Consider the following 115343-nt stretch of genomic DNA (forward strand, 5'->3'; position numbering starts at 1 on the left):
CCGACAGGTACTTCTTCGGGTCACCGGGGTTCGTCATGAACCCCGTGAACTGGTCGAGCGCCTCGGTCAGGATCTGCTGCGGCGTGGCCTCGTAGTAGCGCAGGTACGTCTCGTACTTGCTGGTGTTCGACAGTTCCTTGCTCGCGTCGACGAAGGTCTGCGTCGCCGCGGTGGCCTTCGGGTTGTACGGCAGGTTGTTCTGCTGCTTCGACCAGGCGGTCTGCGCCTTCGCGGTCATCCACCAGGCCGAGTACTTGAGCCCGAGCTGCTTCTGGGAGGACTTCTCGGGCACGCACGCCGGCGCGGTCTCGATGGCGACGGGGGTCTTGGCCTGCGCCGGGTTCACCTTGGGGATCGTGAACACGCCCCAGTCGGTTCCGGGCTTGAGGCCGACCTGGTCGATCGTCGACGCGTACCAGGTGCCGAACGGGATCATGGCGAGCTTGCCGTCCTTCATCTGCGTCTCGGGCGCCGTCTTGGAACCCGGGTCGCTGAAGTACCCCTTCTTCTCCATGTCGAGCCAGGTGTCCATCACCTTGACCACGCGCGGGTCGGTGTACGACGCCTTGCCGGTCGACAGCTCCTTGTACAGGTTCAGGTCCGTGCCGGCGAGGATGATCTGGAACCACACGAACGCCCAGGGGTCGCCACCCGAGCTCCAGAACGGCGAGATGCCGTGCTGCTTGAGCACCGCGGCGTCGGACATCATCTCGGCCCAGGTCGTCGGCGGCGTCAAGTTGTACTTGGCGAACATCGACTTGTCGTAGTACATGACCCAGTCGTCGACGCTGATCGGGGTGCAGTACTGCTTGCCGTCGATCGTGTAGAGGCTCTTGACGCTCGGGGCGATCTGGCCGTTCGCGATCGCCTTCTTCCAGATGCTCGAGGTGTCCGCGACGAGGCCCTGGTCGACGAGCTGCTTGAGCTGGTCGCCGGTGTGCCAGGTGAACAGCCCCGGCGTCTTGTTCGTCCGGAACGACTGCTTGACGAACGCCTGGAACGCCGGCTGGTCCGCGTAGGTCGAGGACTTGAGCGAGACGCCGATGTCCTTCTGCGACACCTTCGAGAACGACTTGAAGTCCCACGACTTGTCGTTGACGAAGCTCAAGGTGCCGGTGGTGGTGTTCGACGAGCTCGACGACGAACACCCGACGAGCACCGCTGATGCCGCCAGGGTCATCGCGATGACCGGTAGCAATCGCTTCATTTTCACGCTGAACTCCCTTGTTCTCGGCTCGGTGCACGCGTCTCGCCGCTCGTGGAACTCAGTGCGAGGAGTGCGGATGCAATCCGTTGGTATCGTTACCAGGCGCTGACAGTAACATGCGCTGCGACGGAGCGGCAAGGGTGTCGATCCCGAACCGGACGGACTGCGCGGGTCGGACAGCGGCGCCGCCGGACGACGGCGTGACCTGATGACAGGCGAGTGGGGACGATGAGCGGAACGCACCAGCAGCACCGGCCGGGAGGCCCGATCCACGTCATGGACGTCGGCGGCAGTCACGTGACCGCCGCGGTCGTGACGGGGACCGGCGCCGCGATCGCTCCCGATGCGGGACCAGCGTCCGGTGTCGCGACGGTCACCGGTGGCGTGCCCGGGGCCGGCTTCGAGCGTGCGGATGTCGCGGGCATCGGAGCCGACGTCCGGTGGGCGGTGCGGGCCTCCCGGACGCGGCCACTCGATGCGGGTGCGCCCCGCGGCGCCCTGCTCGAGGTCCTGGTCGACGCCGCCCGCGAGGTCGCTGCCGAGGGTGCGCCCGCCTGGACGATCGCGATGCCCGGTCCGTTCGATCCCGTTCGTGGTGTCGGCGACTTCCGGGGCATGGGGAAGTTCGAAGCGCTCACGGGTGTCGACCTCCGGGCGGCGCTGGCCGACCGGCTCGGGGTGCCGCCGACGGCCATCGGGTTCTGCAACGACGCGGTGGCGTACGGCATCGGGGAGTGGGCTGCCGGTGCGGGCGAGCGAGCTGCACGGATGGTGTGCCTGACGCTCGGGACGGGCGTGGGGTCGGCGTTCCTCGACCACGGCGTGCACGTCGACCACGGCGACCTGGTGCCTGCTCGCGGTGAGGCGCACACGATCCGGCTCGACGGGCGGCCGCTCGAGGAGACCGTGTCGACCGCAGCGCTCCGGGATGCCTACGCGCGGGCGACGGGTTCCGCCGGTGCGACGGGTTCCGCGGGTGCGACGGATGCAACTGGCGCGACGCAGCACGGCGGGGGAGCGGACGCGCCGAGCGTCCGCGAGATCGCCGACCGCGCGCGGCAGGGCGACATCGTGGCGGCGCGCGTGATCAGCACGACGATGACCGCGCTCGGGCGGGCGCTCGGTCCGTGGGTGCGGCGGTTCGGGGCCTCCCGGGCGGTGATCGGCGGTGCGATGGCGGGCTCGTGGGACCTGCTCGAGGAGCCCCTGGCGACGGCGCTCGCTGATGCCGGTGCGGTGGTCGAGCTCCGGCAGGCGCAGCTCGGGTCGGCCGCGCCGCTCATCGGAGCGGCGGTCTGGGCGGACGGCCGCTGACGTCAGGTTCCGGCGGCGTCCGCCCGGCCGAGGCTCGCGCGGACGGGGGCAGGGGCAGGGGCGAGTGTGCACGACGCGCCGCTCACTCCCGGGCGGAACGGCGTGTTGTGCCCCCTCGGCGGACCGCGGCCCCGCGCGCTACCCCCGCTCCGTGCCCCGCACCGACGCCTTGACGGTCGCGAGGCGCTGCCCGACCCCGCGCCCGTGCGGACGGATCGTGTAGGGCCCGACGGCGGCCGGGACGATGAAGGTCTCGGCGTAGTGGACGACGAACGGCTCGAACGCGCCGGTGGGGCTCTCGACGATGGCCTCAGTGCCCTCGACGAGGTTGAGGACGTTGACCGTGCCACGGGTGTCGTGCGGGACGACGTCGGTGAACCAGTGCCGACGGACCTCGATGAACTCGAGCTCGTGCAGGCCGGTGCGCTCCTCGACCCAGCCGTCGCCGGAGGCCACCTCGGTCACCTGGTCGACCAGGTGGTCGCGGGTCCACGTCGTGTCCCGGTCCCACTGCACGTTCGCCATTGCGTGGTCGAGGTGGATCGGACGCGGGACGCCGTCGAGCCCGACCCGGCCCCAGTCCCACATCTTGAAGGTGAAGATGTACGGCGTCGCCGAGATCTCGAGCACCATCGAGTTCGCCCCGGAGCAGTGCACGGTGCCGGCGGGGATGAGGAAGTGGTCGTGCTTCTTGGCGGGGAACGCGTTGACGAACGCGTCGGCCTCGAACGGGGCGGCACCGGTCTCGGCGGTGCGGAGCGCCTGCTCCATCGCCGCGGGTTCGGCGTCCTCACGGAGCCCGAGGTACACCACGGCGTCGTCGGCGGCGTCGAGCAGGTAGTAGCTCTCGTCCTGCGTGTAGTGCATGCCGAACTTGTCCTGGATGTACCCGGTCAGCGGATGCACCTGGAGTGACAGGTTGCCGCCCTCCATGGTGTCCAGGAAGTCGAAGCGGATCGGGAACTCCGGGCCGAACCGGGCGTGGGTCCGTTCGCCCAGGAGCTCCCGCGGGTGCCGGAGGACCAGGTCGAGCGAGGGGACCTCGACCAGCGTGCCGTCGACGTCGAGCAGGAGGCTGTTCTCCTCGGGCACGCAGTCGAAGCACCAGGCGTAGTTCTCGGCGTCGTCGAGGTCGAACGTCGTCTTCATCCACTGGCCGCCCCAGACGCCGGGGTCGAAGAACGGGACGACCCGGAACGGACGGGTCGTCGCTGCCGCGAGTCCGGCTCGGAACGTGTCGCCGGTGATGAGCTTGGCGGTCGCCATCGTGCTGTTCGCGTCGAGGACGTAGTCGATCCGGTCGAACAGCGCCCGCTTGTGCCGGTCGGCCATCCGCCACTCGACGAAGAACCCGCGTTTGACCTTGCGGAGCTGGTCGTCGTCGCCGTTGTCCGCGCGCCAGTTCGGGGCACCCGCGCGCTGTCGCTGCTGGATCTCCCATCGGGCGAGGTCGGCGAGGACGATCGTGTTGAACGTCGTCGGCACGAGCGTGGCGCCCCAGCCGTAGACCACGACGGGCCGCTCGGACGCGGCGACCCGGTCGGCCACGGCGGCGAGGCGGTCCGTGTTGTACAGGATGTCGAGCGTGCGATGGTCCATGACGCCGAACACCCGGTCGTCGGTGAGGTTCGGGGCGAGGAGCGCGTCGATGTACTCGCGGGAGTGCGCCGCCGCGGCCTCGACGCCGATGAGCTCGGCGTCGGGGAGTACCCGGGCGAGCTCGGCACGGAGCCCGTCGAGGTCGCTGCCGGGGTAGGTGTCGATCGCGATCGGGCGACCGGGAGCCGCGTGTTCCGCCAGTCGCCCCCACGCCTCGGGGCCGGTCCAGGCGTGGTGCCCGGGTCCGACGGCCACCGACGGTGCCGTGTCGTAGGTCGCCCGTGATCCGGTCGGTCGGTCGTCCATCCCCGCTCCCTTCGCGTCCGCGACCGACGCTGGCCGCATGGATGTGTGTTCAGGTTGGTAACGTTATCAGGATCGGCACCGATCGCAAGCCCGGCGGGAGGCCCGGCACCGGCCCGTCGGGAGGCCCACCTCCGGCCGGTCTCGGCGCCGCGTCCGGCGTCTCCTCGGAAGCGCTACCGCTCCTCCCGATGGACCCGAGCCTCCCGGCCGCTGGTTTCGACGTCCCGGTTGTCGTTCGCCAGCAGCACCGTCGGAACTCCCGGGCGGGTGCGGCCCCACCACGTGTCCCGCCGCTGCTCTCGACGGTCCCGGTGTCGTTCGACAGCGGGATCGTCGGCATACACGGATAGTCCTCGAGTGCGGGGCGGCGCAGCCGGGAGGCCCGCCGGCGCTACGCGAAGTCGACGAACTCGACCGGCAGCTCGACGAGCCGCGGCGCGCTGTCGTCCCCACGATCGAGGCGGTCGAACAGCATCCGGGCGGCGACGCGACCCAGCTCGGCGGCGTCGTGCGCGACGACGGACAGCGGCACCGGGGACATGTCCGCGAACTCGAACGAGTCGAACCCGAAGAGCCGGATCGGAGCGGGCTGCTCGCCACGGTCCCGTGCCTGCGCCCGGGACTTCGTGATCGCGCGGATCGCGCCGATGGAGTTGCGGTTGTTGGCGGCGAAGACGGCGGTGGGTGGAGCCTCCAGGCCGAGCAGCTGGTCCATCGCCTGCTCGGCGGAGCTGACGTCCTGCTGCCCGAGCCGGACGAGCTCGTCGACGGGCTCGAGCCCGTGGCGCTCGTGCGCCTGGCGGAAGCCCTCGAACCGTCGGCGGCCGGTCGACACCGACACCTGGTTGCCGAGGAACCCGACGCGGGTGTGCCCCTCGGCGAGCATGCGGTCCGTGGCGACGAACGCGCCGTGGATGTCGTCGAGCAGGATCGCGTCCGCGCTGACGTCGGGGAACGTCCGCGACGCGAGCACCACGGGCACGCCGGCCAGGGCGTCGGGGGCGAACCGTGCGGGTTCCCGACCGGCGGGGACCACGATGAGGCCCTCGACCTGCCGACCGAGGAAGTCCGCGAGCAGCTGCTGCTCGAGGTCCTCGTCCTCGTTCGTGACGCCGATGATGATGCGTCGGCCGGCCTCGCCGACGACCTCCTCGACGCCCTGGAGCATCCCCGCGTAGTACGGGTTCCCGACGTTCGTGATGAGCACGCCGACGAGTCCCGAGCGGCGACCCTGGCGGAGTCGGCGGGCGTTCTCGTTCCGGTGGTAGCCGACCTCGGCGATGGCGCGCTCGACCCGGTCCTGGAGCTCGGGCCGGACGTTCTTGCCCCCGGAGAGCACGCGGGACACCGTCATCGGGCTGACCTCGGCGACACGCGCGATGTCCTTGACCGTCGGCGCACCACGACCGCGCCCCGTCGTGGGCCCGCTCCCGTTCCCCGCGGCTGCCATGCCTCAAGGTATACAGCAGCACCGGCTCCGGCCGGTCACACGTATGAAGCAGCACCGGCTTCGGCCGGTCACACGTGTACAGCAGCACCGGCTCCGGCCGGACACACGATTGCCCCTTGCGGGAGGCCCCCGTCGTCCTGCTAGCGTTGTTGGTAACGATATCAATTCGACGACGAATGGTGCTGCTGATGACCGACGCCCGTGGTGATCGCCCGACTCGACCCCCGCTGATCTCGGCACAGCCGTGGCAGCACACCGATGCGCGCGTCGGACTGATCGACCGCGCCGTCGCCGCGACCGGCACGATCGGCGGCGAACGTGTCCGCGTCCTGCCCGAGCCCATGCGCGCCACACGGGACGACGTCGAGGTCCAGGCGGTGCGCCTCCTGTTCGACACCGAGGAAGCGGCGGCCCGCGCGACCGAGGTCGTGGTCGAACCCGGCACCGCGACCGACACCGGCACCGGCGCCGCCGCCGCGTCGGGCGCGTTCGTCGGGTTCGCGACGGCCCCCGACGCGCTGTCGGTGCGCCTCCTGGTCCGCGTCGTCGACGCGCCGACCGCGGTGACCGTCCGGATCCCGTCCCTCGGCGACGGCGCGGTGTCCGTCGAGCTCACGCCGCAACGCCCGTGGTCCGTGCACGTCGTGCACCACTCGCACTTCGACTTCGGCTACACCGACCCGCAGGCGACGGTCATCGCGAGCCAGCGGTCGTACCTCGACACCGCCATGGACCTCGCCCGCGCGACCGACGACTGGCCCGAGGAGGCCCGGTTCCGCTGGAACGCCGAGGCGCTCTGGGCGTTCACCGACTGGGAGCGGCACCGCCCACAGGCGCAGGTCGACGAGTTCGTGCAGCTCGTCAAGGACGGCCGGATCGGCCTCAGCGCGATGCCGTACAACCTGCACACCGACACGTGCTCCACGGACGAACTGCACGAGCTCCTCCGTGACGCGCGGCGCATCCGCGACCAGTACGGCATCGACTTCACCACCGCGATGCAGACGGACGTCCCGGGACAGGTGGCGGGCCTCCCGGACGCGCTGCAGGAGGTCGGCGTCAAGTACCTGGCCGTCGCGCACAACTGGGCGGGCCGGTCGCAGCCGCACACCTCGGGCGCGCTCAACCTGCCGCGCATGTTCCGCTGGCGCACGCCCGCCGGCAACTCGGTGATCGTGTGGATGACCGACAGCCCGCACGGCCTGGCGTACATGGAGGGGCCGATGATCGGCTTCACGGAGTCGTACGAGTCCGTCGACGCGCTGTTCCCCGCCTACCTGACCGCGCTCGCCACCCGCGGCTACCCGTTCCCGCCCGGGATCTTCGGCGCGCACGGCGAGCAGACCGAGGGCCGCGACGGCTACCCGTGGGAGGTCCTGCACATCCGCACGCAGGGGTTCATGGGCGACAACGGCCCCGCCCGGCTCCAGCTCGCCGAGATCGTCCGCAAGTGGAACGACACGTGGACGTCCCCGACCCTGCGGGTGTCGCGGAACGAGGACTTCTTCGCCGAGGCGGAGGCACGCCACGGCGACGAGCTCCAGACGTTCCAGGGGGACTGGGGCGACTGGTGGGTCGAGGGCGTCGGCTCCGCGGCCGTGCCGCTCGCACTCGCCCGGGAGGCCCAGGCCGCCGTCACCGACGCCGGCGCGTTCTCGCAGGCGGCCGCGTTGATCGGCGCTGCCGCGGTACCGGAGGAAACCGCGCGCCGCACCGAGGCCTACGACGCGATCTCGATGTTCAACGAGCACACGTGGGGCGCCGGGAACTCCTGGACCCACGGGGACGCCGGGTTCGAGTCGGGGGAGCTGCAGTGGCAGTGGAAGGTGGCGCAGGGCATCGGCGCGCACCAGCGGGCCACCGAGTTCCGGGAGCAGGCGATGGCGTACCTCGGGGCCGCCGTGCCGCGCGATCCCGACGCGGTCGTCAGCTTCATCGCCGCGAACGCCACCGGCCGCCGCCGCAGCACGGTCGCGCGCCTGCTCGTCAAGGAGGCCCACATCGGCCTCGACCAGGACATCGAGGTCCGGGACGGCCGCACCGGGGATCCGCTGCCGGTGGTCCTCGAACCGCAGTCGAACACGGCGCACCGGGAGTCCGGGCGCTGGGCGGTCGTGCGGGTCGAGGACGTGCCCGCGTTCGGGTTCGTCCGACTCGACGTCTCCGTTGCGGCAACGTCCGCGCCGAACGACGCTCCCGTTCCCCTCGGGTCCCGGGCCCGCGCCGAGGTGCTCACGCTCGAGAGCGAGTACCTGCGCGTCGTCGTCGACGAGACCACGTCCTCCATCGCGTCGATCGTCGAGCGGCGGACCGGACGCGAGCTCGTGAACGGGTCGTCCGTCGCTGGGTTCAACGCGTACCTCTACGACCAGTACGGCAGCTCCGGCGCCGGGTTCAACCACCTGGCGAACAAGCTGTCCGTCTCCGACCGGCTCGAACTGCTCGTGTCGAGGACGACCGCCCGGCCCGCCGTCGTCCTCGAGCGGACGAGCGACGCGGTCGAGGAACGCCTGGTCTACGAGTTCGTGGCCGACGGCGTGGACTCCGTCGTCGTGACGCTCCGGCTCCGGCACGGCGACGGCGTGCTGCTCATCGAGAACCGCCTGGCCAAGCCGACGACCCTGATCAAGGAGAGCGCGTACTTCGCGTTCCCCTTCGCCGTCGACGACCCGGTCGTCCGGTTCGAGGTCTCCGGCGGGGTCACGGGCGACGGCGTCCCGCACATCCCGGGAGCGCCGCAGCACATGCGCGCGATCCGCAACTGGATCACCCTGAGCGACCCGGAGACCCACGACGACGTCGTCTGGGTGACGAAGGACGCGCCGCTCGTGCAGACCGGGAGCATCGCGGTGCCGTACGCGCCGTTCCCCGCGAGCACGAGTCCCGTCGAACCGGGCACCGTGTTCTCGTGGCTCCACAACAACGTGTGGGACACGAACTTCCCGATCGAGCAGGCGTTCACCGCGACCTTCCGGTACGCCGTCGGGGTCCGCACGGACCGGGACGGAGCCTCGACCGAGGGCCTGGCCGTGGCGGCGACCGGCGAACTCGTGCACCCGTTGACGACCGCGGAGGCCAAGGGACGTCCGGACGCCGCCGCTCGAGCCGATGTGTCCCTGCTCGACCTCGACGACGACCGCGTGCAACTGGTCGCTGTCGTCGCGGGACCGGAGGAGGGCACCTCGATCGTGCGGCTCCAGTCGTTCGCCGACCAGGACGTCGTGCTGACGCTCCGGCCCGGCGCGGCGGTGGCCGAGGCGTGGGCGAGCTCGTTCCTCGGGGACCGGGGGACGGGCCTCCCGGTCGACGGTGGTGCGGTGCGGGTCACGCTCGCGCCGTTCGCGACGACCGCGGTGGGCGTGCGTTGGGGCGGCGGGGTCGCCGCCGACTGAGTGCACACGCGGACGACAAGTGCGCATGCGGGCGCATGCGCACTTGTCGTCCGCGTGCGGGGTCGACGTCGGCTGATTCGACGGGGTCAGTACTTCGGCCGCGCGAACTTGTACTGACCGCTCGTGTCCCAGGGGTCCTCGTAGATCTTCACGTGGTTGGTCGAGGCGTTGCCCGAGCCCACGTTCCCCTCCACCGTGCGGATGTGGCCGTCGCTGTGTGACCGGACGAGGCCGATGTGCCCGACGCCGTAGTACCAGATGATGTCGCCCTGGCGGACGTTGGCGGCCGACACCGGCGTGCAGAGCTTGTAGAAGTCCGACGCCCGAGGGCTGAAGCCGGTGTCGGTGCCACGGAGGCACCAGCTGACGAAGATCGCGCACCAGTCGCCACTCGTCTTGTACTTGGAGGACCAGATCGCGTTCATCTGCGCGAGGCTGTTGCCGGTGTAGCTCTTCGCCTCGGTGATCACGGCGGACGGGGTGGTGGGTGCGGCGGCGCTCGCCATCGATGCAGGTCCTGCGACTGCAGCGATCGCGGCGAGCGAGACACCGCCCGCTCCGATGAGGAGCGAGCGTCGGCTCAGTGAGCCGGAGACGTCGAACTTCGTTGTGGGTGCGTCCATGGCGAGACACTGGCAGCGGCACGAGCAGGCGACAAGTCCTCACTCCAGAGGACAGACCGCGGCGCGTCCGCCCGGCATGTCAGTGTCGCTCGGCCGCGGCCGCGGCCGCTGGGTCCCGGTCGTGTCGGCCCCTGCGTGCTGGTCGTGTCGGTCGTCCCGGTCGTGTCGGTCGTGTCGGTCGTGTCGGTCGTGTCGGTCGCGACCGCTACCGTCGTGCTGCGCGACGAACGAGCGCACCCGGGGGAGGAACCGTGCAACTGACGACCGACGGCCGCGTCGTGCTGAGCCCGAGCGACCTGAGCGTCTGGGCGTCGTGCGAGTGGGCGTTCCTGCGGCGTCTCGACGCCAAGCTGGGGCGCGCCGAACCGGTGGCCGAGGCGGCAGACGCGATGCTCGACCGCACCGCTCGCTTGGGTGACGAGCACGAGCTCCGGTACCTCGCGACGCTCAAGGCCGAGCACGGCGCGGGCCAGGTCGTCGAGTTCGAGCGCCCCGACCCGGACCAGTACCAGCAGGCGGCGCAGGCCGCGGCGGACGCCATGCGCGCCGGCGTCGCGGTCCTGTACCAGGCGACGTTCCACGACCCGGGCTTCATCGGGTTCTCGGACTTCCTCATCCGCAACGACCGCGGCGAGTACGAGGTCTACGACACCAAGCTCGCCCGGCACGCCAAGATCACCGCGCTGCTGCAGCTCGCCGCGTACGCCGAGCAGATCGAGCGGCTCGGCATCCCGGTCGGGGCGCAGGTGCACCTGGTCCTCGGCGACGAGACCGTGAGCAGCCACGACCTCGCCGACATCACACCGGTGTACCGGACGCAGCGCGACGAGCTCCGCCGCGTCATCGACGAGCGCATCGCCGCCTCCGAGCCGCTCGCGTGGGGCGACCCCCGCTACACCTCGTGCGGCCGGTGCGGCATCTGCAGCACGCAGGTCGAGGAGTACCGCGACCTCGTCCTCGTCGCCGGCATGCGCCTCGACCAGCGAGCGCGCCTCATCGCGGCGGGCGTGACGAGCATCGACGCCCTCGCGACCGCCGAGGGCCCGGTGCCCGGTGTCAGCGCGGCGACGCTGGCGACGTTGCGGGCGCAGGCGCGCCTCCAGACCGGGTCGGAACGCGACCGACAGCGGGCCGGTTCCGACGCGCACCCCGCACCACGGTTCGAGGTGGTCGACCCGCAGGCGCTCGCGGCGATCCCGGCGCCGGACGCGGGCGACGTGTTCTTCGACTTCGAGGGCGACCCGCTGTACTCCGAGGACGGCCACACCTGGGGCCTCGACTACCTCTTCGGCCTCGTCGACACGGACGCCCGCTTCACCGCGTTCTGGGCGCACACGATCCGGGAGGAACGACGCGCGCTCGTCGACTTCCTCGCGTTCGTCAAGGAGCGGCGCGCGCAGTACCCGGGCATGCACGTCTACCACTACGCGTCGTACGAGCGGACGCACCTGCTGTCGCTCGCCGCCCGGCACGGTGTGGGCGAGGACGACGTCGACGACCTGCTGCGCGACAACGTCCTGGTCGACCTGTACCCGATCGTGCGGAAGGCCCTGCTCGTCGGCAGCCGGAGCTACTCGATCAAGAAGCTCGAGCCGCTCTACATGGGCGAGGACCTGCGCGACGACGCCGGCGTGACGAACGCCGCGGACAGCATCACCGCGTACGTCGACGCGATCGAGGAGCTCCGGAACGGGGACCCGGTCCTGGGGCAGCACGCGCTCGACCAGGTCGCGGACTACAACGAGTACGACTGCCGATCGACGCTGCGGCTCCGCGACTGGCTGCTCGGCCTGGAGGCCCGGGGTCGCGTCGACGACGGCGGCTCCGCACCCGACACGGCCGGGTCCGACGGCGCATCCGACGAGCTGGAGGTCGCGCTCCCGCCGGCCGTGCGCGAGCCCGACCCGGTGTACCTGGCGCTCATGGACGAGATCGAGGGCGTCGACGCGCTCGACCGCACGGCGGACCAGCAGGCCATCGCGCTCGCCGCGGCCGCCATCGACTACCACCGGCGTGAGGGCAAGACGTTCTGGCAGGAGCACTTCGACCGGCTCCGGAACCCGATCGACGAGTGGGCCGACACCCGCGACGTGTTCATCGTGGAGCAGGCCGAGGTCGTGCAGGACTGGGCGAAGCTGCCCGGCAAGCGGACGTTCTCGCGCGAACTCCGCCTGCTCGGCGCGCTCGCACCCGGCAGCAAGGTCCGCGAGGGCACGAAGCCGCACCTCGTCTACGACGAACCCCTGCCGATCTCGATCACCTCGCCGGGGCCGGGCATGCGTGGCGCCTCGAGCAAGGGCGAGGTCCGCGACATCGGGCCGAACGGCGACCGCATCGAGATCCTGCTCAAGGAGTCGGTCGGGCAGGGGCAGACGGGACACGAGGACCTGCCGGTGGCCCTCACGCCCGCCGCACCGCCGGCCGCGAAGCCGCAGCCCGAGGCGATCGCCGAGTGGGGGCGCGAGGTGCTCGATGCGCTCCCGTCGATGCTGCCCGACCCGGCCCTCGACCTGCTGCGGCGGGTGCCGCCGCGCGGAGGCGTCGTGCCGCTGTCCGTGACCGAGGACGACACCGTCGCGGCCGTCGTCGCGACCCTGCTCGGACTCGACCGGTCGTACCTGGCGATCCAGGGGCCTCCCGGCACCGGCAAGACGTACGTCGGCTCGCACGTCGTCGCACGGCTCGTGCAGGAGCACGGGTGGCGGGTCGGCGTGGTCGGGCAGTCGCACGCGACCTCCGAGAACTTCCTCGACGCCGTCGTCGCCGCGGGTGTTCCCGCCGACCGCGTCGTCAAGGTGCCGCAGCGCGGGGGAGATCCCGACCGACTCGAGGCGGCCGCTTGGACGCCCGTCAAGGACAACGTCGCGCTCGCCGCGTTCCTGACCGGCCCCGCAGCGGGATCGACCGGTCGTCCCGGCGGTGTCGTCGGCGGGACGGCGTGGACCTTCGCCAACGCCAACACCGTCGAACGGCGGTCGCTCGACCTGCTCGTGGTCGACGAGGCGGGGCAGTTCTCGCTCGCGCCCACGATCGCCTCGTCCGTCGCCGCGTCGCGACTCCTGCTGCTCGGCGACCCGCAGCAGCTGCCCCAGGTGTCGCAGGGCTCGCACCCCGAGCCGGTCGACGAGTCCGCCCTCGGCTGGCTGGCCGACGGTGAGCACGTCCTGCCGCCGGAGTTCGGGTACTTCCTGGCGCACACCCGGCGGATGCACCCGGCCCTGACCGCGCCCGTCTCGCGCCTGTCCTACAACGGGTCGCTCACCGCGTCCGAGGCCGTCCTGTCCCGGTCGCTCCAGGGACTCGAGCCGGGCCTCCACGTCGCGCCGGTCGCGCACGTCGGGAACACGACGTCCTCGCCCGAAGAAGCGGAGCGGGTCGTGTCGCTCGCGTCGTCCGTCATCGGGCTGCCGTGGACGGACGGCGGCGTGACCAGGCCACTGACCGACGAGGACGTCATCGTCGTGGCGCCCTACAACGCGCAGGGCGCGCTGATCCGCGCCGCGCTCGACGCCGCCGGGCTGCGCGGGACGCAGGTCGGCACGGTCGACCTGTTCCAGGGCCGGGAGGCCGTGGTCGCCATCGTCTCGCTCGCCGCGTCCTCCGCGGCCGAGATCCCGCGGGGGCTCGACTTCCTGCTCATGCCGAACCGGCTCAACGTCGCGATCTCGCGGGCGAAGTGGGCGGCGTTCGTCGTGTACTCGCCGGGGCTGACGACGGCGCTGCCGACGTCGATCGCGGGGATGGCGTTGCTGTCGCGGTTCATCGAGCTCGTGCGCTCCTGACTCCGCTACTGGCCGACGGTCTCGTCGACGACGTAGACGGCCCGCAAGGGGATCCGCGCGCGCCACGCGGGCTCAAGTCGCTCGTAGTTCGTGAGCACGAGATCGACGAGCTCCTCTCCGTTGATCAAGCGGAGGCCCCGCCGCTGCCGCTCGGTGGACAGCGCGTCGCGAGAGTACGTGCCGAGCGTGACGAAGAGTCCGAGTTCGTCCGCCGCCAGCGTCCCGATCAGCTGGCCGACCTCCGGAGAGCCGATCGTCGCCGTGCGGTGTTTGCACTGGACCTTGATCAATGGCGGTTCGATGCCGAGTGGGTCTCGGTGAGCGATGACGTCGACACCGCCGTCGCCGGAGTACTGCGTGACTCGGGCTTGGTAACCGATCGCGCGCAAGACCGCGGCGGTGAACTCCTCGAACTCTCGGTGATTCAGACTGCGCGTGAGCTGATCGAGGATGAAGTCCTTGGTTTGGCGATGGACGCGATCAGCGCGTGGTTCGTCTGCCACCCCGTCCTCGACGGCGACCACGGCTTCGACAGTAGCCGTGATCTCGTCCTGGTTTCCGTTGGGGGCTTGCAGGGCGGCTGCGAATTCGCGGTTGTGGCGCTTGATGCCGAAGACGGTGAGCACCGAGCCGATCTCGTAGAGAGCGCTCTGCGAGAAGGTGGTTCTGGCGAGCCCGGTCTTCTTCCACTCCACTTTCCGACGGTGCCGGTGGGTGTCGGCATCCGGTACGAAGAAGTACTCGCCCGTCACGATTCCGATGTTGATGGTCGAGTCCGGGCGGAAAGGAGCGACGATGACATCACCGGGCCGTATCTCGTCGCGGAATCGCGCAATGGTGCCGGCCCACACCGGAATGGCTCCCGGCTTCCGGTCGGGGTAGGCGGTGGCCAGAACGGCTTTCAGGTCGTCGCGCGTCGGACCTACGGCGCGAAGATCACCAATCTCGTCCCAAGCGATACTGACGAAACCCTCGTCGATCAACTCGTACGTCAGGCTGTCGTTGTGGATGCCCCACATTCTCGTCACGCGTCGAACTCTAGAGCGTCCGTTGCCGTGGTTGCGGTTCGACGTGCCCTGCTCGATGCCCTCCAGTCTGCCGTCAGCCGCGCGTGACGACGTTCGAGCCCGAGCTGTAGGAAGCCTGCTGCCCGAACGAAGCACCGACGATCGTGACCGACCACGACGAGTCATCGGAGGACGTGGCGTACGACACTCGTGCACCGTTCGGGACGCGGGTGAGGGGTGTCCCGGCCGGAAGCGCGACCAGCTCGTACGTCGTCCCGGCGAGCTCCAGCGTCGAGGGATACGGTCCTCCGCTCGGGAACTCGCTCTCCATCGACGAGGCGAGCGCCTGCGCAACCTCGGTGACCGCAGCGGATTCGCTCGCGGCGGTGGACGGCACCCACGGCACCGTGGGCGAGTTGCCCGTCTCGCTCGCGCTGGTTGCGGGAACAGCGGTGGTCGTGCCTCCTGGCTGCGGCGCAGGTGTCGCGACCGTCGCGGAGCGGGCGGCGGTGGTGGAAGCGGCCATCGGCGCGCTCACCTGCTCGCTCTTGATCTCCTGGATCGTGTTCCGGACCGAGAGCGACGGCAGGTGCACGCCGGAGGGTGCGAGCAGACTCGCGACGAGCGCGTACGCCATCAGTGCGCTACCGACGCCACCGAAGATCGCGCCGGTCCTCCCGAAGATGCGGACCGCCGTGCTGCCGTTGCGTTCGCGACGGACGGCGCGGACGCCCGCCACGATGGCCGAGACGCCGATCGTGGTGACGAGGAAGCCGCGGCCGGCCGGACCGGCCGGTTCGGCGAGACCGATCACGAACGCGCCGGTGCCGAGGAGCATCGCGAGGAGTGCCGTCGTGCGAGAGGGCGAGGAGTTCGTTGGACGCTCCCAGCTCTGAAGCGGGCGGTCGTAGGCGCTCGTTCGTCGACGGGCTGGCTCCGCGGGGGACCAATCTCGAGGGCCGGGTCCGCCGAGGGGCATGCATGTCTCCAGGTGGTGCTGCGGCGTGGCTGAGCGCCGACGGCTGGTCATTCGTCCAGTGATGAGTTTGGCAGGAACGCTCATCCAGCGACCGCCCCAGAACGGGGACCTGGCTTGCGCTACTTTCAGCCCTGAAGAGCCGCTGTCCTGAGTGACCTACAGACCCCTTCCAGCGCGATCCCTCGAGCAAGTCCTTCTCGTTCAACAGCTTCGACGTCAGCGCGACGAACGGTCAGACCGGAACGAAAGTGACCTGCGAGATCAAGGTCGACGGCAAGGTCATCTCGACGAAGACGAGTACCGGCCAGTCCGCCCGGCGAGCTGCAGCGGCTCGAACTGACCGGAGGAACAGCGCCGGGGATGGCTCCTGTGAGCAGTCCCCGGCGTTGTCGCACCTCCCTGCAGCCTCCTCGAGCGGAACCGGTCCTGACCACCACGTCGCTCGGTACCCCGGGCGCTCACGCATGATCCAATGCATCTTGGCTCAAGAGCACTCTGCAGTGGACAGCGCTCATGAGCGCGATGTCGATTCCCTCGCACTCACGATCCGCTCCCACCGATCGAGTTCACGCTCGACCACCCCGGCGGCGTGCTCGGGCTCGTCGTGCTCCCACACGCGGAGGACCTTCCAGCCCTCGCTGCGGAGTGCGGCGTCGTGCGCGGCATCGCGCTGCCGGTTCGCCAGGAGCTTGCGGCGCCACAGCTCCGCGTTCGCCTTCGGCAGGTGGGCGTGCTCGGGGCACCAGTGCCAGAAACAGCCGTCGACGAACACGGCAACCCGGGCGCGTGGGAACACCAGGTCCGGCCGCGCCCGGGTGCGCTGGCTGATGCGACGGTCGACGAAGAACCGGCGGCCGCGGCGGTGGAGGAGTCGCCGCAGCGCCAGCTCGGGCGCGGTGTCCCGTCGGCCCAACCGCGCCATGCGTGCCCGCCGTTCATCGTCCGCCTGCCACGTCTCGGTGACCATGCCGTGACGGTAGCGGGGCGGCGGACGGGTGCCGCGCCTCCTGGCCGGATCGGTGGACGACGGACGATGGCGCAGACGTGTTCGGGACCTGTGAGCACGTCAGGAGTCGTGCGCACATTTTCCGGAACGGTCTGCGCGGGGCCAGCGCCCCCGGCCCCGCCCGCACGAGCACTGCGGAGCAGACGACGGAGCAGGCGCACCCGTACGGCCGCCTGCCCCTCACCCCGCCGTCACGGGTACAGCTTGTTCGTGTCCCCGATCTGGATGGCGCCCTGCGCAGCTGGCCCGGCGCCCGAAGCGGTGACAGCCGACACGGACACCAGGTACGTGATCGTCGAGCCCATGTCGCCCGTCGTGTAGGAGCGCGCGGACGCCGGGAGCACGACGACCGTGGGTGTGGCGTGCGGGAGCGGCTGCACGGTGACCTGGTATCCAAGCACCTTCTGCCCGGCGGTCAGGACCGGTGGTGCCCACGCTGCCGACACCGTGCCCGTGAAGAAGTCCTTGTCATCGCGGGTGAGCACGAGGTTCCGCGGTGGGGTGGCGAGCTCGGGACCGACCCGGACCGTGACCGTCGACGAGAGCCCTTGGCCCAGGTTCCCAGCGACGGTGACCGTGTAGGTCCTGCCTCGGATCAGGTGGTTGAGGACGATCGACGTGTCCCACACGCCGTTCGTGCTGATGCTCTGGGGACCGATGCCGAGCGAGTCGGTGCCATCACGGCTGACCACCCACGGGCCGAGCGCGCCGGCGGGCTGCGTCCACTGGATCAGGGCGCTGCCGAACCTGGCGGTGGCGGAGGCGAGGGGCAGGGGCGTCGCGCTCACACCGGTCGGCGCGGCGCTCGGCGCGGGGGCCGTGTGGATCGAGTCGGACGCCGCCGGGCCGACGCCGGCCTTGGTGATCGCCTGGACGGTGAAGGAGTAGTCGGTGTCGCGGGCCCAGTCCGTGTAGGTGTGGGACAGCGTGGACGCCGACACCGTCAGCGTGGAGGTCGGCCCGGCCGCCACCGTCGACAACCGATAGCCCGTGACGGGCGAGCCGCCGTCGGTCGCCGGAGCCTTCCAGGTCCAGGTGACGGTCTCCTTCGGCACGTTCTGCGATCCGCCGAGTGTCTGCGGAGCGCTCGGCAGCGAGGCGAGAGGTGCGACCGCCGGTTTCGATGGCCCGGCGGACGTCCTGGAGGCGGTGGCCGGCGAGGCGGACGCCGTCACGGCGGCGTGGGTGGCGGCCGCGGACGAGGAGGACGTGGTCGCCGCGGTTGCGGGGACGGCCGCGCCGACTGCGGCGATGCAGAAGGCCGCGGCGAGGGCAGCGAGCGTTGGTTTGCGCACGGGTTCGGGTCCCATCTGTGAGAAGCGCGTGTGGTGAGTGGCGCTCACCGTAGACCTCGTGGAGCGGCCCCTGGAAGGGGGTAGCGCGCTTCGTCATGTCGCGCTCCGTGATCCGTCGGCCACGATCGCCGGCGCTCCCACACCCGTTGCTAGAGTTCCGAGCATCCGCCCGGGGCTTCCACCGACCGGCGTCGAAGCAGACCACCCGGAAGGAACCCGATGGACCTCACGATCAACGGCGCCCGACTCAACGTCGAGGTGCTCGAGCCGACGAACGGCGACCCGGACGCACCGGTCCTCATCGCGCACCACGGCGGCGGGGGGATCGGTTCGCTCGCCGAGCCGAGGGCCACGTTCGGCCCGCTCCACGACCGCTTCCGGGTCATCGTCTTCGACTCGCGCGGGTGCGGCCGCAGCGAGGGCGTCGGCCCCTACACGCACGAGCAGTGGGCGGCAGACGTCGACGGACTGCGGCAGTGGGCGGGTGTCGAGCAGATCGTCGTGGCCGGTGGTTCGTACGGCGGGTTCATCGCCCTCGAGTACGCCGTCCGCTACCCGGAGCACGTCTCGGCGATCATCCTGCGGGACACCTCCGCCGACGGCACCAACCTCGAGCTCGCGTTCGAGAACGCGCGGAACCAGGACCGCGTCGAGATCAACTGGGACCACTTCAACCGCTACTGGGGTGGCCAGACGCGCAGCGACGAGGAACTCAAGTCGCTGTGGGCGGAGCTCATCCCGCTGTACGACTACGAGTACGACGAGGAGAAGTCGACGGCGGCGGTCGAGGCCGGCATCTACCGGCACGAGGCGCACAACGCCTGCTTCGTCGACAACTTCCCGACCTACGACCTCAAGCCGGACTTGCCGGGCATCGCCGTCCCGACCCTCGTGACGGTCGGCCGCGGGGACTGGGTCACGCCGGTCAGCGCCTCCGAGACGATCGCCCGACTGATCCCCGACGCGGAGCTCGTCGTCTTCGAGAAGTCCGGCCACTCGCCCCAGGTCGAGGAGCGCGAGAAGTTCCAGCAGACGCTCCGCGACTTCCTCGCCCGCGCCGTGCCCGTCGCGGCCACCGTCTGATCCGCAGCACGAGGAGATCGGGAACGGCGGCCCGCGCATCGTGTCCGGCTACGAGTCCTACGACTACCTCGACGGTGACCTCCACCTACCGCGAGATCCGCTGACGCCGGAGTTCGACCGCGTTCCGCCGTACGACGGCGGGCACGCGCCGGCGGTCGTCAAGCGCGCCGAGCGGCTCCTGGCGGCGACCATCACGATCAGCCTGCACGACCACCCGGTCCGGTTCCCGGCCGACATGGCGAACACACCCGCCTACAACCGCACGGGCCGCCAGTTCACCGCGTTCGAGGGCCTGCGCGCGTCCGGGCTGACCGTCGTGTTCGACAACATGATGGACGGCACCGCAACCGTCACGGGCAACACGCCCTGGCAGTGGGAGGACGTCGTCACCGACCTCGGGATGCGGCAGGCGGACATCGCCCACCAGTCGGACGTCGTCGTCATCCGCACGCTCGCCGACATCCACGCTGCGCACGCGGCCGGGAGGACCGGGCTCGTCTTCGGTCTGGAGGCCGCCACCCCGATCGGGAACGACCTCGACCGCCTCGACATCCTGTACGGACTCGGGATCCGGCAGATCGGCCTCGCGTACTCCCAGTCGAACGGTCTCGGGGCCGGCCTCTCGGAGCGAACCGACTTCGGCTTGACCGACTTCGGTCGCGCGGCCGTGCGTCGGATGAACCAGCTCGGGCTCGCGATCGACGTGTCGCACTCGTCCGACCAGACCGGCATCGACGCCGCCGACGCGTCCGACGTCCCGATCTTCATCACGCACGCCGGGGCGCGCGCACTCTGGGACATCCCGCGGCTCAAGTCGGATGACGTGCTCCGGGCCGTCGCCGCCGGCGGGGGAGTGATCGGCATGTCCGCCGCCCCGCACACGACGATCTCGCGCGACCACCCGACGCACAGCCTCCTGTCCGTCATGGACCACTTCGAGTACTGCGCCGAACTCGTCGGCATCGACCACGTGGCCTTCGGTCCCGACACGCTCTACGGCGACCATGTCGGCCTGCACACGACGTTCTCGTCCATGCTCGGGGCGGCCGCGGCCACGACGGAGGACCACCCCCGGGTCGAGTACGTCGACGGGCTCGAGAACCCGACGGAGAGCTTCCACAACATCGCGGCGTGGCTCGTCGAGCACGGGTACTCCGACGACGAGATCGGGAAGGTCCTCGGCGGGAACGTGCTCCGGGTGCTCGGGGAGGTCTGGGTCGCCTGAGCGCGCCGGGCTGAGCCCGACGAGCGGCTCAGCGGGTCGTTCCTTCCAACCGCACGCGGTCGCCGCGGAGCCGATCGAACACGGTCTGCACGGGCCTCCCGGTCGGATCGTGGTACGTGACCTCGCGCACGATGAGCGGCGACCCGACCGCGATCCCGAACGCCTTGGCGGTGTGGGCATCGGCGGCCTCGCTCCCGACGATCACGAGCACGTCGCCGCGCTCGACGTGGAAGAAGTCCCGGAGCACCGTGGTCATGTTGACCGGCCCGACGAACATGTCCGGGTCGTCGTCGTAGTGAGCCGAGAAGTAGGCGGTGCGCATGCCGATGACCTCGTCGTCGGTGACGAGCAGGTTCTCGATCATCCGGACGGTCGGCTCCTCGATGCCGAGCCGCTCCCGGACCAGCGGGAAGCTCGGCACGATCCGGTCCTCGATGTTGTCGACGTAGACGTGCTCGCTGTCCGTGTCGATGTCCGTGAGCGGCACGATCACGCCCCGGTGGGTGACCTTGGTGCCGACGCGCGGCCGGCGCTCCAGGAATCCGGTGTCACGCAACTGCGCGAGTGCCGCGCGGACCGAGCCACGACTCGTGTCGAAGAGGCGGATGAGGTCCTCTTCGGCGAGGGGCGCGTCGGGATTGATGTGGCCCTCCCGGATGGAGGCGGTGATCAGATCACGGACGCGACGCGCGGAGATCTGTCGGCCGTGCGCCGACCCGCCCTTAGACCGCGGGTGGTCGGATGGTGAGGTGGTCATACGGGCTCCGGACGTGGGTGCGCGGGCGGCCGCCTCGTCGCGGTCCGATGGGAGGGGCGGATGCGGGTCGGTGCGACGGCTCGCGGGATCGGATTGCGTTCAAGCCCCTGATCAGGGATTTCCCTGAACCCTATCGCGTCCGGGGTCGCGTAATGATCCGGTTACCCATGAGGTCGTCGCCCGTAACGAACGTCCGTGAGCATTACAGCACTCGCGGACGAGGCCGGTTCCGCGGCTCGTGGAACGGCAGCCCGCGAAACGCGGAACAGGGAGACCGCCGTGACCGTGAGCGAGGCCGACACCGTCGACACGACGACCCACGCCGAGGCCGCGCGTCTCGCGGCACTGGACACCGCGCTGACCGCCCGGCCGCGATCGCTCCGCGAACGGACCTGGTGGCTCCGCCCGATCGCTCTGACGGCCGTGAACATCGTCGTGTTCGTGTTCGTCGCGTTCTTCCTCGTCACGCTGATCCCGGGGGACCCGGTCGTCGCGGCGACGGGCGGTCGGCTGTCGGGCAAGGCGCTCGAGGCGGCCCGGGCGAGCTACGGCCTCACGGGGTCGTGGGTCACGCAGCTCGGCACCTACCTCGGGCAGCTGGCACACCTCGATCTCGGGACGAGCATCTCGACCGGCCGCCCTGTCGTCCGTGACTTCGCGACCCGGATCCCGGCGACGCTCGAACTCGTCACCTGGGGGCTGCTGCTCGCGTGCGCGGTGTCGCTCGCGCTCGCGCACTTCATCGTCACGCATCGGACGAACCGGATCGCACGGGTGCTCACCTCGTACGCGCGCTCGGCCGGCGCCTTGCCGGAGTACGTCATCGGCATCGCGTTCCTGTTCGTCTTCTACGCGGAGCTGCACTGGGCGCCGGCGCCGTCCGGTCGCATCGCCCCGTTGCTCATCGCCCCGCCAGCCGTGACGAACTTCCCGATGATCGACGCGCTCATTGCCGGGGACACCGCGGCGTTCCTGTCGTACGCCGGCCACCTGGCCCTCCCGGTCATCGTGATGGTCGTCGCGCATTCGCCGCTCCTGATCAAGATGCTCATCATCAACCTCGACGACGCGATCGACGACCCCGCGACGCGGTTCCGGATCGCCTCGGGTGCGTCGCGCCGGACCGTGCTGGCGAGCGTCTACCGCAGGGCGCTGCCGTCGGCGGTGGCGACGCTCGGCATGATGTTCGGCCTGTTCCTCGGGGGCGCGGTCGTGCTCGAGTCCCTGTTCGGCCTCGGCGGGCTCGGCCAGTACGCGGTCGACGCGGTGAACTCGTCGGACGTGTTCGCGCTGCGCTCGTTCCTGCTCGTCGTCGCGGCGATGTGTCTGACGATCTACCTGGTCACCGACCTCCTCACGATGCTCCTCGACTCGAGGCGGCGCGCCGGCGTCGCCGGGAAGGACGCCTGATGTCCCTCACCACCCCGACGATCACCGGCTCGTCCGACGCGCTCGTCGCCTCGCCCGCCGAGCGGCGCGTCCGGGAGGGCCGACGCGAGACGCGAGTCGGCTTCCTGCTCCGACTGCTCCCGTTCGCCGTGATCGTGCTCCTGGCCGTCATCGGCCCGTACCTGACGAATCACTCGCCGGTCGAGGTCGTCGGCAGCCAGTCCGCGCCGCCGTCCGGCCGCTTCTGGTTCGGCACCGACGCGAACGGCATGGACGTCTACTCGCGGGTGGTGACCGCGTTCCGGCTCGACATCGTCGTCGCCATCTGCATCACGGTCATCTCGACCGCGGTCGCGGTGGCCATCGGACTCGTCTCCGGGATGTACCAGGCGGACCGGACCGTGCTCGGGTTCGTCGGGCGGCTCATCGGCCGGGCCGTCGACCTGGTGCAGTCGATCCCGGTCATGATCGCCGGGCTCGTGATCGTCTCGTTCTTCGGCCGCAACGCCGTCGTCATCACGCTGTCGCTCGCGATCGTGCTCGTCCCGTTCCAGGCGCGGCTCATGCGAACCGAGGTCCTCCGTGCCCGGACGGACGGCTACGTCGACGCGGCTCGGATGTCCGGTGAGTCCGAGTTCCGGCTCCTCGTCCGCCATGTGCTGCCGAACTCCTCCCGACCGACGCTCGAGAACACCTCGACCATCTTCGGGATGGCGATCATCTTCTGCGCCGCGCTCGGGTTCCTCGGCGTCGGGATCCCGGTGCCGACCGCCGAGTGGGGTTCGATGCTCGCCGCCGGCGCTCCCGACGCCGCAGTCGGCCGCTGGTGGACCGTGCTCTTCCCCGCCGCAACACTCGCCCTGTCGGTCTGGTCCGCGTCGGTCCTCGTGGCCGCGTTCGTCGGCCGCCGCCGGACCTGACCAGGCCGCTCAGTCCCTCCCGACCCCGCGCCGTCCCCACGGCTCGCACTGTTCCTCTCATCGTTCCGCCGCACCACCCCGCACCCCCACCCACCCACCCCCGCTCACCAGGAGACCCCTGCATGCGATCCACGAAACGCATCCTCGTCGCAGCGACGCTCGCCGTCGTCGGTGCCCTCGGCCTCACCGCCTGCGGCTCCGGTTCCGGCTCGACCTCGTCCGACTCCCTGACCATCGTGACCCCCGCGCAGGCGCAGAGCTTCTCGTACGAGACGAGCGCCACCGGGTACGAGGCCGCGGAGTTCTTCAAGAACACCGGGGCCTCGCTGCTCCGGAACAAGTACGTCGACGGCAGCGGGAGCGAGGCCCGGCACGAGGACTACAACGCGTTCACCGGCGTCCTCGCCAAGCGCTACGACGAGTCGGCCGACGGCCTGACGTACACGTTCCACCTCGACACGGACGCGAAGAGCACCGCCGGGCACGAGCTCACCGCGGACGACGTGATCTGGACGATGCGGCGCAAGTTCGCCGTGAAGACGAGCATCATCCCGTTCATCAGCGCCCCGTTCATCACCTCGGCGAGCCAGTTCAAGAAGGTCGACGCCTCGACGGTGACCTTGACCGTGGCGAAGAAGAGCTACGGCTACACCGCCCTGTCGTTGCTCGCCAACGTCGGCTACAACGTGTACGACGCCGCGGAGCTCAAGCAACACACGACCTCGTCGGACCCGTGGGCGGTGAAGTGGTCGGGCACCCATCCGAACTTCGGCTTCGGTGCGTACAAGGTGACGACCTTCACTCCCGGTGAACAGACGATCTACGGCGCGAACACCGGGTACGCCGAGGGCGCTCCGGCGGTCAAGCGCATCGTGCAGCGGGTCGTCTCCGATGCCGGACAGCGCGCGAACCTGGTCAGGTCAGGCGACGCGCAGATCGCCACCCAACTCCGGCCCGCGGATCAGGTGGGGCTGCAGAAGGGCAAGCAGGCCCAGGTCTACGACGTCACGTCGAACGCCATGGTCTACATGCCGCTGCTGACGACGTCCGGGCCCTTCAAGGACGTGGCCGTTCGACGTGCCCTCGCGTACGCCGTGCCCTACGACAAGATCAACACGAACGTGTACCACGGCCGTGCCACCGCGATCTCGTCGATCCTGCCCGCGTCCGACCCCGGGTTCGACGGTGACGGCCTCAAGGCGAACACGTACGACGTCGCCAAGGCCAAGGCGATCCTGAAGAGCGCCGGTTACACCGCCCCGGTCGCGTTCACCCTCACGGTCAACAACAGCGTGCCCGACCTCCAGGAGACCGCCACGCAGATCCAGACTGCCGCCAAGGCCGCCGGGTTCGACGTCACGATCAACGCCATCAACTCGTCGGCGTTCCAGTCCGGACTCGCGGCGAAGACGTTCGAGGCATCGCTCGGTCGTGACTACGCCGTGGTGCAGTCACCTCCGTACGTGCTGTCGCTCTTCTACACGCCGGGCTCGGTCATCAACTGGCCCGACTTCGACAGTCCGGCTCTGAACCAGGACATCGCGGCCGGCAACGCCGCGGGCGACCCGACGAGCACCCCCGCGGGCAAGGAGTGGAACGCCGCGCAGAAGGTCCTGCAGGACCAGCAGCCGACGATCTACATCAACAACGTGCAACCGCTGAACGCGTTCGCGAAGAACGTGCAGGGCTACGTGTTCCGCTCCGACAACGTCATCGACTACTCGCAGCTCAGCCTGAGCGCGAAGTAGCCGGACGGACCGCCACCAACACCCACCTCGGATGGAGCGACCATGACCGACACCGTTCTCCGCGTGCGTGACCTCACCGTCTCGTACGGCACCACCACCGCAGTCCGCCATGCCGACCTCGAGGTCCGACGCGGCGAACGAGTCGCGATCGTGGGCGAGTCCGGATCCGGCAAGACGAGCCTCGGCAACGCGATCGCCGGGTTCCTCGAGCCGGGCACCGCGACCGTCACGGCCGCCACCCTCGAACTCGACGGCACCTCGATCGTCCGGACCGGGACCGGCCCGCGGATCCCCGTCCGGACCCCGGGCCTGTCGATGGTGTTCCAGGACGCCATGTCATCGCTCGACCCGGTCTGGACGATCGGCAGCCAGCTCGTGGCCGTGCTCCGCGCCACCGAGAAGGTCACGAAGCGACGCGCCCGTGCCGATGCGATCGACCGGCTCCGCGCCGTCGGCATCACCGACCCCGAGCGCGTCATGCACGCCCGCTCGTACGAACTGTCCGGCGGCATGCGCCAACGGGTGATGATGGCCATCGCGCTGTCGTCGAAGCCCTCGCTGCTCATCGCGGACGAACCGACGAGCGCGCTCGACGCGTCGCTCGCCGTCGGCGCGATGGAGCTCATGGTCGACCTCGCCGAGCAGGAGGGCGCCGCGGTCCTCGTCATCTCGCACGACATCGAACTGTGTCGGCGGTTCACGGACGTGGTCGTCGTCATGTATCGGGGCGAGATCGTCGAACAGATCGCCTCCCGCGACCTGGCGGAGGCCCGGCACCCGTACACGCGGGGCCTCCTCGAGTGCATCCCGACCCTGCAGAGCGCCCGGCTCGACGAGCTCCCGACGCTCGAGTCCGTGCGCGCCCGACTCGAGGGGGAAGCCGCATGACCATCACCGCCGACGAGGTCGCCGTGCCGGCACGACGCACCGGGGTCCGGATCGAGGCGCGGAACGTCCGCCGGGCCTACGGTCGCAAGACCGCCGTGCGCGACGTCTCGTTCGTCCTCGGCGCGGGCGAGCGGGTCGGCATCGTGGGGGAGTCCGGCTCCGGCAAGTCGACGATGGCCAAGATCGTCACCGGGCTCGAGCGGCCCTCCGATGGGACGGTCACCGTCGACGGGCAGGACCTCGCGTCGCTCATGGCGACGCGTGCCGGCCAGCTCGAGTACCGGCGGCGGGTGCAGCTCGTCGCACAGGACACGACGTCGACGTTCGACCCCCGCCACCGCATCCGCGAGTCGCTGCGGGTACCGGCCCAGATCCTCGGTGGCCACGACCGCGCCGGCGCGGACCAGGCGGTCGGCCAGATCACCGCGGAGCTCGGCATCGACCCGTCGTGGGTCGACCGTTACCCGGGCGAGCTGTCCGGCGGCCAGCGGCAGCGGATGTCCATCGCGCGGGCGCTCATCGTCCGCCCCGACCTCCTCGTCTGCGACGAGGCGGTCTCGGCGCTCGACGTGTCCGTGCAGGGCGTCGTCCTCAACCTGCTCAAGCGCTACTCCGAGGACCACGGTGCCGGACTCATGTTCGTGTCCCACGGCCTCCCGGCCACCGCCTTCGTCACCCGCGAACTCGTGGTGATGAACGGGGGCGAGGTCGTCGAGTCCGGCCGCACGCTCGAGGTCCTCGAGCACCCCAAGCACCCCTACACGCAGAAGCTCGTCGACGCCCACCAGGCGGTCGAGGAGGACGCTGCCAGCTGACCGCGTGCTTCCCGGCCCCAACGGACCCGGTCGCACCGACCCCACCCCACCTCATCTCCAACCTCCGCGTCGGGCACCGCCCATCGCGACGACCTGCTGCGCCCGCGCACCGGGTCCACCCTCCACGAAAGGCCCCACACGCATGTTCCACCTCGGTTGGTTCCTCGGCTCCGGATTCGGCATCCAGGCATGGTCGCCCACGAACGGCGACGGCCCCTGGACGGGCACGAACGTCACGGACTGGATGAAGCCCGACATCTACATCGACCTCGCGAAGAACCTCGAGCGCGGCGGCTTCGACTACATCCTCATCGAGGACACGGCCATGGTCGAGGACTCCTACCGCGGCACCGCCGAGACCAGCCTGCGGCGCGGGTTCATGGCCCCGAAGAACGACCCGATGCCGCTCGTGCCGCTCATGACCCGTGCGACCGAGCACATCGGCGTCATCCCGACGTTCTCGACCATCCAGTACCCGCCGTACCTGGCGGCGCGACTCGGCACCACGCTCGACCACCTGACCGAGGGCCGCGTCGGCATGAACGTCGTCACGAGCGTCACCGACCGCGTCGCGCAGAACTACGGGTACGAGCAGCACCTCGACCACGACGAGCGCTACCGGATGGCGATGGAGTGGTCCGACGTCGTCAAGGCGCTGCAGGGGTCGTGGGAGCCGGGCGCCGTCGTCGCCGACCCCGCGGGCGGTGTGTACGCGGACCACACGAAGGTGCACCCGATCGACCACCGTGGCGAGTTCTTCGCGTCCCGCGGCCCGCTCAACACCATCCCCGGCCCGCAGGGCGTCCTGCCGATCTGCTCCGCGGGCGGGTCCGAGATGGGCCGCCAGCTCGCGGCGCTCCACGACGACACGATGATCGCGCTGTCGAAGACCCCCGAGAGCGCCAAGGCGTACCGCGAGGACATGCGCGCCCGCGTCGCCGCGGCCGGGCGGAACCCCGACGACGTCAAGTTCCTGTTCATCGTCACGCCGACCGTTCGGGCCACCGACGCCGAGGCCGAGGAGGCCGCCCGGCAGGCCGCCGAGGAGCTCCGGTCCGACCGGGCCGTCGAGTACAACCTCTGGAACATGTCGTACACGTCCGGCGGCCGTATCGACTTCGGCGCGATCGACCCGGACACCCCCGTCGACCACATCGACCTCAGCAAGCAGAACGGCGAGTACACCTCGATCGAGAAGCTGTTCGAGGGCCAGTCCGGCAAGACGCTGCGCGAGGTCGTCGCCACGTCGCACCAGATCAACGACCTCGGGTTCGTGGGGTCGCCCGAGACGGTCGCCGCGAAGATGGACGAGTTCATGCAGCACGTCGGCGGCGACGGGTTCCTCATCTACCTGCCGACGACGCGGATGAACATGGCCATCATCGCCGACGGCCTCGCCCCCGCCCTCCGCCGACGCGGCCTGGTCCGCGACGAGTACACCGGCGCGACGCTCCGCGAGAACCTCCGGGCGTTCTGATGTCCACCCCGGCACTGTTCGTACCGATCCGGTTCCGCGGCGTCACGTTCCGGAACCGGCTCTGGGTCGCCCCGATGACCATGTTCACCGCGGAGGACCGCGACGGCATGCCGTCGTCGTTCCACCACGTGCATGTGGCCGGGCTGGCGTTGAGCGGTGCCGGGGCCGTGATCGTCGAGAACGCGGCCGTCGCGCCCGGAGGGCGCGTCACCCCGCAGGACATCGGCCTGTGGAACGACGACCAGTGGGACGCTTGGCGCCCCACGACGGCGTTCGCCCGGGAGTACGGGGCCCGCATCGGGATCCAGCTCGGGCACGGCGGACGAAAGGCCTCGACGGCCCGGTCGTGGGAGCCGCAGGCCGGCACCTTGCCCGAGTCGGCCGGTGGCTGGCAGCCCGTCGGTCCGTCCGCGGTGCCGTACGCCGGGTACGCCACCCCGCGTGCGCTCGCCGCCGACGAGATCCCCGGCACGGTCGACGCGTTCGTCGCCGCGGCCCTCCGTGCACGGGATGCCGGGTTCGAGTTCGTCGAGTTCCATGCCGCGCACGGGTTCCTGCTCCACCAGTTCCTCTCGCCGCTGGCGAACACGCGGCGCGACGACTGGGGCGGGTCGCTCGCGAACCGGGCCCGGCTCCTCCTGGCCGTCATCCGCCGTACCCGCGCCGCCGTCGGCGACGCATTCCCCCTGTTCGTGCGCGTCTCGGCGACGGACTGGACCCCTGACGGGTGGGACGAGGACGACACCGCGATCGTCACCCGCTGGGCCGTCGACGCCGGCGCCGACTTCTTCGACGTCTCCACCGGCGGCATGGTGCCCGACGCCACCATCCCCGTGTTCCCCGGCTACCAGGTCGGATTCGCCGAACGGCTCCGCGACGCAACGGGCGTGCCCGTCGGCGCAGTCGGCCTCATCACCACCCCGCAGCAGGCCGAGGAGATCGTCGCAGGCGGGCACGCGGACGTCGCGCTCGTCGGCCGTGAGTTCCTCCGCGACCCCCGCTTCGGCCTCCGTGCCGCGGTCGCGCTCGGCGCCGACATCGACTACCACCCCCTGCCGTACCACCGGGCGAAGCACCGCCTGGAGGCATCGCTCACCTCCGTCTGACCGGTCACCACCGGCGCGACCACCCCTCGGAAGGACACCCATGTTTCACCTCGGCTGGTTCCTCGGCTACGGCTTCGGCGTCTACGGCTGGAACGGCCAGTGGTCGGGCAACGTGCGCAAGGACGTCGCGAACCCGCAGCTGTTCGTCGACGCCGCGACCTCGCTCGAGCGCGCCGGGTTCGACTTCATGATGCTCGAGGACTCGTCCGTCCTGCCGGACGTGTTCGGGTCCTCGTTCGAGCACGCGCTCCGCACCGCGATCGTCCGCCACGACCCCATGCCGCTGGTGCCGCTGCTCGCCGCCGCCACCCAGCATCTCGGGATCATCGCGACCGCCGCGACGCCGTTCTACCCGCCGTTCCTCGCCGCCCGGCTCATGTCGACGCTCGACCACCTGACCCACGGACGCGTGGGCATCAATCTCGTCACCGCCAGCCCGCACGCCGCAGCGCAGAACTACGGGTACGACCAGCACTTCGAGCACGACGAGCGGTACGAGATGGCCGACGAGTGGATCGACGCGGTGACCGCGCTCTGGGACACCTGGGACGCCGACGCGCTCGTCATGGACGAGGAGACCGGGGTGTTCGCCGACCACACGAAAGTCCGGTACGCGGACTTCGCGGGGGAGTACTACCGCACGCGCGGTCCGCTCAACACCGTCGCCGGGCCTCAGGGGCATCCCGTGATCTGCCAAGCGGGCGGGTCCCCGAAGGGCCGCGACCTCGGCGCGCGGAACGCCGACGTGCTCATCGCCAGCGCGCCCGGCATCGACGCCATGCGGTCCTACACCGAGGACATCCGGCGCCGCATGGTGGGGTTCGGTCGGGACCCCGGTGACGCGAAGGTCTTGTTCCTCGTCGAGCCGGTCCTCGCCGACACCGACGAGGAGGCCCATGCCAAGCAGGCGCGCATGCAGCAGGTCACGCAGGAGAGCATCGACGCGCAGCTGGCGAACCTGTCCTACACGTCCGGGTTCGACTTCGCCCGGTTCGAGCTCGACGAGCCCCTTCCCAGGGACCTGAAGGGCAAGAGCAACGGACACCAGAGCGTCATCGAAGCGTTCCTCGCCAAGGCCGACGGCAAGACCCTGCGCGAGGCACTTCCCGCTCAGCGTGACACCACCGGGTCGGTCCAGCTCGTCGGGACCCCCGAAACCGTCGCCGGTCAGATGGCGGACGCGATCGCCGAGACCTGCGCCGACGGGTTCCTCATCGGGCTGCCCGTGACGCGGAAGGACCTCACCGAGGTGTGCGACGGCCTCGCACCCGTGCTCCGCCGGCGGGGGCTCATCCGCGACGGTTACGAGCACGCGACGTTCAAGGAGAACCTGCTCGCGTTCTGACGCTCCCGTGGCCCCGTCGTGTGCGGCGCGTTCTCGTCGGGAAGCCGGCGCCGGGCCTCCCGACCAGGGGTTTCCGTGTCGGATCGGCAGCGTCGGTGGCGCAATCGGAACGTCACGGCGGCGTCACACACGCGTCACGGGCACCAGATGTACTCGATACCGCAAGGAGGACCACCATGATCACCACCGTCGTCGTCGGTAACCCGAAGCCAGCCTCACACACGCTCGAGGCGGCGACCGTCCTCGCCGAGCGCATCACCGGCAGCGCGCCCGACGAGGTCGTCGACGTGATCACGCTCGGGGCAGGCCTCCTCGGCTGGGGCGACCCCGGCGTGCAGGCGGTCGTCGAGACCGTTGCCGGCAGCGACCTCGTCGTCGTGGCGTCGCCGACGTTCAAGGCGACCTACACGGGCGTCCTCAAGCTGTTCCTCGATCAGTTCGCCACCGGGGAGGGCCTCGCCGGGGTCACCGCCGTACCGCTCATGCTCGGCGCCGGCCCCGCGCACCACATGGCACCCGACGTGTTCCTCAAGCCCGTGCTCGTCGAGCTCGGCGCCACCACCCCGACGCAGGGGCTGTACCTGAACGACAAGCACTACGGCGACCCGTCGAGCACGGCCACGTGGCTCGACCGCTGGCGCGACGTCGTCCTCGCCTCTGCAGCGCACTCGGCGTCCCCTGCGCTCGGGACCGTCACCACACCCGCCCCCATCCAGGAAGGCTCCAACGCATGATCGCCCCGTACTCCACCCACGCCCCCGACGTCACTGCCCTCCGCGAGGCCTTCTCCGGGTTCCCCTGCGGTGTCGCGGCGATCTCCGCGGTCGTCGACGACGAACCCACCGTGCTGGTCGCCTCGTCGTTCACCGTCGGTGTCTCCCAGGACCCGCCGCTCGTGATGTTCGCGGTGCAGCACTCGTCCACGACGTGGCCGGTGCTCGCCGGGGCGTCGACGCTCGGCGTGTCGATCCTCGGTGAGCGGCACGAGACGACGACGCGTCAGCTCGCTGCGAAGGACAAGTCGGTCCGGTTCGCCGGCGTCGACACCATGGTCTCCGACTCCGGCTCGGTGTTCCTCGAGGGCGCTCCCATCTGGCTCGAGTGCAGCGTCGAGCACACCTATCCGGCAGGCGACCACGACATCATCGTGCTCCGCGTCCTGGGGTTGATGAGCGACTTCGAGCACAGCCCGCTCGTGTGGCACCGATCGGCGTTCGCCAAGCTCGCCTGAGGCTCGGTGCAGGCAGGGACACGACCCATGGAGACCGGGCCGACGGCCGCCTCATCCCCAGATCGAGGCGATGGCGCTGACGAGGAACGGAAGCCGGGCCGCCGTGCTCCTCAGTGCGGACGACTACGACGCGCTGCTGGAGACCGTCGACATCCTGAGCCGACCCGACCTGGTCGCGTCACTCCGTGGCGCACTGCAGGAACTCGAGGAGGGTGCGGTGTCGTCGGTCGACGAGGTGCGGACGGCGATGCTCTCGCGAGCTCGGCTCGCGGAGGTGACGCAGCCGTATCAGCTCGTCTTCACGAGGACCGCGCGCCGGGCGCTCGCCGAACGTCTCCCCGCAGGTGTCGCCGCCGCAGCCTGGCGATTCATCGTCGGACCCCTGGCGGCGAACCCGAAGCGAGTCGGGAAGCCCTTGCGACCGCCCTTGGCCCCGCTCTTCTCGGCGCGACGCGGGGAGTACCGGGTGCTGTACCGGATCGACGACGACCGGGTCGCCATCGAGGCCGTCGACGTCGACCACCGGCGGGACGTCGACGACCGCTGAGCCGGTCGTCGCCAGCCGTTCAGTCCAGGACGGCCCGGGTACCTCACGGGTACAGCTTGTTCGAGTCCCCGATCTGGATCGACCCCTGCGCCGCGGGCCCCACGCCGGAACTGGTGATCGCGGACACGGACACCAGGTAGGTGAACGTGGAGTCGAGCTCGCCCGAGGTGTAGGAGCGCGCGCTCGGCGCGAGCACGACGACGGTCGGCGCGGCACCGGTGGCCAGCTGCTGCACGGTGACCTGGTACCCGAGCACCTTCTTGCCGGCCGAGACCTGCGGTGCCGCCCACGCGGCGGACACCGTGCCGACCCGCGCGTTCTCGTCGTTCCGCGTGACCACGAGGGCACGCGGCGGCGTGACCTGATCCGACCCGACGCGCACGGTGGTCGAGGCGGATCGCCCCTGGCCGAGGTCGCCCGTCACGGTGACGGTGTAGGTCCTGCCGCGGACGAGGTGGTTGAGCACGAGTGCGGTGTCGTTCGCCGAGGTCGTGCTGATGCTCTGCGGGCCGATGCCGAGTGAGTCCGTCCCGTTGCGGCTGACGACCCACGCGCCCTGGGCGCCCTCGGGCTTCGTCCAGTGGATGAGGGCACTGCCGAACGTGGCGCGGGCCGAGGCGAGGGGGAGCGGTGTCGCCGTGAGGGCGGTCGGAGCCGGGGCCTTCGCGGTGGCGGTGCGCGCGGGCGCCGCGGCGCTCGGCTTCGCCGTGGCGGCAGTACTCGACTTCGCCGCCGCGGCAGCGCTCGGCGTGGCGGTCGCGGTCGCGGACCACGGCGTGGCGGACGGCGACGCAGACGAGGGCGTGGTCGCGGACGGTGTCCGCCCGGCGGCCGGCGCGCTGCTGCGGGCTGCGGCGGACGCCGCCGTCGTCGCGTGGTCGGATGCGGTCGCCGCGGCGGCGGGACTGGTGATGCCGACTGCGGCGATGCAGACGGCAGCGGCGATGACGGTGATGGTCGTTGTGCGCACGGGTTCGGGTCCCCTCGGGTGTCGCGCTTCGGGTGGAGCTCGATCACCGTATCCGGTTTCGGCGGGCCCCCGGAAGGGGGTGCCCGCCCTGCGTGTCACCCCGCGTGTCGGGCCGCGTGTCGGGTCCGGGCTGGCCCACGCGTCGGGGCCGCGTTCCGACCCGCGTGCCGGCGCCGCGCGTCAGCCCCGCCCGCCGGCGACGAGGACGGTGACGTCGCCGCGCGCCCGGAACAGCGCCAGCTGCTCCTCGGTCGCCCCCGCGTCGGTGATCAGGGTCCACGGCTGTTCGATCGGTGCCCACGCGTCGAACGGGGCGCGACCGAGCTTCGAGCTGTCGGCGAGCACGTAGACGTGGTCGGCGTGGTCCATCATGAGTTCCTTGAGCCGGGTCTGCACCGGGCTGGCCTCGCAGATCCCGAGCCGGGCGTCGAGGCTGTCGGCGCCGAGGAACGCGCGGTCCGCCGTCAACCGGGTGAGGGCGAGTTCGGCGAGGGGTCCGACGAACCCCTGGCTGATGTTCCGGAGGTCGCCGCCGAGGCCGATGACGTGGACGTGCTCGTCGTCGGAGAGTTCGGCCAGGGTCGTCATGCCGTTGGTGATGACGGTGAGGCCGGAGCGCCCGCGCAGGCGTCGGGCGAGGCTGCCCGTCGTGGTGCCGGCGTCGAGGATGAGCGTCTCGCCCTCCTGCACGAACGTCGACGCGAGGCGGGCGATCTGTTCCTTCTGCGCGACCGCCATGGTGGCCCGCTGACCGAGCGAGGGCTCCTGGCCGGCCGTGCTCGTGGCGATGGCGCCGCCGTAGGTGCGGGCGAGCTCGCCGTCCGCGGTGAGCTGTGCGAGGTCGCGTCGGATCGTCGACGGGGTGACGTCGAAGGTCTCGGCGAGCTGTTCGACGTCCACCAGTCCGGCGCGCGAGGTGAGCTGCTTGATCTGCTCGCGGCGCTGGGCGGCACCGGTCTTGCCCCTGCCTCTGGGCATCTCCGCGGCCCTCCCGTCCTCCGGTCCGCCGAGTCCGCCTCGGAGAACGGCACACGGAGCATACCGGGCGGCCGGATCCGGGGCGGCTTGGAGGCGCGGCGCGGCTTCGCCGCGGCAGGTCAGCCGGTCCGTTGGTCCGTCGAGCGGCGGTCCGGCCCTCCTGGAGTTGCGCTGAGCGAAACGCGCAGTACGCTTGCTTCTTGCGCACAACGCGCAACCAAGGAGCCGGCCCGGATGCCGAGCCCCCTCGCCCCCCTCGAGAGGTAGTCCATGAGCGGCACAACGAAGTCGTCGTCCAACCACGTGTTCCTCGTCTGGCTCACGGTGTTCCTCGGGTGGGCGGTGACCACCCTCGACCTGCAGATCGTCAGCTTCGTGCAGGGGCCGATGGCGAAGTCGTTGCACACGAGCACGGGCACCGTCGGCGACGCGTTCTTCCTGTACGCGGTGGGTCTGGGCCTCGGTGCCCTCGTCCTCGGGTACTTCAGCGACCGGCTGTTCGGCCGGAAGCGCGCGTTCATGTACGGCATCATCGGCACCGTCCTCATGACCGGTCTCACCGGTCTCGTGCAGGACGCGCCCCAGCTCATGGTGGTCCGCTTCCTCGCCGGGTTCTTCTCCGGCGGTGAGTGGGCGATGGGCCTCGCGATGCTGTCCGAGTTCGCGCCGGTCAAGCGGCGGTCGCTCATGCTCGCCGGCACCCAGGCCGGCGTCGGCGTGGGCTACGGCCTCGCCAACGTGTTCGCGCAGACCTTCGGCGCCCCGACGGCCGCCGGGTGGCGCGTCGCCTACCTGGCGTCCTTCGCGTTCGCGGCCATCGCGTACCTCGTGCGCCTCGGCCTGCGCGAGTCGCCGCAGTGGGCGAGGATCAAGGAGGCCCAGGAGGCCGCGCCCGGCGAGTTCAAGCAGGGCCTGCGTGCGCTGTTCGCCAAGAAGCAACTCGGCTACACGCTGATCGCGCTCATCATCGCCTTCCTCATCGGTGCTCCCCAGGGCGGCTGGGACTTCAACTACCCGGCCTGGTACGCCCACGGCGGCATCACCGGACACCCGATCCCCGCGGTGTCGGGCACCACGATCACGTACGCCTACGAGATCGCCCTGGTCGTGTCCACGGTGTTCGGCGGCTGGTTCATGGACAAGGTGTCCGCCAAGTGGACGCTGCCGCTCGTCTGGATCGCGGTGCCGTTCACCCTGCTCATCTGGCTCGCGCCGTTCTCGCAGGGCGTGGTGCCCGTCTCGCTGTACCTGTTCATCGCGGGCTTCTTCCGTCAGCTCGGCTGGAGCGTCACGGCGGCGTACTTCGTCCTCCTGTTCCCGACGCGGATCCGTGGTGTCGGGATGGGACTGGCGGTCGTCGCGGAGTGGTCGCTCGGCTACGGGACCTCGGCCTTCTGGGGCACGAACCTCGTCACGAGCGGCAACTGGAACACGTTCTGGCTCCTGCAGGTGATCCTGCTCGCCCTCATCCCGATCCCGATGGTGATCGCCGGTGTCGAGACCCGCGGGCGCAAGCTCGACTTCCAGGAGGACGTGCTCGAGCCCGGAGCCACGGCGGCCGTCGCGGCGCCCGGTCTCCTCGGGAAGGGGGAACCCCGTGCGCGCGCCTGAGCCCCGCGAGATCGGCCGCGTCGGGGACATCGGTCCCGCCGACGTCCTCGACGCCCTCGGGGCCGCCGGACAGGGCCGCGTCTACGACCTCGACGCGGGCCGGTTCGTGGGCATGCCGCAGTGGGACGGACACCCGACCTTCACCCTCACCCCGTACCGCACGCCGCAGGGCATCAAGCGGGCGCAGGACATCCCCCTGTTCGGCGAGCAGCAGAACGCCGCAGGCGTGAGCATGCTGACCGAGCTCATGATCACCGGCATGCACACGGGCACGCACCTCGACGCCCTCTGCCACATCACGGACGCCGACGACACGTGGTTCGGTGGCTTCCACGCGGCGGAGCACAGCAGCGACTTCGGTCCCACCCGGGCCGACGCCGCGAGCATCCCGCCGATCGTGCTGCGCGGTGTCCTGCTCGACGCCGCGGGGTACTTCGACGTCCCGCTGCTCGAACAGGGCCGCGGGCTGTCCCGGGCGGACCTCGAAGCGGTCGCCGCGGCCCAGGGGACGACGATCCCGCCGCGGTCCTGCGTGCTCGTCCGCACCGGCCTCATGTCGGTGTGGCCGGATCCCGCCCGCTACGGGGCCGCCGACGGCGCGGGCCCCGACCTCGAGGCCGCGCGCTGGCTCATCGACGACCTCGGCTGCGTCGTGCTCGGCTCGGACACCTCGACGGTCGAGCAGGTCCCGTCCGCCGACCCGCAGAACCCGCACCCCGTGCACGAGTTCGCTCTGCGGCAGCGCGGCGTCCACCTGCTCGAGAACGCGTTCCTCGAGGACCTCGCGCGTGATGGCGTGGACGAGTTCAAGCTCATCTGCCTGCCGCTCAAGATCGCGGGCGCGACCGGCTCGATGGTCCGTCCCATCGCGATCGCGTAGACGGGATCCGAGCAGTGCAGCACACAGACCGAGGAGGAGACGCAATGGAACGGTGGCTCATCCTCGCCGACGACGTCACCGGCGCGCTCGACAGCGCCGTGGGCTTCGCCGGGACCGGCCTCGTCGAGTACGGGGTGACGCTGCCGGTCCACGTCGACGTCGCGTCCGTCTCGACCGGGTCCCGCGCCAAGCCGACGCACGACTGGGAGACCGACGACCGGTTCGACCGCGACGCCGTCGACCGCCTGTTCGTCAAGATCGACTCCACGCTCCGTGGCTGGCCGGGCGAGCACGTCCGCACCGCCCTCGCGTGGTGGGGCCCGTCCGCGACGGCCGTCATCTGCCCGGCTGCCCCGGCACTCGGCCGCACCGTCACCGACGGCCGCGTGCTCGTCCACGGGACCCCCGCCGCGCAGACGGCCGCCGGAGCCGATCCGGTCGCCCCGACCCGCGAGGACCGCCTGCCGGTGCTGTTCGACGCGCCCCTGGTGGACCTCGCGGACCTCCCAGGCGCGATCGGGCACCACCCCGCCGTCGTCGTGGACGCCGCGACCCAGGCGGACCTCGACGCGCTCGCCGCCGTCATCGAGGCCGCCGGGCCCCGTGCCGTCCCCGTCGGCGCGTCGGGCCTCGCGGCGGCACTCGGCGCACGGCGCTCGCCACGGCAGGCGCCGGGCCCGCGGGCTGCACGCGTGGTCGTGGTCGTCACCTCGGTGCACCCCGTGTCCCGCGCGCAGATCGACGCCCTGGAGGTCCGGGTGCCGATCGTCTCGCCGCCCGCCCTCGACATCGGGACGGTCACGCACGAGCAGGCCGTCGTGATCGCGCGGGCCACCGCCGACCGTGCCGCCGAGCACGTCCACCGGGATGCCGACACCGCCGTGGTCGTCATCGGCGGCGACGGCACCGACGCCCTGCTCAGCGCGCTCGGCGCCGAGGGTGTCGAGGTCCTCGGGTCCGTGCTGCCGGGCGTGCCCTGGGGTCGGATCCGCGGTGGTCGCGCCGACGGCACCACGATCGTGACCAAGTCCGGCGGCTTCGGCGACGCCGACACCCTGAACGCCATCATCCGCACCCTCACGAAGGACGAACCATGACCAACCCCACGCTCGCGCTCACCCTCGGCGACGTCGCCGGCATCGGTCCGGAGATCACCGCCAAGGCGCTGCTCGCACACCCCGAACTCCGGGAGATCGCGCGTCCGGTCGTGATCGGCGATGCCGACGCGATGCGCCGCGGGATGCGCGCCACCGGGTTCGACACGGACGCCCTCGTCGTCATCGAGGACCCGCGCGAGGCCCGGAACGACCCGGACACCGTCGAACTCGTGCAGAGCGGACCGTCCCTGGCCGACGTCCCGATCGGCGAGCTCAGCGCGGCCGCCGGCGACGGCGCCTACCGCTTCGTCGTCGAGGCCTGCTCCCTCGTCAGGGCCGGCCGCGCCGACGCGATCGTCACCGCGCCGCTCAACAAGGCGGCCATGCACGCGGGCGGCCACGACTTCGCCGGCCACACCGAGCTGCTCGCCCACGAGTTCGGCGTCAAGGACTACAGCCTCGTGCTCTCGGCCGGGGACCTCTACGTGTTCCACCTCACCACGCACGTGTCGCTCCGCCGTGCGATCGAGGACGTCACCGTCGAGCGGACGACCCAGGTGCTGAACCTCGCACACGGGCTCGCACGGGCCCTCGGGCGTCCGGAGGAGCGGATCGCCGTCGCCGGCCTCAACCCGCACGCGGGCGAGAACCGGCTGTTCGGCGACGAGGACGCCGACGTCCTCACCCCGGCGATCGAGGCCGCCCGCGAGCGGGGCATCCCCGTCGACGGACCGATCCCCGCCGACGCGCTGTTCCCCGCGGCGATGCGCCGGGGCCGCTGGAACCTGCTCGTCGCGTGCTACCACGACCAGGGCCACGCCCCCTTCAAGTCGGTCTACGGTGACGACGGGGTCAACATCACGGTCGGGCTGCCCGCGGTGCGCGTCTCCGTGGACCACGGCACGGCGTTCGACATCGCCGGGACCGGCCAGGCGAACGAGGCGAGCATGCTGCTCTCCTGCGTTCGGGCGGCCGAGCTCGCCCCGGGCTGGGGCGCGGTGGTCGACGCGCTCAGCTGATCCGGGGGAACGGCCGGGAGGCACGGTGCGGGTCGGACCCGCACCGCGCCTCCCGGCCGTCCCGGCTCGCTCGTCGCGCCGCATCACGCTTCCTCGAGCACGACCTCCGCGCGCTCCGGGCTGCCCTCGGCGAGCCCGCGGTCGATCGAACCGCGGAGCCCGGACCACATGACGATCCCGGCGACGAGGACGAGACCCTCGCTGACGGTGAGCGCCCAGATGATGCCCCCGAGGCCGAACCAGAGGTTCGCCAGGATCACGATCGGGATGAACAGCACCCCCTGGGTGACCGACATGATCGTCGCAGGCAGGGCGCGGCCGGTCGCCTGGAACAGCGACGTGATGAGGCCGGTGAACCCGTTGCAGATCATCGACACGAGCTGCGCGGTGATGATCGTGGCGCCGACGGCGAGCAGCGCGTGGTCCGCGACGAACAGTGAGAACACCTGGTCACGGAAGGCGAAGACGACCCCGGAGAACACGAAGGCGATGCCGCCGACGGTGATCGCCGAGCCGCGGAGCGCCGTAGCGAGCCGTGCCCGGTCGCCCTTGCCGAACGTGTAGGCGAGCAGCGGCAGGACCCCGAGCGTGACACCCATGATGAGGAACTCCGGCACCTGCGCGATCCGCACGGCGACTCCCATCGCGGCGAGGGGGCCATCGCCGTAGCCCGCTGCCAGGTTGTTGAGCACGAGCGACGTCACGATGAGGAACGCCGACTGCAGCAGCTCGCCGATGCCGACCCCGAACACGGGCCGCATGACCGCGGGGGAGAGCGTGAACCATCGCGGCGCGAGGCTGACGTGCTCGCTGTGCCGGGTCAGCCACGTGACGAAGTACACGACGGTCACGAGGTTCGACAGCCCGACCGACAGTGCCGCGCCGGCGACACCCCAGCGCAGCACGAGGATGAACAGCACGTCGAACACCAGGTTGCCGACCGTGGACGCGATGAGGCCGATCATCACCTGCCGTGCGGCGCCCTCGGCGCGCACGAGTTGCTCGAGGCAGAACGCCGCGGCGAGCACCGGGACGAAGGCGAGCATGACCGCGACGAACGCGCTCGTCGCGGGGACGGCCACACCGTGCGCGCCGAGGGCGAGCACCAGGGGGTGCAGGACCACGAGGCCGACGCCGCCGAGCACCGCGCCGACGATCACCGCACCCCACACGGAGAACGCGGCGACGTGCTTGATCTCGCCCGCCTCCGCGGGGTCCTGTTCCGACGCGCCGAGCAGCCGCGAGATGAGGGCACTGCCACCGGTCCCGAACACACCGCCGACGGCCATGACGAGCCCGAGGATCGGCGAGCCGAACGTGACGGCGGCGAGCAGCGTCGCGTCGTGCAGCGAACCGATGAACCCGGCGTTGAGGACGTTGTAGACGGCTCCGACGATGAGCGCGGCGGCCATCGGGATGCAGAGGTGGACGAGCGCCCGCACGATGGGCGCGGCGGACAGGTACCAACGGTTGGTGCCGATGGCGGGGGTGGCGACGGACACGTCGACGGCGGTGGGGGCTGAGGTGCTCATGGTGACTCCTCGAGGGCAGGGTGGAGCCCGGTTCCGGGCATGACGGATGGCGCGCCGACGGACGCCGGCACGGCGGTGGTGGGGGTGCGACCCGCGGACGGGCGCGCGGGCGACTGGCTACTGCTCCCGCGTCGGACGCGGGAGTGCGGAGGTCACCTTGGTGAGCAGGGCGTGGAGGGTGTGACGCTCCTCCTCGCTCAGGGGCGCGAGGATGGTCTCCTCGGCGTCCCGCATCGCGTCGTCGAACCCGGCGATGAGCTCGGCGCCGGCCTCGGTGGCGTACACGCGTTTGCTCCGTTCGTTCCCGGGTTCCGTGCGGCGCTCGATGAGTCCGCGTCGTTCGAGCCCCTGCAGGAGACTCGAGACGCTGGCCGGGGTCGTCCGTGTCATCGCGGCGATGTCACGCTGGATCGCACCGGGGTTCTGCACGAGGAACCCGAGTGCGAAGCCCTGCTGGTGGCTCAGCTCGCGCTGCCGGATCCAGTCCAGTCCGGCCTGCTGCTGCGCCCAGCCGACCCACCGGAGCAGGTCCATGTTGGTCGTGAGTTCGGGCTCCTGTTCGCTCATGGTCAGAACTCTGACAGTTCGACATCTAACTGTCAAGGATCAAACCGACCGATCCTGTTCGGGGCGCGACGGCCGGGAGGCGCGTGACGGCCGGGGCGCGCGACGGCCGGGAGCGCACGACGGCCGGGAGCGCACGACGGCCGGGAGGCGCACACGGCGCCTCCCGGCCGGGAGTGGTCCTGCGGTGGTGGTCCGGGGTCAGTACCCGAGCGGCTGGGCACCCGTCTTCCGCGCCTTGACCGCGGCGAAGTAGGCGCTCGACGGCCGGAGGTACATGAGGATCGTCGCGACGATGGCGGCGACCTCACCGACCGCGTTGATGCCGTGTCCCCCGAGGATGGTGAAGACCGACAGGATCGTCAGGATGAGGAGCACGATGCGTGCCCAGTTCGCCCCGCGACGCATGAACACGTCGAACAGGGCGAACGCGATGATGGAGAGCACGCCGATGACGATCGCGATCACGAGTCCGGCGACGAGCGCGGCGTGCACCGTCGACTCCGAGAGGTTGCTCGACGTCGACGCGACCCGTCGCTTTGCTTCGTCCTCCGCCGTGCCGAAGGTCGAGATCGAGACGATGAGGCTGACGATCTGGGCGAGCACGGCGAGCATGAACAGCCAGAACGCGGCGTTCACCAGCGTCGGCGGGGTGGCACGGGCCTGGCGCTCGGAGGCGTAGGTCATCGGGACTCCTTCGTCGGAAGCATGAGCGTGGTTCGACTGTGAGTCTGCCCGTTCAGCGGCCGCCGCGTCCGCTGGCATGTGTGCCCCGCTCAGGTCGAGGGCTTGAGCGGGTCGTGCCCGATGGACATGAGCCGGTGCCGCCACTCCGCGTCGCCGGCCGTCGGCTCGCGGTCGTCGCCGCGCTCGGCCTGCACCTCGGCGACCACGGTCTCCATGACGGTGACGTCGTCGTCGGTCAGGTCCGTCCTGCGCTTGCCGAGGATCTCGAGCACGGCGCGCGAGCGCTCGTCACCGGCCTGGTCGGCGAAGGCCTCGCTGTCCGGCTGCGACGCATCGGTCTCGAGCCACTCGCGGAGTTCGCGCGAGGTCATGTTGACGGCCGCGTGGAAGTCGTCCCAGGGGGCGTCGTCGATGTCGGTGTGGGCCATGGAACCTCCTGCGTGGGTGGGAGAGCGGACCGGTCGGACCGCGGACGAGGACCGGTCCGACGCTAGACGTCGGGTGCCGTGCCCCTTCAGCTGCGGGTCAGGGACGCGGGAAGCGGGCCTGTCGCCGTCGGGAGCGCCATGCTGGGGGTGATCGTCCGCCGTTCGTCGACGTCCCTCGTGCAGGGACCACGACCATCCCAGGAGGCCAACGCCATGTCCGAACCCACCACCCCGGGCCTCACCGCACGCGACGACGGCGAGCTCATCGCCATCGACGGCACCGACCCGGACTGGTGGCGCCAGGCCGTCGTCTACCAGGTGTACCCGCGGAGCTTCGCCGACAGCAACGGGGACGGTCTCGGCGACATCGCCGGTGTCACGAGTCGCGTGCCGTACCTGCAGCGGCTCGGCGTCGACGCCATCTGGCTCAGCCCGTTCTACCCGTCCGCCCTCGCCGACGGTGGGTACGACGTCGCGGACTACCGGAACGTCGACCCGCGGCTCGGCACGCTCGACGACTTCGACGCCATGGTCGCCGCCGCGCACGACGCCGGCATCAAGGTGATCGTCGACATCGTGCCGAACCACAGCTCGAACGACCACGCGTGGTTCCGGGAGGCGCTCGCCGCCGAGCCCGGTTCCGCCGCCCGCGAGCGCTACGTGTTCCGCGACGGGCTCGGCGACGACGGGCAGATCCCGCCCTCCACGTGGCAGTCGAACTTCGGTGGCAGCGCCTGGACCCGCACCACGGACCCCGATGGCACGCCGGGCCAGTGGTACCTGCACCTGTTCGCGCCCGAGCAGCCCGACTTCAACTGGGCGAACCCGGAGATCCGCGAGGACTTCCACACCACGCTCCGGTTCTGGGCCGACCGCGGGGTGGACGGGTTCCGCGTCGACGTCGCACACGCGCTGGCGAAGGACCTCAGCGAGCCGCTCCGCGACGCGAACCCGAAGGACTTCGACCTCCCGCTCGACGGCAGCGACCCGCTGTACGACCGCGACGAGGTGCACGAGATCTTCAGCGGCTGGCGGCGGGTGTTCGACGAGTACGACCCGCCCCGCACCGCGGTCGCCGAGGCCTGGGTGCCGAGCGCGCGGGTCGCCCTCTACGCGCGGCCGACCGAGCTCGGGCAGGCGTTCAACTTCGACCTGCTCCGCGCCGACTTCGACGCCGGCACGTTCTCGCGGATCATCGACGACAACCTGCGGCTCGCGGCCGAGAGCGGTGCGTCGAGCACGTGGGTGCTCTCGAACCACGACGTCGTCCGCCACGCCTCCCGCTACGCGCTGCCCGCCGGTGCGGACGAGGAGGACTGGCTCATGTCCGGCGGCACGCGTCCTGCGGCGGACGAGACCCGGGGAGTCCGCCGCGCCCGCGCCGCCACGCTCCTCCTGCTCGCGCTGCCGGGCTCGGCGTACCTGTACCAGGGCGAGGAGCTCGGACTCCGTGAGGTCGCGGACCTGCGTGAGGAGGACCTCCAGGACCCGGTGTGGGTCCGGAGTGCGCACACGCGCAAGGGCCGTGACGGCTGCCGTGTCCCGCTGCCGTGGGACACGTCGACGCCGGCGTTCGGCTTCGGCCCGGCCGCGCCGCACCTGCCGCAGCCGGCGTGGTTCGCCGACCTCGCCGTGTCCGTGCAGGACGGTGCGCCCGACTCGACGCTCGAGCTCTACCGGGCCGCACTCCGCGTCCGCCACGCGCTGCAGCAGGGCGAGGACCTCCGCTGGCTCGACGCTCCGGGGCCGGACGCGATCGCCTTCGCCCGGCACGACGGCTGGGTGTGCGCGATGAACTTCGGGACCGCCCCCGTGCCCGCGCCCGCCGGCTCGGTCGTCGTCGCGAGCGGTGGACTCACCGCGGCTGGCGTGCTCCCGGGGGAGACCACGGTCTGGGTGCGTCCCTGACCGCTGACCGGCAGCGGTGCCTGACCGCTGACCGGCAGCGAGAACGCTGGTCGGCGCCCCGCCGTACGCTCGGAGGCGATGACCTCCTCGCTCTTCGCCGACCTCGACTCGTTCATCCGCCACCCCCGCGTCACGGGCCTCGCGCTCAGTCACGACGGCGCCCGCCTCGTCGCGACCGTGCAGGAGCCCGACGCGGACGCCGCCCGGTACCGGAGCGCGCTGTGGGAGGTCGACCCCGTCGGCGATCGCCCGCCGGTCCGCCTGACGTCCTCGGAGCAGGGGGAGTCGTCGCCCGCGTTCACCCCGTCCGGCGACCTGCTCTTCACGTCGAGCCGCCCCGACCCGCGCAGCGGCGAGAACACGGAGGACCCCGCGCTCTGGTCGCTGCCAGAACACGGTGAGCCGATCCGCGTCGCGACGAGTCCCGGTGGCGTCGGGAGTCCGCTCGTCAGCCGCTCGGGTGTGGTGATCGTGACCGGCAGCCGCCTGGTCGGCTCGTCCGACGCCGACGAGGACCGAGCCCGCCGCGAGCGCCGGAAGGACCAGGCGGTCACCGCGATCCTGCACGACGGCATGCCCATCCGCTGGTGGGACCACGAACTCGACGACACCGAGGCGCGCCTGCTCGTGCTCGACGACGCGGGGGCCACCGCCCCCGACGCCGCTCGGGCCAGCGACCGGGAGGCCCGTCCCACCCCGCTCCGGGACCTCGCCCCCGACGCGGGGCAGCGCTTCCGGAACCCCGAGTTCGACATCGCTCCGGACGGCTCCTTCGTCCTCGCTCGCGCCACCGAGCGGGTCACGCGCGGACGCTCGCATGCCGTGCTCCTCCGGATCGACGTCGCGACGGGGGAGCGGTCCGTCGTCGTCGACGAGGACGGCGCCGACGCGAGCCAGGCGCGGATCGCGCCCGACGCCTCCCGGTTCGCCGTCGCGATGCGCGTGCGCGGGACGTACGACTCCCCGCACCAGGAGTGGATCGAGGTCCGCAGCATCGACGGCGGAGCAGCGGTGCGGCTCGAGCTCGGCGACATCACAGCGAACGACGTCGTATGGACGGCCGACGGAACGGGCCTCCTGGTGACGGGTGACCTGCACGGCGCGGGGGCGGTCGTCCTCGTCGACCCGACCTCCGGTGCCATCGTCCGATGGCTCGTCACCGACGCGTCGTACTCGAACCTCCTCGTGCACCCGGACGGGCGGACGCTGTTCGCGCTCCGCTCGGCGATGGGCCGTCCGGCGAGCCCGGTGCGGCTCGACGTGACCGCGGAGGACCAGACGCCCGCGTTCCTGCCGGCCCCCGGCGTGGTCGACACCCTGCCCGGCACCGTGCAGCGAGTATCGGCCGAGGTCGACGGCGTCGAGGTGCCCGGATGGTTGTTCCTGCCGGACGACGCGCACCGCGGCAACGGCCCGGCACCCGTCATGACGTGGGTGCACGGCGGACCGTTCTCGTCCTGGAACGCCTGGTCGTGGCGCTGGTGCCCCTGGCTCGCCGTCGAGCGCGGGTACGCCGTCGTGCTGCCCGACCCGGCGCTCTCGACCGGGTACGGCGACGAGTGGATCGCGCGGGCCTGGCCGCACCGCGCCGCGATCGTCTGGCGTGAGGTCGAGGGCGTGCTCGACGCCGTCCTCGCCGACAGCGACCACCGCCTCGACCCGACGCGGACGGCGTTGCTCGGCGCGAGTTTCGGCGGGTACATGACGAACTGGATCGCCGGCCACACCGACCGCTTCGACTGCATCGTCACGCACGCCGGGCTCTGGTCGCTCGACCAGCAGCACGACACGACCGATGCCGCCGAGAACAAGAACGGGATCTTCGGCACCGAGCAGGAGCACCCGGACTGGTACGCGCAGAACTCGCCCGACCGGACCGCCGAGGCGATCACGACGCCGATGCTGCTCATCCACGGCAACCGGGACTACCGCGTGCCGGTCTCCGAGGCGCTGCGGGCGTGGTGGGACCTGGTATCGGGGTTCCCGGGCGCGCCCGAGGACATGCCGCACCGGTTCCTGCAGCTCACGAGCGAGAACCACTGGGTGCTGTCGCCGTCGAACTTCCGTGTGTGGAGCGAGACCGTGTTCACGTTCTGCGACCAGCACGTCCGCGGCGGGGAGGCCCTGACCAACCGGATCGATTGAGGGATCGCGATGGACTGACGCGGCCACATCGAGGGTCGTCGCCCGTTCGTCCCGGCGCGGCCGCCGGCCTCGGTGCCCTCACATCTCGGACAGCGCCACGCTCATCATCGCGACGACGGCGAGGACCGCGACCCCGAGTGCCACCGCGCTGAGGGCCAACGCGGGCCGCACGGCGAGTGCGCGCCGCCGCTCCGGGTCACCGGACCGACCGGGGACGAGCCGCTGCACGAACGGGAGCCGCCCACGGGTCGCCAGGTAGACCACCGCCGGGACGGCGAACGCCGGCACGGCGAGGTAGACGACGAACTCCGAGCACGCGCCCACGACGATCGCGACGGTCAGCAGGACGAGCACCCGCCCGGCTCGACCGAGGTCCTTCCGGACGAGCGCATCCGTGATCGGCAGGGCGATGCAGAGACACATGACGGGTACCAGGACGAGGAAGGGCATGGGAACGGCCTCCAGGGATCCGCGGGCGGGTGGTACCGATCGTGGCGGACCGTGCACCGGAGCGGCATCCGTCGTGAGGATGACCGTTCCCGCGGTCGGAAGTGATCCGTAGGTTGGGCGCATGACCGACCAGGGAACCGGCGTCGACGCACTCCTCGTCGACACCATCGGCACCGTCGTCGACGACGTCGGGACCATCCGGGACCGTCTGGCGGTGGCGCTCGCCGCGCATGCCGGACACGACGTCGACGCGATCGCCCGTCGATGGGACGACCTGATGGACGCCGCCATGGCGGCGGTCAACACCGGGGAGGCCCCCTGGCGCCCGCACCGCGCGATCCGACGGGAGGCCCTCGACGACCTCGTCGCGGACGGCTCGCTCCCTGCGCTGTCGGCCGACGAACACGACGCGCTCGTGGACGTCACCGAGACGCTCCGGCCGTGGCCCGATTCGGCGGACGCCCTCGCGACGCTGGGACGGCAGGTGGTGGTCGCGTCCCTGTCGAACGCGGACCTCGACGAGCTCGCCGCGCTGTCGCAGCGTGCCGGACTGCGCTGGCACGCCGTGGTCTCCGCGCAGTTCGCGCGTGCCTTCAAACCCGCGGCCTCGGTGTACCGGACGGCGTTGGAGCTGCTCGGCGTCCCCGCCGCCCGCACGATGATGGTGGCGGCGCATCCGTGGGACCTCCGGGCGGCGGCCTCGCTCGGCATGCAGACCGCGTTCGTCGCTCGCCCGTCCGCCGACGCTCCGGCGCCCGACGACCGCTTCACGATCACGGTGCGCGATCTCGCCGACCTCGGAGCGCGCCTGCCGACTCTGACGCACCGGCCGGACTGAGACCGGGCCGCGACCGCCTGACGTGATCATCCCCTCGGCGGATGTGCGAGCACTCCTCGCGTTGCCATGCTGCCGTCATGGGGAACGACGGGGTGTGGGCGGGCTTCGACGACGAGTGGGCGCCGGACCCGCTGGCCGATCGGCGTCCGCGGGCGAGTGCGGGCGCGTCGGTCGTGGGGATGACGCTGCTCGTCGGCTATGCGGCCGCGCTCCTGGGCGCCTACCTCGTCCTGCTGGCCCTCGTGCGTCACGAACCGCACGCGGCGCTCGCGACACCCTCGTGGTGGGTGCAGGTGGCCGCCCTGCTGCTCGGGCTGTTGTCCGTCGGCTCGGTCATCGCCGCGACGAGCGTGCTCATGCTCGGCGTCCGAGGCACCCGGTCCGCCGACCCGGGACACCGCACGCTCGGGGTCGTCGTCGTCGTCCTCGGCGCGATGGCCGTCCCCGTGTCGTTCTGGGTGCTCGTGACCGGTGGCGTCACCGCGCTGTTCGGCTTCGGCGGGTTCTGACATCGCTGGCGGATCCGGGCCTCGGCTGCGGGTACGACGACGAGGGGATCGTGACGATGACCGACCGACAGACCTACCACGGAGATCCGACCGCGACGGCGCGGAGTGCACAGCGCGGCAGCAGCGGCACGTACGTGGCGCCCGAGTTCGCCGAGGTCGACCACCGCGAGCCGCTCACGCCGCTGCGTCCCCGGCAGCTCGCCGTCCGGGTCGTCGTCTCGGTGGTGCTCGGCGTCATCGGACTGTTCGACCTCGTTCGCGCGGTGTCGGGCATCGTCGCGGCGGCAGACCCGGGCGCTTCCGCCCCGGTGGCCTCCTCGATCCTGCTGTTGCTCCTCGCGCTGGCGTTCCTGACCTACCCCGCCATCAACGTCGTGCGGTGGGCGCGCTGGCGGCACGCCCGCCGCTGAGCGGGGCCGGGTTCGTCGCTGCCGCCAGGAGCTGACCGAACGACGCCGCCGTCACCCCTCGACCTCGACCGCTCGTCGGACGCCCCACAGGTAGTCGTCGGGTCGCTCCCACGCCGCGAAGTGCCCGCCGTGCTCGAACTCCCGCCAGTCCACGATCCGGAAGCGTCGCTCGGCGAACCGTCGCGGCGCGTTGACGAGGTCGGCGGGGAACACCGTCATCACGGTCGGTACGTCGATGCGACCCCAGTCCTTGCCGCCGCCCACCGCGTAGGGCGCGAACGACGTGCCGATGCATCCGCTGACCCAGTAGGCGGTGATCCAGGTGAGCAGCTCGTCGGGCGAGAACGGCGGCGTGTCCACCGCCTGGTCGGTCCAGCGGTCGAGCTTCTCGCCGATCCAGGCGGCGAGCCCGGCAGGCGAGTCCGCGAGCCCGACCGACAGCGTGTTCGGTCGGGTCGACTGTTCGTGCATGTACCCGCCCTCGTCCCGTTGCCACTGTCGACCGCGCTCGACGTAGGCGCGCTCGTCGTCGTCGAGGTCGTCGGGGAGGCCGCCGAGGAAGTGGTACTGCGACACGTCCGTCAGGTGCAGCGCAGCCACCGCTCCGGGGTGCCGGGCCGCGATCGCCTCACCCACGTCACAGCCGGCGTCCCCGGCCGAGACGACGAACCGGTCGAACCCGAGGTCGAGCATCGCGGCGTGCACGGCGTCCGCCATCTCGATCGCCGACCAGCCACTCCGCTCCGTCGCCGCGGCGAACGGGAAGCCCGGCAGCGCCGGAACGACGCACGTCACGTCGTCGACGCGGTCGAGCACCCGCTCGAACCGGAGGACCGAGTCCGGCCACCCGTGCAGGAACAGGACGACCGGGGCGTCGGCGCCCGCACGGTGGACGATCGCGTTCACCGGTGTCGCCGACCCCGAGCGCACCCATGGCCGGGCGAGGACGCGCGCCTCGTGGTCCTCCCACCGGTAGGCGTCGGCCCAGTGGTCGAGGAGGGCGTCGAGGTCGCGCCCCGCCATGCCGAGGTCCTGACCGGCGCGGTCGACGGCAGGCAGCACCCGGCGTGCGCGCACGCGCTCGCGCAGGTCCCGCAGGACGTCCGGATCGACGGGGTGGAGGACGGTCCTCGTGCTCATGTCCCCATGCTGCACCGGGGGAAGCGACGAGGACAGGGGTCGTGCCTCCCGGCCGGTCGGCGAGTGAACGCTCACCCGCGCCCGCCTGGCGGAGTAGACAGGCGTCATGCCCAACGACGCGTACAACGAACCAGCCGTCGCCCTGCCCACCGCCTCGATGCCGCTGCTCGGCTTCGGCACCTGGCAGATCGAGGACGCCGACGCCCCCGCTGCCGTGAGCTCGGCCCTCGAGGCCGGCTACCGCCACATCGACACAGCCACCGGCTACGCCAACGAGCGCGGGGTCGGTCGGGCCGTCGCCGAGTCCGGACTCGACCGCGACGAGGTGTTCATCACCACCAAGCTGCCGCCGGAGCACGGCGGCCGTGAACGGCAGACCATCTCCGAGAGCCTGGACAAGCTCGGCGTCGACCAGCTCGACCTGTGGCTCGTGCACTGGCCGCCGAACGGCGAGGCGACCCCGGCGGTGTGGGAGCAGGTCATCGCCGCCCAGCAGGACGGTCTGACCAAGGCCATCGGCGTCAGCAACTACTCGCTGGCGCAGATCGACGAACTCATCGACGCGACCGGCGTGACCCCGTCGGTGAACCAGGTGCGCTGGAGCCCTGCGGAGTACGACGTCGCCTTCGCGCAGGGGTTGGCCGAGCGGGGCGTCGTCCTCGAGGGGTACAGCCCGTTCAAGGCCTCGAACCTCCAGGACCCGACGTTCCTCCGCATCGCCGAGGCGCACGACGCCGACGCCGCGCAGGTCATCGTCGCATGGCACATCGCGCACGAGTTCGTCGTCATCCCGAAGTCGTCGCAGCCGGAGCGCATCCGCTCGAACGCGCGCGGCGTGACGTTCCAGCTGACCGAGGACGAGGTCGCCGCGATCGACGCCCTGGGCGGCACCGCCCGCTGACGCACGACCCCGCGAGATCGCAGTCGTTGCCGTTCCAGACGCGGTCTGAACGGCAACGACTGCGATCTTGTGAAAGAGGGGGTGGACGGTCAGGGCGTCCGGGCCGGGCGCGAGAGCGCTGCGAGCGAGCGATCGGCGAGCGTCAGCGCCACGAGGACCGCGGCCGCCACGACCATGATCCACGCGAGTTCGTGCAGCCCGGGGGTGGTCGCCCGCGCCCCGAACGCCGCCCCGCCCGACGCCGACGCCACGATCGCGCCGAGGTACGAGAACGTCCGGAGCAAGCCCGCGGACGCGCCGACCCGCTCGGGGTCCGCCTGGTGGTACAGGGCGTTCTGGTTCGCCAGGTTGAGCAGCCCGAGCGGGATCCCGACGAGCGTGGTGAGGGCGAACAGGAGCCACACGGCCGTGCCGGACCCCACGGCGAGGAGCAGGACGCAGCCGACGAGCAGCAGGACGCCGCCGACGACGAGCTTCGCCCGCACCTCGGGCCGTCTGCCGGTCAGGGTCGACACGACGATGGCCGCACCGAACAGGGGGAGCAGCACGAGCCCCGCGGCCGATGCCGACAAGCCACGGCCGTCCTCGAGCCACTGCGTGAACCCGTAGAGGAACGCGTAGCTGACGACCTGGGCGACGAGGGCGCGCGCGAACGTCCCGAGCAGCGGGAGGTTGCCGGCGAACACCCGCACGTCGATGAACGGGTCGACGGCACGGAGTTCGCGCACCGTGAAGGCGACCGCGGCGGCGACGGCGACCACGAGCAGCCAGACGAGTGCCGGCCGCAGGTCCATGAGGAACAGCAGGAGCGCGAGGAGCGTCGCCGCGAAGAGCAGGACACCGGCGACGTCGAACCGCGCACGCGTCCGGGTGGCGTCGAGCGCGGTGTGCCGGGGGAGTGCGACCCAGCCGAGCACCAGACAGGCGACACCGAGCGGGATGTTGACCGCGAACGTCGCCCGCCACCCGCCGAGGGCGATGAGGAGTCCGCCGAGCGTCGGCCCGATCACCGCGATGGTCTGCGTCGTCACGGCGAGCGCGGTGAGCACCGCCTGGGGGCTGTCCTGCCCGGTGCGGCGGCCCTCGGCACGGATGAGCGTCATCGCGGCGGGGTACCCCGCGCACGTGCCGAACCCGAGCACGACCCGGGCGGCGACGAGCCACCCGAGCCCGGGGGCCGCGGTGCCGATCACGCCCGCGACGAGGGTGAGCACGGCGCCGACGAGGAACAGCCGCCGCGGCCCGAACGTGTCGACGAGTCGCCCCACCAGGGGCTGCCCGATCGACGTCGCCAGGTACAGCGCGGACACCAGCCAGGCGGTCTCCGACGCGGGGGCGCCGAACGCGGCGGCGATCGGCACGAGGGCGACCGCGATGATCGACGAGTTGATCGGGTTGAGGATCGACCCGAGCATCATCGGCGCGAGCAGGCGCCGGTCGATCCGGTCGGGAGGCGCGGCGCGGCGCGGTCGTCCGGCTCCCGGCGTGGACGGTGCAGTGGGGCGGGGGAGCCGCCCGGTGTCCGACTCGCTCATCGGTCGGTGCGCTCCGTCGGTGCCTCGGCGACCCGGTCGAGCAGCGCCAGGGCCTCGAGCAGGCGACGACGCTCGTCCTCCGTGTACCGCTCGGCCATCACCTCGGTGAGCCACTCCTGCCGCGCGGCGCGGTTGCCCTCGTTCTGCACCGACCCGGCGTCGGTCAGGCCGACGATCTGGCGGCGCCCGTCGGTGGGGTCGGGTGCCCGCTGCACGAGCCCTGCGGCCTCGAGCGCGGTGAGGGTGTTCGCCATCGACTGCGGCCGGACGCCCTCGAGCACGGCGAGAGCCGAGGCGGTGGTCGCCTCGCCCTTGCCGACGCGGGTCAGGACGGACGCCTGCGAGGGAGTGAGGTCGCCCTCGGCCGCGACCTCGCGCAGGCGGCGGAGGAAACGGCCGACGGCCACGCGCACGGCCAGCGAGGTCGCCGCGGGGGATGCGTCGAGTGGGATCGGTTCGTCGGACATGATCGGCAGCCTAGACTGCGCATCAGTACCTGTACAGTCAGGACTGTCGAAATCCACACGACCACCGGAGGCTCGCCATGTCCACACCCGTCCTGCTCGTCATGGACTTCCAGACCAGCATCGTCGACCGGCTCGGCTCGCCCGAGGTCCTGGCGGCCGCCACGCGCGCGGTCGATGCCGCCCGCACGAGCGGCGTGCCCGTGGTGTTCGTCCGCGTCGCCTTCCGCGCGGGGTTCCCGGAGATCGCCGCGTCGAACAAGAGCTTCGGCGCGATGCGGCAGCGGGGCGACGCCGCCGGCTTCGACGAGCGCTCGACCGCGATCCACGCTGCGTTCGCGGTCCGCCCCGACGAGGTCGTCGTGACGAAGCGCCGGGTCAGTGCCTTCACCGGCAGCGACCTCGACGTCGTGCTCCGCGCTGCCGGGGCGACCGAGCTCGTCCTCGCGGGCATCGCCACGAGCGGGGTCGTGCTGTCGACCCTCCGGCAGGCCGCGGACCTCGACTACGGGATCACCGTCCTCGCCGACGCATGTGCGGACGCCGATCCCGAGATCCACCGGGTCCTGACCGAGAAGGTCTACCCCCGACAGGCCGACGTCACGACCGTGGACGCTTGGGTGGCGAACCTCCGCGGATGACGCTGCCGGGCCTCCCGGCCGTCCCGCGGATCAGACCAGGATCTTCGAGACGCAGACCACGTCCGCCACGAGGGTGTGCGCACCGAACGGGGCGATCGGCACGTACCCGCGGCGCAGCAGCGTGTCCGTGATGTCCGCGTCGCCCGGGGTGCCGGCGTGCACGAGGGCGGGGGAGCCGAGTTCGCCCGCGACCTGTTCGAGGCGGCTAAGCAGCGCGCTGCCGATACCGGCGCCCCGGGCGTCCTCGCGGATGAAGAACGACTGGATCTCGAGCACGCCATCGGCGACCTCGCTGAGGACCCCGTAGCCGAGCGGCTCACCCATGCCGTTGCGGACCGTCAGGTTCGCCGCGACCGACGCCGGGGGCAGCGTCCGTGCCATGCGCGGGGGGAGCCCGGCGCTGAGGAGTGCGACGGCCCGCAGGCGAACGGCGTCCTCGCCGCTGTACGGCTCGTGGTCGATCGTGATCTCGGATGGTGCTGTGGTGCTCATGAGCGTCATTGGTTCCTCGGTTCGGGTTGCACAGGGCGACCGCTCGGTCGCCCCACTGCACGTCCGGAGTCGCCACGTCCAGGGCCGGGCGGGAACTCGGATTCGCTAGTCTGTCTAGCAAATCAGGTCACACCGGGGGCACGCTGTGAGTCCTGTCTCCGGTGACCACCCAGTGCGGGGTGTGGTGGATCCAGACGGAACTGTCCTACTCCAGGAGCCCCCGCACGTCCTCAGCCGTCAGCGCTCCCGAGAACGTGTCGTCCTCGTCGATGACCGCGTCGAACAGTTCCCCCTTGCGGGTCGCGAGGGCCAGGACCTTGTCCTCGATGGTGTCCTGCGCGATGAGGCGGTGCACGCTCACGGGGACCCGCTGCCCGATGCGGTGCGCGCGGTCGATCGCCTGGGCCTCCGCCGCGGGGTTCCACCAGGGATCGAGCACGAACACCGTGTCGGCCTCGGTCAGGTTGAGGCCGAACCCGCCCGCCTTGAGGCTGATGAGGAACGCCGGCGCACTGCCCTGCTTGAACCGGTCGATCACCGCTGCGCGACCGGTCGTCGACCCGTCGAGGTACTCGTACGCCACGCCGCGCGCGTCGAGCCCGGCCGCGACGAGCCGGAGGAACGAGGTGAACTGACTGAACACGAGGGCACGGCGCCCCTCGGCCTCGAGCTCCGCGAGGTCGTCGAGCAGCAGGTCGAGCTTCGCCGACGGCACGGCCGAGTCCGGGTCGATGAGCGCCGGCGAGAGGGCGAGCATCCGCAGGAGCGTCAGCGAGCGGAACACGATCATCCGGTGCCGGTCCATGTCGTCGAGCAGGTCGAGCACCTTGAGCCGCTCGCGCTGCAGGGTCCGGTCGTAGAGGGCGCGGTGCTCCGGGTCGAGGTCGACGTGCAGCACCTGCTCGACCTTCTCGGGCAGGTCCGCCGCCACGGACTCCTTGGTGCGCCGGAGCATGAGCGGCCGGATCCGCCGCCGCAGTCGACCCATCACATCGGCCCGCTGCTCCGGTGTCAGGTCCGGGGACGCCACCGGCTTGACCACGTCATCGGTGAACCGCGTCACGCTCGACAGCAGACCCGGCGCGACGACCGAGAAGATCGACCACAGGTCCATGAGCCCGTTCTCGAGCGGCGTCCCGGTGATCGCGAGCTTGAACGGCGCGGGGAGGTCCGCCGCGAGCCGGTTCGCCTGGGACGTCCGGTTCTTGACGAACTGCGCCTCGTCGAGGACCAGCCCGGCCCACTCCTGCTGTCGGTACGCCGCCGCGTCGAGCCGGAACAGCGCGTACGAGGTCACGACGACGTCCGCCTCGGCCGCGGCGTCCCGGAGCATCCGCCGTCGCTTCGCGGTCGTCGCCGTCACGCCGCGCACCACGAGCGACGGGGTGAACCGCGCCGCCTCGGTGACCCAGTTGCCGACGACGCTCGTCGGCGCGACCACGAGGAACGGGCGACGGTCGGGAGCCGCGGCTGACGGGCCTCCCGACCGGTCCGGTGCGGCGTCCCCCGAGCCAGCCCGCGCGCGTTCGCGCTCCCGCACGCCCGCCACGAACGCGAGCGTCTGCAGCGTCTTGCCGAGCCCCATGTCGTCCGCCAGGACCCCGCCGAGCCCGTGCTCGTACAGGAACGTCAGCCACGCCAGGCCCTCGCGTTGGTAGGGGCGGAGCTCGGCGTGCACGGACTCCGGCACGGACACGGCCGTGATCACCGGGTCGTCGTCGGTGGCGTCCTGGAACCGCAGGAGGCCCTCGACGGTCTCGCGCCACCGGGCGTCCTGCACGGTCTCGTCGGCGAGCTGGTCGAACTCCGACCACAGTGCGGCCTGGTACGGGCTGATGCGGTAGCGGCCGGGCTCCCACTCGTCGAGCTCGGTCGCCTCGTCGATGAGGCGCTTCAGCTCGTCGAACACCGGGTTCTGCAGTGACATGTACGTGTTGTCGATGAGCTTGAGCTTCCGCTCCCGCTTGGCGAGCGCCTCGAGCAGGGGCGTGAACGGGACCGTGCGACCCTCGACGGTCACGAGGAACCCGAGGTCGAACCAGTCGCGGTGCGGGCTCGGCATCGTGGTCAGGGTCAGCTTCGGCTGGTCCGTGAGTTCCCGGTAGTCCGGGCGCTCGCCCACGATGCGGACGCGCAGGTCGTCACGGGCCTGGAGTGTCGGCAGGGTCGTCGTCGTGAACTCGATGGCGTCGGAGCCGTCGAGCACCTGGTCGCCGTCGTCGGAGTCCCCGTCGTCGGCGTCGCTTCCGTCGACGTCTCCGCCGCGGTGGCGGTCAGGGACCGGGTCGACGCCGGTCCGGCTCGGCCAGCGCACGCCGGGAGGCGCGTCGACCTCCAACAGGTCCGGAACCGGTCCGTGCGCTGCCGGGAGGTCCCGTCGGCCGTCGACGTGCCAACGCCAGCTGAGCAGCACGCGGTCCTCGGGCTCGAACGTCACGGTCAGGACGAACTCCGGCGGCGTGCGGTCCGGGAGCTCGAGCGAACCGTCGGCGCTCACGAGGTCCACGCTGCCGCGCAGGCGGGGCGAGACGTCGTGCAGGAACTCGTCGACGTCCGCGGGCGGGACGGTGATGCGGTCCCCGGTCGTCAGGAGACGGCGCTGGTCCTCGCGCAGGGGCGTCGGTGTCGGTGCGAGGGTGATGTGCAGCGCGGGGGAGCGGCGGAAGGCGTAGACGCCGTGGGTGCCGATCGCGCCCGCGGCCCCCGGCGGGATCGGACGGCCGTCGACCAGGGCGAGCGCGCCGAGCTGCACGCCGTCCGACGTGCGGGACGCATCGAGGACGACCCGGGCCTCCCGGCCGACGACGACGGCACGGGCGTCGTCGGCGGTCCCAGCCGTGGTCGCGGTGTCGGTGACACGGCCGCGCCCGCGTGCCGCGGCCTTCGTGCCCGCCGCGACGAGCCCGATGCCGAGGCGGTCGGCCTCGTGCAGCAGCGGCCACAGCAGCGGGCTCGCGAAGTCGTCGAGGAAGAGCCAGTCGCTCTCACCCGGCGCGGAGACCGCGTGGGCCGAGCGGTGCAGCGCGGCGAACTGCAGGAACCAGGCGTGTTGGTCCGGGGCCGCGCCGAGGCGGTTGCGGGAGTAGGGGAGCGACCCCCAGGTGAGCTGCCCGCGGACCCAGTTGCCCGCAGCGCTGCGCGTGACCGGGCGGACGCCGAGGCGGACACGGCTGCCCGTCGACCCGGCGGCGTCGCGACCCGCCGCCGCGCGGGCGAGTCGCTGCGGGACGAGGTCGCGGAGCTCGAACTGGAGGCCCATCGCGGTCGTCCGTGCGCTCGCCGGCCCGGGGCCGCCGGCGAGCGACCCGAGCGCCGTCCGCCAGTGCTCGGGCGGCGCGGCCACGGCGTCGTCGACCGCCGTCGCGGCGAGGCCCGTCGGCTCCACGAGTCCGGTGAGTCCGGCCGCGCCGGTCAGCCCGGGGTCGCGCCGGACCGCGGCGGCCATGACCTCGAGGAGCGCCGCCGCGACGTGCTTGCAATCGCCACCGATGGGGCACGTGCAGGTGTTCCGGCCGGGTCGGCTGAATGGACCGCGGGTGGGCGTGAGGTGCACGCTCACCTGGTACGGCTCGGGGCCGGAGCCCTGCACGAGGGCGGCGAGCGTCTCGTCCGCGTCGTCCCAGCGGGTCCCGAGCACGCCGCCGGCACGCACGAGGTCCTTCGCGCGCCCGAACGGACGCGGGCCGACGAGTCGGATGACGTCGACCGCGTCGACGAGCGGGGCGGGCATGTCCCCCATCGTCGCAGGAGCGTCCGACGTCGTCAGTCGCCCGGCTCCGCCCGCAGTCCCGCGAGCAGCAGCCGCACCATGCGTTCGGCACGGCCGGACCGCTCTGTCCCGGGAGGCCCACCCGCGTGACAGAGGTCTGCGACCGCCCCGAGGAACTCGGCGGCGTCGACCTCGTGCACGACGTCCCCGGACGCGGTCGCCGCGGTGAGCAGCCGATCGAGCGTCGGTGCGAGTCGCGTCGAGAAGTACTCGGCGAGCGGTTCGTACGCCGGGTCGCCCGAGTGGAGTGCCGCTGCGAGCCCGCGCTTCGTGGCGACGAACTGGGTGTAGCGCATGATCCAGCGGTCGAGTGCCTCGCCCGGCGGCGAGGTGGCCTCGATCTCGTCCGCAGCCGCCACGCACGCGTCCATCTCACGCCGGAACACCGCCGAGATGAGGTCCGAGCGGAGCGGGAAGTGCCGGTACAGGGTGCCGACCCCGACGCCCGCGCGTTCGGCGATGGACCGAACGGGCGCGTCGACACCGGCGTCCGCGAACACCGCCTTCGCGGCTTCGAGGAGGGCATCGACGTTCTGCCGCGCGTCCGAGCGCATCCGTCGGCCGGCCGGGGCGATCGACGCCTCGGTGTCGCTCGTGGGCGCGGGCATGGTGAGGCTCCTCTTGCGGCGGAACAAAGTTCCGCATAAGGTGACGGAATCAAGCGGAACAACGTTCCGGATATCCGATCGCATCGAGCGGTCTTTCCGGAAGGTCGTTCCGATTCATCGATCATACGACCCGCCTCGGCTGACAGGGCGGCGCGGGTCCGGAAGTGGAGCACCATGCAGTACCGCACTCTCGGCCGCACCGGCATCAAGGTCACCCCGTACGCGCTCGGCGCGATGATGCTCGGGAGTCTCGGCAATCCGGACCGGAAGGAGGGCGTCCGGATCATCCACCGGGCCCTCGACGCCGGCATCAACCTCGTCGACACCGCCGATCGCTACGGCGACTCCGAGGAGGTCGTCGGCGAAGCGCTGAAGGGCCGCCGCGACGACGTCGTCCTCGCCACGAAGTTCTGGGGTCCCGTGGACGACGACGTCAACCACCGGGGCGCGTCGCGGCGCTGGATCACCCAGGCGGTCGAGCGATCGCTCCGCCGCCTGCAGACCGACCACATCGACCTGTACCAGCTCCACCGCCCGGACCCCGACACCGACATCGACGAGACGCTGTCGGCGCTCACCGACCTCGTGCGGCAGGGCAAGGTCCGCGCGATCGGGTCGTCCTCGATGCGCGGCTCCGAGATCGTCGAGGCGCAGTGGACGTCCGAGCGCCGCGGGTTCGAGCGGTTCCGCACCGAACAGCCGAACTACTCGATCCTCGACCGTGAGATCGAGCGCGAGATCCTCCCCGTCGCCGAGCGCCACGGCATGGGGACCCTGGTCTACAGCCCGCTCGCCGGTGGCACCCTGACCGGGCGCTACCGGGCGGGTCAGGACAACGACGTGTTCCGCTCGTCGGTCTCCGGGATGCGGCACTTCCGCGACGAACGTCGCCTCGCCACCGTCGAGCAGCTCATCACGCTGGCCCAGGAGGTCGGTGTCCCACTCACCCACCTCGCGATGTCGTTCGTGATCGCGCATCCCGGGGTGACCTCCGCCATCGCCGGACCCCGGACCATGGAGCAGCTCGAGGACACGCTCGCCGGGATCGACGTCGCGCTGTCGGACGAGGTGCTCGACCGGATCGACGCGATCGTTCCGCCCGGCGAGAGCGTCGGGGCGATGGACATGGTCTACCGCGGCCCGGAGGTCGGCGACCCGGCGCTGCGCCGACGCCCGGCCGCGGAGCGCTCCGCCGCCTGACCGCCCCGTTCTTCCGCGAGATCGCAGTCGTTGCCGGTATCTGCGGCTCCAGAGCGGCAACGACTGCGATCTCGAAGAAGGGGGGGGTGGCCGGGCCGGTGGGAACGCTGGTCAGCGCAGCGCGGAGAGGGCGTCCGTCGACGCCGAGTGCGTCGCGCCGTCGCTCGTCGTCCACGTCACGGTCAGGTCCCCGAGGTCCCCGGTGTCCCGGTCCGCCGGCGGCCACCACGCGGTCCACAGGCCGTCCCCGACGGTCGTCGTGATCGTCCGGCCCGAGGCGGTGTGGAGCACGACGCCCGTGACGTCCGACCCGACCTGCCCGTACGCGCGGCTGATCGCCTGGCCGCCCGATCCGTTCATCTCGGTGCTCTGGACGTTGACCGTCCCGGCGGCGAGCACCGGCAGCGGGGTCGAGCGGTCGTCGATGAGCTCCCACGACACGACATGTCCGGAGCCGACGAGGCACCAGCGCCGCGCGCCGTCGCCCGCGCTCGACACCACCATGGTCAGGACCGAGCCGCGGCGGTCGACGTCCGACACCGAGATCCGTCCGGCCGCCGGGGTCGCGTCGGTGCCCGGGGACCCGGTGCACTGCCGTGCGAGCGCCTCGATCGACGAGGACGTCGCCGACGGGTGCGAGGGGACCGCCGTCCACGAGGCGATCTCGGCCGTCGACAGGCTCGTCGCGTGTCCCGGCAGCTGGTGGTACAGGTCGCGGGCGATCGGCAGGCCGACCACCGCGCCGCCGAGGAGCAGCGCGCCGCCCGCCACGGTGGCACCGGTCGCCCAGGCGGCCCGTGTGATCGGCCCGCGTCCGATCCGCGTCGCCGGCATCGGCCGGGAGGCCCGGGACGAGCCCGTCACGCGGCCCACCTCCGGCTCGGGGTCGAGTCGGACGATCGCGGCGAGGAGGCGCTCGGCGCGGTCGACCTCGCTCGGGGTCAGGTCGGCGCGGGGCTCGGGGTCGAGGGTGCCGAGCTCGTCGTCGATTCGTGCTGCGTGCGGTCGTGTCATCGTCGTGCCTTCCGGTCGAGGCGGAGTGCGGTCATCGCGGCGGGGGAGTCCGGGCGTTCGGGGTCCGGACCCGTGACGGGCGTGGGCCAGGTGGCGGGCGGCTCTTGGGCCTCCCGGCCGGTGTCGGGGGTGGGCCAGATGGCGGCGGGCGGCTGGGCCTCCCGGCCGGTGTTGGGGTGCGTGGCGGCGGCCGGTGCCGTCGACGATCCGCGTCGCTCGCCCTCGTCGGAGTCGCGGAGCACCGCTGCCAGGCGGCGTCGGGCGCGACTGGCGCGCATCGAGTAGGCCGCACGGCTGATGCCGAGGACGGCGGCGGCTTGCGCTCCGGTCATGCCCTCCCAGACCTGCAGGGCCAGGGCCTCCTGGTCGAGCTCGTCGAGCGAGCGCCACGCGAGGGCGAGGTCGTGCCGACGTTCGAGCGCCGCGATCGGGTCGTCGCTCGGAACCGCGACCGATGCCTCACCCTGCACCCGGACGGCGAGTCCGGTCCGACGTCCGGCGCTCCGGGCGGCGTTGAGCATGACGTTCCGCGCCGTCCGGTAGAGCCAGGGAAGCGGTGCGACGAGCATCTCGTCCTGCCGGCGCCACGCGGCGACGAAGGTCTCGGACACGACGTCGTCCACGGCCGCCGGATGCGCTCGTCGACGGACGAACCGCAGCACCGCGGGGTAGTGGAGCCGGTACAGCTCGGTGAATGTGGGGTCCACGGGACTCCTTCGGATCGGTGGTCACCCTGGATGTGTCCGGCACGCCCCAGTGTGCAACCGGATCCCCTTGTCCCCTTGTCCGCGGAATCGCACTCGTTGCCGTTCTGACCCGGGCCAGAGCGGCAACGACTGCGATCTCGGCGCTCAGATGGTCAGGGTGGCGGTCGGGCGGCCGGGAGGGACGGCTTCAGGACGCGAAGTCGAGGTCGAGCACGCCGTCGACTGCCTCCGACCGCGGCGGCACCTGCCCCGTGTCGAGCATCTCGTCGAGGTGGACCGACAGGTAGAGACGGACGATCGGGCGGCCGCTCGCGTCGTGGACGGGGACCCGACGGCGGAACCGGACGTACGGGTACCGCCGGTGCTCGAACGTGGCGACGACCACGTCGCGCGGCCAGGCCCCCTCGACGACGACCTCCACGTTGCGGTAGTCACTCGACACGCGGTGCATCGCATCGTCCTCGGCGGTCCACATGACGGTGTCGGAGCTGAGCCCGGTGAACTGCGAGCGGACTGCCTCGACGTCGGCGACGATCTGTTCGTGGCTGCGCTCGGCGAGGTGCCAGCGTGTCCCCGCGACGCTGTCGAGCTCGATGCGATCCCGCCAGGGATGCACCGTCGCCTCGCGGTCGTCGAGATGGCGCTCCCACCGCTCGCCCCAGTCGTCACCCTCGTCGGACGGGTCGCCGTCCGACCGGTCGTCGTCCGACGGGTCGTCGTCCGACGCGTCGTCGGCGTCGTCCCACCGCTCGCCGTCGGCCGCGGACCGCCCCTCGACCGTGGGCAACGAGTCGGTCACGATCCGATCCGGGAGGCCCTGCCGCACGTCCACCTCGACGGTGCGCGGCTCGTACCGGATGTCCCAGGACCGGTGCGCCGGGACGTGGCGCGGACCTGCCGCGTGCACGCGGAGGCGCAGCACGTCACCGACCCGCTCGACCGCATCCACGAGGTGGTCGACGACGATCGTGCGCCGCGCGCCGTCGATGCCGACGTGCACGATCTCAGTGGGAGGCGTGGGGAGCGGTGTCGGGGCGGGTCCGAGCGGCCGTTCGTCCTCGTCGTCGCCCGGGAAGCGGATGTACCAGCCGGAGCCCGGGCCCTCGTCGTCGGCGTCGTTCCCCGTCGCAGCGGCGAACATGGCCGCCGTGGCGACCACACTCGGGCCCGCCGCCTCGGACTCGGCGGCGGCGTGGTCGCCCTCCGCGTGGTCCTCGGGGTGGTCCTCGTTCTCGTCCTCGTCCTCGTCCAGCCAGGTCCCGTCCTCCTCGTTCCAGCCGTCCGCGTCACCCCACGCGCCCGCGTCCGGCCAGAACGCCTCGTCGTCCTGGTCGTCGGATGGCGGCGCTTCGAGCGGCAGGTCCTCGACGTCGGGGAACGAGGTTGCGTCGTCGGGCTGTTCGTCGTCCTCGGATCCGATCCAGAGCGAGGGACCCCGCGGGTCCACCGTCTAGAGCCCGGCCGCGTCGGCGCTGCTCGGCCGCCGGGGACTCAGATCGACCGAGGAGGTCCTGCCGTCGGCCCCGACGTGGACCGCGGTCCAGGTCGGGCCGGTACGCGTCCCGGCTCCGCTGTCAGGGATCTCGCCGTCCTCGGACTCCTCGTACACGACCCAGACTCCGTCCGGGGCGGCGATGACTTCCGTCGACGGTGCGTGCTCCGGGAGCGGCGCATCCGGCCAGGTTGCGAATCGAGTGTCGTCATCGGTCACGAGTGCGGCGACCGGGCGATACTCGTCGACCACGATCGTGATCGCGCCGATGACGACGGGGGGCAGGGGTTCGAGCGGATCGACGCCGGTCACGCGCTCACAGTAGGGGGACCGGCGTCCATCTCGCGAGATAGCAGTCGTTGCCGTTCTGACCCAGGCGAGAGCGGCAACAAGTGCGATCTCGACGGTTTCAGCCGGCGGCCCGCCGAGCGGTTGCCGGCCCGCCGGCCCGGTCAGGCCCGCGGATGCGCCCAGGCCAGGAGGCGCTCCACCGGCCACGTCGTCACGATGCGGTCGGCCGGCACCCCGTTCTGCGCCGCCCGCTCCGCCCCGAGCCGCAGGAAGTCGAGCTGTCCGGGCGCGTGTGCGTCGGTGTCGATGCTGAACAGGCAGCCCACCTCGAGCGCGAGCCGGATGAGGTCGTCCGGCGGGTCCTGTCGCTCGGGTCGGCTGTTGATCTCGACCGCCACGTCGTGCTCCACGCACGCCTCGAACACCGCACGCGCGTCGAACGTCGACTGCGGGCGCTCGCCGCGGGACCCCTGCACGAGGCGGCCGGTGCAGTGCCCGAGGACGTTCGTGTGCGGATCACGGATGCCGCCGAGCATGCGCTCCGTCATCGTGCGGCGGTCAGCGCGGAGCTTCGAGTGCACGCTCGCGACGACGACGTCGAGCCGGTCGAGCATCGCCGGGGTCTGGTCGAGCGTGCCGTCCTCGAGGATGTCGACCTCGATCCCGCTGAGCACCCGGACGTCGGGGTGGTCCGCCCGGACGTCGTCGAGCACGCCGAGCTGTTCGGTCAGGCGCTCGGCGGTCAGACCGTGCGCGACGGTCAGGTTGGGCGAGTGGTCGGTGAGCGCGATGTACTCGCGCCCCAGGGTCCGCGCCGCCTCGACCATGAGCGGGATGGGCGTGCCGCCGTCCGACCACTCACTGTGGCAGTGCAGGTCGCCGCGCAGGTCGGCCAGGAGGCCCGCCCCGGCTTCGCTCGTCGTCTCGCGTTCCCGGTCGCGCAGGGCCTGCAGGTAGTCGGGCACGCGGTCCTCGAGCGCCTGGCCGATCACCTCGAGGCTGCGGGAACCGACCCCCTTGGTGCGGGCGAGTGCGCCGGAGCGGAGCCGGGCCTCCAGATCGTCGTCGGACCGACCGGCGATCGCGGCGGCCGCCGTGCGGAACGCCTGCACCTTGAACGACGGAGCGAGGTCCCGTTCGAGCCAGAAGGCGATCTCCTGCAGGGCGTCGACGGGGTGCACGCCGTCCATCCTGCTCGTCCGCGCGTCCCGGCGTCCCGGCGTCCCGGTGGCCGGGTGGCCGGCACCCGACCGTTCCGACGAGATCGCAGTCGTCGTCGTTCCGACGCCGGTCAGAACGGCAACGACTGCGATCTCGCGGAAGGGGGAGCGGGGGAGCGGCCGGCGGTCAGCCGACGCTGTGCCCGCAGGCCGCCGCGTAGTCGCGAAGGACCTCGCGCACGGCGTCGACCGCGAGGGCCTCGGGCTCCGGCGCCAGCACGCCCTGCCGCACCCGCGTGAACTGCTTCGGCAGGAACTGCCCGATCAGCGGCTCGGGGATCCCGGACGCGGTCAGGTTGGTGAACAACCGGTCGACGCGCTCCTCGACCTCGGGCGAGGCCCAGTAGTAGCGGATGCGGTCGCTGTAGCTGTACCGGCGGGCGATGCGCTGCTCCTCGGCGTCGCCCTCGTAGTAGTGCTCCCAGTACCCGGGATCGGCGACCATCCGCTCGTCCATGAACGTGACGAGGTCGGAGCGCTCGCCGGCGGGCACGAGTTCGCCCTCGATCGCGGCGAGGGCGAACAGGGCCTCGCGCAGGGCGAACGTCAGCCCCGGCCCGACCTTGAGCACGGCCCAGTGGTCCTCGACGAGCTCGGTCAGGTGGCCGCGGGTCTGGTAGTCGGTGCTGTGCGCCTCGAACACCATGTCGGGCTCGTCGTCGAGGACCCGCTGCAGCTGCTGCGTGGCCGTCCGGTCGTAGTCGATCACCTTGAGGTGGTCGAACTCGACGCCGGGCTGCACGACGAGTGCGACGACCCGCGGCCACACCGCGTCGAGGCCGCGGTCGCGCAGGGCGCCCCGGTGGGCGTCGAGGGTCTCGCGTGCGGCCGCGGGACTCGTCGGCTGGAGCGCGCCGAGGGTCTCGTGCGCGCCTCCCGGCACGGGCACCTCGGTGCCGATCACGTACACGGGCGGTTCGCCGTCGGTCGGCCGGGCGGCCTCGGCGATCGCGATGAGCCGGGCCGCGCGTTCGGCGACGACGGCGTCGGGCAGGGGCGTGGGGTCGCCGTCGAGCCGCATGCTGCAGTCGATGTGGAGTTTGGCGTACCCGGCGGCGGCGTACGCGGCGACGAGGTCGTCGGCCTTCGGCATCGCCTGATCCGGCGTCTCACGCTGCCACCGGTTCGGCCCGAGGTGGTCCCCGCCGAGCACCAGGCGGTCGCGGGGGAAGGACTCCTCGTCGGCGAAGCCGAGCACCTGGTCGCGGAACTGCTCCGGCGTGAGCCCCGTGTACCCGCCGAACTGGTCGACCTGGTTCGAGGTCGCCTCGATGAGCAGGACGGAGCCGTCCTCGAGGGCCTGCCGCATCGACGCCCGCAGCACGAGGGGGTGCGCGGAGCAGACGGAGGTGATCCCGACGGTGTCGCCGCCGCGGTGCCGACGGACGATGGCTTCGACCTGGTTCATGTCGTGGGGTTCCTTCCAGCGCGGTGAGCGCGATCCGTGGTCGACGACGGGACGTCGACCGGGAACGGGTGCATCGGGACCAGCATGGCGGTTCCCGACGCACCCGATGGTGGTGCGGCGGCGATCAGTGGAGACGCAGCGCCTGTGGGATCCGGTCGCCGTGCGCCTCGAGCAGCTCGTCGCACATCGCGTGGATGTCGTCCAGGCTCAGCGACGCGGCGGCGTTCGGGTCGAGCATCGCGGCGTGGTACACGTGGTCGCGGTCGCCCTCGAGGACGGCCTTGACCGTGAGTTCCACGACGTTGAGGAACGTCCGGTTGAGCGCGACGAGCTGCGCGGGCAGTGCGCCCACGGACTGCGGGTGCAGGCCGTCGGCGTCGACCGTCGCGGGGACCTCGATCGCGCACTCGTCGGGGAGGTTCGCGATCTTGCCGTTGTTCACGACGTTGACGTACAGGTCCGTCGGCTGACCGGTCACCTGCGCGCGGATGTACTCCGACGCCATCTCCGAGGTGGGCTCGAGCGTGAGTTCCCCGCCGCCCTCGAGGATGTGCTTCGTCTCGTCGAGCTCGTCGAGGTTCTCCTCGGAGCGGCGCAGGTACTCGCCGACCGGGATGCGGAACCGATCGATCGCGGCGTCGTCGTGCATGAGCCACGGCACGTACTCGGCCGAGTGCTCGCTCGACTCGGTGGGGAAGTACCCGAACCGGCGGAAGATCTCGACGCGCACGCGGCGCTGCAGCTCCGGGTCGGCCTCGACGACCTCGCGGAGGCGCGGGTACAGGTCCTCGCCGTCGCGGGTGAACCGGAGGACGAACGCCTGGTGGTTGAAGCCGGCGGTGACGTACTCGATCTCGTCCTGCGGAACGCCGACGAGCTCGGCGAGCTGGCGGTGGGTGTCGCGCACGGAGTGGCACAGGCCGACGACGCGCTGGAAGGGCGTGCTCGCCGCGACCGCCCACGGCAGCATCGCCATCGGGTTGCTGTAGTTGAGGAGCGTGGAGTCGGGCGCGACCTCGGCGAGGTCGTTCCCGATGCCCTGGAGCACGGGGATGGTACGGAGGCCGCGGAAGATGCCGCCGACGCCGATCGTGTCGCCGATCGTCTGACGCAGCCCGTACTTGGCGGGGATGTCGAAGTCGAGGCGGGTCGCCGCGTACCCGCCGACCTGGATCTCGTTGATGACGAAGTCGGCGCCCTCGAGCGCGGCGCGTCGGTCGATGTCGGAGCTGATGCGCGCGCCGGCTCCGGCCAGGTCGGACACCCGGCCGGCGAGGGCCTCGGCGTACCCGAGGCGCTCGGCGTCGATGTCGTGGAGCGACAGCTCAAGCTGTCCCTGGAGCTCCGGGTAGGTGCACAGATCGGTGACGACGTTGCGGGTGAACTCGACGCTCCCGGCGCCGATGAAGGCTACTTTGACCACGCGCTCACCCTGGCACGTCCTGCGCGTTGTGTGCAATCAATGCGCAAGAACTGCGACGCGAACTGCGCGAAGCGGCGGGGGGCGCCATGCGTCGGGCTCAGGCCCGGATGACGCGGCAGCCCTGGCGCTCGATCGCCTCGACGGCGCTGTCCGGAGCGCGCAGGTCGGTCACGAGGACGTCGACGGCTTCCATCGGGCACACTCCGGCCAGCGCGGTCCGGCCGATCTTCGTCGCGTCCGCGAGGACGACCGTCGCCCGTGACCGCTGACTCATCCTGGCGTTCACACGGGCACCCACCGGGTCGTAGTTCGTGCAGCCGGCGGCAGCGTCGACACCGTCCACACCGACGAAGGAGACGTCGATGTGGTAATCGGCGAGGAACGACTCCGCGCTCGGTCCGACGGTCTCCTGACTGCTGGCGCGCACCTCGCCACCCGCCGCGAACACGCGGATCCCGCTGTTGCCCACGAGGCTCGAGGCGACGTTGAGTGCGTTCGTCACGACGGTGAGCCCCGGGCGGCTGCCGAGGTGCTGCGCGAACTCCCAGACGGTGGTCCCACCCGTGAGCCCGATCACCCGCGCGCTGTCCAGGAACCGCAGCGCCGCGAGCGCGATGCGCTGCTTCTCTGCGGCGTCCTGCGAGGTCTTGTACCCGAGCGGGAGGTCGTTGAAGGCGACGTGACGCGTCGCGCCCCCACGCGTGCGGCTGACGAGCTGCTGCTGCTCGAGGACCTCGAGGTCCCGCCGGATGGTGGCCTCCGAGACGTCGAACCGGGCTGCGAGGGACGGGACGTCCATCTCGGCGTGCTCGACGATGGCCGACACGATCTGATTGAGCCTCTGCTTACGCTGCACATGCTCACAGTAGCCACTGCGCATGCACAAGCCAAGAGTACGTGCAGTACGAGCAAGAAAATGCGCGAAAGGGGCCGTTGGTGTGTGAATTCGGTCCTCGTGTTGGCACCCGCGTGCAGATCGTGCAATCGTTCCACCACACCTGCGCACGGTGCGCAGCGAGGAGGGACAGGCGCGACGATGCGTCCCTGTCTCAGAAGGGTCATGAGATGCCATTCACGCGAAAGAGCCTCAAGGGCACCGCGCTCCTGGCGGGTGCGCTGGGGCTGTCACTGCTCGCCAGCGGTTGCTCCGGGAGCTCCTCGTCCGGCGGCTCCGACCAGACCAAGGGCGTCACGATCACCGTGGCGTGGCTGAACCCGCCGCCTCCGCAGGCCGCACTCGACCAGTTCACGAAGAGCACGGGGATCCACGTCAAGTGGACCACCACCGACTGGGACAGCCTCCAGACCAAGATCTCGGCGGCGGCGACCTCGCACACCTACTTCGCCGATGCCACCGACGTCGACTGGTCGCGGGTCGGCCAGCTCGGCCAGCTCGGGTGGTTCTACCCCATGTCCCAGTACCTCGACGTCAAGAGCATGCGGCCGGACATGCCCCAGATGAGCTCGTTCACCTCGAAGGGCACGGTCTACGGCATCCCGTTCGACTCGTCCTACATGGTCACCACGGTGAACAAGGCCGAGTTCGCCAAGGCCGGGATCACGACCATGCCCACGACGATGAGCGAGTACACCAAGGACCTCCGGCAGATCAAGGCGAAGGGCGTCACGGACACCCCGCTGAACATCCCGTTCGCCGCCGCCGAGGGTCTGTCGACGCACTGGTACCAGCTGACGAACGCGTTCGGCGGGTCCGTCCTGGACAAGCAGGGGCGGCCCCAGTTCGCGTCGCCGAGCTCGCCCGGGTACAAGGCGGCCGAGTGGATGGTCGATGCGCTGAAGGACGGCCTCGTCCCCGCCGGCAACATCAACGTCAACGATTCGCAGGGCATGCAGAACCTGATGGCCAAGGGCATCACCGCCGCGACCACATCGGACTACTCGGGCAACGTCGGCAGCCTCTACGACGTCCCCGCGTCCTCCTCGGTGGTGGGCCAGGTCGAGTACATCCCGACCCCCGGCGTCCACGGCCCGGTGGCGAACCTCGGCAACCCGGACGGCATCGGCATCCCGAAGCAGGCGAAGTACCCGAAGGCGGCCGCCGAGTTCATCAAGTGGATGACGTCCTCGAAGAACCAGGCGGCGTTCGCGGGTGCCGACGGGCCCTCCAAGGTGCTCCCGAACTACCCGACGCCCTCGCGCCTCAGTGCCATGAAGGCCCTGACGACGTCCGGCCACCTGGCACAGGGCCAGGAGCTGACCACGCTCCTCGAGGGCTCGAAGGCCGTCTTCCCGGCCGGCGCACCGTCCTGGTACCCGCAGTTCTCCCGGGCCGTGAACACGAACCTGCACGCTGCGGCCGTGGGCAACGAGTCCGTCAGCGCCGCCATCAAGGCGATCGTGAAGACCACGAACTCGCTCGCGAAGGGGAACTCGTGACCCTGGTCCTGCCCTGCACCGCGACGGAGGTGACGACCCCGTGAGTGCCGGTACGAGCACCACGTCCGGTGCGACTCGGATCGCGCGGAGGAACGGCCGCGCGAACGCTCCTCGGCCGACACCGGGTCGTGGGCGGCGACGGTTCGACCTCCTGCCCTACGCGCTGGTCACGCCCCTGGCGCTGTTCATCGTCGTCCTGGCCCTCGTCCCAGCGGCGATCACGCTGGTCGAGGCGTTCTTCAAGGCCCAGCCGCTCGACCCGCCGAACTCCTTCGTCGGGCTCGGCAACTTCGTGAAGCTGTTCCAGGACGACACGATCGTCTCGAGCGTGGTGAACACGGCCTACTACGTCGTCATCGGCGTCGTGGTCTCGACCGTGCTGGGGATCGTCATGGCGGTCACCCTGCAGAAGCCGTTCGTCGGACGGTCCGTGCTCATCGCGGTCCTCATCCTGCCGTGGGCGCTGCCGGGCGTGGTCGAGGGCATCGTCTGGTCGGGCATCTGGGACAGCAACACCGGTCTGCTCAACAGCGTGCTGTCGTCGCTCCACCTGATCGACCACTACCAGGTGTTCCTCGGCCAGAACCGATTCGTCACCATCCTGGTGATCGAGATCGTCCAGGTGTGGCAGATGACCCCGCTGTCCACACTGCTCGTGCTGGCGGCCTTGCAGAACATCCCCGGCGAGCTGTACGAAGCGGCGTCGATCGACGGTGCGACGGGCTGGAAGTCGTTCCTCCAGGTGACGCTGCCGCTCGCTCGTCCGGGCATCGCGATCGCGATGGTGCAGGCCATCATCGCGACGCTCAACGTGTTCGACCAGCCGTACGTGTTGAACGGCGCTGCCTCGACCGGAGCCTCGGTGACCGAGCAGACCTACTTCGTCAGCTTCCAGAACCTGGACTTCGGCGAGGGGTACGCGCTGTCGCTCCTCATCACCATCGCAACGGTCGTGGTCTCCCTGGCCGTCGTGCGACTCGTCTACAAGCCGGTGGAGTTCTGATGCACCGTCGTTCCGTCGCGCGCCCCCTGGGCGTCGCGTTCATCGTCCTCTGGACGCTCGTCCCGCTGTACTGGGTGCTCAACACGAGCCTCCAGACGGATCAGCAGATCAGCGCGAAGCCGGCCAACTACATCCCGCCGACGCCGACGTTCGCCAACTACGCGACCCTGCTCGGAGGCAGTGGGGACGTGGCCTCGTCGGTCCGGCAGTCGACGCTCAACATCTTCGTCGAGTGCGGCGGGGCGACGATCGTCACCGTCGTGCTCGCGACGATCGCGGCGTACGCGTTCGCCCGGATGACGTTCCGTGGTCGGAACGTGCTGTTCTACGCGGTCCTCGCGACGATGGCCTTCCCCGCCTACGCGACGCTCATCCCGCTCTACGAGATGCTCAGCACCGCCGGGCTCGTGAACACGTACACCGGCATCGTGCTCGTGTACGTGTCGGGGTTCCTGCCGCTCGCCACGTGGATCCTCTACAACTACATGTCGAGCCTGCCCCTGGCGCTCGAGGAGGCCGGGTCGATGGACGGCGCCAGTCGGCTCGGCGTGCTCTGGCACATCGTGCTGCCGCTCGCCCGCCCGGGCATCGTCTCGACGGCGATCATCACGTTCCTGTCCGCCTGGGCGCAGTTCCTGTTCCCGCTCGTGCTGTCGAGCGACATCTCGACCCAACCGCTCACGGTCGTGATCGCCGCGCTGCAGGGGCGGCACACGGTGCCGTACTCCCTGATGAGCGCGGCGGGCGTCCTCGCGGTCGTCGTCCCGGCCGCCATCGCGGTCGTGCTCAACCGGTACATCGTCAGCGGCCTCCTCACGGGGAGCGTCAAGTGAATCGAGGCGGGGCGTTCGTCCTCATCGGCGCGGGCAGCACGGTGTTCACTCCGGGCCTCCTGACCGATCTCGCCCGCGCGGCGGCGTTCGACGACGTCACGGTCCGCCTGGTCGACGTCGCTCCCGAGGCGGCGGAGACCATGGCGGCCGTGGGGCGCCGGATCGCCGCGCAGTACGGATCGCACATGCGCGTCGAGGCGGTGCACGACCGGCGTGAGGCCCTGCGGGGCGCGCAGTTCGTCACGACGACCATCGCCGTCGGGTCGGCCGCCGGATGGCGGCGTGACCTCGAGGTACCGGAACGGTTCGGGATCCGGCAGACGGTCGGCGACAGCGTCGGACCGGGCGGCGTCCTCCGCGCGCTCCGACACGTCCCGGAGATCGTCGCGATCGGCCGCGACATCGCCGATGTCGCTCCAGACGCCATCCTGTTCAACTACAGCAATCCCCTCACCGCGAACGTCCGGGCCGTCACCCGCGAGACGGGCATCCGTGCCGTCGGGCTCTGTCACGGCACGATGCACACCAAGAGCGCGCTCGCCCGGGCGCTCGAGGTCCCCGAGCAGGAGATCACAACGACGTTCGGCGGGCTGAACCACCTGTCCTGGCTGATGGACATCCGGACGGCGGACCAGGACCTGTACCCGCGCCTCCGCGAGCTCGTCGAAGCGCAGGCCGGTGGCGCCGATGCTCCCTCCGACTGGAGCGAGGGCCCGCACGCGCCGGTGTCGGCGGACCTCATGCGGACGTTCGGGCTGTACCCGGCGCCCGGCGACCGGCACGTGGCGGAGTTCTTCGCCGACCACCTCGGTCCGGCCGGCGCGGGGGAGCTCCCGTGGGGCCTCCAGGCCGGCCTCGACGCGACACGCGAGTACATCGGCGAGAAGTCGCGACTCTGGGACGAGCTGCGCGAGCTCGCGGACGGTGACCGGCCGGTGCCGCCGCCGTCCGACCAGGAGGCGGAACGACTCGTCGCCATGGCGACGGCGATCCGCACGGGCCGGACCCACGTCGAGCTCGCGGTCAACCTCCCGAACCACGGTCTCATCGGGAACCTCCCCGAGACCGCGGTCGTCGAGGTGCCGGCCGCCGTCGGTGCCGACGGCGTGCGCGGCGTGTCCGTCGGGGACCTCCCCGCCGGCATCGCCGCGGTGCTCACCGCCCGGGCGCTCCAGCAGGAGCTCGTCGTCGACGCAGCACTGCGCGGTGATCGCACGCTCGCGATCCAGGCGCTCGTGCTCGACCCGCTCGTGCCCGACCGGGCGACGGCCACCGCGATCCTCGACGCCGCGGTCGCCGAGGACCCGACCACCCTCCGTGCCGGCACCGAGCACGGTCTCGCCACCGTCTGAGCGCGACCACCTCGACCACGTCACCGGGTCGGCCCCGAGGGGTCGCCCCTCAGCCTCACCATCAGGAGAACCACCATGACCGAGACCAACCCCGACATCGATGTCGACCTCGCGGCCGCAGGGGCGACCGCGACCTTCCGGGAGATCAGACAGCAGCCCGACGTGTGGCTCGAGGCGGCATCGATCGTGCAGGGGCGCCGCGCCGACCTCGACGCGTTCCTCGCACCGCTCCTCGCGCACGACGACCTGCGCATCGTCTTCACCGGTGCCGGGACCTCGGCGTTCGCCGGCGGCGTCGTGGCCCCGACGGTGGCCCGCGCCACCGGTCGACGCGTCGAGAGCATCGCGACGACCGACATCGTGTCGAACCCCCGGCACTACCTCGCCGAGGACGTCCCCACGTTGCTGGTGTCGTTCGCCCGGTCCGGGAACAGTCCCGAGAGCGTGGCGGCGACGCGGCTGACCGACCAGGTCCTCGGCGATGCCTCCCACCTCGTCATCACCTGCAACGCCGGCGGTGCGCTCGCACAGGAGCACCAGGAACGGCCCGACTCGTTCGTGCTGCTCATGCCGCAGCGTTCGGACGACGCCGGCTTCGCGATGACGTCGAGCTTCACGTCGATGATGCTCAGCGCGCTGCTGGCCTTCCTCGGCGACGCCCCCGAGACGGTCGCGGCGCTGTCCAGCGCGGCGGACCAGGTGATCGGGGAGGACTGGGACTCGATCAAGGGGCTCGCGCAGGACGGCCTCCGGCGACTCGTGTACCTCGGCAGTGGTCCGCTCGCCGCACTGGCGCAGGAGTCCGCGCTCAAGACCCTCGAGCTGACCGCCGGCGGCGTCGTGAGCTACCACGACTCGTCGCTCGGGTTCCGGCACGGGCCCAAGGCCGTCCTCGACGCCGAGACGCTCGTGGTGGTCTACATCTCGAACGACCCGTACACGCGGTCCTACGACCTCGACATCGTGGCGGAGCTGCGTACCGCGATCGGCGCCTCCCGGGTGCTGTCGGTCGCGACCGACGGCGTCGGCGAGGGAGCGATCGTGCTCGAGGGCCTGCGCGGCACGGACGACGGGTACCTCGCGATCGCGTACATCCTGGTCGCGCAGATCCTCGCGCTCTCGTTCGCGCTCCGGGTCGGGACGACGCCGGACAACCCGTTCCCCGGCGGCGACGTGAACCGGGTCGTGCAGGGTGTGCACATCCACGAGCTCGAGGACTCCGCCGGGGACGGTCGCTGACGTGGCGGTCTTCCTGGGCGTCGACGGCGGGGGCACGAAGACCGCCTTCGTCCTGCTCGACGACGACGGACGGGAACTCGGGGCGGTCGAGGGCGCGAGCGCCTACCACCTCGAGCACGGGCTGCCGCACGTGCGGCAGGTGCTCGTCGAGGGCGTCGCCGCGGTGACGGCGGCGGCGGGGACCACCGCCGATGCCATCACCTACGCGTTCATCGCGATCCCCACCTACGGCGAGGCCAGTCACGAGGTGGCCGTCCTCGACGAGCTCCCTGCGCAGGCGCTCGGACACGACCGGTACCGGTGCGGCAACGACATGATCGCGGGTTGGGCCGGCTCCCTCGCCGACGCCGACGGGATCAACGTCGTCGCCGGGACGGGCAGCCTCACCTACGGCGAACGGGCCGGGGCGTCGTCACGTGTCGGCGGCTGGGGGGAGCTGTTCGGCGACGAGGGGTCCGGGTACTGGATCGGTCTGGAGGCGCTCTTCGCGTTCGCCCGCATGAGTGACGGACGGCTGCCGCGTACCTCGCTGCACGACCGTGTCCGTGACGCGGTCGGGGTCGAGACGGACCTGGACATGATCGACGTGGTGCTCACCCGGTGGGGGCGGAGCCGCGGCCGGATCGCGTCGCTGTCCCGCCTCGTCGTCGAGGCGGCGCAGGACGACGACGCCGCCGCGACGCGGATCGTCGAGCGCGCGGTCGACCACCTGGTGGAACTCGTCGAGGCGACGAAGCGCAACCTCGGGTTCGGCGCGGACGAGCCGGTACCCGTGTCGTACTCGGGCGGCGTCTTCAGGGCCGAACTCGTCCGGACCGGGTTCGAGCGCGCCCTCCGCGCTCGGTCGGACCGGTACGACGTGCGGAGCCCGCGGTTCCCCTCGGACATCGGCGCCGCCCTCCACGCGGCCAAGCTCGCCGGACAGCCGCTCGGCGAGGCCGCACTGGCACGCCTGTCCGCCGGTCGGACGGTCTGATCCATGTCCTCCACCGCAGCGGTGACGCGGTACGACACCATGCCGTACAACCGGGTCGGGCGGAGCGGACTGCTGCTGCCGGCCATCGCCCTGGGTCTGTGGCAGAACTTCGGGGACGATCGCCCGTACGCGACACAGCGGGCGATCGTCCGTCGGGCGTTCGACCTGGGCGTCACCCACTTCGACCTCGCGAACAACTACGGGCCGCCGTACGGCAGCGCCGAGGTCACGTTCGGCCGGGTGCTCCGGGAGGACCTCCGCCACCACCGCGACGAGCTGATCGTCTCGACGAAGGCCGGGTACGACATGTGGGCCGGGCCGTACGGCGAGTTCGGGTCCCGCAAGTCCATGATCGCCTCGCTCGACCAGAGCCTGGGGCGGCTCGGGCTCGAGTACGTCGACGTGTTCTACTCGCACCGGTACGACCCGGACACGCCGATCGAGGAAACGATGGGCGCCCTGGCGTCCGCCGTCACGAGCGGCAAGGCACTCTACGTCGGCGTCTCCAACCACGACGCCGACCAGACCCGGCGTGCGGCCGCGGCGCTCGCCGACCTCGGCGTGCCGCTCCTGGTCAACCAGCCGCCGTACTCGATGTTCGACCGGGAGGCCGAGCACGCGTTGATCCCGACGCTCGCGGAGCTCGGCACGGGAGCGGTGGTGTACTCACCGCTCGCGCAGGGGCTGCTCACGGATCGCTACCTCGGTGCCACGATCCCGGGTGACTCGCGTGTCGTGGCCGGGCGCGACCTCCCGGCGTCCGCGCTCGACGGCCCCTACCGGGACCGCGCTCGCGCGCTCGCCGCCATCGCGGCGGACCGCGGGCAGACGTTGGCGCAGCTCGCCCTGACCTGGGTCCTGCGCCACCCGGAGGTCGCGTCGGCACTGGTCGGGGCCTCCAGCGTGCCGCAGCTCGAGCAGAACCTCCGCGCGGCGACGGCTCCGCCGCTCACCCCTGCCGAACTCGCCGCGATCGAGCCGTACGCCGTCGACGGCACGGCCGCGTGAGCTGAGGGCCCGATCCGTCCACCGGGGCGAAGCACGACGGGGTCGTCGGTGTCACCGACGACCCCTTCTGACTGCGCATTCGTACAGTTCTGCGACCGTGCGGCAGCGTCAGCGGATGTTTCCTGCTTGTTTCGCGGGCCTGTGGACCAGAACCGATCAGTGCTGGTGCTCGTTTGATTGCCAGTCGTTCGAACGGTGCAATAGCGTTCCCTCCACCGCGGCACCACCGACCGGCTCGCCGCTCCGACGAGGTCGCTCAGGCCCCGCTCCAAGCGTGGCCGTGACGGGTGCCGAGGACGACTCGCGCGGCCCCGTCCGACGGCGCCGTCTCGTCCCGCTTGAACGAAGGAGTTCACGTGTTCCCCAGGACCATCAACCGCCGGGGTGCCGCCGTGCTCCGTCGTGGCGCCGTTCTCGGCGTCGCCACGGTCGCGATCGCGGCCGCCCTCACCGGCTGCGCCTCGTCCACCTCGTCGGGCGCCCTCGACACGAAGGCGAAGGTGCACCTGACCGTCTGGTCCGGCCAGGACGACCAGGCCGAGCAGATCCTCCAGCACCTCGTGTCGGAGTTCGAGCAGCAGCACCCGAACGTCTCGATCGACCTGTCCTCGGGCGCCTCGTCCACCGACCAGCTCCTCCAGAAGCTCTCCGCGTCCTTCGCGGCGAGCACCTACCCCGACGTCTCCTACACGTACGGATCGTGGGCCAGCCAGCTCGAGCAGTCCGGCCGCACGCTCGACATCACGAAGGACGTCGCCAAGCCGTCGGTCGGGTGGGACGAGTTCTCCGCCGCGGCGCGGGCCACCGCCCGGCCGACCGGGAAGAAGACGATCGGGTTCCCCGCGGTCGTCGACGACCTGTCGCTGCTCTACAACAAGACCGTCTTCGACAAGGCGCACGTCGCCTACCCGACGGCGGACTGGACCTGGGCCGACTTCCGGAAGGCGGCGAAGCAGCTCACCGATCCGGGGACGAACACCTACGGCTACGGCTACTCCGTGTCGGGGAGCGAGGAGACGACCTGGCAGTTGTGGCCGCACCTCTGGCAGAACGGTGGGTCCATCCTGTCGAGCAACGGCAAGAAGGCGACGTTCGACTCGACGGCGGGCGTCGACGCCCTCACCTACCTGCGTGACCTCGCGATCACCGACAAGAGCGTCTACCTCGACCAGACCGACACGAAGTTCGCGCAGCTGTTCGAGAGCAACCACATCGGCATGATCACCTCCGGCCCCTGGGAACTGTCGGCGCTCAAGACCGCGGGGACCTCGTACGGCGTGGTGCGGCTCCCCGGGACGAACGGCGACCACCAGACGGTGTCCGGACCCGACCTGTGGACCCTGTTCGACCACCACGACGCCGACCGTGCCTACTGGGCCGAGCGGTTCACCCAGTGGCTGACGTCGGACGAGCAGGACGAGCAGTTCAACGTGTCGTACGGCAACCTGCCGCTCCGCTCGAGCGAGGCCGACAGTGCCGAGTTCCAGCAGCAGGTCACGGCGCTCCCCGGGCTCGAGGTGATGGAGCAGAACTCGGCCAACGCCAAGCAGGCCCGGCCGACGGTCCCCGGGTACAACGGGCTGTCCCAAGCGGTCGGTGCCGCGGTGTCACAGGTCCTGCAGGGCCAGGGGACGCCCTCGTCAGCATTGAAGACGGCCACCGTCGCAGCCGACAAAGCGCTCGCGGGCAAGTAGGAGGCGACCGTGACCACGTTCGCGCTCCGACCACGGGAGACCACCACGGCGGCGGCCGCCGCCGGACGCCGGCGGAGGTCGTTCCGGGACGGACTGGAAGGCTGGGGGTTCATCACCCCTGCCCTCGTCATCGTGCTCGGGCTCACCGTCTTCCCCGGGGTGTGGGCCCTCGTCCTCTCGTTCCAGAAGTGGGACGGGTTCAGCGCCGCGGTCTCCGTCGGGGCGCAGAACTACCAGGCGCTGCTCTCGGACGGGGAACTGCACGCCGCCGTCCTGCACACGCTGCTCTACACGGTCCTGTTCGTGCCGGCATCGGTGCTCCTCGGGCTGTTCCTGGCCGTGGCGCTGAACCGGCGGATCCGGTTCATCGGCCTCTACCGAACGGCGATCTTCGTGCCGTTCGTCGCGTCGGCGGCCGCCACCGGCATCCTGACCACCTACCTCTTCAGCCCGCAGTTCGGGCTCGTCAACAACGTGCTGCGGGTGGTGCACCTGCCGCAGCAGGGATGGCTCGAGGACCGCCACGAGGCCATGATCGTCGTCACGATCATGTCCCTGTGGGGCCAGGCGGCGTTCACGACGGTGATCTACCTCGCCGCGCTCCAGGACGTCCCCGGTGACGTCATCGAGGCGGCTCGGATCGACGGGGCGAACTCGTGGCAGGTCTTCTGGCGGGTGGTGTGGCCGTCGCTCGCGCCCGTCACGGTGTTCGTCGGCATCTACCAGGCCCTGGAGGCGCTCCAGCTGTTCGACCTCGTGTACGCCACCACCCGCGGCGGGCCGCTCGACGCCACCGAAACGATCGTCTCCTACCTCTGGAAGGTCTCGTTCCAGGGCCTCCAGTTCGGCTACGGCTCGGCGATCGCGTACGCGATGTTCTTCGTCACCCTCATCCTCACGGTGTCCGTGACCGTGTACACGCGCACCTCCGGAAGGCGGTCCCGCTGATGGCCATCGACCTCCCCACCCTGTCCGCCGAGCACGGGCGCACCCGGACCCGGCCGCTCCCCGCGCCGCTCGCCCGCCGGCGCCGGAGGCTCCCCTTCAGCGGCTGGCACTTCCTGCTGGTCCCGGTGGCGTTCCTGTTCCTCCTGCCGTTCCTCGAGATGTTCATCACGTCGGTGGAACCGGCCGCCGAGATCAACGCGTTCCCGCCGGCCTTCATCCCCTCGCACGTGACGCTCGACGGGTTCCGGCAGCTGTTCGCGCAGTCGGACATCCTGCACTGGCTGCTCAACACCGTCATCGTGTCCGCGGCGGCGGTCGGCTCCCACCTCGTGCTGTGCTCGCTCGCCGGCTACGGCTTCGCGCGGCTGTCGTTCCCGGGCCGCTCGTTCGCGTTCCTCGCGGTCCTCGCCACGATCATGATCCCGACACAGCTGCTCATGGTGCCGACGTACGTCATGTTCGCCCGGGTCGGGCTCATCGACCACCTCGGCGCGGCCATCGTCCCGTGGCTCGCCTCGGCGTTCGGGATCTTCCTGATGCGGCAGTTCTTCCTGTCGCTCCCCGCGGAACTCGAGGAGGCCGGCCTCCTCGACGGGTGCACGCGCCTCCAGGTGTTCTTCCGGATCATCCTGCCGCTGGCCCGGCCGGCGCTGGCGACGCTCGCGATCTTCACCCTGCTCGGCTCCTGGAACGACCTCGTCTGGCCGCTCATCGCGATCAACAACGAGCACGCGTTCACGCTGCAGCTCGGCCTGACGAACTTCCAGGGCTCGCGACGGACGGAGTGGTCCCTGCTCATGGCGGGCAACGTGATCGCCACGCTGCCGCTGATCCTGTTCTTCCTGGCCGCGCAGAAGCAGTTCGTCGCGACGATGACCTTCGCGGGCCTGAAGGGATGACGCAGCACTGGATGTCTCGACGCAGCACGCGAGCGAGCGAGCGAGGACGACGGCGCACCGCGCGCCGTCCGGAGGAGGAATGATGGCAACACCCGACTGGGACCGCGTCGCCGAGCTACGACTGACCGACTGGCGGCCGCGCGCGCAGGTCCGCCTGCCGCACACCACGGTCACGCGGAGCGCCGTCCCCTGCGTCGACGTCCACAACCACCTCGGACGCTGGCTCAGCGACGACGGCGACTGGATGATCACCGACCCGGCCGACCTCGTGCGCACCATGGACGCCGCGAACGTCGCCACCGTCGTGAACCTCGACGGCATGTGGGGCGACGAGGTGGACGCGAACGTCGAGCGGTACGACCGTGCGTTCCCCGGGCGGTTCGTGACGTTCTGTCAGTTGGACTGGCCGCTCCTCGGCGAACCGGACGGCGAGGAGCGGCTGCTCGCCTCCCTCGACGACAGCAAGCGGCGTGGTGCACGCGGTCTGAAGGTGTGGAAGAACCTCGGGCTGCGGGTGCACGACGCCGACGGCGCCGTGATCCTGCCGGACGACCCCCGCGTGGTGCGCGTCCTCGGTCACGCCGGTGACATCGGCCTGCCGGTCCTGATCCACGTGGCCGACCCGATGGCGTTCTTCGAACCGCTCGACGAGCACAACGAGCGGCTCGACGAACTGGGGCACGAGCGCGACTGGTGGTTCGGCGACCGCTCGGTCTTCCCGACGTTCGACCGGATCCTCGACGCCCTGGAGGCCCTCGTGGTCGCCACCCCGCAGACGACCTACATCGGCGCGCACGTCGGGTGCGTCGCCGAGGACCTGGACCGGGTCGAGCGGCTCCTCGAGCGCGCGCCGAACTTCACCGTGGACACCGGCGGTCGGATGGCCGAGCTGGGTCGGCAGCCCCGCCGGTTCCGCGCCCTCGTCGAGCGGTTCCCCGATCGCGTGTTGTTCGGATCGGACGTCTACCCGGTCGACGCGGAGGCCTACCCGCTCTTCTACCGCTTCCTCGAGACCGAGGACGAGAGCTTCGACTACGCACCCGGCGCCGCCGTGCCGCCGCAGGGGCGCTGGCAGGTGTCGGGCGTGGGACTCAGCGGCTCCTCGCTCGAGCAGGTGTACGCGGGCAACGCCCGTCGCGTGCTGGGCCTGTGACCGCGGGACGCCGGGTGGCCGACGTCGTCGTGCTCGGCGCCGGGATCTCCGGAACGAGCGTCGCACTGCGGCTCGCCGAGCGCGGTGTCGCGGTCACCCTCGTCGACGCGGGGCTCCCCGGCCGAGCGACCACCGCGGGGGCCGGCATCATCTCGCCGTTCGGCCTGGCGCCGGGCGACACGGACCCGCGGTGGACGCGCGTGGTCGACGCGGCCGTCGCCCGGTACCCGGGCCTCCTGCGCGACCTCGGCGACGACGCCACCACGCGCGCCGACTACGCGATCGTCGACGAGGTCGTCGTGGCCGCCGATGAGGAGGAACGCGGCGCACTCGCGGCCCTGGCCGCACGGGCGGCGGAACGGGACCCCGGCGGAGCGGCAGGCGAGGCACCCGTGTTCCTGGAGGGCCGGGAACTCCGCGAGCGATGGCCCGCGGTCGATCCCGACCTGCAGGGACTCCTGCTCGCCGGCACCGCCAGGGTGGACGGCCACGCGCTCACGGCTGTGCTCCTGGATGCCGCGGTCCGGTCGGGGGTCGAGGTCGTCCCCGGACGCGCGGAGCTCCGTCGTGCCGGATCCCGGGCCATCGTCGAGGTCGACGGGGCGCCCGTGGTCGCCGACACCGTCGTGATCGCGACCGGGGCGTGGTCCGCATCGATGCTGACGACCGCGGGCGTGCCGACCTCCGTCACGGCGGACCGCGGTCAGATCGTGCACCTCGCGGCGGGGTGGCTGCCCACCGAGCGGCTCCCGGTCCTCAAGACCTTCGCCGGACCGTACGTCATCGGGTTCAGCGGAGGACGCATCGTGGCCGGTGCGACCCACGGGACCAGCCCCGACCACGACGCCGAGGTCCGAGCGGGCGACCAACGGACGGTGTTGCAGGACGCGCTGCGCGTCGCGCCCGGGCTCACCACCGCGCGGATCGTCGAGACCCGCGTCGGGCTGCGTCCGGCCTCGGCCGACGGGTTCCCGCTGGTCGGGCGGTCCCGGCTGGACGACGTGTTCGTGGCCACCGGGTTCGGCTCGTGGGGGCTCACGCTCGGCCCCCTCCTCGGCGAGGTGCTCGCCGACCAGGTCCTCGGCGGCCCCGTCCACCCGGTGGCCGACCTCGTCGATCCACTCCGGGTGCCCGTCGCCGTGCCCGAGGGCGCTCCGGGGGAGTGAACCGCCGAGCCGCCCCGCGGACCACCGGTCCCCGGGGCGGCTCGGCGAACGGCGCAGCGATCCGCCGCGCCGTGCCCCCACCGAGTGGGCAGGGGCACGGCGCGGGTCACGACCAGGTCGACGGGACGTGCACCCGGAGCGGCTCGGGCAAGAGGTCGCCGTGCGCGTCCACGAGGTCGTTGCACATGGCCCAGATCTGCTCGGGCGTCAGGGTCGAACTCGCGTTCGGGTCGACGAGCACGGCCTGGCGCACGAGCAGGGGATCGCCGGTCTGCGCCGCGGCCACGGCGAGCTCGGCGACCGACACGTAGTTGCGGTTCTGCGCGGCGCACTGCAGCGGCAGGTTCCCGATGCGGTGCGGCGCGAGGCCGCCCGCGTCGATCGTGCACGGCACCTCGACGGCGGCCCCGGTCGGCAGGTCGTCGATGAGCCCGCGGTTCGGCACGTTCGCGTGGATGACCCGTTCGGTGCCGGTCACCATCGAGTGGATGATCAGCGGTGCGTACTCGGCGGCGCCGTTGTCGTGGAGTTCGAGATCGGTCCCCGAGGCCAGGCGTGTCCGTGCGTCCTCGAACTCGTCGACGTTCGCTGCGCTGATGTCGAGGTACTGGAGCGGTTCGATCCGGTACCGGGCGATCTGCTCGGGGGAGCGGAGGAACCACGACAGGTACTCGGAGGAGTGCTCGCTGGTCTCCGTCGGGTAGAACCCGAACCGTTCGAACATCTCGACCCGGACGCGTCGCTGCAGTTCCGGCTCGGAGCGGATCCGCTCGCGCAGTCGCGGGTACAGGTCCTCGCCGTCGCGGGACCACTCGAGCAACCACGCCTGGTGGTTGACGCCCGCAGCACGGTAGTGCGTGCCCTCGAGCGGGACGCCGACGAGCTCACACAGCTCGTGGGCGGTCCAGTAGACGCTGTGGCAGAGACCGACCGACCGGATGTCCGGCGCGACGACCGACAGCCACCACACGTTCATCGCCATCGGGTTGGTGTAGTTCATGAGGAGGGCGTCGGGGCACACCGCTCGCATGTCGGCGGTCAGGGCGGTCAGGAACGGGAACGTCCGGAGGCCGCGGAAGACACCCCCGACACCGGTGGTGTCCCCGATCGTCTGCTGCAGGCCGTAGCGCGCCGGGATCTCCAGGTCCTTCCGGGTGCCGTCGATGCCGCCGATCTGCACCATGTTGATGACGAAGTCGCTGCCTTCAAGAGCCAGTCTGCGGTCGAGGCTCGCGACGATCGTGGCGCGCGCGCCGAGCCGCTCGTTCACCTGCTTCGCGGTGCCCTCGGCCACCGCGAGTCGGTCGGGGTCGATGTCGTGGAGCGCGACGGTGACGTCGGCGAGTTCGGGGAAGCGGAGGAGGTCGGTCAGCAGCTGGCGCGTGAACACGACGCTGCCGGCGCCGATGAAGGTAACCCGTGTCATGGTGCTGATCCTCGTCAGCAGTGCGCGGATCACCAACGGTTTCGCGCGGAACACCCGCAAGTGGACAACAGGAATGAGCGAGTGCGCGCTCCCAGTAGCATCGAGGCATGACCTACCAGGGCGGCCGGGCGGACCCGCACCCGCGCGCGACCTCGGTCAAACGATCGCAGCGCATGCTCGCCATCCTCGAGCGCCTCGCCGAGAGCGGAAGCCTCAGTCTCGAGTCGCTCTCGGCGGAACTCGCGGTGTCCCCGGCGACGATCCGGCGCGACCTCGCCGACCTCGAGGACCAGCAACTCCTGCGTCGTACCCACGGCGGTGCGAAGACCTTCGACACCGCGATCGAACTCCCGGTGCAGCTGAAGGACACCCGCTTCCGTGAGGCGAAGGCGCTGATCGCCCGGAGAGCAGCGCAACTCATCCCGTCGGGCAGGTACGTCGTCGCCCTCTCCGGTGGCACCACGACGACCGAGGTGGCGCGGGTGCTGGCCACGCGCCGCGAACTCACCATCGTGACCAACTCCCTCACGACCGCGACACAGCTGGCGTCGCGACCCACCCTGCAGGTCATCATGACGGGCGGTCTCGTCCGACCACACTCGTTCGAACTGGTCGGCGTGCTCGCGGAGAACACCTTCAACGCGATCAACGTGGGCACCGCGATCCTCGGCGTCGACGGCATCACCGCCGCGGCCGGAGCCACCACCCACGACGAGGTCGAGGCCCGCACGAACCACGCGATGGTGACGCACGCGCAACGCACGGTCGTCGTGGCCGACGGCTCGAAGGTGGGGCGTGTGACGCTGGCGAGCGTGGCGACCTGCGACCAGGTCCACGACCTCGTGACGGACTCGACCGCCGACCCGGCCGCGCTCGAGGAGCTCCGGGACGCCGGGGTCCGGGTGCACGTCGCCGACGCGTGAGGGCCGGCCGGGGGACCGGTCGCCCGGCACTCGTCCCCGCGGGGGTCGTGCCATCCTGGGAACCGATCGAACACGAGCACGGCGAGCAACGACGCCGACCGAAGGAGCAGACACACGTGATCGCAGGCATCGAGACGGGCGGGACGAAGGTCATCTGCGGGGTGGTCTCCGAGGACGACCCCCAGCGGCTGCTCAGCACGACCCGGATCCCCACGACCACGCCCGACGAGACCACCACCGCGATCAACGCCTTCCTCGCCGAGGCCGAGGCGTCGTCGTCCGAGCCGGTCACCGCGCTCGGGGTGGCGTCGTTCGGCCCCGTCAACGTCGACCCCGCCGAGGACCGCTGGGGCTGGGTCACCGGGACGCCCAAGCCGGGATGGGCGGACCAGGACCTGCTCGGACGGATCCCCCTGGCCTCCCGGGTCCCGACCGTGATCATGGCCGACGTGGGCAGCGCGGCCCTCGGCGAAGCGACCTGGGGCGCGGGGCGCGACGTCGACCGCGTCGGGTACGCGACGTTCGGGACCGGCGTGGGCGTCGGCCTCGCGCTCGGCGGCCGACTGCTGCACGGGAACGGCTACCCCGAGATGGGGCACGTCATCGTCCGCAAGCACCCGCAGGACGACTTCGTCGGCAGCTGCCCGTTCCACGGCGACTGCCTCGAGGGGCTCGCGTCCGGGCCGGCCGTGATCGGTCGATGGGGACACGACGCTTCCTCGTTCACCGACCCGGAGGAGCAGGCCCTCGCCTACGAGATGCTCGGTTCGTACATCGCGCAGCTCGCCCTCACAGCGGCGATCACCGCCGGTGTGCAGCGCTTCGTCGTCGGCGGCGGGGTGCTCAAGTCCCCGGGGCTGTTCGACGCCGTGCGGGCGCAGTTGCCGATCCTGTCCGGTGGGCCCGGCGCGGGGCACGCCGCGTCGCTCGACGCACCGGACTTCCTGGCGCAGCCGGCGCTCGGGGACCACTCGGGCGTGCTCGGGGCCGTCGCGGCGGCGCTGACGCTCGAGCGCTGACCCGATCCCGGGCGACTGCGCGCCTGGACGACGACTGCGCGCCTGGACGACGACTGCGCGCCTGGACGACGACTGCGCGCCTGGACGACTGCGCCGTCGCGACGACAGCGCGGTCGTCGTCGGCGCGCGCCCTTCCGGAAGCCCCGCGCCCGCCCGAAGCGCGCTACGGCCGGTAGTCGCCCCGTCGTCGGTACAGTGCCGCGGCGGACTGGTCGGCGAACGGCTTCACGCCGTGCATCCCGCCGACCGTCTTCACGGCGGTGCTGAGCAGCCACGCTGCCGTTCGTGCTGCCATGGTGATGATCCGCATGCTGACTGCCCCCTCGTGGTGATCGCGAGGCTAGCCCCTCCCGCGTGCTCCCGTCACGGTCCATCGCGGGCGTTGAGCCGCAGTACGGACGACGAGCCGGGGCGATGCGCGGCGCACTGTCCGGAACCCGGTTCGGGCGGCAGCGGCAGCGGCGGCAGCGGCAGCAGCGGCGGAGCGCAGGCGCAGCGTCGGCGGCCGCGCGCCGCGTCAACGCCTGGGCACGGCCGCGAGCCGCCGGAACCCCTCGTCGAGCGACACCGCGGGCGTCCACCCGAGGTCGGCCCGGGTCCGCCGCTGGTCGAACCAGTGCGAGGTCGACATCTGCTCGGCCAGGAACCGCGTCATCGGCGGCTCGTCGCGCCCGGGTCGGACGCGCCACAGCGCCTCGACGGCGGACCCCGCGACCCGGGCGAGCCCCGCCGGCACGTGCAGCGTCGGCGCCGGCACGCCCGACGCCCGACAGATCCCCGCCAGGAGTTCCGCCACCGGGCGTGGCTCGCCGTTCGTGACGACGTACGCGTTGCCGTGGACGTCCTCGGCCCGGTCGAGTGCGGCCACCATGGCGCTCGCCGCGTTGTCGACGTACGTCGTGTCGATCAGGGCCGCCCCCGCGTCGAGCAGCGGCAGCCGCCCCGCCCGGGCGCGCTCGACGATCCGGCCGACGAGCTGGGTGTCGCCCGGACCCCACACCAGGTGCGGGCGCACCGCGACGACGGCGAACCCGGGAGCGTCGGCCGCCAGCGCAGCGAGCTCGGCCTGCGCCTTCGTGCGGGCGTAGTCCCCACGTGCGCGGAACGGATCGGCGGGCGCGGCGTCGTCGCCGACGATCGAGGCGCCGGCGTGCGCCACCGAGGGCGAGGACACGAACACGAACCGGGACGCCCCCGCCGAGCGGGCCGCGGCGAGCACCGTCCGCGTCCCCTCGACGTTGACGCGCGCGAAGTCCGCGGGGTCGCCCGCGAGCGACACCTTCGCGGCGAGGTGCACGACCGCGTCGGTGTCGGCGACGGCCGCCTCGACGTCGGCGGCCGACGTCAGGGAGCCGAGCCGGTCCTCCAGGCCGAGGACGCCGGACGGGCGCCGCTGGAAGGTGTGCACGGTGTGACCGGCGTCGCGGACCGCGGCGGCCACGGCGCGGCCGAGGAACCCGCTCGCGCCCGTCACGAGCACCCTCACGGTCGCACCATCCGGCCCCCCGCGAGCACGCCGGCGGCCCAGCGCGCCACGCGCGTGCGGTCGATCTTCGAGTTGTGTCGGATGTCGGTCGGGAGGCGCGGCACGACCAGCACCGCCGCCACCGGCACGTCGACGGTCGCCCGGACCCGCTCCGCGAGCGCGGGGTCGGCCAGGTGCGGCCGTCGCGGCGCCGGGGTGGTCTCGACGACGGCCACGACCTGCTGCGTCCCGGCGGGGCCGACGCCCACGACGGCCGCGCGGTCGACCTCCGGCACGGACTCGATGCGCTGCTCCGGTCCGACGGGGGTGACGACGCCCGACGCGGTGGCGACGACGTGGGGGAGCCGCCCCTCGACCCAGAGGCGCCCGTCGGCGTCGAGGTGTCCGACGTCGCCGGTGCGGTGCCAGCGACGGTCCGTGCTCACCTGCCGTCGCGCCGCGAGGTCGGTCAGCCACAGCCGGTCGTAGTGGTCCTTGCCGTGCGGCGCAGCGAGGACGATCTCGCCGGTGACCTCCGGTGTCGTGCCGAGGGGACCCGTCGCCGCGCCGAGGTCGTCGAGGGGTGCGATGCGCACGGCGACACCGGCGGCGGGTTCCCCGACGCACACGCCCCCGCCGGTCCCGGCCCCGGTCCCCCTTCCGCGAGATCGCAGTCCTTGCCGTTCTGACCCCTGCGACACCGGCGACAACTGCGATCTCGCCGGGGTGTGGGCGGGGCCCACCGCGGCGGCTCGGATGCCCGCGAGGTCGATGTCCGTCATGAGCAGCCCCTCGGTCATGCCGTACGGCGTGTGGGCGCTCGCGGCGGGCATGAGTCGAGCGGCCTCGGCGAGGAGCGGTTCGGGCACGGGAGCGCCCGCGGACAGGAACAGGCGGACGCGTCCGAGCGCGGCGTGGTCCTCGGCGGTCAGCGCATCGGCCGTGGCGACGACGTTCGCCAGCGCGGCGGGCGACAGGAACACGACGACGCCCTCGCCGCTGGGCTCGGTCCGGCCGGTCCCTTCGGTCCCCGCGGTTCCTTCCGCCGAGATCGCAGTCGTTGCCGCTCCCGACCCGGTCTGAGCGGCAACGACTGCGATCTCGCGGAGGGGAGGGGCGGCGGCGGCGGCCGCAGCGGCGACCGCGCGAGCCGTCAGGGTCCGGGGCGCCGTGACGTCCATGTCGGGCGTCACCGACCGGGCGCCGAGCGCGGGTCCGAGCAGGGCGAACGGCGCGAACCCCGCCACGAGCCCGGTGCCGACGCCGACGCCGTACTGCGTCGCGAGGGCGTCCCGGACGGCGGCGAGCTGCGCGTGCGTGTAGACGACGCCCTTCGCGGGTCCGGTCGATCCCGAGGTGAACAGCACCGCGGCCGTGTCCGTCGGTGCGGGTGCCGCCGGCAGTGCGACCCCGGCACGGAGCCGGGCCGCGCCCCGCCTGGCGAGCCCCGCCAGCGTGTGCTCGACCCCGAGGGCGACACGGGCCGCCGGGGGGACCGAGGGCGTGGCGATGCGTCGACCCGGCCAGCCGAGCGCGCGGGCGGCGGTGAGCCCGGGGAGCGCGCCGACGAGCCAGTCCGGTCGGGCGCCACGCACGGCCCGCGTGAGCCCGCGGACCCCGAGGCCGGCGTCGGCGACGACGACGACCGCCCCGATGCGGACGCAGGCGTAGAGCACGGCGGTCAGGTCGGCGCCCGGCGTCACGAGGAGCGACACGCGGTCGCCGCGCTGCACCCCGGCGTCGGCCAGGCCGGCGGCGATCTCGCGGACGCGACGGCTCAGGAGCCGCCAGCTGACGGAGCGTGGGGGACGGCCGCCGCCGGGCGCCATCTCGACGAGGGCGACGTCGTCGGCGTCGGCGAGTTCGTCGAGGGCCGCCCACACCGGGCGGCTCACGTCGGCATCGGCCCGGAGGCCCGCACCGGCGTCGGTGTCGGTGTCGGTGTCGGCATCGGCATCGGCATCGGCCGGGAGGCCCGCACCGACCTCGGTGGGCACGTGCCCCTCGGGCAGACGGTCGCCGAGCCACGCGAGGACGGCCCCGGCGACGTCGACGTCCTCCGGCAGCAGGTGTCCGGCGCCCTCGAAGCGGTGCACGTCGGCGTGCGGCATCCGCGTCGCCAGGTCGTCGAGGTAGCGCTCGAGGAACACCGGGTCGCGCGGGCCCCACAGCACGAGGGCGGGGACGCCGAGCGCGCGGACGCCCTCGGCGATCCGGTCGAGTTCGACGGCGCTCGGGTGGCGGTCGTCGACGGGGATGTCCGCCACGAACCCGCCGATGCCGCCCCGTCGGTCGGCTCCGCGGTACGGCGAACGGTAGGCGTCGCGCACGGGAGCGGGGAGCGGCGGGTGGGCGATCGCGAGCGTCGTCTCGAGGAACCCGGGTGTCAGGACCGTCGCGCGCCCGAGCACGGACGGCCGCAGGGCGAGCCGGAGCGGCGCGGGGATCGGGGCGTCGGCGGGTTGGTGCACGGCGGTGTTGCACACGACGACGCCGGCGAGCAGATCGGGGTGGTCCACGGCCCAGCCGAGGGACACGACGCCGCCCCAGTCGTGCCCGAGGGTGACGACGGGACCGGTGAGGCCGAGTTCGTCGGTGAGAGCGCCGAGGTCCGCGACGCGCTGCGCGAGTCCGCGGGGCACACCGCTCCGCTCCGAGTACCCCATGTCGAGCTGGTCGACGGCGACCACGCGCCAGGCCGGACCGCCGGCCCGGGCGGTCTCGGTCGCGGCGGTGAGCACGCTGCGCCAGAGGTACGACCAGGTCGGGTTCCCGTGGACGCAGAGGACGGTGCCGACGGGCTCGACCCCGAGCTCGGCGAGCTGTCCCGCGTTGTCGAGCAGGTGCCAGGTGCGCGTGGCGGGCGACGGGCCTCCCGGCGCGTGCTCGGGCCCGACCGCGGGGGTCGCGACGAGTCGCGACCAGGCGGGGTCGAGTCCGGGGAGGTGCGGGGGGAGCGCGGCGGGCGCGGTCGCCGCGGCGGCGCGCGGCAGGCCGGACCTCACCAGTCGATCTCCATCATGGCGGTGTTGAGGCCGGAGCCGACGCCGCCGAGCAGGACGCGGTCGCCGCGCCGCACGTTGCCGGCCTGGACCTCTTCGGCCAGGGTGATCGGGATCGACGCCGGACCGACGTTGCCGTACCGCGAGTAGGTCACGGGGACGCGGTCGCGGTCGATGTCGATCGCCTCGACGATCGCCTTCATGTGGATGTCCGACACCTGGTGGAAGATGTAGCGGTCCATGCCGCCCCAACTCCAGTCGCGCTTGGCCTCGTTCCAGGCGGACACGACGAGCTCGACGCCACCGCGGAGCAGGGCCTTGGCGTCGGTGAACATGCCGTCCACGCTGCCGACGCAGAGGTCGTACCACTGGGTCGCGGCTCGGGTGACGCCGCCGTGGATGCGGTGCCCCTCCGGGTGGACGTCCATCGGGCCGAGCACGGCGGCCGCGGCACCGGACCCGAGGGTGAGGCTCGCGAACTCGCTCATGAAGTCCTTGCGGTTCCGACCGCCCTCGCTCAGGCGCGCGATCGTGTTGAGCTGGACCTGGTCGGCGTCCTCGCCGTCGATGACGACCGCGTACTGGATCTGACCGGAGTCGATCATGCCCGCGGCGACGCTCATCGCGTTGACGAACCCGAGGCACGCGTTCGCGATGTCGAAGTTGATCGCGGACGTCGGCAGCCCGAGCCCGTGGTGCAGGCGGACCGCGACGCTCGGCTCGAGGTGCGGGCGGGTCACCGACGTGTTGATGAGCAGCCCGACCTGGTCCGGGCGGACCCCGGCCTCGGCGAGCGCCCGGCGGGCGGCGTCGATCGCGGCCTCGTCGAAGCTCTGCTCGGGGCCCCAGTTCCGACGCTCCTTGACGCCCGCGACCCGCTCGAGCAGGCCCTTCGGGAGGCGGAGGCGTCGGAGCACGGGGTGGAGGCGCTCCTCGATGTCCGCGGACGTCGTGACGCGATCGGCGATCGTGGTGGCGACGGCGAGCAGGCCGACGTTCTCGTGACGGGTGGTGGCGTTGCCGGGGGCGGGGAGGTCGGCCCGGCGCGTCTCTGGGGTGGCTGCGGGGCGGTCTGTGACGGTTGACACCTCATCAATGATGCACCCCTCCCGCTGGGCGGTGTGCGCGTCGACGGTCGTCACAGCGCGCGGAGCTTCTCCAGGAGGGGACCGGCGGCCTCGTCGAGGAACCGGTCCTGACCCTCGTCGCCGACCTGGACGATCGCGATGTCGGTGAAACCGGCGTCGAGGAACGGCCGCACGCTCTCGGCGAGTCGGTCGAGGTCGGGGCCGCACGCGATCGACTCCGCGACGTCCTCGGGACGCACGAACTGGCTGGCGCTGTCGAACGACGCGGGGGTGGGCAGGTCCGCGTTGACGTGCCAGCCGCCGGCGAACCAGCGGAACAGGTCGTGTGCCCGCGCGACCGCGGCGTCCTCGTCGGGGTCCCAGCAGATCGGGATCTGGCCGATCTTGCGTGACGGGGCGCCCTGGTGGTGCTCGTCCCACCCCTGCACGAGCTCGGGCACGGGATCGGTGGTGATCATGTGGTCGCCGAGGGGTGCGAACCGCTCGATGCCCTTCGCGCCGGACACCGCGACGCCGATCGGGACCCCGCCGTCCGGGACGTCCCAGAGCTTCGCCTGGTCGACGCGGAAGTGCGTGCCCTCCCACGTCACGACGTCACCGGACTCGAGCGCGCGGATGATGTGGATGGCCTCCTCGAGCATGTCCTGTCGTTCGCCGACCGCGGGCCAGCGTTCCCCGACGATGTGCTCGTTGAGGTTCTCGCCGGCACCGAGCCCGAGCGTGAACCGGCCCTCGGACAGGATCTGGAGCGTCGCGGCCTTCTGGGCGACCACGGCCGGGTGGTACCGGATCGTCGGGCAGGTCACGTAGGTCATGAGCTCGACCGTGCTCGTCACCTGCGCCACGGCGCCGAGCACGGTCCAGGCGTAGGGGGCGTGCCCCATGCTCTCGAGCCAGGGGAAGGCGTGGTCGCTCGACACCTCGAAGTCGTACCCGACGTCCTCGGCCTTCTGCGCGTACCGGACGAGTTCGCGGGGGCCGCTCTGCTCGGTCATCAGGGTGTAGCCGAAGTTCGTCATCAGGGTGCTCCTCGTCAAGGGTGTCCGGCTTCCTCGTCTACGCCTCGACGGCCGCGAGCGCGCATCCTGCCGCCGCGGATCGGGTGCCGCGGGTGCTCCGCGGGGCCGGGATCGGGGAAACACCGCCGACACGGCCCGGACACCCCACCGACACGCCGCCCGCGTAGCGTGCAGGGATGAGTGCAGAGCTGACGCTGGGCGCCGAGGAAGAGCTCCACCTCATCGACCTGCAGACAGGGCGGTTGTCCGCCAAGGCCCCCCAGCTCCTCCCGGGCCTGCCGCCCGACCGGTACGGTGCCGAGCTGCAGCGGACGACGATCGAGACGAACGTGCCGGTGGTGCGGGACCTCGCGGACCTCCGGACCGAGATCGTCCGGCTCCGGACGGACCTGACGGCGGCGATCGCCCCGCACGGGCTCGCGATCGGGAGCGTCGGGACGGCACCGCGCTCGGAGTTCGCCGACTTCGAGCTGACGTCGACCGGCCGGTACGGGCGCATGCAGGAGCAGTACCGGATGCTCGTCGACGAGCAGCTCATCTGCGGGCTGCAGATCCACGTCGGCGTGAGCGACCGCGACCTGGCGGTGCAGATCGCCCAGCGGGTCGCCCCCGCGCTGCCGGTGCTGCTCGCCCTGAGCGCGAGCAGCCCGTACTGGAACGGCCAGGACACCGGGTACGCGAGCATCCGGAGCATCATCTGGCAGCGCTGGCCCACCGCGGGGTCGTTCGGCCGGATGACGAGTGCGGCGGAGTACGACCGGATGCTGCAGGACCTCATCGCGAGCGGGGTGATCGCCGACTCCAAGATGGCCTACTTCGACGTCCGGCCGTCCTCGCACGCCCCGACGCTCGAGCTGCGGGTGTGCGACGCGACGCCGATCGTCGACGATGCCGTGCTCATCGCGGGCCTGTTCCGCGCCGCGGTCCGCCACGCCGAGCAGGACATCGAGCGCGGTGACGAGTGGCACCCCCGCCGGGAACCCCTGCACCGGGCGGCGATGTGGCAGGCGGCCCGTGGCGGCCTGTCGGGCGAGCTCGTCGGGCTCGGCGAACACCCCGAGCGGCTCCCGGCCCACGTGGCGGTGCGGCAGCTCGTCGACCGCCTCCGTCCGCAGCTCGAGGAGCTCGGGGACTGGGGCCTGGTCGGGACGCTCGTCGAGGAGACCCTGGCCCGCGGCAACTCGGCGGACCGGCAGCGCACGGCGTACGCCGAACGCGGGGAGCTCGACGACGTCGTCGATCTGGTGGTCCGCGAGTCCCGGAGCGATCCCGACGTCGGCGCCGACGAGCGCGCGGTCGCCATCCCCGGCTACCACGTGCGCGCGGGCGACGAGGCGGTCGGTCCGGGCGCCTTCCCGCGCCCGGTCTTCCGCGACCTCGCCGGGTACCTCCGTGGGTGGGACGACGACGAGGCGCTCGCCCGGTGCGCCGCCCGCGACGCGTGGACGGAGCGGGAGCAGCTCGGGTTCGTCGTCGGTGGTGCCCGGCAGCCGTTCCACTGCGACCTCGTCCCGCGCATCGTCAACCCGTACGAGTGGGGCCAGCTGCAGCGCGGGCTGACGCAACGGGCACGCGCGATCGAGGCGTTCCTCCAGGACGCGTACGGCGATCGGCGGATCGTCGCCGACGGTGTGCTCCGCGAGTCCGACGTCGTCGGCGCGGCCGGGTGGCGCGATGAGGCCACGCAGCTGCCGGCGGGCACGGTCCGGGCCGCGGTGCAGGGGTTCGACGTCGTCCGCAACGAGTTCGGCGGATGGCGGGTCCTCGAGGACAACGTCCGCTCACCGAGCGGTGTGGCGTACGCGCTCGCGGTGCGGCGGCTCATCGACGACGTCCTGCCGGACGCGCCTCGCCCGACGGGGCTCCGGGACGCACGGAGCGTCCTGCCGCTGCTGCGCGCGACCCTGGCCGCCCCGGCACGCGCACGCGGCGTCGCGGACCCGACGCTCGCGGTGCTGACGAGCGGGCCGTCGAGCGCGGCCTGGTACGAACACCACACGCTCGCGGACGAGGCCGGCATGCTGCTGCTCACCCCCGACGACGTCGCCGTCCGGGAGGACCGGGTCGTCGAGCGATCGACCGGTCGCGTCGTCGACGCCCTCCTGATCCGCATCGACGGCGAGGTGGTCGACATGACGAACGACGCCGACCCGGACCTCGGCGAGCACGTCCTCGCGGTCGCCGCCGCGGGGGACGTGTTCCTCGCGAACGGCCCGGGCAACGGTCTGGCCGACGACAAGTCGATGTACGTCTCGGTGCCCGACCTCATCTGGTACTACCTCGACGAGCGACCGTTGCTCGAGTCCGTGCCGACGTACCGGACGCGGGACGAGTCGGAGCGCCTCACCGTCCTCGAGCGCGTCGGCGAGCTCGTGACGAAGCCCGTCGACGGCGAGGGCGGCCGCGGTGTGCTCATCGGACCGAGCGCCAGCGCGGAGGAGGTCGCCGACCGGCGGACCGCCATCGCCGCCGCTCCCGAGGCGTGGGTGGCGCAGGAGGTCGTCCAGCTGTCCTCGCACCCGACGCTCACGCCCGCCGGGCTCGAACCCCGGCACGTCGACCTCCGCGCGTTCGTGTACCTCACGGGGACCGGAGCGGACGAGGCGCACCTCGCCGACGTCGCGCTGACCCGGGTGGCGCCCGAGGGCAGCATGGTCGTCAACTCGTCCCGGGGCGGCGGAGCGAAGGACACGTGGATCGTGGGAGGGGACTGACATGTGCGGACTCGCGGGAGAGCTCCGGTTCGACGGCCGTCCGGCGGACGTCGGCGTCGTCGCCACGATGTCCGCCTGCCAGGCCCACCGCGGCCCCGACGGCGACGGGCTGTGGGCACGGGGGCCGGTCGTGCTCGGGCACCGGCGCCTGTCGATCGTCGACCTGTCGTCGGCCGGCGCCCAGCCCATGGTCGACGCGGCGCTCGGGCTCACGATCGTGTTCAACGGGATGGTCTACAACTACCCGCAGCTGCGCGAACAGCTCCGGGCCGCGGGCCACACGTTCGCGTCGACGTCGGACACCGAGGTCGTGCTCAAGGCGTACGCCGAGTGGGGCACCGCGTTCGTGGACCGGTTCCTCGGCATGTTCGCGGTCGCGATCTGGGAACACCGCTCGGGGCGGCTCGTGCTCGCCCGCGACCGGCTCGGGATCAAGCCGATGTACGTGTCGCACACGCGGGACCGCATCCGGTTCGCATCGACGCTGCCGGCGCTCCTCCGCGGCGGCGAGGCCGCCGGCGCGGACACCGACACGTCGATCGACCGAGTCGCCCTCGCCTCGTACATGACGTTCCACTCGGTCGTCCCCGCGCCGCGGACGATCATCGCGGGCATCGAGAAGCTCCCGCCCGCGACCGTCCGGGTGGTCGAGCCGGACGGGTCCGCGCGCGACACCCGGTACTGGGAGCCGTCGTTCATGCGGGACCCCGCACGGGCGGACTGGACGCCGGAGGACTGGCAGGAGGCCCTCGTCGCGCACCTGCGGACCGCCGTCGAACGGCGCATGGTCGCCGACGTCCCGGTGGGCGTGCTCCTCTCGGGTGGGATCGACTCGTCGCTCGTCGTGGCGCTCCTCGCCGAGGCCGGCCAGCACGACCTCGCCACGTACAGCATCGGGTTCGAGTCCGCCGGGGGCGAGTCCGGCGACGAGTTCGCGTACTCGTCCGTCGTCGCGCGGGCGTTCGGAACGGACCACCACCGCATCCCGATCGCCTCGGACGCCCTGCTGCCCGGGATCGACGGCGCGGTCGCCGCGATGAGCGAGCCCATGGTGTCGCACGACTGCGTCGCGTTCTACCTGCTCGGACAGGAGGTCTCGAAGACGATCAAGGTCGTGCAGTCGGGGCAGGGCGCGGACGAGGTCCTCGGCGGGTACGACTGGTACCCGCCGCTCGCCGGGGTCCCGCGGAACGAGGCCGCGGAGGCGTACAAGCGCGTGTTCATGGACCGCCGCTGGCCGGCCCTGCGACGCCTGCTGCGGCCCGAGTGGCTGCCCGACGAGGACACCCCGAGCGCGTTCGTCGACGCCGCGTTCGCCCGCCCCGGCGCCGAGGACTCGGTCGACGCCGCGCTCCGCATCGACACGACGGTCATGCTCGTCGACGACCCCGTCAAGCGTGTCGACACCATGACGATGGCGTGGGGCCTCGAGGCGCGGGTCCCGTTCCTCGACCACGAGTTCGTCGAGTTCGCCGCCACGATCCCCACCGAGCTCAAGCTCGCGGACGGCGGCAAGGGTGTCATGAAGCGCGCTGCGCGGGGGATCGTGCCGGACGCCGTGATCGACCGGCCGAAGGGGTACTTCCCGGTGCCGGCGATCCGGCAACTCGAGGGGCCGTACCTCGACCGCGTGCGGGACGCCCTCACCGACCCCGCGGCCCTCGAGCGCGGGATCTTCGACGAGGCGAGCGTCGCGGCGATGCTCGCCGACCCGAACACCACCCGCACGACGCTCGGCTCGAACGCCCTGTGGCAACTCGCGCTGCTCGAGATGTGGCTCCAGACACAGGGGATCCGATGACCGACGTGACCGATCTCGTCGGCGTCGCGCACGCGGTGGCGCTCGGCGACGCCCTGACCGACGCGTGGGGTTCATGGGGTCCGACGATGACCCGTGATGCCCGACGCGTCGCGTTCGTCAGCGACCGGCACGGCACCCCCGAGGTGTTCGTGCAGGACGTCGTGGTCGGCGGCCCTCCGCCCGAGGCCCGGCGGATCCCGCTGTCGGACGACCCCGTCGTCGCCGTGACCTGGTCCGCCGACAGCGCGTGGCTCGCGGTCGCGGTGGCCACGGACGGCGGGGTGAAGCAGCAGGTGTGGGTGGTCCGGCCGGACGGCTCCGACGCCCAGCAGATCGCGGGCTCCCGGTACCAGCACGCCGAGCTCGGCCCGTGGAGCCGGAGCGGGCACCGCGTCGTCGTCACGCTGCCCTCGACGGAGCCGGAGCAGCCCGCCCGCGCGTACCTCGTCGACCCGGCGACCGGGCAGCGGGACGACCTGGCGGTGGGGGAGCTCATCCACATCCTCGACCTGTCCGTCGAGGAACGCCTCGTCGTCCTCCGTGACGGCCAGCGGGGCGAGGAGTTCGTCGTGGTCGTCGACCGCCTGACGGACGAGGACCACCCGCTCCTCACCCCACCGCACGAGGGCTCCGCCGAGATCGCGCTGCTCCGCCCGGCACCCGCGAGCGGCACGAGTCCGCTCGTCGCCTACATCGCCACCGAGGCCGGACTCCCGCGACGCCAGCTCCTCGCGATGCCCCTCGGGCCGCACGGATGGCGGGGACAGGCCCGCGTCCTCGTCGGGCGCGACGACGCCGACCTCGAGTACCTCGACGCGGACGACGCCGGCCGCACCCTGCTGCTCGGGTGGAACGTGGCGGGGCGGACGGAACTCGACCTCGTCGACACGGCCACGGCCTCCCGGACGACCGTGCCGGACCTGCCGGGCGCCGTCGTGACCGACCCGGTGCTGAGCCGTGACGGCCGGAGCGTCGTCCTCGCGGTCGAGGGACCGACCCGTCCCCGCGAGCTGTGGCGGCTCGACACCGCCGCACTCACCTGGACCCGGGTGACGGCGGTGCCCGAGCTGCCGGCCGTGCCGCTCGTCGAGCCGACCCTCGAGACCTTCCACGCCCGCGACGGCCTGCCGATCACCGGGTGGCTGTACCGGGTCCCGGCGGCGGCGCGCGACGCCTCCCGGTCCGCCGAGGTCGACGGCGTCCCCCTCGCACCGGCCGGACCCGCGATGCTCCACCTGCACGGCGGACCGGAGTCGCAGGAACGGCCGACGTTCTCACCCCAGCACCAGGCCATGGTCGCCGCGGGCATCACGGTGTTCGCGCCGAACATCCGCGGCTCGAGCGGATCGGGCCGCGAGTTCGTGCACGCCGACGACCGCGAGCGCCGGTGGATGGCGCTCGCCGACGTCGTCGACGCGGCCCGGTTCCTCGCCGACGCGGGCATGGCGGACCCGGCGCGCATCGCCGTGACGGGCCGGTCGTACGGCGGGTACGCGACCCTCGCCTCCCTGGCGTTCACGCCGGACGTGTTCGCGGCTGGGGTGGACGTGTGCGGCATGTCCGACTTCGCCACGTTCTACCGCGACACGGAGCCGTGGATCGCCTCCGCCGCCGCGACGAAGTACGGCCACCCGGTCGACGACGCCGACCTGCTGCACGCGCTCTCGCCGATGCGGGCCGTCGACGACGTCCGCGCGCCGTTGCTCGTCGTGCACGGCGAACTCGACACGAACGTGCCGATCGGCGAGGCGCACCAGGTCGTCGCCGCGCTGCGGGAGCGGGGCCGCCCGGTGTCGTACCTCGAGCTCGCCGGGGAGGGGCACGAGTACCGGCGGCGGGAGTCGCGACGGACGCTCGTGGCGACGATGGTCCGGTTCCTGGCCGACGTGCTCGGCGCCGGCTGACGCTGTGGCCGACCGCCGCCACCGGTGGTTGGCTGTGAGGGTCGGGTCGGGAGGCCCGGACCGCCGCACCCGGAGCGGGTGCGGCCGACACGACGACCGGGAGGACCAGCACGTGTTCGAGATCGCCGACCGGATCCTCGCCCGACTCGACGCAGGCGAGGCCGTCGCCGTCGCGACCGCCGTGGGCGTGGACGGGAGCGCGCCCCGCGGCGCCGGGACCTCGATGGCCGTCACCGTCGACGGCACCGTGATCGGGAGCATCTCCGGGGGCTGTGTCGAGGGCGCCGTCTACGAGATGTGCGAGCGGGTCCTCGCGTCCGGCGTCGCGGAACTCGAGTCCTTCGGCCACGACGACCACCCGTTCGCGATCGGCCTGGCCTGCGGTGGACGGGTCGAGGTCCTCGCGACCCGGCTCACGCGCGACGACCTGGTCGCCGTCGACGCCCTGCGCCGAGCCGCGGCCGGGCGTCCTGCCCGCGTGACGCGGGTCCTCGAGGGTCCCCGGCTCGGAGCGATCGTGGCCCGGCCGGACGAGTGCTCGGACGTCCGGAGCGCCACCGAGCGCAACGAGCCGGCACCGCGCATGGTCGTCGTCGGCGCGGTCGAGTTCGCGGTCGCACTCACCAACGCGGCGTCGACCCTCGGTTACCGGGTGACGGTCTGCGACCCCCGCCCGGTGTTCGCGACCCCGGAACGGTTCCCCGCCGCGGCCGAGGTGGTGGTCGCCTGGCCTCCGACGTGGCTCGCGTCCGCGGGGCTGGACGCCGACACCGCGGTCGTGGTCGTGAGCCACGACGACCGGTTCGACGCCGAGGTCGTCGCGCTCGCCCTCGAGCGGGGCGCCGGGTACGTCGGGGCCATGGGATCGCGGCGCACGCACGAGCGGCGGATGCAGGAACTCGCAGGGCTGGGCGTGACGGACGTCGCACGACTGCGGTCGCCGATCGGCCTGGACCTCGGTGCGGAGACCCCGGAGGAGGTCGCCGTGTCGATCCTCGCCGAGGTGCTCGCAACGAGGAACGCCACCAGCGCCCGGCCGCTCCGGGAGCGCTCCGGGAACATCCACCCGGCGCGGGCGGCGTCCACCGCGTCCTGACCCGGTCGGCGTCAGGCCCGCGAGGGCAGCGCCCCGACGAGCTTGTCCGGCTGCACGGGCAGGGAGCGGATGCGGACACCGGTTGCGTGCCACACGGCGTTGGTGACGGCGGCCGCGGCCCCGACGATCCCGATCTCGCCGATCCCCTTGCCGCCCATCGGCGCGAGGTGGTCGTCGCGTTCGTCGAGCCACTCGACGTGCAGGTCCTCGACGTCGGCGTTGGCCGCCACGTGGTAGGTCGCCAGGTCGTGGTTGCCGTAGTCCCCGAGCACGGGATCGAGCAGGCCGTGCTCGTGCAGGGCCATCGACAGGCCCATGGTCATGCCGCCGACGAACTGCGATCGGGCGGTGCGGGGATTCATGATCCGTCCCGCCGCGAACACCCCGACCATGCGGGGGACCACGACCTCACCCGAGTCCAGGTCGACCCGCGCCTCGACGAACTGCGCGCCGAACGCCTGACGGACGTACGGGCCCATGGCGGCGACGTCCTCGGTGGTGTCGACCACCACCTCCAGGCCCTCGGGCGGCACCGGCTGACCCTCGTCGAGCAGCGCGGTGAGGTGGCGGCACGCCTTCGTGACGGCCCACCCCCAGGACGCCGTGCCGGACGAGCCGCCCGCGACGGACGCGACGGGCAGGTCGCTGTCCGCGATGCTGATGTCGATCGCCTCGACGGGGACCTCCAGCGCGTCGGCGGCGATCTGCGCCATCACCGTGCGCGCGCCGGTGCCGATGTCCGTCGCGTTGACACCGATCGCGTAGCGTCCGCCGGGCAGCGCCGTCGCCCGGGCACCGCTCTGCTGGGCCATCGCGGGGTACGACGACGCAGCCACACCGGTGCCGACGAGCCATCGGCCCTCGCGTCGAACGCCGGGCCGTGGGTCGCGGCCGTCCCACCCGAACAGCTCGGCGCCCCGGCGCAGGCAGACGACGAGGTTCCGGCTGCTGAAGGGCTGCCCGGACTCCGGGTCGACCTCCGGGTCGTTGCGCACGCGGAGCTCGACGGGGTCGATCCCCGCGGCGATCGCGAGTTCGTCCATCGCGGACTCGAGTGCGTACATGCCGGGGCACTCGCCCGGGGCCCGCATCCACCGCGGTGTCGGGACGTCGAGGCCTGCGAGGCGGTGCGTGACGAGCATGTTCGGGGCCCCGTACATGTGCCGGGTGACCTCGCCGGTCTGCTCCGCGAACTCCTGGATGCTCGACGTGTGCGAGTACGCCTGGTGCGACACCGCCGTCAGGTGGCCGTCGGTGTCGAGCCCGAGCCGCATGCGCGAGATCGTCGGCGTGCGGTAGCCCGCGATCGCGAACATCATCTGCCGCGTGTAGGCGATCTTGACGGGTCGACCCGTCACCATCGCCGCCATGACGGCGAGCGGGACGTTCGGCCGTGGGGATCCCTTCGACCCGAACCCGCCGCCGACGTGTTCGGCCCGGACGCGTACGGACGAGGGGTCGAGCCCGAACAGCGCGACGATCGTCGACTGGTCGGGGCTCGTGCCCTGCGACGCGTCGACCACGTCCAACCGGCCGTCGTGCCAGTGCGCGGTGGTCGCGTGCGGTTCCATCGGGTTGTTGAAGAGCGCGGGCGTCCGGTACGTCGCGTCGATGCTCGTGGCCGCCGTGGCGAGGGCGGCGTCGACGTCCCCCTCGCTCGAGTCGGTGGCGAACCCCGCGTTCACCTGCTCGGGCGCGTAGAGCTTCGGGTGGTCCTCGGTGAGGACGACGTCCATGCCCTCCTCGGCGTACTCGGGCACGAACCGGGCTGCCGCCTCGCGGGCGGTCTCGAGGGTCTCGGCCACGACGAGGGCGACCACCTGGCCCCGGTACGCGATCCGGTCGGACTGCAGCACGAGCAACTCGGCGTCGTCCGACTCCTGCAGGCGCGGCGCGTCCTCGTGGGTGAGCACCGTGACCACACCGGGCATGGCGCGGACCTCGTCGGCGTTCGTGGCGACGATCCGACCCGTCACGACGGAGGCCTGCACCGGCCAGGCGTAGAGGACGTCGTCCTCCGGCCCCTGCTCGAAGGCGTACCGCGCGATGCCAGTGGTCTTCTCCCGCCCCTCGAGGCGGGCGAGGGGAGCCCCGATCGCGGTCACGCCGCGGCCTCGCCGGTGTCCGCCGCGCGACCGTTCGTCGGGCCGGCGGCGTCGTCGACGCCCGTCAGTTCGGCGAGGACGCCGACGACGAGCCGCCGCAGCAGCGGGACCTTGAACGCGTTCTGGTCGGTCGGGGTCGCGGCGGCCAGCTCGGCGTCGGCAGCCGCGGCGAACGCCGACAGGGTCACGGGGCCGCCCCGCAACGCGTCCTCGGCGGCGGAGGCGCGCCACGGCTTGTGCGACGCGGCACCGAACGCGATCCGGACGTCGCGGACGACGTCGCCGTCGACGTCGATCGCGGCCGCGACGGAGGCGAGTGCGAAGGCGTAGGACCGGCGGTCGCGGGCCTTGCGGTACGTCGAGTGGGCGGCGAACGGCAGCGCGGGGATCGTCACGGCGGTGATGACCGCCCCGATCGGCAGGTTCGTGTCACGCTCCGGCTCGTCGCCGGGGAGCCGGTAGAAGTCGCCGATCCGGAGCGAGGACGGCCCCTCCGTGGTCGTGAAGTGCACGGTCGCGTCGAGTGCGGTGAGCGCCACGGCCATGTCGCCGGGGTGCGTCGCGATGCACGAGTGGGACGTGCCGAGCACGGCGAGTTCGCGCGACAGGCCCTCGATCGCCGGACAGCCCGTGCCCGGCTCGCGCTTGTTGCACGGCTTGCTCACGTCGTTGAAGTACACGCACCGGGTCCGCTGGAGGAGGTTGCCGGCGGTGGTCGCCCGGTTCCGGAGCTGTCCGGACGCCCCGGCGAGGAGTGCGCGGCTCAACACCGGGAAGCGCGTACGGACGGCCGGATGCGCGGCGAGGTCGGCGTTGAGCACGCCCGCGCCGATGGTGAGCGAGCCGTCGGGCTCCTCCACGACGTCCGTCAGACCGAGGTGGGACACGTCGACCAGGCGATCGGGCCGCTCGACGCCGAGCTTCATGAGGTCGACCAGGTTCGTGCCGCCGGCGAGGGGCTTGGCCGTCGGCTCCGCCGCGAGTCGCCGGACCGCGTCGTCGACGTCCGTCGCGCGCTCGTAGTCGAACGTCTTCACCGTGCAGCCCCTGTCGTCTCGTCACGCCGCTGCGTGCCGTCGGTGTCGTCGGTCTCGGTGTGCACGTGCACCGCGTCGGCGGCGTCGGCGTCGTGGACCGCCGCCACGATGTTGACGTACGCACCGCAGCGGCAGATGTTGCCGCTCATCCGTTCCCTGATCTCGGCGTCATCGAGGACGATCTCGTCGGCCGCGAGGTCGGTGGTGACGTGGCTCGGCATCCCCGCACGGGCCTCGCGGAGCGCGCCGATGGTCGAGCAGATCTGGCCCGGCGTGCAGTACCCGCACTGGTACGCGTCGCGCTCGAGGAAGGCCACCTGCACCGGATGGAGATCGTCACCGTCCGCGAGTCCCTCGATGGTCGTCACGGCGCTGCCCTCCGCCGCGACCGCGAGCACGAGGCAGCTGTTCACCCGGCGGCCGTCGAGGAGCACCGTGCACGCGCCGCACTGGCCGTGGTCGCAGCCCTTCTTCGAGCCGATGAGGTCGAGTCGCTCGCGGAGCACGTCGAGCAACGACGTGCGGTTGTCCACCACCAGCGGGCGGTCCTCGCCGTTGATCCGCAGCGTCACCGCCGTCGTGGGTACTGCATCCCGCACCGAAGCGTCCATGGGTGGAACGTACCCATGGTCGGCTGGTGTGTCCGGAGGCAGGAGCGTTCCTGTGGACGGAGTACCGTCGGCTCGTCCCTGAGGAGGAGTCCATGCGCCTGACCGAGCAGCAGCGGTCGTACCTCGACGCCGTGCGTGCCGTGTGCGCCGAGCTCGTCCCGGACGAGGAGGCCCGCCGCCGCCTCTCCCGCGACGACACCGCGCTCAACGCACCCGAGGCCTTCGCGCTGTTCGCCGACCGGGGTCTGCTCGGGGTGTCGCTGCCCGTGGCCGACGGTGGCGGCGGACGGACGTTCACCGAGGAGTGCCTGCTCCTCGAGGAGACGGCGCGCGCGGGCGTGCCGCTCACGGCCTACTCGACGGCGTTGACCGCCGCGCAGAGCTACCTCAAGTGGGGCGACGCCGACCAGCGCCGGACCATCGTGACCTCGATCGTCTCCGGGCATGCCGAGTCGGTCACGTTCACCGAGCCCGAGGCGGGGTCGGACCTGGCGGCGGCGACGACCCGCGCCTCCCGGGACGGCGACGACTGGGTGCTCGACGGCCGCAAGACGTGGATCTCGTTCGCGCACCTGGCGCGCCACCTGCTCGTGCTCGCCCGGACGGACGACAGCGGTGTCCGGCACGACGGGCTGACGCTGTTCATGGTCCCCGCCGACGCCCCGGGTGTGACGGTGCGCCCGATCGAGACGATGGGCGCCCACATGGTGAACGACGTGTTCCTGTCGGGCGTGCGCGCGCCGTCGTCCGCGGTGGTGGGGACACGCGGTGAGGCGTGGCGACACATCGGCCGCGGCCTGGCGGTCGAGCGCGTCATCATCGCCGCCATGAGCGTCGGGGCGGCCCAGCGGGCGCTCGACCAGCTCGTCGCGCACGTCACGACGCGCGAGCAGTTCGGGGCGCCGCTGTCGCGCAAGCAGGCGGTGCGGCACCGCATCGCCGACCTCGCGTCCGACGTCGCGGTGTGTCGCGCGTACGTGTACGAGATCGCCGACCGTGTCGACGCGGGCGAGGAGGACCGGCTCAACACCGAGGCGTCGATGGCGAAGCTGCGCGCCACCGAGACGTACAAGCACACGACGCTCGAGGCCGTGCAGCTCATGGGTGGATCCGGGTACGGCTCGGCCGCGGGCATGGAGCAGCAGCTGCGGACCGCGGTCGCCACGACGATCTACGGCGGCGCGAACGAGGTGCAGCGCGAGATCATCGGGCGCGGGCTGGGGCTCTGACCCGCGTCTCCGCGGCCGGCACGGGCCCTCGACCCGGGATCGGCGCTCGTCCTCGCCGTCCACAGGGCGGGCGTCGGTCGTGCGGTCCACAGGCCCGACCGGGAGGCCCGGAGCGGCTCCGCCACACGGCCAGGCTCGGTCCCATGACCGATCAGAACGCACTCGAAACGCTCCGTGACCGCCCCGTCCACACCGACGCGGACGTGCTCGCCCTCGTCCGGGCGCTGCTCCTGCCCGTCGTCCGCCGACAGTGCTGGCTGTTGTTCCTGGGCGAGGACGCCGTGCCGGTGCAGGTGCTCGTGCCCATCGACGACCTCCCCGCCGCTCCCGAGCCCGACGGCGTGGCGCAGTTCGCGCAGGCCATGGGCGAGATCGTGCCCGACGTCGGCGCCACCCAGGTGATCGTGGCGTGGGAACGGCCTGGCTCGTCCGCACCCCGCGATCGCGACCGGGCGTGGGCCGAGGCCGTCACGGTCGCCTTCGCTCGAGCCGCGGTGCCGCTGCGCGCGCAGGTGCTCGTGTCCGACGACGGCGTGGCGCTCCTCCCGGCACTCGGCGCGGTCGCGGCATGACATCCCCGGTGGCGGCAGGCTCCCTGCGGCTGCAGGCTGCCGGGTGGCCGCTCCCGGGCGGCGCGAGTAGACGGGGGCACATGGCCAGCATCCGCCCGAAGGGCCTGGTCCCGGTGGTCCCGGGACCCGGTCAGGAGTCCGTCTGGGACTACCCGCGCCCACCGCGGGTCGAGTCGACCGCCGAACACGTCGTGGTCCGGCTCGGCGGCGTCGTCGTCGCCGACACGCGGGATGCCGTCCGCGTGCTCGAGACGAGCCATCCACCCGTGTACTACCTCCCGCTGTCCGGGTTCGCCCCCGGCGCCCTCACCCCGGCGGAGGGCGTGAGCATGTGTGAGTTCAAGGGCCGGGCCGGATACCTCGACCTGCACGGGGGCGGCCGGACGGCGCCACGCGCGGCCTGGCGCTACCCGAGTCCCTGGGCCGGGTACGAGGTCCTCGCCGACCGGGTCGCCGTCTACCCGGGGGCCGTGGACGACTGCGAGGTCGACGGGGAACGGGTGGAGCCACAGCCGGGCGACTTCTACGGCGGCTGGGTGACGTCCCGCGTGGTGGGCCCGTTCAAGGGGGCCCCGGGCACGCTCGGGTGGTGACCGCCGTGGGCTACTGCGGCGCGACCTCGGGGACGTCCTCGCCGGTCAGGCGTTCGACGATCTGCACCGCCCCGGGCCAGTACCGGGCGTAGTGGTCCGGGTCGGCGTTCACCTGCACGGCGTGTGCGGCCTGGGTCGGGGTCATCGTCTTCCACCCCGGGATGCTCACGAGCTTCCGGAAGAACATCGTCGCTGCCGTGTACGGGTCCATGCGCTGGGCGTACGTCCCCCACGCGCCGTTGTCCCGCTGCTGGAACAGGCCCCTGCTGTCCGGACCGGCCGCGTCCCCGTGGTCGAGGTCCACGAGCCCGGACTCGCCCATCGCCGTCATCACCCCGACGGCCTGGGTGTGCGGGCCGATGCCGAGCGACTGGGCGGCCTCGATGACGTACGCGGCGTTGACGAGGCGGTCCTGACAGTAGCCCGCGACCGGACCCCGGGGCACCACCATGCCGCCGACGGTCTTCGCGGGCACCGCGGGGCACGTGATCGCCGTCGCCGTGGTCCCGGCACCGACGAGCCCGTGCAGGGAATTCACCGCGATGACGACGAGCACCACGATCCCGATCGCCGCCGCGACGACGCCGGCGCCGAAGACCGAGACGACCCCGACGGCCACGCGACGTCCGACCCGGCCCGGGGCAGCGCTGGTGCGCCGCGGTCGTCGGCGCGCCCGCGTCGAGCGGGCCGTGGTCCGGCGACCGCCGGTCGCACCGGCGCGAGCCGTGCTGCCCTGTCCCGTGCTGCGCTGGCCCGTGCTGCGCTGTCCTGTGCGGTCGAGCACGGCGTCGCGGACGGGGCTGGGCGCGGTCGGGATCACGGGGCGGGCGGACCTTCCGGGAGCGGACGCGACGGGGTTCGGTCGCGGGCGGACGGGCATGACAGTAAGTGATCCTCCCGTGCGTCACCCGAAGCGACATGCCCCCGTCCGGGGCGACGTCACGATCGACGTCGGGGCCCACGCGCCCGGTAGCGTTGCCCCGGGAGGCTCGATGGACGACGACGTGCGCGATCGCGCGCTGGGGTCGGTGCTCGCCGCCGCATGCGGTGACGCCCTCGGCGCCGGCTACGAGTTCGGACCGCCGCTCGCCCAGGACGCGCCCGTGCGCATGCGGGGTGGCGGACCCACGGGCACCGCGCCGGGGGAATGGACCGACGACACCGCGATGGGGATCCCCGTGCTCGAGGCCCTCGCGCGCGGTGATCGCCTCGACGACGCCCGGACGCTCGGACGCATCGTGGCGGAGTGGGCCGACTGGGCGCAGGACGCCCCCGACGCCGGCGTCCAGACCCGCGCGGTGTTCGCCGAGCTCGACGCCAACACCGAGGCCGCTGCCCGCGCCGCCGCACTCGCGGTGCACCAGGCGAACGGCCGGTCCGCTGGCAACGGGTCGCTCATGCGGACCGGGCCCGTCGCGCTCGCGTACCTCGGAGACGGCACGAAGCGGGAACTCGCCGCGGCGGCCCGACGGGTCTCGGAACTGACGCACCACGAGGACGACGCCGGTGACGCCTGCGTGCTCTGGACGGCCGCGATCCGCCGCGCGGTCCGGAAGGGCCACGTCGACGTCCGGACGGGGATCCCGCTCCTGCCGCGAGCACGCCGCGCCCGGTGGCTCGCGCTCCTCGACGAGGCCGAGCAGTCGAACCCGGCGGACTTCGCCGACCGGAACGGCTGGGTCGTGGCGGCGCTCCAGGGGGCCGTCTCCGCCGTCACCCGCGGCAGCGACCTCGTCGACGTCCTCGAGCGCGCGGTCCGGGGCGGGAACGACACCGACACCGTCGCGGCGATCGCGGGCAGCCTCGCCGGCGCCCGGTACGGGGCGGGCGCCCTGCCCGACGAGTGGCTCGCGGTGGTGCACGGCTGGCCCGGCAAGCGCATCGACTGGCTCCGGACCCTGACCGCGCGGGCGCTCGCGACCACGCACTGACCGGTTCCCGAGACTCGGTGGACCGGTTCCGGTCGTCGTCCGGTGCCCGCTGCCGGGCCCTGCGACGGTGCCGGCGCGCGGGGTACGGGTCTCGTCCGCCGATCGTCCGACCACTGCCGGAACCCCACGCGCTATGGACGAGCTGTGAGCGGCAGGGTAGGGTCGCACCACCCGAACACGACCCCCGACCCGAAACGGGAGGTTCTGCCCATGCACGACGCCCACCCAGGCGCCGCGATGGTTCCGGACCGCGCTGCCCCGACGCGCACCGGAACCGACGAGGACACCACCATGTCCGAGCGCAGCGCGACCACGCTGTCCTCGACGACCGCCGGCGGCGCGCCTCGATCGTCCGTCGGCGCCGCGCCCGACGACCGACACCCGGCCGTCGCGATCGCGCCGCCGGCCGAGTCCTCGCGGCAGGGCGAGCTCATGCCCGAGCATTCCCTGCTCGAACGCTGGGCCCGCACCGCAGCCAGGTGGCCGGACGAGATCGCGCTGTCCGACGAGCACACGACGGTGACCTACCGGCAGGCCGACGAGATCAGCCGCGCCCTCGGCGCACTCCTCGACGAGCGCCTCCGGCCGGACGACCACAGCGCGGCCGGCGTCGGCCCCGTGCCCGGTGACGGGCCGGTGCCGGTCGGGATCATGGCCAGCCAGACGAGCGGCGGCGTGCTCGGCGTCCTCGGTCTCGCGTTCGCCGGCCGGCTGCTCGTCGTCCTCGACGCCCATCTGCCAGAGGCACGGATCCGGCACGTCATCGCGCTCGCGGGCATCACCGAGATCGTCGCGGACGAGGCGCACCGCGCGCTCGCGGCGACGCTCGTGGCGGGCCCGGCCGCGGTCCTCCCGCTCGATCCGATGCTCGACGAGGCCCAGTCGATCGCCGCAGCGGGCGGGCCGATCCGGGTCGTGCCCGCCGCCCTCGAACGCGGCGGCACGGACGGCTTCAACATCGTGTTCACGTCCGGCTCGACGGGCGCGCCGAAGGGCGTCGTGACGAGCCACCGAGCCATGCTCGCGGACGTCACCGGCTACCGCGAGCGCCTCGGGCTCGCTCCCGGCGAGCGCTCCGCCGTCGTGCTGCCCGTCGGATTCGCCGCGGGGTTCGCCATGGCGTTCGGCACGATCCACTCGGGTGCCGAGGCGCACCTGCTCGACGCGCGTGACGCCGGGGTGCTCGGACTCGTCGACCGCATCGCGGAGCGCGGCATCACCGTGTTGCAGAGCACCCCGCACCTCGCCCGGACGATCGCCGACGCGCTCGGACCCGACGACGACCGGCTCCGCGGGCTCCGGGTGTTCGCCACCGTCGGTGAGGCCGTGACGGGGACCGACGTCGCGGCGGTGCGGCCGCTGTTCGGCCCGACGACGTCGTTCTTCAACTTCACCGGGTCGAGCGAGACCGCGTCGCTCGCCTTCAACGAGATCGCGCCGGGCGATCCGGTGCCCGAGGGGAGCATCCCGGCGGGCGAGCCGGCGTTCGACAAGGAGATCCGGATCCTCCGCGAGGACGGCACCACCGCGGCGGTCGGCGAGACCGGCCAGTTGCTGTGCGTGTCCGACGCGGTGACCCCGGGGTACTGGGGCGCGTACGAGCAGACGGCGCTCCGTGCCGGGATCGCCGAGGACGGCCGGGCCACCTGGAAGCAGGGCGACCTCGCGCGGATCGACGAGGACGGCAAACTCACGCTCCTCGGTCGGGCCGACGACGCGGTCAAGGTCCGCGGGTACCTCGTCGAGCCGAGCGAGATCGAGGCCGCCATCCGCCGCATCGACACGGTCCAGGAGGCCGTGGTCACCGCGATCGTGCAACCCGGGGCATCCACGCGCCTCGTCGCCTACGTCGTCGGTCGAGCCGGGCGGCGCACGGCGTCGCCCGCTGCGATCCGACGTGCCCTGCGCGCCGAACTCCCCGCCTACATGGTGCCCGGGACGATCGTGCCGATGGTGGCGCTGCCGCGGAACGAGCGCGGCAAGGTCGACCGCGCCGAGCTCCCGCCGCCCCCGGCCGCCGGGACCGGAGACGACGCCGGTGGGGGCGACGGCGCGGTCGCCACGATGAACGAGACCACCCACGACCAGTGGGAACTCGCCGTCGGGCAGATCTGGGCCGAGGTCCTCGGGCTGCCCGCCGTCGCGCCGGAGGACGACTTCGCGTCGCTCGGCGGGGACTCCCTGGCCGCGGAGGAGATGCTCGCCGCCGTGTCCGACCGGATCGGAGTCGAGGTGCGGTCCGCCGAGATCCTCGAGCATCCGACCCTGGCGGACTTCGCGCGGCGGGTCCGTGCCGGGACCCGAGCCGTGCCGAGCCACCCCGACGTCGTCAAGCTGACGAGTGGCGGCGGCGCGCCCGTGTTCTGCTTCCCCGGTGCCGGCGCCCTCGGCCTGACGTTCGTGCCCCTGGCCCGGCACCTGGCCGACCACGACGTGTACGTGTTCCAGCAGCACGGCCTCGAGCGGCGCAGTCTGCCGGACTGGAGCGTCCCCGCGGCGGCGCGTCGGTTCATCGAACTCATGCGCGTGGTCCAGCCGCACGGCCCGTACCGGCTCATCGGGCACTCGCTCGGCGGCCTGATCGCCCTCGAGATCGCGACGACCCTCGCCGAGAACGGGGAGACCGTCGAGCACGTCGTGCTCCTGGACACCTACCTGCCGCGGAGCACGGCGGAGCAGGGCGCGCTCGAGTTCGCCCGACTGCCGGAGCGCGAGCACGGGTCGCGAGTGCTCAACGCGGTGCGCCGCGGCGCGGAACAACAGCTCCGCAGGGTCCTGCCGGGTGGACTCCCGCAGGTCAAGCGGGTGTCCCGCCGGCTCCGCGCCTACACGGCGGGGGTCGTCCGGTACCGGGGACAGGACCACTTCGACGCGTTCTTCGACCAGGCCTCGGTGATGGTCCGCCGGCACCGGGTGCGCCCGTACGACGGCACGGTCACGTTCGTGTTCGCCGACGGCAACCCGGACGGGCCGGACTCGTGGCGCCCCTACCTGCGCGGCGAGATGCGGTTCCCCCGGCTCGCGAGCGAACACAGTTCCCTGCTCCGCGAACCCCACGTCACCGAACTCGCGGCGATGCTCCACGACGTCACGGGGATCTGACCGCACGGCCACGGCACCGGCGGCGGGGATACGATCCCGGGCATGGAAACGCCCGAGGAGCCGTACGACTTCGCCGACCAGAACGCCAAGCTCATCGTCCTCGAGGCGCTGTGCTACGACCTCGACGTCCTCGAACCGTACGCGGGTGCGGCGCACGAGGATGCCGAGGACGAGGACGAGGTCGTCGAGGGCTCCGGGCAGCTCGCCCGCGAGTACTACGAGGACCTCGAGGTCCTGCCCTCGCAGCTCGCGCTGGTGACGCAGCTGACCGTCGACGGGGACCTCCAGATCTACGGCGACGTCGATCCCGACTGGAGCGGGGACGACGACCGCCACGACCCGCTGACGTGGAGCGACATCGTGGAGTTGCCGGCGCTCGAGACCGTGTGGACGTCCGCGCCGTTGCCCGCGCACGTCGACGCCGAGCTCCGGGCCAAGGGCGTGACGATCGAGACCACGTAGGGCGGCGGTGTCGGGGGTGTCCGGCAGGGTGTCGGCATGAGCGGCATCGACACGTGGATCCAGGTCGTCGGGACCGTCGTCGCGCTGCTCGGCGTGGTCGTGTCGTGGGTGTACACCGCGCGGCAGCAGCAGCGTGACGCCCGGACCGCCGAGGGCGCCCGTCGAGCTGCCGAGCAGGACCGGCTCACCGCCGCCGCGAGCGCCGAACGGGCCGAGCGCACCTCGGCGCTGTCCATCGACACCCTCGAGCGCATCGCCGGCGCGCTCGAACGCCTGGCACGACCGAGCGGGGGTCCGCCGTCCACGCCCGCTCCGTCGGACGCCGGCCGGGAGGCGCGTGCCGCGTCGGTCCCTCCGGCTCCGTCCGTCTCGTGGCGGATCGCGTCGGCGCCGGACGGCGGTGCCGTCCTCCGGAACACCGGCACGGCGAGCGCGTTCGACGTGCGTCTGACGGCGGACCCGACCATGCCGGTCGTCGTGTCCGAGCCGCCGGCGGACCTCGCCGCGGGGGAGTCCCTCGCGTTCCGGGCCGTCCCCGACGCCGCGACGCGGGACCGGACCCTGACGGTGACGTGGCGGGCGACACCGGACGGGCCGACGTCCCGATGGCGGTACCCGTTCCTCCCGGCCGACGGTGCGAGCGGAGGCGACGTGTCCGCGAGCCGTCCCGCGCCCTGATCCGCGCCGGCTCAGCGGACGGCTGCGGAGAACGCGGCGAGCTGGTCCGTGAACTGTCGTGCGCCGCCCTGGGCGGGGTGGCGGACGGCGACCGCGTCGATGCCGGCGGTGGCGAGCGCTCCCTGGGCCTTCCGCCCCACGGCGACGACGTGGTCGATGCGCAGCGCCTCGAGCAGCGCGAGCGTCGCGGGAGCGCCGGCTCGGACCTCGGCCGGTCGGGGCGTCCGGTTCGTGCGTCGGTCGGGCGCGGCGAACGGGTGGTGCGGGTACACCGGCCACGCGACGGGCAACGGCCCCGCCCAGTCCCGGAGCGCGGCCCAGACCACCCGCGAGGAGGCCTCCCACGGCGCGGTCGGCTCCGGCGGTCGCGCGAAGCCGTCACCCTCGGCGGCCCCGGTCACGATCCCCGGGCGTGCGTCGAGTTCCCGCACGCTGACGAACGGCAGGCCCGTGTTCGTCATGCCCCGCCAGCCGGGGGCCTCGGCGACGAGCAGCACGGTCGATCCGGCGTCGGCGAGCAGGCGCAGGTACCGGTCGAGGTTGCCGCGTCGGAGCGTGCCCTCCGCCGACGCGTCGTACAACGCCTCGGCGTCGTCGGGCACCGGGACCGCGTCGAGCGCCGACCAGAACGCGGCGAGGTCGAGGGGCATGTCCCCATCCTGCCGCTCGCACCATCGGCCGAGCACGACCGTCGCGGTCCTTGACGTCCGACCGTGAGCCCGAATACGGTGCTGCCGCGCGCTGACACGAGCACGACGAACCCGGCCGCACCGCCGCGGCCGAATCCGGAAGGACCCCCGATGCCTCAGGACGACCCCCGCGGCCCGGCCGAGACGGAGCACACCCGCGTCGGCGACCAGAGCGTTCGGCACCGTCGCGAGTTCGATGCATCCGCGAGCGCCGTGCAACGCGCCCACACCGATCCCGAGCGCTTCGTCCGGTGGATGGGGCCCCACGGCACCACCGTCCGGCTCGACCGGTTCGACGCGGTGACCGGCGGTGCGTTCCGCTACGTCGTCGAGGCGGCGAACGGCGACGGCTGGGCCTTCCGTGGCTCGTACCACGAGGTCGTGCCGGGTCGCATCGTCCACACATGGGAGTACGAGGGCGAGAGCGGCGTGACGCTCGAGACCCTGCGGTTCGTGGACCTCGAGGGCGGGCGATCCGCGCTCGAGATCACCTCGACCCACGCCTCGAAGGAGGCCTGCGACGCCGTCCTCGCGAGCGGGATCGACGCCGGGATGGACGAGGACTTCGAGCGGATCGACGAGCTCCTCGCCGGTCAGGGGTAGCACGGGCCGTCCGCGGTCAGTCCTCGCAGGCCGTGCCGTCGCCGTCGCGGTCGAGCTGGCGCGAGTACCCCGGGTCGCCGACGTGGAGCGGTGCCGCACCGGCTGCCCGGACCGCCGCACAGTTCGCGAAGCTCGGTGCCGGCGTCGGACCGGCAGGTGTCGCAGCCGGCGCTCCGGGAGCCGCAGGAGTCGCCGGAGCCGGGACGACGGCGGCGCCGCCCGACCCGCTTCCGGCGGCCGTGCCTCCCGGTCGGGCCGAGAACGCCGTGCGGACCGCGGGCTGCATCGGGCAGGTCGCCAGGATCCGGGCGATCGCGTCGTGTTCGGCTGGGGTGACCCAGAGTCCGTACGCGGCCTTCACCGCGACCTGCCGGGCCACGTAGGAGCACCGGAACGCGACGACGTGCGGCAGCCATGTGGCGGCATCACCGGACCCCTTCTGCTCGTTCGACGGCCCGTCGACCGCCAGGAGGTTGCCCGGGTCGTTCGCCAGGTCCTCCCGAGCCTCCTGGTCGAGCTGCTGTGCCCCCGTCTGCCAGGCGTCCTCGAGCGCCACGACGTGGTCGATCTGCACGGCGGCCGAGGTCGTCGCGCCGCGCATGAACCGGATCGCCGCTCCCGTGTAGGGCGACACGAGGGTGCCGGACAGCACCCGGCAGCCTCCCGGGCGCTCGACGTCCGTGAGATCACGCGCCAGGACGTCGTCGCGGGTGTCACATCCGTCGTGGTCGCGGTCGAGCCAGGCGGTGCCGAAGTCGCCGACGCGGTCGTACCCGGTCGCCGCGGCGCGGCCCTTGACGGGCAGCGTCGCCAGGAGGGCGACGGCGGTGCCCGTCGCCGCCGTGGAGGGGGTGTCGGCGGCACCCGGAGCGGTCCCCGCGCTCGCGGCAGCGCTCACGCTCACCGCGCCGGGGCCGGCAGCAGCGGTGCCCGCCCCGCCGATGCCGCCGGTGCCGGAGCCGGGAGGCACGCCGCCGTTCACCGCCGAGCACGCGGTCAGCAGGCACAGGGTCCCGGTGACGAGCGCCGCCCGGACGACTCGCCGGAGCACGCCGCTCACGCGGACGCGGAGCGCCGGCGCTCCTCGACGCGCGCGATCACCGACCGGTAGGTCTCGACGAGTCCCTCGGCGGACCGCTCCCAGCTGAGCCGCTCCGCGCGCTCCCGCCCCGCCGCGGCGAGCTGGTCCGCGAGCGCCGGATCGGTCAGGACGGTCGCGATGACGCCCGCCCAGACGTCCGGGTCGCGCGACTCCACGACGACGCCGGTCTCACCGTCCACGACCGCCTCGCGCAGGCCACCCGCGGCGGCGGCGACCACCGGCACGCCGGACGCGGAGCCCTCGAGCGCGACGAGACCGTACGTCTCGGAGTGCGACGGCACGAGCACGAGTCCCGCGTTGCGGAACAGCATCGCCAGGTCCGGGCGCGACTGCGGACCGACGAACCGGACCCGGTCCCCGATGCCGAGTCGATCCGCGAGCGCGCGGAGCTCCTCGACGTATCCGGTCGCCTCGCTCGACGCATCGCCCGCGATCACCAGGTCCGGCCGAACGGCCTCGGGAACGGCGGCGACCGCGGCGATCGCCAGGTCGAGGCCCTTGAGGGGCTGCACCCGAGCGGCCGCGACGACGTAGCGGGGGCGGTCGTGGGCGGCGGCGCGGGTCGCGGCGCTCGCCGGACGGAACACCGAGCCGTCGACACCGGGTGGCACGATGACCACCCGCTTCGCTGCGGCGCCGAGCCGGGAGCGGACGGTGTCGGCCTCGGCCTCGCTGATCGCGACGACGGCGTCCGACTCGCGCGCCAGGAACGCCTCGCCCTCCATCCGGCCCGCCGACTCGGGGCGCTCGCCCTCGGACAGCGGAGTCGCTGCGTCGGCGGCGATCGAGTGGAAGGACTGCACGTGGGGGACCCCGCGCTCCCGAGCCACCGGCAGCGCGGCCATGCCGGAGAACCAGTGGTGCGCGTGGAACACGTCGTACGGGCCGAGCTCCGCCAGTCCCGCCCGGAACGGCTCGATGAAGGCGTCGTGTTCGCCCTTCGGGACCGGCTGTGCGGGCCCGGCCGACAGGAACCGGAGGCACACGCCCGCGACGATCTCGACGGAGTCCGGCTGCGTCGGTGACGACCGGCGGGTGACGATCTCGACCCGATGCCCGAGGTCCGCGAGCGCCTCGGCCTGGTGTCGCACGACGACGTTCATCCCACCGACCTCGCCGGAACCGGGCTCGTCCCCGGGGGAGGTGTGCAGCGACACGAGCGCGATCCGGAGCGGGGTGGCGGGGGTGTCGGTCACCGCGTCAGCCTACTGGCGAGCGGGTCGCGCCCCGCCCCGCTTCCCATCTCATCGAGATCGCAGTCGTTGCCGCTTCGATCCCCATTGAAGCGACACCGGCTGCGATCTCGTGACCCTCGTACGGGGGGTGGTTGTCCCCCTTTCGTGGGACGACACTTGTCCCGCGCGATGACGAGCATGGGGGTGGCGATGTCCTGGAAGACGATGTCCCACGGTGCGGACGCTCGAGGTGACTTCCACTGGAACACCATCCCCTGACGCCGCCCAGTCAAGGGGGCCGGACTGCCGGACAGGCGGTCGGGCCGCTCCGGAGCCCACCCGCCTCCGGAGCCCATGGAGGTCGCGGTCGTTGCCGCTTCGACCGGACCCGGAGCGACACCTTCTGCGATCTCGCGGGAGGACCGAGCGGACGCGGGGCAGGGCGAGCGGGCCGCGGTCGGCCTGGGGCTGCGCTCAGTCCTGACGCGAGTACCCGTGGAGGTCCTC

General features: G+C 72.1%; 99 protein-coding genes (2 of these 99 running past the window's edge). 55 read left to right on the plus strand and 44 right to left on the minus strand.

Annotated features, from left to right (window positions below; genetic code table 11):
• A protein-coding gene (locus DEI82_RS05270) for an ABC transporter substrate-binding protein (RefSeq protein ID WP_111036008.1) crosses the window boundary here: on the minus strand, window positions 1–1207 show its 5' portion. It extends 44 nt beyond the left edge of the window; 1207 of the gene's 1251 nt are visible here — the first part of the coding sequence; its start codon is at window positions 1205–1207; its stop codon lies beyond the left edge, outside the window.
• Window positions 1208–1435: 228 nt separating this feature from the next.
• Here DEI82_RS05270 and DEI82_RS05275 point away from each other — a divergent pair, with 228 nt between their 5' ends.
• Complete coding sequence (locus DEI82_RS05275; RefSeq protein WP_146242837.1) at window positions 1436–2521, plus strand: ROK family protein; 1086 nt, start codon at window positions 1436–1438, stop codon at window positions 2519–2521.
• A gap of 138 nt (window positions 2522–2659) precedes the next feature.
• On the opposite strand, the gene DEI82_RS05280 is transcribed toward DEI82_RS05275, so the two are convergent.
• Together DEI82_RS05280 and DEI82_RS05285 are read right to left on the minus strand one after the other, a co-directional pair.
• Window positions 2660–4426 carry a class I mannose-6-phosphate isomerase gene (locus DEI82_RS05280; RefSeq protein ID WP_111036112.1) on the minus strand — a complete coding sequence of 589 codons (1767 nt, stop codon included), beginning with the start codon at window positions 4424–4426 and terminating at the stop codon, window positions 2660–2662.
• 391 nt (window positions 4427–4817) lie between these two features.
• On the minus strand, window positions 4818–5876 hold the full coding sequence (locus DEI82_RS05285) for a LacI family DNA-binding transcriptional regulator (RefSeq protein ID WP_111026789.1): 1059 nt from the start codon (window positions 5874–5876) through the stop codon (window positions 4818–4820).
• Between the two features lie 188 nt (window positions 5877–6064).
• On the opposite strand from DEI82_RS05285, the gene DEI82_RS05290 reads away from it, so the two are divergent.
• Entirely contained in the window at window positions 6065–9268 is a 3204-nt protein-coding gene (locus tag DEI82_RS05290) for an alpha-mannosidase (protein WP_146242838.1), read from the plus strand.
• 86 nt (window positions 9269–9354) lie between these two features.
• Here DEI82_RS05290 and DEI82_RS05295 read toward each other — a convergent pair whose 3' ends face one another.
• Complete coding sequence (locus DEI82_RS05295) at window positions 9355–9891, minus strand: CHAP domain-containing protein (RefSeq protein WP_111036011.1); 537 nt, start codon at window positions 9889–9891, stop codon at window positions 9355–9357.
• A 251-nt stretch (window positions 9892–10142) separates the two neighbouring features.
• Here DEI82_RS05295 and DEI82_RS05305 point away from each other — a divergent pair, with 251 nt between their 5' ends.
• On the plus strand, window positions 10143–13673 hold the full coding sequence (locus DEI82_RS05305; protein WP_220037235.1) for a bifunctional RecB family nuclease/DEAD/DEAH box helicase: 3531 nt from the start codon (window positions 10143–10145) through the stop codon (window positions 13671–13673).
• Between the two features lie 5 nt (window positions 13674–13678).
• On the opposite strand, the gene DEI82_RS05310 is transcribed toward DEI82_RS05305, so the two are convergent.
• The 4 genes from DEI82_RS05310 to DEI82_RS05325 form a co-directional block, all read right to left on the minus strand.
• Window positions 13679–14692 carry a restriction endonuclease gene (locus tag DEI82_RS05310; protein ID WP_111036012.1) on the minus strand — a complete coding sequence of 338 codons (1014 nt, stop codon included), beginning with the start codon at window positions 14690–14692 and terminating at the stop codon, window positions 13679–13681.
• Between the two features lie 82 nt (window positions 14693–14774).
• The gene (locus DEI82_RS05315) at window positions 14775–15518 is read right to left on the minus strand and encodes a hypothetical protein (protein ID WP_111036013.1); all 744 of its coding nucleotides are present in this window, start codon (window positions 15516–15518) and stop codon (window positions 14775–14777) included.
• Between the two features lie 652 nt (window positions 15519–16170).
• Complete coding sequence (gene vsr / locus DEI82_RS05320; protein WP_111036014.1) at window positions 16171–16626, minus strand: DNA mismatch endonuclease Vsr; 456 nt, start codon at window positions 16624–16626, stop codon at window positions 16171–16173.
• Window positions 16627–16856: 230 nt separating this feature from the next.
• Window positions 16857–17720 (minus strand): fibronectin type III domain-containing protein, encoded by an 864-nt coding sequence (locus DEI82_RS05325; protein WP_181435108.1) that lies wholly within the window; start codon window positions 17718–17720, stop codon window positions 16857–16859.
• On the opposite strand from DEI82_RS05325, the gene DEI82_RS16150 reads away from it, so the two are divergent.
• The 3 genes from DEI82_RS16150 to DEI82_RS05335 all read left to right on the plus strand — a co-directional run bounded on the left by DEI82_RS16150 (window position 17701) and on the right by DEI82_RS05335 (window position 20268).
• Window positions 17701–17997 (plus strand): hypothetical protein, encoded by a 297-nt coding sequence (locus DEI82_RS16150; protein ID WP_181435109.1) that lies wholly within the window; start codon window positions 17701–17703, stop codon window positions 17995–17997. The two genes, DEI82_RS05325 and DEI82_RS16150, sit on opposite strands and share 20 nt — an antisense overlap.
• Window positions 17998–18179: 182 nt before the next feature.
• The gene (locus DEI82_RS05330) at window positions 18180–19043 is read left to right on the plus strand and encodes an alpha/beta fold hydrolase (protein WP_111036016.1); all 864 of its coding nucleotides are present in this window, start codon (window positions 18180–18182) and stop codon (window positions 19041–19043) included.
• 40 nt (window positions 19044–19083) lie between these two features.
• Window positions 19084–20268 carry a dipeptidase gene (locus DEI82_RS05335; protein WP_258371972.1) on the plus strand — a complete coding sequence of 395 codons (1185 nt, stop codon included), beginning with the start codon at window positions 19084–19086 and terminating at the stop codon, window positions 20266–20268.
• A 28-nt stretch (window positions 20269–20296) separates the two neighbouring features.
• On the opposite strand, the gene DEI82_RS05340 is transcribed toward DEI82_RS05335, so the two are convergent.
• Window positions 20297–21025 (minus strand): GntR family transcriptional regulator, encoded by a 729-nt coding sequence (locus tag DEI82_RS05340; protein WP_111036018.1) that lies wholly within the window; start codon window positions 21023–21025, stop codon window positions 20297–20299.
• 279 nt (window positions 21026–21304) lie between these two features.
• On the opposite strand from DEI82_RS05340, the gene DEI82_RS05345 reads away from it, so the two are divergent.
• The 11 genes from DEI82_RS05345 to DEI82_RS16465 all read left to right on the plus strand — a co-directional run bounded on the left by DEI82_RS05345 (window position 21305) and on the right by DEI82_RS16465 (window position 32491).
• Window positions 21305–22435, plus strand: a complete 1131-nt coding sequence (locus tag DEI82_RS05345; RefSeq protein ID WP_111036019.1) for an ABC transporter permease — start codon at window positions 21305–21307, stop codon at window positions 22433–22435.
• Window positions 22435–23334, plus strand: a complete 900-nt coding sequence (locus DEI82_RS05350) for an ABC transporter permease (protein WP_111036020.1) — start codon at window positions 22435–22437, stop codon at window positions 23332–23334. The genes DEI82_RS05345 and DEI82_RS05350 overlap by 1 nt, the downstream gene beginning before the upstream one ends.
• Before the next feature lie 122 nt (window positions 23335–23456).
• Window positions 23457–25082, plus strand: coding sequence for an ABC transporter substrate-binding protein (locus tag DEI82_RS05355; RefSeq protein WP_111036021.1), 1626 nt, complete (start codon window positions 23457–23459; stop codon window positions 25080–25082).
• Window positions 25083–25124: 42 nt separating this feature from the next.
• Window positions 25125–25970 (plus strand): ABC transporter ATP-binding protein, encoded by an 846-nt coding sequence (locus tag DEI82_RS05360; protein WP_111036022.1) that lies wholly within the window; start codon window positions 25125–25127, stop codon window positions 25968–25970.
• Complete coding sequence (locus DEI82_RS05365; RefSeq protein WP_111036023.1) at window positions 25967–26785, plus strand: ABC transporter ATP-binding protein; 819 nt, start codon at window positions 25967–25969, stop codon at window positions 26783–26785. The genes DEI82_RS05360 and DEI82_RS05365 overlap by 4 nt, the downstream gene beginning before the upstream one ends.
• A gap of 142 nt (window positions 26786–26927) precedes the next feature.
• On the plus strand, window positions 26928–28262 hold the full coding sequence (locus tag DEI82_RS05370) for an NtaA/DmoA family FMN-dependent monooxygenase (RefSeq protein ID WP_111036024.1): 1335 nt from the start codon (window positions 26928–26930) through the stop codon (window positions 28260–28262).
• Complete coding sequence (locus tag DEI82_RS05375; protein ID WP_111036025.1) at window positions 28262–29368, plus strand: NADH:flavin oxidoreductase/NADH oxidase; 1107 nt, start codon at window positions 28262–28264, stop codon at window positions 29366–29368. Before DEI82_RS05370 ends, DEI82_RS05375 begins: the two co-directional genes overlap by 1 nt.
• A 40-nt stretch (window positions 29369–29408) precedes the next feature.
• Window positions 29409–30713, plus strand: coding sequence for an NtaA/DmoA family FMN-dependent monooxygenase (locus DEI82_RS05380; protein ID WP_111036026.1), 1305 nt, complete (start codon window positions 29409–29411; stop codon window positions 30711–30713).
• Between the two features lie 176 nt (window positions 30714–30889).
• The gene (locus tag DEI82_RS05385) at window positions 30890–31447 is read left to right on the plus strand and encodes an NADPH-dependent FMN reductase (protein ID WP_111036027.1); all 558 of its coding nucleotides are present in this window, start codon (window positions 30890–30892) and stop codon (window positions 31445–31447) included.
• Complete coding sequence (locus tag DEI82_RS05390; protein WP_111036028.1) at window positions 31444–31944, plus strand: flavin reductase family protein; 501 nt, start codon at window positions 31444–31446, stop codon at window positions 31942–31944. Before DEI82_RS05385 ends, DEI82_RS05390 begins: the two co-directional genes overlap by 4 nt.
• Before the next feature lie 70 nt (window positions 31945–32014).
• Window positions 32015–32491, plus strand: coding sequence for a type II toxin-antitoxin system Phd/YefM family antitoxin (locus DEI82_RS16465; RefSeq protein WP_111036029.1), 477 nt, complete (start codon window positions 32015–32017; stop codon window positions 32489–32491).
• A gap of 43 nt (window positions 32492–32534) precedes the next feature.
• On the opposite strand, the gene DEI82_RS05400 is transcribed toward DEI82_RS16465, so the two are convergent.
• Together DEI82_RS05400 and DEI82_RS05405 are read right to left on the minus strand one after the other, a co-directional pair.
• Entirely contained in the window at window positions 32535–33461 is a 927-nt protein-coding gene (locus DEI82_RS05400; RefSeq protein ID WP_111036030.1) for a fibronectin type III domain-containing protein, read from the minus strand.
• 180 nt (window positions 33462–33641) lie between these two features.
• Complete coding sequence (locus tag DEI82_RS05405; RefSeq protein WP_111036031.1) at window positions 33642–34439, minus strand: DeoR/GlpR family DNA-binding transcription regulator; 798 nt, start codon at window positions 34437–34439, stop codon at window positions 33642–33644.
• Window positions 34440–34709: 270 nt separating this feature from the next.
• On the opposite strand from DEI82_RS05405, the gene DEI82_RS05410 reads away from it, so the two are divergent.
• Genes DEI82_RS05410 through pdxA form a run of 4 tightly spaced genes read left to right on the plus strand, consistent with a single transcriptional unit; the run spans window position 34710 to window position 39046 of the window.
• On the plus strand, window positions 34710–36050 hold the full coding sequence (locus DEI82_RS05410; protein ID WP_111036032.1) for an MFS transporter: 1341 nt from the start codon (window positions 34710–34712) through the stop codon (window positions 36048–36050).
• Complete coding sequence (locus DEI82_RS05415; RefSeq protein ID WP_111036033.1) at window positions 36037–36930, plus strand: cyclase family protein; 894 nt, start codon at window positions 36037–36039, stop codon at window positions 36928–36930. The genes DEI82_RS05410 and DEI82_RS05415 overlap by 14 nt, the downstream gene beginning before the upstream one ends.
• A 44-nt stretch (window positions 36931–36974) precedes the next feature.
• Window positions 36975–38027, plus strand: coding sequence for a four-carbon acid sugar kinase family protein (locus DEI82_RS05420; protein ID WP_111036034.1), 1053 nt, complete (start codon window positions 36975–36977; stop codon window positions 38025–38027).
• Window positions 38024–39046, plus strand: coding sequence for a 4-hydroxythreonine-4-phosphate dehydrogenase PdxA (gene pdxA / locus DEI82_RS05425; protein WP_111036035.1), 1023 nt, complete (start codon window positions 38024–38026; stop codon window positions 39044–39046). Before DEI82_RS05420 ends, pdxA begins: the two co-directional genes overlap by 4 nt.
• Window positions 39047–39129: 83 nt before the next feature.
• Here the strand turns inward: pdxA and DEI82_RS05430 are convergent, their stop codons facing one another.
• From DEI82_RS05430 to DEI82_RS05445, 4 genes are all read right to left on the minus strand, one after another.
• Window positions 39130–40578, minus strand: a complete 1449-nt coding sequence (locus DEI82_RS05430; protein ID WP_111036036.1) for an MATE family efflux transporter — start codon at window positions 40576–40578, stop codon at window positions 39130–39132.
• Between the two features lie 117 nt (window positions 40579–40695).
• Complete coding sequence (locus DEI82_RS05435) at window positions 40696–41145, minus strand: MarR family winged helix-turn-helix transcriptional regulator (protein ID WP_111036037.1); 450 nt, start codon at window positions 41143–41145, stop codon at window positions 40696–40698.
• Window positions 41146–41343: 198 nt separating this feature from the next.
• On the minus strand, window positions 41344–41829 hold the full coding sequence (locus DEI82_RS05440; protein WP_111036038.1) for a hypothetical protein: 486 nt from the start codon (window positions 41827–41829) through the stop codon (window positions 41344–41346).
• 89 nt (window positions 41830–41918) lie between these two features.
• A complete protein-coding gene (locus DEI82_RS05445; RefSeq protein ID WP_111036039.1) occupies window positions 41919–42257 on the minus strand; it encodes a DUF3140 domain-containing protein in 339 nt (112 codons plus the stop codon).
• A gap of 213 nt (window positions 42258–42470) precedes the next feature.
• Here DEI82_RS05445 and DEI82_RS05450 point away from each other — a divergent pair, with 213 nt between their 5' ends.
• Together DEI82_RS05450 and DEI82_RS05455 are read left to right on the plus strand one after the other, a co-directional pair.
• On the plus strand, window positions 42471–44165 hold the full coding sequence (locus DEI82_RS05450) for a glycoside hydrolase family 13 protein (RefSeq protein ID WP_111036114.1): 1695 nt from the start codon (window positions 42471–42473) through the stop codon (window positions 44163–44165).
• A 78-nt stretch (window positions 44166–44243) separates the two neighbouring features.
• Window positions 44244–46310 (plus strand): prolyl oligopeptidase family serine peptidase, encoded by a 2067-nt coding sequence (locus DEI82_RS05455; RefSeq protein ID WP_111036040.1) that lies wholly within the window; start codon window positions 44244–44246, stop codon window positions 46308–46310.
• Window positions 46311–46388: 78 nt separating this feature from the next.
• Here the strand turns inward: DEI82_RS05455 and DEI82_RS05460 are convergent, their stop codons facing one another.
• The gene (locus DEI82_RS05460; RefSeq protein ID WP_111036041.1) at window positions 46389–46760 is read right to left on the minus strand and encodes a hypothetical protein; all 372 of its coding nucleotides are present in this window, start codon (window positions 46758–46760) and stop codon (window positions 46389–46391) included.
• Between the two features lie 121 nt (window positions 46761–46881).
• Between DEI82_RS05460 and DEI82_RS05465 the strand changes: the two genes are divergently transcribed.
• The 3 genes from DEI82_RS05465 (at window position 46882) to DEI82_RS05475 (ending at window position 48517) form a co-directional block, all read left to right on the plus strand.
• Window positions 46882–47598, plus strand: coding sequence for a haloacid dehalogenase type II (locus tag DEI82_RS05465; protein ID WP_111036042.1), 717 nt, complete (start codon window positions 46882–46884; stop codon window positions 47596–47598).
• 77 nt (window positions 47599–47675) lie between these two features.
• Window positions 47676–48107: a hypothetical protein gene (locus DEI82_RS05470; protein ID WP_111036043.1), complete on the plus strand. Its 432-nt coding sequence runs from the start codon at window positions 47676–47678 to the stop codon at window positions 48105–48107.
• A gap of 56 nt (window positions 48108–48163) precedes the next feature.
• Window positions 48164–48517 (plus strand): hypothetical protein, encoded by a 354-nt coding sequence (locus tag DEI82_RS05475; protein WP_181435110.1) that lies wholly within the window; start codon window positions 48164–48166, stop codon window positions 48515–48517.
• Window positions 48518–48568: 51 nt separating this feature from the next.
• Here DEI82_RS05475 and DEI82_RS05480 read toward each other — a convergent pair whose 3' ends face one another.
• Window positions 48569–49657, minus strand: a complete 1089-nt coding sequence (locus DEI82_RS05480) for an alpha/beta fold hydrolase (RefSeq protein WP_111036044.1) — start codon at window positions 49655–49657, stop codon at window positions 48569–48571.
• A 106-nt stretch (window positions 49658–49763) separates the two neighbouring features.
• Between DEI82_RS05480 and DEI82_RS05485 the strand changes: the two genes are divergently transcribed.
• Complete coding sequence (locus DEI82_RS05485) at window positions 49764–50558, plus strand: aldo/keto reductase (protein WP_220037236.1); 795 nt, start codon at window positions 49764–49766, stop codon at window positions 50556–50558.
• An 89-nt stretch (window positions 50559–50647) separates the two neighbouring features.
• Here DEI82_RS05485 and DEI82_RS05490 read toward each other — a convergent pair whose 3' ends face one another.
• Window positions 50648–52093: an MFS transporter gene (locus DEI82_RS05490; protein ID WP_111036045.1), complete on the minus strand. Its 1446-nt coding sequence runs from the start codon at window positions 52091–52093 to the stop codon at window positions 50648–50650.
• Window positions 52090–52560 carry a MarR family winged helix-turn-helix transcriptional regulator gene (locus DEI82_RS05495; protein WP_111036046.1) on the minus strand — a complete coding sequence of 157 codons (471 nt, stop codon included), beginning with the start codon at window positions 52558–52560 and terminating at the stop codon, window positions 52090–52092. Before DEI82_RS05495 ends, DEI82_RS05490 begins: the two co-directional genes overlap by 4 nt.
• Before the next feature lie 77 nt (window positions 52561–52637).
• On the opposite strand from DEI82_RS05495, the gene DEI82_RS05500 reads away from it, so the two are divergent.
• Window positions 52638–53198 (plus strand): cysteine hydrolase family protein, encoded by a 561-nt coding sequence (locus tag DEI82_RS05500; RefSeq protein WP_111036047.1) that lies wholly within the window; start codon window positions 52638–52640, stop codon window positions 53196–53198.
• A 30-nt stretch (window positions 53199–53228) separates the two neighbouring features.
• Here the strand turns inward: DEI82_RS05500 and DEI82_RS05505 are convergent, their stop codons facing one another.
• The 3 genes from DEI82_RS05505 to DEI82_RS05515 form a co-directional block, all read right to left on the minus strand.
• Window positions 53229–53690: a GNAT family N-acetyltransferase gene (locus DEI82_RS05505; protein WP_181435111.1), complete on the minus strand. Its 462-nt coding sequence runs from the start codon at window positions 53688–53690 to the stop codon at window positions 53229–53231.
• A gap of 205 nt (window positions 53691–53895) precedes the next feature.
• Window positions 53896–57420 (minus strand): DEAD/DEAH box helicase, encoded by a 3525-nt coding sequence (locus DEI82_RS05510; RefSeq protein ID WP_181435112.1) that lies wholly within the window; start codon window positions 57418–57420, stop codon window positions 53896–53898.
• Window positions 57421–57452: 32 nt separating this feature from the next.
• A complete protein-coding gene (locus DEI82_RS05515; protein ID WP_258371973.1) occupies window positions 57453–58067 on the minus strand; it encodes a TetR/AcrR family transcriptional regulator in 615 nt (204 codons plus the stop codon).
• A gap of 174 nt (window positions 58068–58241) precedes the next feature.
• On the opposite strand from DEI82_RS05515, the gene DEI82_RS05520 reads away from it, so the two are divergent.
• The gene (locus tag DEI82_RS05520; protein ID WP_111036050.1) at window positions 58242–59267 is read left to right on the plus strand and encodes an aldo/keto reductase; all 1026 of its coding nucleotides are present in this window, start codon (window positions 58242–58244) and stop codon (window positions 59265–59267) included.
• Window positions 59268–59378: 111 nt separating this feature from the next.
• Here the strand turns inward: DEI82_RS05520 and DEI82_RS05525 are convergent, their stop codons facing one another.
• From DEI82_RS05525 to DEI82_RS05560, 8 genes are all read right to left on the minus strand, one after another.
• Window positions 59379–60281 (minus strand): hypothetical protein, encoded by a 903-nt coding sequence (locus tag DEI82_RS05525; RefSeq protein ID WP_111036051.1) that lies wholly within the window; start codon window positions 60279–60281, stop codon window positions 59379–59381.
• A complete protein-coding gene (locus tag DEI82_RS16165; protein ID WP_181435113.1) occupies window positions 60278–60988 on the minus strand; it encodes an RNA polymerase sigma factor in 711 nt (236 codons plus the stop codon). The genes DEI82_RS05525 and DEI82_RS16165 overlap by 4 nt, the downstream gene beginning before the upstream one ends.
• 187 nt (window positions 60989–61175) lie before the next feature.
• Window positions 61176–62435: a hypothetical protein gene (locus DEI82_RS05535; protein ID WP_111036052.1), complete on the minus strand. Its 1260-nt coding sequence runs from the start codon at window positions 62433–62435 to the stop codon at window positions 61176–61178.
• Window positions 62436–62438: 3 nt separating this feature from the next.
• Window positions 62439–62792, minus strand: a complete 354-nt coding sequence (locus tag DEI82_RS05540) for a hypothetical protein (protein ID WP_111036053.1) — start codon at window positions 62790–62792, stop codon at window positions 62439–62441.
• Between the two features lie 140 nt (window positions 62793–62932).
• Window positions 62933–63952, minus strand: coding sequence for a PHP domain-containing protein (locus DEI82_RS05545; RefSeq protein ID WP_111036116.1), 1020 nt, complete (start codon window positions 63950–63952; stop codon window positions 62933–62935).
• Between the two features lie 166 nt (window positions 63953–64118).
• The gene (locus tag DEI82_RS05550; RefSeq protein WP_111036054.1) at window positions 64119–65399 is read right to left on the minus strand and encodes a D-tagatose-bisphosphate aldolase, class II, non-catalytic subunit; all 1281 of its coding nucleotides are present in this window, start codon (window positions 65397–65399) and stop codon (window positions 64119–64121) included.
• 124 nt (window positions 65400–65523) lie between these two features.
• A complete protein-coding gene (locus DEI82_RS05555; RefSeq protein ID WP_111008539.1) occupies window positions 65524–66822 on the minus strand; it encodes an alpha-glucosidase/alpha-galactosidase in 1299 nt (432 codons plus the stop codon).
• Window positions 66823–66919: 97 nt separating this feature from the next.
• Entirely contained in the window at window positions 66920–67678 is a 759-nt protein-coding gene (locus DEI82_RS05560) for a DeoR/GlpR family DNA-binding transcription regulator (RefSeq protein ID WP_181435114.1), read from the minus strand.
• Between the two features lie 209 nt (window positions 67679–67887).
• Between DEI82_RS05560 and DEI82_RS05565 the strand changes: the two genes are divergently transcribed.
• From DEI82_RS05565 to DEI82_RS05620, 12 genes are all read left to right on the plus strand, one after another.
• Window positions 67888–69219 carry an extracellular solute-binding protein gene (locus DEI82_RS05565; protein WP_111026820.1) on the plus strand — a complete coding sequence of 444 codons (1332 nt, stop codon included), beginning with the start codon at window positions 67888–67890 and terminating at the stop codon, window positions 69217–69219.
• A 40-nt stretch (window positions 69220–69259) separates the two neighbouring features.
• A complete protein-coding gene (locus tag DEI82_RS05570; RefSeq protein ID WP_111036056.1) occupies window positions 69260–70222 on the plus strand; it encodes a carbohydrate ABC transporter permease in 963 nt (320 codons plus the stop codon).
• Window positions 70222–71055 (plus strand): carbohydrate ABC transporter permease, encoded by an 834-nt coding sequence (locus DEI82_RS05575; protein WP_111008544.1) that lies wholly within the window; start codon window positions 70222–70224, stop codon window positions 71053–71055. Before DEI82_RS05570 ends, DEI82_RS05575 begins: the two co-directional genes overlap by 1 nt.
• On the plus strand, window positions 71052–72407 hold the full coding sequence (locus DEI82_RS05580; protein WP_111036057.1) for a hypothetical protein: 1356 nt from the start codon (window positions 71052–71054) through the stop codon (window positions 72405–72407). Before DEI82_RS05575 ends, DEI82_RS05580 begins: the two co-directional genes overlap by 4 nt.
• A 75-nt stretch (window positions 72408–72482) precedes the next feature.
• Window positions 72483–73646 carry an SIS domain-containing protein gene (locus DEI82_RS05585; protein WP_111008546.1) on the plus strand — a complete coding sequence of 388 codons (1164 nt, stop codon included), beginning with the start codon at window positions 72483–72485 and terminating at the stop codon, window positions 73644–73646.
• Window position 73647: 1 nt separating this feature from the next.
• A complete protein-coding gene (locus DEI82_RS05590; RefSeq protein WP_111036058.1) occupies window positions 73648–74622 on the plus strand; it encodes an N-acetylglucosamine kinase in 975 nt (324 codons plus the stop codon).
• A 3-nt stretch (window positions 74623–74625) separates the two neighbouring features.
• Window positions 74626–75630 carry an aldo/keto reductase gene (locus DEI82_RS05595; protein ID WP_111036059.1) on the plus strand — a complete coding sequence of 335 codons (1005 nt, stop codon included), beginning with the start codon at window positions 74626–74628 and terminating at the stop codon, window positions 75628–75630.
• 356 nt (window positions 75631–75986) lie between these two features.
• Window positions 75987–77324, plus strand: a complete 1338-nt coding sequence (locus DEI82_RS05600) for an extracellular solute-binding protein (protein ID WP_258368383.1) — start codon at window positions 75987–75989, stop codon at window positions 77322–77324.
• A 9-nt stretch (window positions 77325–77333) separates the two neighbouring features.
• Window positions 77334–78272 carry a carbohydrate ABC transporter permease gene (locus DEI82_RS05605; protein WP_111036060.1) on the plus strand — a complete coding sequence of 313 codons (939 nt, stop codon included), beginning with the start codon at window positions 77334–77336 and terminating at the stop codon, window positions 78270–78272.
• On the plus strand, window positions 78272–79171 hold the full coding sequence (locus DEI82_RS05610; protein ID WP_111036061.1) for a carbohydrate ABC transporter permease: 900 nt from the start codon (window positions 78272–78274) through the stop codon (window positions 79169–79171). The genes DEI82_RS05605 and DEI82_RS05610 overlap by 1 nt, the downstream gene beginning before the upstream one ends.
• A gap of 82 nt (window positions 79172–79253) precedes the next feature.
• On the plus strand, window positions 79254–80324 hold the full coding sequence (locus DEI82_RS05615) for an amidohydrolase family protein (RefSeq protein WP_111036117.1): 1071 nt from the start codon (window positions 79254–79256) through the stop codon (window positions 80322–80324).
• Window positions 80321–81490 (plus strand): FAD-binding oxidoreductase, encoded by a 1170-nt coding sequence (locus DEI82_RS05620; RefSeq protein ID WP_181435115.1) that lies wholly within the window; start codon window positions 80321–80323, stop codon window positions 81488–81490. The genes DEI82_RS05615 and DEI82_RS05620 overlap by 4 nt, the downstream gene beginning before the upstream one ends.
• 106 nt (window positions 81491–81596) lie before the next feature.
• Here DEI82_RS05620 and DEI82_RS05625 read toward each other — a convergent pair whose 3' ends face one another.
• Window positions 81597–82916, minus strand: coding sequence for an alpha-glucosidase/alpha-galactosidase (locus DEI82_RS05625; protein ID WP_111036063.1), 1320 nt, complete (start codon window positions 82914–82916; stop codon window positions 81597–81599).
• A 107-nt stretch (window positions 82917–83023) separates the two neighbouring features.
• Here DEI82_RS05625 and DEI82_RS05630 point away from each other — a divergent pair, with 107 nt between their 5' ends.
• Complete coding sequence (locus DEI82_RS05630) at window positions 83024–83839, plus strand: DeoR/GlpR family DNA-binding transcription regulator (RefSeq protein ID WP_111008553.1); 816 nt, start codon at window positions 83024–83026, stop codon at window positions 83837–83839.
• Between the two features lie 116 nt (window positions 83840–83955).
• Complete coding sequence (locus DEI82_RS05635; protein ID WP_181435116.1) at window positions 83956–84858, plus strand: ROK family protein; 903 nt, start codon at window positions 83956–83958, stop codon at window positions 84856–84858.
• A 163-nt stretch (window positions 84859–85021) separates the two neighbouring features.
• On the opposite strand, the gene DEI82_RS16470 is transcribed toward DEI82_RS05635, so the two are convergent.
• The 5 genes from DEI82_RS16470 to DEI82_RS05655 all read right to left on the minus strand — a co-directional run bounded on the left by DEI82_RS16470 (window position 85022) and on the right by DEI82_RS05655 (window position 91432).
• Window positions 85022–85153, minus strand: coding sequence for a hypothetical protein (locus DEI82_RS16470; protein ID WP_258371974.1), 132 nt, complete (start codon window positions 85151–85153; stop codon window positions 85022–85024).
• A 222-nt stretch (window positions 85154–85375) separates the two neighbouring features.
• On the minus strand, window positions 85376–86344 hold the full coding sequence (locus tag DEI82_RS05640) for an NAD(P)-dependent oxidoreductase (RefSeq protein ID WP_111036065.1): 969 nt from the start codon (window positions 86342–86344) through the stop codon (window positions 85376–85378).
• A complete protein-coding gene (locus DEI82_RS05645) occupies window positions 86341–89328 on the minus strand; it encodes an alpha/beta fold hydrolase (RefSeq protein WP_258371976.1) in 2988 nt (995 codons plus the stop codon). The genes DEI82_RS05640 and DEI82_RS05645 overlap by 4 nt, the downstream gene beginning before the upstream one ends.
• Window positions 89325–90314, minus strand: coding sequence for a 3-oxoacyl-ACP synthase III (locus DEI82_RS05650; protein ID WP_258370104.1), 990 nt, complete (start codon window positions 90312–90314; stop codon window positions 89325–89327). The genes DEI82_RS05645 and DEI82_RS05650 overlap by 4 nt, the downstream gene beginning before the upstream one ends.
• 149 nt (window positions 90315–90463) lie before the next feature.
• Window positions 90464–91432 carry a TIGR03557 family F420-dependent LLM class oxidoreductase gene (locus DEI82_RS05655; protein WP_111026830.1) on the minus strand — a complete coding sequence of 323 codons (969 nt, stop codon included), beginning with the start codon at window positions 91430–91432 and terminating at the stop codon, window positions 90464–90466.
• Between the two features lie 176 nt (window positions 91433–91608).
• Here DEI82_RS05655 and DEI82_RS05660 point away from each other — a divergent pair, with 176 nt between their 5' ends.
• The 4 genes from DEI82_RS05660 (at window position 91609) to DEI82_RS05675 (ending at window position 98947) form a co-directional block, all read left to right on the plus strand.
• The gene (locus DEI82_RS05660; protein WP_111036066.1) at window positions 91609–94146 is read left to right on the plus strand and encodes a carboxylate--amine ligase/circularly permuted type 2 ATP-grasp protein; all 2538 of its coding nucleotides are present in this window, start codon (window positions 91609–91611) and stop codon (window positions 94144–94146) included.
• 1 nt (window position 94147) lies between these two features.
• The gene (locus tag DEI82_RS05665) at window positions 94148–95947 is read left to right on the plus strand and encodes an N-acetylglutaminylglutamine amidotransferase (protein WP_111036067.1); all 1800 of its coding nucleotides are present in this window, start codon (window positions 94148–94150) and stop codon (window positions 95945–95947) included.
• The gene (locus DEI82_RS05670; protein ID WP_111036068.1) at window positions 95944–97851 is read left to right on the plus strand and encodes a S9 family peptidase; all 1908 of its coding nucleotides are present in this window, start codon (window positions 95944–95946) and stop codon (window positions 97849–97851) included. Before DEI82_RS05665 ends, DEI82_RS05670 begins: the two co-directional genes overlap by 4 nt.
• Window positions 97852–97963: 112 nt before the next feature.
• Window positions 97964–98947, plus strand: coding sequence for an XdhC family protein (locus DEI82_RS05675; protein WP_258370084.1), 984 nt, complete (start codon window positions 97964–97966; stop codon window positions 98945–98947).
• An 11-nt stretch (window positions 98948–98958) separates the two neighbouring features.
• Here the strand turns inward: DEI82_RS05675 and DEI82_RS05680 are convergent, their stop codons facing one another.
• From DEI82_RS05680 to DEI82_RS05690, 3 genes are read right to left on the minus strand one after another with little or no spacing between them, the layout of a single operon-like run.
• A complete protein-coding gene (locus tag DEI82_RS05680) occupies window positions 98959–101052 on the minus strand; it encodes a xanthine dehydrogenase family protein molybdopterin-binding subunit (RefSeq protein ID WP_111036069.1) in 2094 nt (697 codons plus the stop codon).
• A complete protein-coding gene (locus tag DEI82_RS05685; RefSeq protein ID WP_111036070.1) occupies window positions 101049–102089 on the minus strand; it encodes a xanthine dehydrogenase family protein subunit M in 1041 nt (346 codons plus the stop codon). Before DEI82_RS05685 ends, DEI82_RS05680 begins: the two co-directional genes overlap by 4 nt.
• Window positions 102086–102700 (minus strand): 2Fe-2S iron-sulfur cluster-binding protein, encoded by a 615-nt coding sequence (locus DEI82_RS05690; protein WP_111008562.1) that lies wholly within the window; start codon window positions 102698–102700, stop codon window positions 102086–102088. Before DEI82_RS05690 ends, DEI82_RS05685 begins: the two co-directional genes overlap by 4 nt.
• A gap of 92 nt (window positions 102701–102792) precedes the next feature.
• On the opposite strand from DEI82_RS05690, the gene DEI82_RS05695 reads away from it, so the two are divergent.
• The 3 genes from DEI82_RS05695 (at window position 102793) to DEI82_RS05705 (ending at window position 105094) form a co-directional block, all read left to right on the plus strand.
• Window positions 102793–103929 (plus strand): acyl-CoA dehydrogenase family protein, encoded by a 1137-nt coding sequence (locus DEI82_RS05695; RefSeq protein WP_111036071.1) that lies wholly within the window; start codon window positions 102793–102795, stop codon window positions 103927–103929.
• A gap of 143 nt (window positions 103930–104072) precedes the next feature.
• Window positions 104073–104501: a hypothetical protein gene (locus tag DEI82_RS05700; protein ID WP_111012686.1), complete on the plus strand. Its 429-nt coding sequence runs from the start codon at window positions 104073–104075 to the stop codon at window positions 104499–104501.
• A gap of 80 nt (window positions 104502–104581) precedes the next feature.
• Window positions 104582–105094 carry a DUF427 domain-containing protein gene (locus DEI82_RS05705; RefSeq protein ID WP_181434671.1) on the plus strand — a complete coding sequence of 171 codons (513 nt, stop codon included), beginning with the start codon at window positions 104582–104584 and terminating at the stop codon, window positions 105092–105094.
• A 10-nt stretch (window positions 105095–105104) separates the two neighbouring features.
• Here DEI82_RS05705 and DEI82_RS05710 read toward each other — a convergent pair whose 3' ends face one another.
• On the minus strand, window positions 105105–105974 hold the full coding sequence (locus tag DEI82_RS05710) for a hypothetical protein (RefSeq protein WP_146242840.1): 870 nt from the start codon (window positions 105972–105974) through the stop codon (window positions 105105–105107).
• Between the two features lie 112 nt (window positions 105975–106086).
• On the opposite strand from DEI82_RS05710, the gene DEI82_RS05715 reads away from it, so the two are divergent.
• The 4 genes from DEI82_RS05715 (at window position 106087) to DEI82_RS05730 (ending at window position 111267) form a co-directional block, all read left to right on the plus strand.
• Complete coding sequence (locus tag DEI82_RS05715; protein WP_111012683.1) at window positions 106087–107025, plus strand: ADP-ribosylglycohydrolase family protein; 939 nt, start codon at window positions 106087–106089, stop codon at window positions 107023–107025.
• Window positions 107026–107316: 291 nt separating this feature from the next.
• Complete coding sequence (locus DEI82_RS05720; RefSeq protein ID WP_181435117.1) at window positions 107317–110127, plus strand: non-ribosomal peptide synthetase; 2811 nt, start codon at window positions 107317–107319, stop codon at window positions 110125–110127.
• 42 nt (window positions 110128–110169) lie between these two features.
• A complete protein-coding gene (locus tag DEI82_RS05725) occupies window positions 110170–110589 on the plus strand; it encodes a DUF6892 domain-containing protein (RefSeq protein WP_111008569.1) in 420 nt (139 codons plus the stop codon).
• A 36-nt stretch (window positions 110590–110625) separates the two neighbouring features.
• Complete coding sequence (locus DEI82_RS05730) at window positions 110626–111267, plus strand: hypothetical protein (RefSeq protein ID WP_111036074.1); 642 nt, start codon at window positions 110626–110628, stop codon at window positions 111265–111267.
• 11 nt (window positions 111268–111278) lie between these two features.
• Here the strand turns inward: DEI82_RS05730 and DEI82_RS05735 are convergent, their stop codons facing one another.
• A complete protein-coding gene (locus tag DEI82_RS05735; protein WP_111036075.1) occupies window positions 111279–111917 on the minus strand; it encodes a uracil-DNA glycosylase in 639 nt (212 codons plus the stop codon).
• A gap of 150 nt (window positions 111918–112067) precedes the next feature.
• Here DEI82_RS05735 and DEI82_RS05740 point away from each other — a divergent pair, with 150 nt between their 5' ends.
• A complete protein-coding gene (locus DEI82_RS05740; RefSeq protein WP_111036076.1) occupies window positions 112068–112559 on the plus strand; it encodes an SRPBCC domain-containing protein in 492 nt (163 codons plus the stop codon).
• Between the two features lie 16 nt (window positions 112560–112575).
• Here the strand turns inward: DEI82_RS05740 and DEI82_RS05745 are convergent, their stop codons facing one another.
• The 3 genes from DEI82_RS05745 to DEI82_RS05755 form a co-directional block, all read right to left on the minus strand.
• A complete protein-coding gene (locus tag DEI82_RS05745; RefSeq protein ID WP_111036120.1) occupies window positions 112576–113610 on the minus strand; it encodes a DUF1524 domain-containing protein in 1035 nt (344 codons plus the stop codon).
• Window positions 113611–113615: 5 nt separating this feature from the next.
• Window positions 113616–114857, minus strand: coding sequence for a glycosyltransferase (locus DEI82_RS05750; protein ID WP_258371977.1), 1242 nt, complete (start codon window positions 114855–114857; stop codon window positions 113616–113618).
• Window positions 114858–115310: 453 nt separating this feature from the next.
• Window positions 115311–115343, minus strand: the end of a protein-coding gene (locus tag DEI82_RS05755) for a hypothetical protein (RefSeq protein ID WP_111036077.1). 672 nt of this gene lie beyond the right edge of the window; 33 of the gene's 705 nt are visible here — the last part of the coding sequence; its start codon lies beyond the right edge, outside the window; it ends in the stop codon at window positions 115311–115313.

This window comes from Curtobacterium sp. MCBD17_019 (assembly GCF_003234555.1).
Taxonomy (GTDB): Bacteria; Actinomycetota; Actinomycetes; order Actinomycetales; family Microbacteriaceae; genus Curtobacterium.

Coding starts and splice junctions, on each gene's coding strand:
- DEI82_RS05275 (WP_146242837.1), top strand. CDS start 1,436: ATGAGCGGAACGCACCAGCAGCACCGGCCGGGAGGCCCGATCCACGTC.
- DEI82_RS05280 (WP_111036112.1), bottom strand. CDS start 4,426: ATGGACGACCGACCGACCGGATCACGGGCGACCTACGACACGGCACCG.
- DEI82_RS05285 (WP_111026789.1), bottom strand. CDS start 5,876: ATGGCAGCCGCGGGGAACGGGAGCGGGCCCACGACGGGGCGCGGTCGT.
- DEI82_RS05290 (WP_146242838.1), top strand. CDS start 6,065: ATGACCGACGCCCGTGGTGATCGCCCGACTCGACCCCCGCTGATCTCG.
- DEI82_RS05295 (WP_111036011.1), bottom strand. CDS start 9,891: ATGGACGCACCCACAACGAAGTTCGACGTCTCCGGCTCACTGAGCCGA.
- DEI82_RS05310 (WP_111036012.1), bottom strand. CDS start 14,692: ATGTGGGGCATCCACAACGACAGCCTGACGTACGAGTTGATCGACGAG.
- DEI82_RS05315 (WP_111036013.1), bottom strand. CDS start 15,518: ATGCTCCTCGGCACCGGCGCGTTCGTGATCGGTCTCGCCGAACCGGCC.
- vsr (WP_111036014.1), bottom strand. CDS start 16,626: ATGGTCACCGAGACGTGGCAGGCGGACGATGAACGGCGGGCACGCATG.
- DEI82_RS05330 (WP_111036016.1), top strand. CDS start 18,180: ATGGACCTCACGATCAACGGCGCCCGACTCAACGTCGAGGTGCTCGAG.
- DEI82_RS05340 (WP_111036018.1), bottom strand. CDS start 21,025: ATGACCACCTCACCATCCGACCACCCGCGGTCTAAGGGCGGGTCGGCG.
- DEI82_RS05350 (WP_111036020.1), top strand. CDS start 22,435: ATGTCCCTCACCACCCCGACGATCACCGGCTCGTCCGACGCGCTCGTC.
- DEI82_RS05355 (WP_111036021.1), top strand. CDS start 23,457: ATGCGATCCACGAAACGCATCCTCGTCGCAGCGACGCTCGCCGTCGTC.
- DEI82_RS05360 (WP_111036022.1), top strand. CDS start 25,125: ATGACCGACACCGTTCTCCGCGTGCGTGACCTCACCGTCTCGTACGGC.
- DEI82_RS05365 (WP_111036023.1), top strand. CDS start 25,967: ATGACCATCACCGCCGACGAGGTCGCCGTGCCGGCACGACGCACCGGG.
- DEI82_RS05370 (WP_111036024.1), top strand. CDS start 26,928: ATGTTCCACCTCGGTTGGTTCCTCGGCTCCGGATTCGGCATCCAGGCA.
- DEI82_RS05375 (WP_111036025.1), top strand. CDS start 28,262: ATGTCCACCCCGGCACTGTTCGTACCGATCCGGTTCCGCGGCGTCACG.
- DEI82_RS05380 (WP_111036026.1), top strand. CDS start 29,409: ATGTTTCACCTCGGCTGGTTCCTCGGCTACGGCTTCGGCGTCTACGGC.
- DEI82_RS05385 (WP_111036027.1), top strand. CDS start 30,890: ATGATCACCACCGTCGTCGTCGGTAACCCGAAGCCAGCCTCACACACG.
- DEI82_RS05390 (WP_111036028.1), top strand. CDS start 31,444: ATGATCGCCCCGTACTCCACCCACGCCCCCGACGTCACTGCCCTCCGC.
- DEI82_RS16465 (WP_111036029.1), top strand. CDS start 32,015: ATGGCGCTGACGAGGAACGGAAGCCGGGCCGCCGTGCTCCTCAGTGCG.
- DEI82_RS05405 (WP_111036031.1), bottom strand. CDS start 34,439: ATGCCCAGAGGCAGGGGCAAGACCGGTGCCGCCCAGCGCCGCGAGCAG.
- DEI82_RS05410 (WP_111036032.1), top strand. CDS start 34,710: ATGAGCGGCACAACGAAGTCGTCGTCCAACCACGTGTTCCTCGTCTGG.
- DEI82_RS05420 (WP_111036034.1), top strand. CDS start 36,975: ATGGAACGGTGGCTCATCCTCGCCGACGACGTCACCGGCGCGCTCGAC.
- pdxA (WP_111036035.1), top strand. CDS start 38,024: ATGACCAACCCCACGCTCGCGCTCACCCTCGGCGACGTCGCCGGCATC.
- DEI82_RS05430 (WP_111036036.1), bottom strand. CDS start 40,578: ATGAGCACCTCAGCCCCCACCGCCGTCGACGTGTCCGTCGCCACCCCC.
- DEI82_RS05435 (WP_111036037.1), bottom strand. CDS start 41,145: ATGAGCGAACAGGAGCCCGAACTCACGACCAACATGGACCTGCTCCGG.
- DEI82_RS05440 (WP_111036038.1), bottom strand. CDS start 41,829: ATGACCTACGCCTCCGAGCGCCAGGCCCGTGCCACCCCGCCGACGCTG.
- DEI82_RS05445 (WP_111036039.1), bottom strand. CDS start 42,257: ATGGCCCACACCGACATCGACGACGCCCCCTGGGACGACTTCCACGCG.
- DEI82_RS05450 (WP_111036114.1), top strand. CDS start 42,471: ATGTCCGAACCCACCACCCCGGGCCTCACCGCACGCGACGACGGCGAG.
- DEI82_RS05455 (WP_111036040.1), top strand. CDS start 44,244: ATGACCTCCTCGCTCTTCGCCGACCTCGACTCGTTCATCCGCCACCCC.
- DEI82_RS05460 (WP_111036041.1), bottom strand. CDS start 46,760: ATGCCCTTCCTCGTCCTGGTACCCGTCATGTGTCTCTGCATCGCCCTG.
- DEI82_RS05465 (WP_111036042.1), top strand. CDS start 46,882: ATGACCGACCAGGGAACCGGCGTCGACGCACTCCTCGTCGACACCATC.
- DEI82_RS05470 (WP_111036043.1), top strand. CDS start 47,676: ATGGGGAACGACGGGGTGTGGGCGGGCTTCGACGACGAGTGGGCGCCG.
- DEI82_RS05475 (WP_181435110.1), top strand. CDS start 48,164: ATGACCGACCGACAGACCTACCACGGAGATCCGACCGCGACGGCGCGG.
- DEI82_RS05480 (WP_111036044.1), bottom strand. CDS start 49,657: ATGAGCACGAGGACCGTCCTCCACCCCGTCGATCCGGACGTCCTGCGG.
- DEI82_RS05485 (WP_220037236.1), top strand. CDS start 49,764: ATGCCCAACGACGCGTACAACGAACCAGCCGTCGCCCTGCCCACCGCC.
- DEI82_RS05490 (WP_111036045.1), bottom strand. CDS start 52,093: ATGAGCGAGTCGGACACCGGGCGGCTCCCCCGCCCCACTGCACCGTCC.
- DEI82_RS05495 (WP_111036046.1), bottom strand. CDS start 52,560: ATGTCCGACGAACCGATCCCACTCGACGCATCCCCCGCGGCGACCTCG.
- DEI82_RS05500 (WP_111036047.1), top strand. CDS start 52,638: ATGTCCACACCCGTCCTGCTCGTCATGGACTTCCAGACCAGCATCGTC.
- DEI82_RS05505 (WP_181435111.1), bottom strand. CDS start 53,690: ATGAGCACCACAGCACCATCCGAGATCACGATCGACCACGAGCCGTAC.
- DEI82_RS05510 (WP_181435112.1), bottom strand. CDS start 57,420: ATGCCCGCCCCGCTCGTCGACGCGGTCGACGTCATCCGACTCGTCGGC.
- DEI82_RS05515 (WP_258371973.1), bottom strand. CDS start 58,067: ATGCCCGCGCCCACGAGCGACACCGAGGCGTCGATCGCCCCGGCCGGC.
- DEI82_RS05520 (WP_111036050.1), top strand. CDS start 58,242: ATGCAGTACCGCACTCTCGGCCGCACCGGCATCAAGGTCACCCCGTAC.
- DEI82_RS05525 (WP_111036051.1), bottom strand. CDS start 60,281: ATGACACGACCGCACGCAGCACGAATCGACGACGAGCTCGGCACCCTC.
- DEI82_RS05550 (WP_111036054.1), bottom strand. CDS start 65,399: ATGAACCAGGTCGAAGCCATCGTCCGTCGGCACCGCGGCGGCGACACC.
- DEI82_RS05565 (WP_111026820.1), top strand. CDS start 67,888: ATGCCATTCACGCGAAAGAGCCTCAAGGGCACCGCGCTCCTGGCGGGT.
- DEI82_RS05575 (WP_111008544.1), top strand. CDS start 70,222: ATGCACCGTCGTTCCGTCGCGCGCCCCCTGGGCGTCGCGTTCATCGTC.
- DEI82_RS05585 (WP_111008546.1), top strand. CDS start 72,483: ATGACCGAGACCAACCCCGACATCGATGTCGACCTCGCGGCCGCAGGG.
- DEI82_RS05595 (WP_111036059.1), top strand. CDS start 74,626: ATGTCCTCCACCGCAGCGGTGACGCGGTACGACACCATGCCGTACAAC.
- DEI82_RS05610 (WP_111036061.1), top strand. CDS start 78,272: ATGGCCATCGACCTCCCCACCCTGTCCGCCGAGCACGGGCGCACCCGG.
- DEI82_RS05615 (WP_111036117.1), top strand. CDS start 79,254: ATGGCAACACCCGACTGGGACCGCGTCGCCGAGCTACGACTGACCGAC.
- DEI82_RS05625 (WP_111036063.1), bottom strand. CDS start 82,916: ATGACACGGGTTACCTTCATCGGCGCCGGCAGCGTCGTGTTCACGCGC.
- DEI82_RS05630 (WP_111008553.1), top strand. CDS start 83,024: ATGACCTACCAGGGCGGCCGGGCGGACCCGCACCCGCGCGCGACCTCG.
- DEI82_RS16470 (WP_258371974.1), bottom strand. CDS start 85,153: ATGGCAGCACGAACGGCAGCGTGGCTGCTCAGCACCGCCGTGAAGACG.
- DEI82_RS05655 (WP_111026830.1), bottom strand. CDS start 91,432: ATGACGAACTTCGGCTACACCCTGATGACCGAGCAGAGCGGCCCCCGC.
- DEI82_RS05660 (WP_111036066.1), top strand. CDS start 91,609: ATGAGTGCAGAGCTGACGCTGGGCGCCGAGGAAGAGCTCCACCTCATC.
- DEI82_RS05665 (WP_111036067.1), top strand. CDS start 94,148: ATGTGCGGACTCGCGGGAGAGCTCCGGTTCGACGGCCGTCCGGCGGAC.
- DEI82_RS05670 (WP_111036068.1), top strand. CDS start 95,944: ATGACCGACGTGACCGATCTCGTCGGCGTCGCGCACGCGGTGGCGCTC.
- DEI82_RS05690 (WP_111008562.1), bottom strand. CDS start 102,700: ATGGACGCTTCGGTGCGGGATGCAGTACCCACGACGGCGGTGACGCTG.
- DEI82_RS05695 (WP_111036071.1), top strand. CDS start 102,793: ATGCGCCTGACCGAGCAGCAGCGGTCGTACCTCGACGCCGTGCGTGCC.
- DEI82_RS05700 (WP_111012686.1), top strand. CDS start 104,073: ATGACCGATCAGAACGCACTCGAAACGCTCCGTGACCGCCCCGTCCAC.
- DEI82_RS05705 (WP_181434671.1), top strand. CDS start 104,582: ATGGCCAGCATCCGCCCGAAGGGCCTGGTCCCGGTGGTCCCGGGACCC.
- DEI82_RS05710 (WP_146242840.1), bottom strand. CDS start 105,974: ATGCCCGTCCGCCCGCGACCGAACCCCGTCGCGTCCGCTCCCGGAAGG.
- DEI82_RS05715 (WP_111012683.1), top strand. CDS start 106,087: ATGGACGACGACGTGCGCGATCGCGCGCTGGGGTCGGTGCTCGCCGCC.
- DEI82_RS05720 (WP_181435117.1), top strand. CDS start 107,317: ATGTCCGAGCGCAGCGCGACCACGCTGTCCTCGACGACCGCCGGCGGC.
- DEI82_RS05725 (WP_111008569.1), top strand. CDS start 110,170: ATGGAAACGCCCGAGGAGCCGTACGACTTCGCCGACCAGAACGCCAAG.
- DEI82_RS05730 (WP_111036074.1), top strand. CDS start 110,626: ATGAGCGGCATCGACACGTGGATCCAGGTCGTCGGGACCGTCGTCGCG.
- DEI82_RS05735 (WP_111036075.1), bottom strand. CDS start 111,917: ATGCCCCTCGACCTCGCCGCGTTCTGGTCGGCGCTCGACGCGGTCCCG.
- DEI82_RS05740 (WP_111036076.1), top strand. CDS start 112,068: ATGCCTCAGGACGACCCCCGCGGCCCGGCCGAGACGGAGCACACCCGC.